The following is a 112,331-nucleotide window of genomic DNA, read 5'->3' as shown; positions in this document are numbered from 1 at the left end:
AGCGCCCATATCGCAGCCCGCAAGCCCCACCCGGGTAAACAGAAACGCCGTCTTGGCCTCCGGCGTGCCGATCCGCAGGTCAGAGGCCATCGCGATGATCGCACCGGCACCCACACAGATCCCGTCAATGGCCGCGATCACCGGCTTGCCGCAATTGACCATCGCCTTGACCAGATCGCCGGTCATGCGGGTGAACTGCAACAGGTCCTTCATGTTCATCCGGGTCAAAGGCCCGATGATGTCATGCACGTCCCCGCCCGAGGAAAAATTGCCGCCATTGGAGGCAAAGACCACCGCATGCACCTCATCCGAATAGGGCAGATCGCGAAACCAGTCGCGCAGCTCGGCATAGCTGTCGAAGGTCAGCGGGTTCTTGCGGTCGGGTCGGTTCAGCGACACCGTCGCGATCCCATCCTGGATGCTGCACCTGAAATGCTGGGTGTTGCTGCGCATTAATCGTCGTCTCCGTGAAGCGATTTTTCCATTTGTTCCAGACGCTGTGCGATGTCGCTGGCCTCCTGAGCCGAGAAATCGCCAAGCATATCGTTGATCCAGGCCTCATGCGCCTTGGCCTGCCGGTCGAACTCCTCCCGGCCTTTGCGTGTCAGCCGCACAAGGGAGGCGCGCCGGTCGCCCGGCACCGCGACACGCACGATACACCCTTCTTCGGCCAGCCGGTCCACGATGCCGGTGACATTGCCATTCGACACCCGCAGCACGCCCGATAGCTGGGACATCTTCAAACCATCCCCATAGCGCGAGAGCGCCGCCATCACGTCAAAGCGCGGCAAGGTGCTGCTGAATTCCTTGCGCAGGTTGGCGCGCAATTGCGACTCCACCGCGCGGCTGGCCTTGAGAAAGCGCAGCCAAAGGCGCAGCCGCTCTTTGGAAGGCGAGGTATCGGCGGCGTCTTGCAGGTTGTTTCGCGTCATATTTCCCCCCCTGACAGGCTGAGGGCATGGCCATTGACCGACCGCGCCGCGTCCGAACACAGCCACAACACAGCGCCCGCAACCTCATCGGTTTGGATAAAGCGCCTTTGCGGGTTGCTCTTGGTCAGCGATCTGGCTGCCTCGTCCTCGCTCATTCCGGTTTTGTCTACAATAGTTCGGATCGACCGGTCCAGCATTGGCGTCTCGACAAAGCCGGGGCAGACCGCGTTAACGGTGATCGGGGTTTGGGCCAGCTCCAGCGAAAGCGCGCGGGTCAGGCCAACGACTCCATGCTTGGCCGCGCAATAGCCCGCGACATATGGGTAGCCCTTGAGCCCGGCAGTCGACGCGATGGCGATCAGTCGACCCGCGCCCGCGGTTTGCATGTCCGGTAGAACCGCCTGCCAGATGTTAAAGACGCCCAGCAGGTTCACATCTGTCATCGCCGACAGATCCGCCGCCGTCATCTTGGCGAACGGCTTGCTCAGCGCGGCACCCGCATTGGCCACCGCGATGGTGATCGGTCCATGATCGGCGCGCGCCTTGTCCATGGCCATTGACACGGCCTTCGGATCCGTGACGTCGCAAATCTGATAGGGCAGCCCCTGCTCTTTGAGCGGGCCCTCGCTTCGGCCCAGTATCGTGACCTGTGCCCCGGCACCGCTGAGCCGCGCGGCGATTTCAGCTCCCACACCGGTGCCACCGCCCGTAACAACCGCATGCGCGCCGACAAGGGTCACAAGGCCGTTCCGGCTTGACTGTGCAAGAGGGGCTGGACAGAGTAGCAGGCCAAGACGGGGCGATGCGTGCTCCAGGCACGCAGCCAAGCCAAAGCGGCGTCCCCTACCGGGGCATTCCGTCCATAGTCGGGATGTGCAGCGCGCATCACGGACCCTCCCTCATACCGATCCCAATCAGGCTAGATTGAGCCGCGGTAAGTTTCAAGCAGTAATATTTTAGGCTTGCATTAAACAGCAAGCCTGACCTCTTCTATATTTTTTTAATTATTATATATGATTCTTATTTTTTTATGCTATATGTGAGACAACATACAAAATAAACGAGATTCGCCGCCGTGTGTGCTTTGCAATCCAAATCCGACAGACTGTATCAGCGGATGCGCCAGGATATCCTGCGACTGGACCTTGCACCGGGCAGCGCGCTGCGCGTTCACAGCCTGTCAGAGCGGTATGGGATTGGCCTGACGCCTGTGCGTGAATGCCTCAACAGGCTCAGCACCGAGCAACTGGTCATCCCAGAGCACAACAAAGGATTCCGCGTGGCGCAGCTGTCACTGGATGGGTTGCTGGACCTCGAACAGTCGCGCAGCACGATCGAGGGAAAGCTGTTTTTCGATGCGATCACCCATGGCGATGACGCCTGGGAGGCCACCGTGGTAGGCAGTTTTCATCACCTGTCCAGATCGCCGGTGCCGTCGATCCTGCAGGACGATACAGCACTGGAAGACTGGACGCGCTATCACGAGCGGTTTCACAACGCGCTGATCGCGGCAGCCCCCTCGCCGCTGATGCAACGGTTTCGCAAGACGATCACCGATCGGCTGGGGCGCTATTACATCCACATCCAGAACGGGCTGCGCGATCTTGCCCAGACCAAGCCGGATCAGGCGGAGCGGGCCGCGCAGGTCTTTGCCACCTCGATGGAGCTGGCGCCGCATCAGCGGCTGTACGATGTGGCGTTGAACCGCGATGCCGATGCCGCGATGGAAAGCTTTGCGGGACATTCCAGCATCTCGACCCAAGCCTTCCTCCAGTTGGGGGATCTGCTGCAAAACAACGGCGTGGATGCCAGATCATTTCAGGAGGCACTTTCATGACCACGGCATATGATCCAGCGCGGGACGGAGCGAAGATGCGCTTTGACACCGCGATGAGCTATGGCGATTACCTGTCGCTCGACCCGATCCTGGGCGCGCAGAATCTGCAATCGAATGCCCATGACGAGATGCTGTTCATCATTCAGCATCAGACCTCCGAGCTGTGGATGCGGTTGTGCCTGCATGAGCTGTCGACGGCACGCGGCGCGCTGGAAGACCGGCAGTTTCCGCCTGCGTTCAAGATGCTCACACGGGTATCGCGGATTTTCGAGCAGCTGAACGGCGCCTGGGATGTGCTGCGCACCATGACGCCCAGCGAATACACCGCCTTTCGCGAGGATCTGGGCCAATCCTCGGGGTTTCAGTCGCATCAATACCGGCTGATCGAGTTCATTCTGGGCAATCGCAACCGCGCGATGCTCACGGTGCATGAGCATCGCCCCGATCTGCACCGGATGCTGGTGCAGGAGCTCGAGACGCCCTCGGTCTATCACGTGGTGCTGCGCCAATTGGCCGATCATCTGGGCACCAGCTTTGATCCGGCAGTGTTCCGGATGGATCAGCCGCATTTGGCCAATGATGAGGTGATGGCGGCCTGGACCACGATCTACCGCGATCCCGAAACGCACTGGACGCTTTATGAACTGGCCGAAAAGCTGGTCGATCTTGAGGACTACTTTCGCCGCTGGCGATTCAACCATGTCACCACGGTTGAGCGGATTATTGGGTTTAAACGTGGCACAGGGGGTACGTCAGGAGTGAAATACCTGCGGCGCATGCTGGAGGTCGAGCTTTTCCCCGAACTGTGGAACATGCGGGGGCAATTGTGATGAAGGATACGTCCAGGTCTCTGCCTGCCAAGGAGCTTTTCGATCTGCCGGAAGGGGTGATTTATCTTGACGGCAACTCGCTGGGTCCGTTGCCGAAATCGGTTGCGGCGCATGTGGCGGAAACCATAACCGGCCAATGGGGCGCGCATCTGATCAAGGGCTGGAATGTCGATGATTGGATGGGCCTGCCGAAACAGGTGGGCGATATGATCGGTCGGTTGATCGGTGCGCCGACAGGGTCGGTGACCACCGGCGACACGCTGTCGATCAAGGTGTTTCAGGCGCTGGCCTCGGCGGTCAAGATGCGCCCCGACCGGCGGGTGATCCTGTCCGATAGCGGCAATTTCCCGTCCGATCTTTATATGGCGCAGGGGCTGATTAGCCATATGGGGCAAGGGCACGAGCTGCGCGTCGTGGCGCCCGACGAGGTTGAGGCCGCGATCACCGACGAGGTGGCGGCGGTCATGCTGACCGAGGTCGATTACCGCACCGGGCGCAAGCATGACATGACCGCCCTGACCCAAGCCGCGCATCGGGCCGACGCGGTTATGATCTGGGATCTGGCGCATAGTGCGGGCGCACTGCCCGTCGATCTGGAAGGGAGCGGGTGCGAGTTTGCTGTGGGCTGCACCTATAAATACCTCAATGGCGGTCCTGGTGCCCCGGCGTTTATCTATGTTCGACCCGATATCGTGGGGGATCTGTCGCCAGCACTCTGCGGCTGGCTGGGCCATGACGCGCCTTTTGCATTCGAACCCGGCTATCGCCCGGCGCCCGATATCGAACGGATGCGGGTTGGCACCCCGCCGATCCTGCAACTCAGGGCGCTTGAGGCGGCGATGAGGGTTTGGGATGGCGTCGATATGAACGAGCTGCGCGCGGCCTGCCTGTCGCTATCGGATCTCTTTATTGCCGAGGTCGAGGCGCGCTGCCCCGAGCTGACGCTGGCCAGCCCGCGTGAGGGCACGCTGCGCGGCAGTCAGGTGTCGTTCATCTTCGAGCATGGGGACGCCGCGATGCAGGCGTTGGTCGCGCGCAATGTGATCGGCGATTTCCGGGCGCCCAACATCATGCGGTTCGGTTTCACACCGCTTTATATCGACGAGAGCGATGTGCGGCGCGCGGCGGATGTTTTGGCGGATGTAATGAGAAACAGGCTGTGGGATCGGCCTGAGTACAAGCAGACACGGAGGGTGACCTGAGATTTTACCAGACCTGATCCGGTTCAGGCAGGGGGATGGCCTCCAGTAATTTACGAGTGTAGCCGCTTTGCGGCGTGTTAAAGAGTGTGGTGGTGCGGGCGGCTTCGACGATTTTGCCGCCCGCCATCACCACGACGCTGTCGCAGAGGCGTCGCACGACCGACAGATCGTGTGAGATAAAGGCAAGTGTCGTGCCTGTTTCGCGCACGATGTCTTGCAGCAATGTCAGCACCACCGCCTGGGACGACACGTCAAGGCCGCTCGCGATTTCGTCCGCCACAATGAAATCCGGCGATTGAACGATGGCCCGGGCGATGCCGACCCGTTGCCGCTGACCGCCCGACAGCTCATGCGGATAGCGTGCCAGAAAACGGCTTGGCAGGCCAACCCGGTCAAGGGCGTTGGCGGCTTTGTCCATCGCCTGTGTGTCGCCGCGAATGGCCAGCGGAGTAGCGATCAGACGATGCAGCGTCTGGCGCGGGTTGAGTGAAGACATCGGATCCTGGAAAATCATCTGAAACCGGGGCCGCAAGGCGCGCAGGGCGCGGTCGTCCAGATGGGTGATGTCGGTACCGTCAAAGACGATCTGACCCTGATCGGGCTCGATCAGGCGCAGGATGGCGCGGCCCAGCGTGGATTTGCCCGACCCGCTTTCGCCAACGATGCCGATAATCTGACCGCGCCCGACCGCCAAAGTGATCCCGTGCAGGACCGTGTTACGGGGTGCGGCGCCCAACAGGGGCTTGCGCGCCATGTCGGGGTAAGAAACGACGAGGTCCCGAATGTCGACCAATGCGCTCATGCCCGCCCCCAGAGCGTGTCGGAGGCGCGAATGGCCTCTGCCACCCCGGCCAGAACGGTGTCGGAGACCGGTACGAGCGACGCCTCTGGATCGGTATAGCGCGGTGTGGCGGCCAGAAGGGCAGCGGTATAGGGATGGGCGGGTGCCGTCAGCATGGTGCGAATATCTGCCTCCTCCATCACCATACCGGAATGCAGAATGCTGACCGACTGGCAGACCCGTGCCACCACTCCCAGATCGTGGGTCACGAACAGCATCGTTGTGCCGTGGCGCGTCTGCATATCCGCGATCATCTTCAGGATCTGTTTTTGCACCGTCACATCCAGCGCCGTTGTCGGCTCATCCGCGACGATCAGCTTCGGCTCGGCCGCAAAGGCCGCCGCGATCAGCACACGCTGGCGCATGCCGCCCGAGAGCTCATGCGGATAGCTGTGCAAGACGCGTTCGGGATCGCGGATCGCGACCTCCTCCAGCAGATCGAGGGCGCGGTGATTTGCGCGGGTTTTCTGCCAGCCCAGCGTGCGCGTCAGCCGGTCGGTCATCTGCGGGCCGATACGGCGCGACGGGTTCAGCGCGGTCAGCGGGTCTTGGGGGATCACAGCGGTCTGGCTGCCGATCACGCGCAGGCGTTCGCGCAGAGGCAGAACACCCAGATCCTGTCCGCCCAGCGATATCCGGCCCGACGCAACCTCGATCGCGCGGGGCAGAACACCCAGAATGGCCTTGCCGATCATGCTTTTGCCCGCACCGCTTTCGCCAACCAGCCCATGCACCTGACCTTTGGACACGCTGAGCGAGACATCCCGCAGCACACGGGTGCGGGTGCCGCGCAAAACGGCATTCAGGCCGGTGATCTCAAGATACGCGCTCATCTCAGCACCGGGTCAAAACGATTGCGCAGCGCATCACCGAACTGGGTAAAGGAGAGCACGGTGAGAAAAAGTGCGATCATCGGAAAGATCAGCACCCACCAGGCCTGGTGGATCGACACGCGGCCTTCGGCGATCATACCGCCCCATGTGGGATCGTCGGTTGAGACCGAGAGGTTGACGAACGAGAGGATCGCCTCGACCACAATGGCGATACCCATCTGAAGCGTCAGCACCGACAGGATCACCGGCGCGACATTCGGCAGGATCTCACGCATGAGTGTTGCGAAGCGGGACATGCCCGCGACATGCGCGGCCTCGGTGTAATCCATGCGGGCCTGGGCCATCGTTTCGGCGCGGACGACGCGGGTAAACCGGGTCCAGTCGATGACGATGATCGCCACGATGACAGAGGTGAGGCCGGTGCCGATCACCGCCACGAGCAGGATCGCGAACAGGACCGGCGGGAACGACATCCAGATATCGACGATGCGGCTGATCACCTGATCGACCCAGCCGCGATAGAACCCTGCCAGCAGGCCCAGCACCGATCCCAGCAGGCAGGTCGCAAGCCCTGCGATCAGCGCCACAGTCGCCGCGACCGATGCCCCATGCATCAGGCGCGACGCCACATCGCGGCCCAGACTGTCGGTGCCCAATGGGTGCCCCGTTTCGGCGCCGTCGATCCAGAACGGGGGAAGGCGTTGCAGAAAAAGATCCTGGTAAAGCGGATCATGTGGCGCGATCCAAGGCGCCAGCAGCGCAACACCGAAGAAAAGCGTAAGCCAGCCGCCCGACAGCCAGAGCCGCCATGGCGTGGCGCGGGGCGAGGTGCGCAGCGCTTCATCCATGACGCAGCCGGGGGTTCAGAACAGCGTAAAGCAGATCGACCGCCAAGTTGATCAGCACGAAGATCACCGCAAAGACCAGCACGATCCCCTGAATAAGCGGCAGGTCGCGGTTGATCACCGCGTCGATGGCCAGATTGCCCAAGCCCCCGTAACTGAACAGCCGTTCCACGATGACCGTGCCGCCGATCAGGTGGGTGAACTGCACCGCCGTCAGCGTCAGCGTCGGGGCCAGCGCGTTGCGCATCGCCTCGCGCCAGATCACCTGGTTTTCGGTGAACCCCTTGGCGCGCGCCAGCGTGACGTAATCCAGATGCATCGTTTCCTTCAGCGATTGTTTCAGAAGCTGGCCGATCATCGCAGAGAGCGGCAGCGCCAGCGCCAGCGCGGGCATCCACATATGGCCGATCAGGTTCGCCGTCAGATCGAACCGCAGGCGCAGCACGCTCTCGATCAGGTAGAACTGCGTGGTGAACGGCAGATCGAGCTGGGGCGAGATGCGCCCGGAAATCCCAGCGATCTGAAGCCACACACCGAAGACCAGGATCAGGAACAGACCCCAGAGGAAATCCGGCGTCGAAAGCGTCAGCCCGTTCCACAGATCAATGCCGTTTTCGGTCCAGCCACCGCGCCGGATCGTGCCTGTCACTGCCAGCATGCCGCCCAGCAGGGCCGCAAAGACCAGCGCAAGAAACGCAAGCTCCAGCGTGGCGGGCAGACGGCCCAGAACCAGTGTCAGCACATCCTGCCGGAGTGAGATCGAGGTGCCGAAATCCCCCTGCACCACATTTGTCAGCCAGATCCAGTATTGCACGAGGATGGATTTATCGAGGCCCAAAAGCGCCTCAAGCGCCGCTGCATCCTCGGCCGTGGCACCCGGGCCCAGCATCATCGCCACCGGGTTGCCGGGCACAAGGCGCACAGCGACGAATACCACGATTGACACGCCCAGAAGCGTGATCGCGATGCTGATCAGGCGCAGGAGGAGACGTTTGAGCATGGATGTCAGCCCCGACGGGGTTTGCCGGGGCTGTCCTTTACGTGATCAGGCGCGCGAGATGCGCTGTGGCAGCAGAGCGCCCGACACGCTGGGCGTGACCGCAACCTCCGAGCTGTGCAGGATCGGCTGCACATATTGCAAAAGCGGGATCACGTACGCCTCTTCCGCGATCAGCCGGTCGACGGCCTTGAACCCTGCGATGCGCTTTTCCTCGTCGCTTTCACCCCAAAGCGGCACGATGGCGTCGAACACGTCTTGCCCGTCCCAGACCGAATGCGGCGAGGGACCGAACATCGCAAAACCCGTCGATGTCGTCGGATCGCCCACCGAGTTGCCCCAGTTGTAAAAGGCGGCGGGGGCCAGTTGATCGGCGGCGCGCAGTTCGAAATGCTTGGCGATCTCATAAACCTCGATCTCGGCCTCGATCCCCACGCGGCGCCAGAGGCCGACAATGGCCTGGATCATCTCGTAATCCTTGGGCTTGAACCCGCGGGTGGTCTGGATGGTGAACCGCACCGGGTTTTCGGTGCTATAGCCCGACTTGGCCAGATACTCCTTGGCCAGCTCGGGATCATAGGCCACGGTGATCGACGGATCGTAAGCGGCATATTCCGGCGTTTGCAATGTGTCGATGGGCACGCCGTAACCGCTGAGCAGCCGGTCGATGATCAACTGCTTGTCGATGGCATGGGCCGCGGCCAGCCGCACATTGCGGTCGGTCATCACGTCGATATCGTTGAGAAAGATCATCCCGATATCCGACACCGGCGTGGTGGTGCCCATGATCCCGTCGCGCTCCTTGAGGCGGTCGAACTCCTCATAGGGCACTTCCAATGTGACATGGCTGGCACCGGATTCCACCTCCGCGACGCGGCTGGCGGCATCGGTGACGAATTTGATCGTGACGCTTTCGAATTCAGGCACGCCGCCCCAGTAATCGGGGTTGGCTTTCAGCCGCAGGAACGAATTCCTCTCGAACCGGTCGACCATGTAAGGCCCTGTGCCGATGGGGGCTGCCTCGAAACCCTCGGCGCCGACGCGCTCGTAATAGGCTTTGGGCAGCACATAGGCGGTCAGGAACCCCATCCACTTGAAGATTGTTGGATCGTATTCCTTGACATCGCCCGTGACCGTTTGGCCGTCGATGGTGAAATTGCCGATCTTGCCCCAAACGAACTGGATCGGGTTTCCGGTTTCGGGGTTGCCCGCGCGCTCCAGCGACCAGACGACATCCTCGGGTGTCAGATCGCTGCCGTCATGCCATTTCACACCCTCGCGGACGGTCATCATCACCTTGGTGCGGTCGTCGTTCCAGCCCCAGTCGGTGAGGATGCCGGGTTCGAAATCCAGATTGGGGGCCTGGGAGATATATTGGTCGAACACCGACTGATAGATCGCCTGAATGGTCGGATTCACCGCCGAGGGTCCGGTGGTCGGGTCCCAGGCCGGCAGGTTGACGTTGAACGCGATGGTCAGGTCATTGACCTGGGCGAGGGCGATTTTGGGCGCGGCACCGGCCAGCAGCCCGGCCAGACCCATTTGCAATGTGTTGCGTCGTGTAAAACTCATGATGGTCTCCCTATTGATTTGTTTTTTTCTTCGGTTCACTTGCCTGCCAAATCCTGCGCCAACATAAAACCCGATCCGGCCCCTGTGCCGCCTCCGGGCCAGGTGGAGGCACCGATGAGATGCAGGTTTTTCAGCGGCGTGGACCAATCGGCATAGCCGCGCACGGGGCGGAAGAGGAAGTTCTGCGAGATGTGGTGCGAGCCCGCGATCTGATCGCCCCCCACCAGATTGGGGTTCCACCGCTCCAGATCGGCGGGGGTCATGATATGCTCTGCGACGATCTTGCCGCGCAGGCCGGGCGCATAGCGTTCGATGATATCGAGAACCCGGTCGGCAAAAGGGCGGGCGGCCTGCGCCCAGTCGGTGGCCGCGATCTCGCCTTTGGCGTCGCCTTTGATCTCCATCGGCGCCATGCGGACCTGGACCCAGAGGACATGTTTCCCGTCCGGCGCCCGGCTGGGGTCGACCGCGGTGGGCTGACCCACGACCAGAACCGGCTCGGTCGGCAGCAGGCCGGATTTGGCCTGGATATAGGCCAGATCCATCGCCGCCATCGACGGGGCGAGATGGACATAGGAGAACTCCTGCAGCTCGGAACCCGCCGACCAGTCAGGCAGAGCGTCGAGGGCGAGATGGATCATCATCGTGCCCGGCGCAGGGGCGAAGGCCCGCGCCTGCGCGTCGTATCGCGGATCGGGGGTCGGGCCGGTCAGATCCACCAACGCGGCAGGCGTTGTCCCGGCGATGACAGCCTTGCGCGCGGCGATGACCCGGCCATCCGACAGCGTAACAGCGGTGGCGCGGGTGCCGTCGTGACCGACCTGTTCGACAGCCACGCCGGTCTCGATCACGCCGCCCCGTTCGCGGATCGCGGCGGCCAGCGCCCGCGGCATCACATCGGCGCCGCCTTGGCCCAGAACCATGCCAAAGCACTGGTTGGCCATCGATTCCAGATAGGGAAAGATCGCACCGCCCGCGACCTCGGGCGCGAAATCCAGATGCATGCCCCAGCTGGCCATCATCGCCTTGAGCTTGTCGTTCTCAAACTCGCGATCCAGCCAGGCGCGGGAGGATGACATCAGCATCCGCGCGGTGTCGAGCATCCACGCAGCACCCTTGGCCCGCCAGGTGCGCCACAGAAATTTCAACAAAGCCGAGCGTGTCATCGGTGTGTTCAAAAGCCCGCCAATATGCTGGGCCTCATCCGGGAAGGCCGCGACCATGGCGCGCCAGCGGTCCGCATCGGCCTGCGACAGGGCCGCGATGCCCGCCGCAGTGGCGTCAAGATCGGTCGACACGCCCAACCAAGTGCCATCGGGAAAGGCGCTGGCGAAAGGTCTGGCGGCGGGAGCGAGGGCAAAACCATGCCGCGCCAGCTCCTCGGCATAGTGAGCATGAAAGCCCGATCCGGCAAAGAGCGACAGGTTGGCGGCGGCCAGATCGCTGCGAAAGCCGGGGGCTGTCACCTCATCCGTGGCCACGCAGCCGCCGATGTGACCCGACCGCTCGAACATGGCAACGGACCATCCCTTGGCGCTTAGATGCAACGCCGCGGCAAGGCCATTGTGCCCCGCCCCGATTATGACCGCATCATAGGTTGTCGCGCTCATGTTCCGGACCCGTTCCAAAGTATTTCAACCTTGAATTAATTCTTGCACGACTCCGGGACGGGCTGTAAAGAAGTATTTGCAGTTGCATATATTTTGCGGGCCATGCCAGCGCCAAATCGGGCAACAGATGCAGGGAGATTTCACATGACAGCGCAATCAACACTCGACACTCTTGGCACCATGCTGCTGAGCGGAGGGGTCCGTGTGGTGGACCTGGCCGGTCCCCTGGGACCGGAGACGCCGCTTTTGAAACTGCCCGAAGGGTTTGGCGACAACACCCCCCCGATCGAGGTTCACAAGATCTCGGAATATGACGAACATGGGCCCTATTGGGCGTGGAACTGGCTGAAGATCGGAGAGCATTCGGGCACCCATTTCGATGCGCCCCATCACTGGATTTCCGGCAAGGATTACGCCGATGGATATACCGATACCATCGACCCGCAGAACTTTGTCGGCCCGGTGAACGTGATTGATTGCTCCAAGGAAAGTGAGGCCGATCCCGATTTCCTGCTGGAGGTCGATCACATCAAGGCCTGGGAGGCCGAGCATGGCGAGATCGGCGCAGGCGAGTGGGTCGTGATGCGCACCGATTGGTACAAGCGCAACGGGTCCGAGGCGGATTTCCTGAACAACGACGCCGACGGCCAGCCGCATTCCCCGGGTCCGTCGGTGGCGGCTGTCGAATATCTGATCGGCAAGAAGATTAAGGGCTGGGGCAGCGAATGCATCGGCACCGATTGGGGTCAGGCCGCGACGCTGGAGCCTGCCTTTCCCGCGCACACCATGCTGCATGCCAATAACATGTACGGGCTGGCTTCGCTCGCGCAGCTCGATCAGTTGCCCGCAAAGGGCGCTGTGCTGATCGCGGCGCCGCTCAAGCTGGTTCAAGGCACCGGCAGTCCGATCCGCGCATTGGCTCTGGTTGCCGGGTAACGGATCATGGCCCCGGTGCCCCGTTACGTTTTCGTCGGCAGTGGCATCAATGCCCTGGTCGGGGCCGCGATGCTGGCCAAGCGCAAGGCGCGGGTGCTGGTGCTGGAACGCAATGACCGGATCGGCGGCTGTATCCGGACCGAGGCGCTGACGGGTCCGGGATACATCCATGACGTGATGGCCACAACTTTCGTGCTGTTCGTGACCGGACCCGCGATGGAGGAGCTGGGCGGCGATCTGGCCCGCCACGGCGTCCGGTTCGCCAACACCGCCAGCCCCACCGGCGTGTTGCGCCCCGATGGCAGTCATCTGGTCCTGACCACCGACCGCGAGGTGAACCGCGCCGCGTTCGAGGGGGCAGGCGCGGGCGACGGGGCCGCGCTGCGCTCCGAGATCGGGTATGTGGAGCAAAACGCCGAGATGCTCTTTGGCCTTCTGGGCGGACAAGCCTATGGCGGGGCCACGGCCAAGCTTTTCGCCAAGGCAGCCCTCAAGGGGGGCACGCGCAATCTGCTCGATACGCTCGGGGCGACGCTGTTGCCTGCGCGGGCCTGGCTGGAGACGCGGTTTTCCTCGGATCTGAGCCGTGCGCTGTTCGCGCCATGGTGCCTGCATGCGGGGCTCGGCCCCGAGACCTCCTTTTCCGGAGAGATGTCGCGCGTGATCGGCTTCGCGCTGGAGGCGGCGGGCGCGCCCATCGTCGAAGGCGGCGCCGAGCGGCTGACGCAGGCTTTGCGCGCCATCATCGAGGAAAACGGCGGTACCGTGCGCACCGGCGCGGATGTCGCCCGGATCACCACGTCGCGGGGCAAGGCCACCGGTGTCACCCTTGCGAACGGGGAGGCGATTGCGGCCGGCAAGGGCGTCGTGGCCTCCGTCGCACCGGGGCAGCTCTATCATACCCTCCTGTCGGATGAAGACGCAGGCGGCAAACGCCAGGCCGCCACGGCGTACCGGCACGGCAAGGCGAATTTCCAGATTCATTACGCGCTGAACGGCCTGCCCGACTGGGGCGCCGAGGCGCTGTCAGAGGTCGCTCTATTGCACCTCACGGACGGGCTTGATGCGGTGTCTAAGGCCGTCAACGAGGCCGAGCGCGGGCTCTTGCCCGAGGTGCCCACGATCTGCGTGGGCCAGCCGCATGCCCTTGATCCCACCCGCTGCCCGGATGGCAAGGCGATCCTGTGGCTGCAAATGCCCGAGGCGCCGCGTGTGGTCAAAGGCGATGCGGCGGGCAGGATCGAGACGCCTGCGGATCAAACCTGGACGCCCACGCTGGCCGAAGCCTATGCCGACCGGATCGAGGGGATCGTGCGTGCCCATATTCGCAATTTCGATGCGATCAAGGGTACCCGCGTCGTGATCTCGCCTGCGGATCTGGAGGCGATGAACATCAATCTGGTGGGCGGCGATCCCTATGGCGGTGCGGCGACCATTGACCAGTTCTTCCTGTGGCGCCCTTTCACCGACACGGTCAATCACAAGACGCATATCAAGAACCTCTATCATATCGGTGCCTCGACCCATCCCGGCCCCGGCCTTGGCGGCGGGTCGGGCGTGTTGCTTGCCAGCAGCCTCTGAGGTGCGCAGCGGGGAAGACAGATGCATCAGATCGGTATCCGGGACGAGATCATCGCACGCGTGATCGCGCGGCGCGGACGGGTGCATCTGTTTGACCGGTTCGTGCCAGCGCGCACCGCCTCTGTCGTCATCGACATGCAAGCCACCTTTTGCGCCGAAGGCGGGCCCGCCGAGGTGCCCCTGTCGCGGCAGTTGGTGCGTCCGATCAACCGGCTGAACAGCCTGATGCGGCAGGCCGGGGGTCATGTCATCTGGGTCAATCATGCCAATCTGAACACCAATGGCCAGAGCGACTGGGCCGGGTTTTACGACAATTTCGTTTCTGACGCGGTGCGTGCGCGGACAGTTGAAAGCATGGCACCGGGCAGCCCGGGACAGGAGATCTGGCAGGGTCTGGAGGTCGAAGAGGCCGATATCCGGATGCTCAAGAACCGGTACTCGGCTCTGATCACCGGCGCCTCGCCGTTGGAGCGGGTGCTGCGCAGCCTGGGTATCGACACTCTGCTGATCACCGGAACCAAGACGAATGTCTGCTGCGAGTCCACGGCACGCGATGCGATGATGATGGATTTCAACGTGGTCATGGTGTCGGATGCCACCGCCGCGCTGTCGGATGACGAACACCGCGCGGCTCTGGAGACCATTATCCAGCAATTCGGCGATGTGATGACCATCGATGAGATCGCTGAGCGGTTAGGCAGGTGATCGTCGAGGTCCCCGCTAAACTTTAAGGTCAAAACATTATTGCTTGAAGCAAAAAACGTCCTCGGCTAGCGTTTCAAGGATGGCGGCCTCATCAAGCCTGGGAAAACGGGCATCTGGCTGAATTCACTGCTGGGAGAAAACTGGAAAAGCACTGTAAGCTCCAGTCGTACTGCGCAGTCTCAAAAGCGCAGACCAGCAACAGCATGGAGAACAAAGAATGCGACCAACAGGACAAGGTGTTTCAAAACTCAAGGGGATTGCGGCGGCGACCCTTCTGGCCACGACCCTGCCCATGGCGGCGATGGCCGAGGATGGCAACGCGATCAAGATTGGCATGATCACGACATTAACGGGAGGCGGTGCAGGCATCGGCGCCGATATCCGCGACGGCTTCATGCTCGCCATCGACCAGGCGGGCAACGAGAATGTCGAAGTTGTGATCGTCGACGATCAGCGCCAGCCGGATCTGGCGGTCCAGCTTTCGGACAAGCTGATCCAGTCCGACAAGGTGGATCTGTTGACCGGGATCATCTGGTCCAATCTTGCCCTGGCGGTTGTGCCCAGTGCGACGGCGCAGGGTAAATTCTATGTCTCGCCCAATGCCGGACCGACCCAGTTGGCCGGGCGCGGATGTCATGAGAAATACTTCAATGTGGCCTGGCAGAACGACAACCTGCACGAGGCGGCGGGCGCCTATACCACCAGCGCGGGATATCAGAACGCGTTCATCCTCGCACCCAACTATCCGGCGGGGCAGGACGCGCTGACCGGGTTCAAGCGGATGTATGAGGGCGAGCTGGCGGGCGAACTTTACACCCGGTTGGGTCAGACCGATTACGCCGCCGAGATCGCGCAGATCCGCGCCTCGGGTGCCGATAGCATCTTTTTCTTTCTGCCCGGTGGCATGGGGATTTCATTCCTGAAACAATACGCCGATAGCGGCATCGACCTGCCCGTGGTGGGACCCGCCTTCAGCTTCGATCAGGGGATCTTGCAGGCGGTGGGCGATGCGGCGCTGGGAGTGAAGAACACCTCGCAATGGAGCAAGGACATCGACAACCCGACCAACAAGGCTTTCGTCGAAAGCTTTGAGGCGGCGTTCGGACGTCTGCCGTCGCTTTATGCGTCGCAGTCCTTTGACAGTGCCAACCTGATCCTCAGCGCGCTGTCCAAGGCCGATGTACAGGATGCCGATGCCTTCCGCGCGGCCCTGCTTGAGGCGGATTTCAGCTCCACCCGGGGGGATTTCGAGTTCGGCAACAACCAACATCCGATCCAGGACATCTATGTCCGCGAAGTTATCCAGGAGGGGGAAGTCTTCACCAACAGGATCGTCGGCACCTCCCTGACGGATCACCAGGACGTCTATGCGAGCGAGTGTGGATTGTGATCCGACATTGACTGTATGGCCGGAAGCCCACGTGTTTCCGGCCTGTTTTTCCGGGGCAGGGATCGAATGTCACTTATACTTCTGGTCGAGCAGGTCCTGAACGGGCTTCAGTTCGGTGTGATGCTTTTTTTGATGGCCGCCGGTCTGACGCTGATCTTTGGCGTGATGGGCCTGATCAACCTGGCGCATGGCTCTCTTTACATGGTGGGTGCGTTTGCGGCGGCGGCGGTCGCGGCCTGGTCGGGATCGTTCGTGCTGGCCCTGATTGCCAGCCTGGCGGCGGCGGCGGCGTTTGGCGCGCTGATCGAGCTGACGATCATCAGGCGTCTTTATGATCGCGATCATCTGGATCAGGTTCTGGCCACCTTTGCCCTGATCCTGGTCTTTTCCGAGGCGACGCGCTGGGTCTTTGGCTCTTTTCCGCTGTTCCTCGATATTCCGGACGCGCTGTCGGGTACCGTGATGCTGCCGGGGGGCATTCAATATTCGCTGTACCGGCTGACGATCATCGTGATTGGCCTGGTGGTGGCGGCGGCGCTGTTCCTGCTGATCTCGAAAACCCGGGTCGGCATGCGGATCCGCGCGGGCGAAAGCGATCGGGAGATGATCGGAGCGCTGGGCGTCGATATCTCGGTCCTTTATACGCTGGTTTTTGCGCTGGGGGCGGCGCTGGCTGGCCTTTCCGGCGCATTGGTGGGCGCCATCCAGTCGGTCGAGGTCGGGATGGGCGAGCCGGTTCTGATCCTGGCCTTCGTGGTCATCGTGATCGGCGGCATCGGGTCGATCAAGGGCGCGCTGGCGGGGGCCATTCTGGTGGGGCTGACCGATACGCTGGGCCGGACCATGCTGCCTTGGGCGTTCACCACCTTCATGGATGCGTCGGCGGCAAACACCGTCGGCTCCGCGCTGGCATCGATGCTGATTTATGTGCTGATGGCGGGGGTCTTGATCTTCAAGCCCAACGGCCTCTTTGGGAGTGCCTGACGTGTTGCGAGAATCCACGCTGAATATCGTGATCGCGAGCCTGCTGCTGTTGGTGCCGGTGGCGGCGCTTTTTCTGGACGAGCCGTTTTTCATCACCCTTGCGACCAAGGTGGCCATTCTTGCTCTGGCGGCGGTGGGTCTGAACCTGGCGCTGGGGCAAGGAGGGTTGGTGAGTTTCGGTCACGCCACTTTCTTTGGCGTCGGAGGCTACTCGATGGGCATCCTGGCCAGTCACGCACAAAGCTTTACCCCCCTGATGGAGGTGCCGTTCCTGATCGAGGGGACCAACTCAATGCCGGTGATCTGGCTGGTGGCGATGATCGCCAGCGCGCTGGTGGCGCTGGTGGTCGGGGCGCTCTCGCTCAGGACGTCGGGCGTTTACTTCATTATGGTCACGCTCGCCTTCGGGCAGATGTTTTACTACTTCACCATCAGCTGGCCTGCCTATGGCGGTGAAGACGGCCTGTCGATTTATGTGCGCAACCAGTTTCCCGGGCTCAACACGCTGGATCCGATACAGTTCTTTGGGATCTGTTATGTGATCCTAATGCTGGCCCTGTTGTTTGTCTCGCGGCTGAACAATTCGCCCTTCGGGCTGGCGCTGGCCGGCGCGCGCCAGAACACCGAGCGGGCACAGACAGTCGGCATCAACACCTATCGGCTGCGGCTGGTGGCCTTTGTGATCTCGGGCGCGATCACCGGGCTGGCGGGGGCGCTTTTTGCCGATCTCAACCGGTTCGTCAGCCCGACGATGTTCAGCTGGCACACCAGTGGCGAAATTATGATCTTTATCATCCTCGGCGGTGTTGCGCGGCTTTATGGTCCGGTGGCGGGGGCAGCGTTGTTCATCGTGCTGGAGCATTATCTGGGGGGGCTGTCGGAATACTGGCACATCTATCTGGGCGCGATCCTGTTGTTCGTGGTGCTTTTTGCCCATGGCGGCCTGATCGGGACGCTGTCGAAGAAGGAGCGTCGGCATGCCTGATCCGATCCTAAATGTGGTGGACGTGCACAAATCCTTTGGCGCGTTAAAGGCCAGCGATGGCATAACGCTCGATCTCTATCCGGGTGAAATCCACGCGCTGATCGGTCCCAACGGGGCGGGCAAGTCGACGCTGATCAAACAGATCGCGGGGGGCATGAAACCCGACAGCGGTGCTGTCCATTTCCTGGGCCGGGACGTCAGCGCGCTGTCGACGGTCGAGCGCGCGCGGCTGGGGCTGGCGCGCACGTTCCAGATCTCGGCTCTGGCGATGGAGTACACTGTTTTGGAAAACGCGGTGCTGGGAGCCGTCGGGCAAAGCGGCGGTGCGTTCCGGTTCTTTCGGCCCGCGATGAAGGACAAGGCGCTGCTTGCACGGGCGCATGCCGCGTTGGAGCAGGTCAAGCTGACCGACCACGCCCAGACGATCACCGCCGAGCTGTCGCATGGTCAGCGGCGCCAGCTTGAGGTTGCGGTTGCCCTGACCCTCTCGCCCAAGGCATTCATGATGGACGAACCGATGGCCGGCATGGGCGGTGGCGGGTCGAAACGACTGACCGCGTTTCTGCGTGAGCTCAAACACGAGGCGCCGATCCTGCTGGTGGAACATGACATGGACGCGGTCTTTGCGCTGGCCGACCGGATCAGCGTCCTGGTTTATGGCAAGATCATCGCGACCGGCAGCGTCGAGGAGATCCGCGCCAATCCAGAAGTTCAGCTGGCCTATCTGGGCGAGGAGGACGCGTCATGAGCCTGCTGGAACTCGAAGCGGTCACTGCCATCTATGGCGCGACACCGGCGCTCTTCGGGGTTGATCTGACGATTGGCGAAGGCGAGGTGATCGCGCTGATGGGGCGCAACGGGATGGGCAAGTCGACCACAATCAAGGTGATCTGCCGCCTGCTGAAGAACCCTGAAGGGCGCGTGACATTCGCGGGTGAGGATATCGCCAACCTGCCCGCCCATCGCGCCGCCCGGCGCGGGATCGGTCTGGTGCCCGAAGGGCGGCGGTGTTTTCCCAATCTGACTGTTGGCGAGAACCTCATCGCCTCGGCCCGGCCCGGGGAATGGGATCTGGGCAAGGTGCATGGGCTTTTCCCCCGGCTAAAAGAGCGCAGCGATCAGATGGCCGCATCGCTGTCGGGCGGCGAGCAGCAGATGTTGTCCATCGGGCGCGCGTTGATGACCAATCCGCGTCTTTTGATCCTGGACGAGGCAACCGAAGGGTTGGCGCCGGTGGTGCGTCAGGAAATCTGGACCGCGATCGCCACGCTGAAACGGCAGACGGGCCTCTCGATCCTGGTGGTGGACAAATCCATCGCCGAGCTGCGGCAGATCGCCGATGGCGTCGTCATTCTCGAACGCGGCAGCTCGGTCTGGCAAGGCGGTATCGCGGATCTGTCGGCAGACGTCAAAGACAGGTATCTCGGGGTCTGATCATGGCATTTATCTATCGCCAGAAGGTGAAGTTCAAACACTGCGATCCGGCCGGGATCGTCTTCTATCCGCGCTATTTCGAGATGACGAATGACACGGTCGAAGCGTTTTTCGAGGAGGTCTTGGGCTTCTCCTTTGCCCAGGTGCAGGCAGAGAACGGGGTGCCCACGGCCCAGATCGAGGCGACTTTTGCGGCCCCCAGCCGATTGGGTGATGATCTGGAGATAACCCTTGATATTCAACGCGTGGGCCGGTCGAGCCTGACAGTTGGATACGCCTGCCATTGCGCCGATGAGCTGCGGTTTCGCGCACAATCGACGCTGGTTCTGACCGACCGGGCTGGCACGTCGACGCCGTGGCCCGATGCGCTGCGCGAGATCCTGCAATCGCTCGTGACCGACGCACCGGGCCGTGCTGTCGGCTGAGCGAGGCTCGGATTTATGCGTCTCAGGCCGATTGCTGACAGAACCGCAGCCGGTTTCCAAAGGGGTCGTGAACCTCAACCTGTTCGCCCCAGGGCTGCGCTTCCAACCCCGGTCGCCCGTAGTTATAACGTTTCGCCGTCAATTCGGCATGGAACCTGGCAATGCCCCGCATGGGCACGAAAACGGTTGCGCCGGGGCTGGCATCACCGTGATGTTCGGACAGGTGCAGCTGCACGTCCGCGCGCCCGATGCCCAGATAGAGAGGCAGGTCGGCGGCGAACCGATGCTCGAACACAACCGAAAAACCCAGAAAATCACAATAGAACTCACGTGCTTTCCCCTCGTCGAAAATCCGCAGGATCGGGATGGTCTTTTCAAACACGATATCGGTGGCGTGCCCGGGATCGAGGCTGGCGGCGGCGGTGTTCCAATCCTTGAACCCCAGCCCTTCGGCGATGAGTTCAAGGGTGGTTGTGTGGGGCAGATCAATGTCGCGTTTGGCCAGTGCGGCGCGCAGCCGCTTGGCCTGTGCTTTGGCTTGGGTGATGGTTTGCATAGGGTCCTCTTGACGCTGGCGAAGCCGTCTCGGTGCTCGCGTTGCCGATCCATCGCCAGTCAGGGGGCATCATGCGAGGAACATCAGGATGCTTTGACCATATGTGCGAGCGGCAGGCAGCATCGGCCCATGACACAAGGGGTACGGTCACGGACACTTTGCTGTCAAGCGAAGGAGGGGATGCTTGTGACACTCTAATTGTTTCAAGTATAAATTTTCAAGCTTGAAATAAATTCATCGACCCCCTAGAGTTTTTCATAAACGCGCGACGCCATAGATGGAGTGATGATCATGAAAATCATGTGCCTGGGCGGCGGGCCAGCGGGCCTCTACTTTGCGATCAGCATGAAATTGCGCGATCCGGACCACGATGTAACGGTCCTGGAACGCAACCGCGCCAACGACACTTTTGGCTGGGGGGTTGTCCTGTCTGACGATGCGTTGGAGCAGATGCAGGAGAACGATCCCAAGAGCGCCCAGGCCATTCGCGATCACTTTGCCTATTGGGACGATATCGCGATAGAGCATAACGGTGTACGCACAGTGTCGGGCGGGCACGGGTTTGCCGGTATCGGGCGCAAGCAGATGCTGATCCTGCTTCAGCAGCGGGCGCGGCAGCTGGGCGTAAACCTGCAACTCGAGACGGAGTTCAAGACCGCCGAGGCCTATCGCCGGGATTATGACCTGGTTGTCGCCTCTGACGGGATCAACTCAGCCGTGCGGACCGAGTACCAGGAAATCTACAAGCCCGATATCGACACCCGGCTGTGCAAATTCATCTGGTTGGGCACGCATCAGAAATTCGACGACGCGTTCACCTTTATCTTTGAAAAGACCGAACATGGTTGGATGTGGGCGCATGTTTATCAGTTTGACGAAGACACAGCGACCTTCATCGTGGAATGCCTGCAACCCACATGGGACGCGTGGGGCTTTGCCGACATGTCCAAGCAAGAGACGGTCGCCACTTGCCAAAGAGTGTTTGCCAAGTATCTGGGCGGGCACGATCTGATGTCGAACGCGGATCACCTGCGCGGTTCTGCCGTGTGGATGAACTTCCCCCGGGTGATTTGCGAAACGTGGTATAATGGCAATGTGGTCCTGATGGGGGATGCGGCGGCGACCGGCCATTTCTCGATAGGGTCGGGGTCGCGGCTGGCCTTTGACAGTGCGATTGCGCTGGCCAATTATCTGCAGTCCGAACCGACCATGGAAAAGGCGTTCCAGCGTTATCAGGAGGAGCGGCGGCTTGAGGTTTTGCGCCTGCAATCGGCGGCGCGCAACTCGCTGGAGTGGTTTGAGCAGGTGGAACGCTATCTCGATCAGGATCCGGTGCAGTTCAACTATAACCTGCTGACCCGGTCTCAGCGGATCAGCCATGAGAACCTGCGCCTACGCGATCCCGCATGGGTCGAGACCGCGGAACGCTGGTTTCAGACCCAGGCCGGTGTGTCGGCGGATGCGCCAGTGCGCGCGCCAATGTTCGCCCCGTTCAAGCTGCGCGAGATGACGCTGGCCAATCGCATCGTCGTCTCGCCCATGGCCCAATACAAGGCCGTGGATGGGCGCCCCACCGATTGGCATTTCGTGCATTACGCCGAACGGGCCAAAGGCGGCGCGGGCCTGGTTTATACCGAGATGAGCTGTGTCTCGCCCAAAGGGCGGATCACGCCCGGCTGCACCGGCCTTTACGCGCCCGAGCATGAGGCGGCATGGGCGCGCCTGACCGGTTTCGTCCACGCGGAAACCGACGCAAAGATTTGCTGCCAGATCGGTCATTCCGGGCGCAAGGGCTCGACCCAGCTGGGCTGGGAGGAGATGGACGCGCCCTTGGCCGATGGCAATTGGGAGATCGTGTCGGCCTCCGCCATTCCATGGACCGACCGCAACATCACCCCACGTGAGATCACACGGGCCGAGATGGACGCGGTGCGCGATCAATTCGTGGCTTCAACGCAGATGGCGGCGCGCGCGGGCTTTGACATGATCGAGCTGCATGCAGCGCATGGGTATCTCATCTCGTCCTTTATCTCGCCACTGTCGAATGTACGGGGCGATGACTATGGCGGGTCTTTGGACAACCGGATGCGATTTCCTCTGGAGGTGATGCGGGCAATGCGTGCAGCCTGGCCTGGGGAAAGGCCGATGTCTGTGCGGATCTCGGCCCATGACTGGATGGGCGAGGACGGCATCACACCCGCTGACGCGGTAGAGGTGGCCCGGATGTTCCACGAAGCGGGCGCGGACATCATCGACGTCTCGGCCGGGCAGACCAGCGAGGACGCGCAGCCGGTCTATGGCCGCATGTTCCAGACGCCGTTCTCCAACCTCATCCGGAACGAGCTGGACATTCCCACCATGGCGGTCGGCAACATCTATGAGGCCGATCACGCCAATTCGATCCTGATGGCCGGGCGCGCCGATCTGGTCTGTCTGGCCCGCCCGCATCTGAGCGATCCTTACTGGACCTTGCACCGCGCGGTGGAACTGGGGGATACCCAGGCGAACTGGCCAGATCCCTATCTGGCCGGGCGCGATCAGGCGTATCGCCTGCAAGAGCGCGCGCAGGAAACCATTCGCGCTTAGCATCGACCCGGCACCACGCGGGAATCGCAGGCCGTCATTATCGATAAGGTGACGTTCGGTCTGTGCGCCCCGGCGGGTACCGCTGGTGTGACTGCGGTTCGAGATACCCTATGGTTAGGATGAAGGGTCTTGCCATTCTATCGTGAGGGGCCGGTTGACGGCCGCAAGGGCACCGCTGAGCGGACCGCGTGCTGCGCGCGGATTGGTAACCGAACCGACCACAGCGGGAGAGACGGGCCGAGCTGCGCGCCAGTCTGCGTTACTGCGCTTGGGCCTCTTGCGCTTCTTTTTCCTTCCGCGCGTCCCGGATCGCCTTCACCCGATCCTGTTGCGCCTTTAGGTCGGGCATCGGCGCGTGATCCTTGGCTTTTTCCAACACCTCGAACCGGCCGTTTTCCGAGCGCCACCAACTGGATGGTTTGATCTGGTCGTGCAGGCGCATCTTGTCATCGAGGATCAGCGCCAGCCGACGCAGGGGTGTGGCCAGCAGGCGACGCATGATCTTGGACCAGAGCCGCGTATAATCCTTGTTATAGGGGCAGGTGCGAATGCAATTGGCGCAATCGCTGCCCTTGAGGACCCAGAACTTGAAACACTTCTCACCGTCGGTGGTCCATTTCTTGATCCCTTTGATGTTGGACTGGTTGAAGGTGTAGGTGCTGGGCGGCCCGTGGTCGATGGCCTGCGGCGGGCAGTTATTGGCGCAGCGGCGGCAGATCTCGCAGGTCTGTTCCACCCCGAACGAGAGAGGCGTGTCATGGGCCAGCGGCATGTCGGTCAGGATGCGGCCAAAGCGGACACGGGGTCCGAATTCCCTGGTGATGCAGAGCCCGTTGCGGCCATATTCGCCCAGACCCGCCTGGATCGCATAGGGAATGGCCAGATTGGTGTCGTTCTGATTGGCAATCGCCTGATAACCCAGGCTGCGAATGTACTGGGCCAGCGCCAAAAGCGTCACCGCATCCTCGGCATAGCCCGCCGCGGCCGAGGTCGCGGCGGTGGCTGTGGGCGACATGCGCACCAGATCGTATTGCATGGATTTGCCCACGACGATCACATTTGTGATGCCCTCGGGGATCTCGACCGGTTTTGATGACATCGTGCGACCGCTAAATTTCGACCGGTAGGTCCAGCGCGGATCATAGGCGGTGATGCCCACCAGATCGGCGCCATAGATCCGGGCCGTTTTCTTGACCCGTTTGGCGGCTGATTTGGGATCGCCCATATCGGCGGGTTCGACCTTGGGCGGCAGATGCGGGGTGAAATCATCCGTGAACCCGTCGCGCCGATCTTTCGCTTTTTGCATTTCGGCAAACATCTCGGTCACCACCCAGGGGCCGTTGCGCAGGGCGAAATCCTCCTGGGCGAAGCCTTCTTCGTCGCGCACGCGTTCCTTGGGTTTCACGAAGGACCGATAGAACCGCATGGTGATCCGGGTGGCGAATTTGCTGTCCCACAGGCCCCGGCTGAACATGTCGTTGTGCTGGTTAAAGCCCTCATACTCCGGTGTGATCTCGATATTGTCGGAATTGGCGAAACGCTCGGGCGCAGCCGGCGCGCAGCCGTGATCGGCGAAAAGCGGCTTTGCGGTATCGGGTTTGGCAGGTGTGGTCATCATCCATCCTTCCGGTCGGGCGGGTTGGTCAGCCTTGTGTCGGCTCTTTCAATGTGCCGATCCAGCGTTTGGCCGAGTCATAGCTTTGGGGCGGGGCACCATCTGCCTCCGCCTGCGCATAGGCGGTGAGGCGGGCGGATTTGGCCGCGTTTGCCTCGGGGATCTCATCCAGCGCATCCGCCAACCGGGTGTAGTCGGAGCCGACGGGGCATACATCCTGACAGCGGCGGCAGCCGGTCACCACCCCTGCGCCGCGCAGCATGGATTGCCAGATATAGAACTGGTCCTTGCTGCGTAGCATCTGCTTTTTCACCTCCGGGTCGGGCTCGTCTATGATCCGGCCCAGATGGTCGGCCAGCGCATGAAACCCATGGGGGGAGCGTTGGGTGTTGCAGGTCTTCCAGTCGCGTTCGAAATGCCCCACCGCATCCACCGGGCAGGTCTGCACGCAGCGCCCGCAACGCGGCCCGAGACAAAGCGCCTCGTCGCGTTTGCGGTCCGGCTCCACCGGGGCGGAGGTCAGAACGGCGCTCAGCAATACGCGCGGGCCGTATTCGGGTGTGATCAATTGTTCGGCCATGCCCAGCGTGCCCAAACCGGCCTCGACCGCGGCATGGGTCAGCGACAGGATCGTTTCGGTATGCTGGTCCGGCTCCCCGAAATAGACCCAGGGATCCACGTGAGTCGGCGGGATGATCAGGGCCGGGTATCCCATATCCTCAAGCCAAAGCACCAGTTCCAGCGAGGCGCTTTCAAGTTCCGAAAGGGTCAGCTCATCATTATAGTACTTGTGCCGTTCATCCACGCGGGGCAGGCGGGTGGTCCCGATGCTATAGCGTTTGGCCAGCACGATGCAGCGATCCCCGTCATGATCGGTGATCCGGTCTGGTGTCTGGGGCAGGCGCGGATTGGGCGGATGCGCATTCATCACGGCCCCATCGGCGATGCCAACCAGATCGACGCCAAGCGCCCTGCCCTTTGCCTTGATCGCCGCGCTGTCGATCGGCTCCTGAAACACGAAACTCATGTCGAGCGGTCCTTTTCACTGGCCTGGGCGCGCGCCTTTTGCGTCTCACGAAACTCTCTGAGTTGCCGGGCCACAATGCCCTGATAGCCATCCTCGCCCACCCAGCGGATGTTGTACTCCGACAGGCCCGTCGCAGGCTCTCCGGCCTCACGCGCGGCTTTGAAGCGTTTGCCCTTGGCGACTTTCTCGTCGGTCTTTTCGGGGATCAGTTTTTGCGGTTTGGCCAGATGCGCGTGGTAATCATTGCCCACCGGGCAGACCGCCAGACAGCGCGGGCAATCGCCGAACGAGCCGACAACGCGGAGCATGCCCTGCCAGAAGCCGAACAGATCACGGCTCGCCATCAGTTCCTTCTTGCGCGCCGCGTCGCCGTCGATCATCGCTTCGAACAGCGCAAGCGAGGTCATGAAGCCGAACTCCTGCGCGGCCTGGGCACAGGCGCGTTTGTTGAGGTTGAAATGCTCCACCGCGTCGGTCGGACAGGAATGCAGACAGCGCGAGCAGCTTTCCCCGATGCAGACCTGTTCGGTCATGCGCCCGTCGGGTTCCAGCTCCAGCTCGGTCAGGATACCTGTCAGATAGACGCGCGGCCCGTATTCCGGGGTCAGGATGTTCACATCCAACCCCAGCGTACCCAGCCCGGCCTCTACCCCCAGATGCCGGGTGGACAGACGACCATAGCTGGCGCGTTTGTAATCCCAATCGGTTTCCTGCGCTGCGGTGACAAAACTCGGGTGGCCCGCGTCTTCGAGATGGGCAGAGAGTTTCGCCGCGATCCGGTCCATGCGGCGCAGCACCAGCATGTCGATATATTGCACTGCCACGCTGGATTTCGCACGGAATGCCGCCACAGGGATGCGGTTCGCGATCACGATGACACTTCTGCAATGGCGCGAGATCCGGTCGGGTGTCTGCGGCACCTTGGGATCAGGCGGGTTTGCGTTCAGCACATCCGCGCTGGCGATGCCGACCAGATCGGCGCCAAGGTCTTTGGCAAGCTCTTTGACGGCGGCGGCATCCATTGCGATGAGCTCCTAGGGCGCGGATGGTCTGATCGGGGTCTCCAAGGTCGCGGAGAGCAGTTCGGCAAGAAGTTCCTTGAGATAGGCATCCCGGACAGAGGCCCCGGGATAGGCGCCCAGATAGGACTCCGCGATCAGCGCCCGGTAAAAGAGATGCGCGCGATTGCGGGCAGTCTGATCCGACATTCCGCTTTCCGAGAAAATTTCGACCAGGAAACTCAACCGTTCGCGATCCACGGTGCCGACAACCGTTTGTACGCGCGGATCTTTCATTGCCCAGGCGCGGATCGCAGCGTCGTAGCGGCCCAGCCTGCTTTGAAAGACGGTGTCGATCAACCGGCACATCCGGTCCATTACCGGTCCATCCAGGTTGCGGATCTGAGCGAAGACGGCGTCATTGAGATGGGTCTTCCAATGATCCAGGCTGCGCGCCAGAAGATCGTCTATACTGGCAAAGAACCAATAGAAACTGCCTTTGGAAACACCGATCTCGCGGGCCAGACGCTCCACCCGGACCGCATCGACCCCATCGCGGGCAATGGTATTCAGCGCACCCAATACCCAGATCTGAGCGCCGTCGCGATCGCCGCGTGAAACGGCGCGCCGGGCCATGGTGTCGATCTGTGACATGTCGCTGGTGGTCCTCCGCCTAATGCGCGTCGTCGCGCCAAAACTCTATACGCTATCGGATAGAGTATTTCAAGCTTGAAGCACAAGATGCCTCTGCTACACTGCCTCCAAGGACCACAGTGCCGGGAGGCGAACGTGACCGCACAGACCCCCGATCTCGATATCCCCCCCTCGCCCGAGGCGCTGCGGGAGCGTCAGGCGACGCGGCGCAAAAACGCTGTCCGGCAGGCGAAGAAGTCGACTTTCTTTGATGGCACGCTCGACGGGCTGGACCTCGAAACGGTGATCGAGCCCGAGGAATGGGCCAAGATCCCCATCCTGGACAAGGACCAGTTGCGCGCGATGTCGCCCGAGACGTTCTATAACGATTTCTGCATCAATACCCGCAGGGACGTCACCGAGTTCTGGCGATCCGGTGGGTCGACGGGCAAACCTCTCTTCTATCCGCGCACAGCGCAGGACATCCACTACGGTCAAATCGGGTTCAAGCGCAGCCTCGATCTGGCCGGGTTCACGGATGCGGATATCACCCATATGTCGTTGCCTTTGGGCATTCATCCGGCGGGCCATATGATGTCGCGCAGCGGATCGGACATGGGGATCGGCATGGTCTGGGCGGGGGGCGGCAACACGCTGCCGTCAGGAACGCAGCTGGATCTGATCCGGCTGTTTCAGCCATCCTCCTGGATCGGCATGGCCAGCTATGGAATACAGCTGGGCAATCTTGCGAAATCCGAAGGGTTCGATCTGTCCGCGGCCAGTGTCGAACGCATCCTGTGCTCGGCCGAGCCTCTATCGGCCTCCAAACGCGCCAAGCTTTCGGCACTTTGGGGGGCAGAAGTGCGCGATTGCTATGGCATGACCGAGGCGATGATGCTGGGCTGCGAGGATCACGCCTGCGACGGGTTCAGGTTCTGGGCCGATTTCTGCTATCCGGAAGTTCTGGATGAAAAAACGCTGGAGCCCGTGCCCGAGGGGGAGCCGGGGCTGTTGGTGGTGACATCTCTGGTGACCAACAATGCGACACCGTTCTTGCGCTGGAATACCGGCGACATCGTGACCCTGCGCGACGGGATCCTGCGCGACAGCGCCTATGACGTGTTTCCGCTGGTCAAGCACACTCATCGGACCGCTGGTTTCGTCAAGGTCCGGGGCATCAATATCGGGTTCACGGACCTTGAAGATCTGATGTTTCAAAGCGAGGATGTCTCGGATTTCCGGGTCGAGGTCCTTTGGCAAAACGACAGGGACGACTTGGTTGTGCATGTCGAACTGGCCGAAAGCGTCGCCCCGAATATAGGCGCCGAAAAGATCACTGGGGCGATTCATCGTATGTTCGGTGTAACGCCGCGTATCGTCATAGGCATACCCGGCGAGATCGCCAAATCCTTTGAAGGGGCGTTCAAACCGGTGCGTGTCACAGATCTGCGCGGGACCTGACCGCCGTTCGAACCGAACGCTGCACGTATCTTGGATCAACGGTCCGGGTCAGGTTTCGCGATCCGGGTCATTGCGCGCACGCCAGCCCGCGTAATCGGGGCGATCAAGCTGAAAGGTGTCGGTGCTGCGCGTGTACCAGCCCGAGCCGTGCATGCGCCCGATCAACCCCAGTTTCGGCGTGTCGATATAGGCGCGGTCGGCATCCAGAACGAGGGTATCATCGATATGGATGGCCAGCACCTGACCGATGACAATGGCCTGAAAGGCGCCGGTGCTGACCACCGAATGGGTCCGGCATTCAAAGGCGACCGGCGATGCGGCGATCAGGGCCGGGTTGATATGGCGCGCGGGCCGTGTGGCAAGCCCCGCGATGTCCAGCTCGCTGACATCTGTCGGCGCATCCATGCAGGTCAGGTTCATCGCGTCGGCCAACGCCTCCGGCACCAGGTTCACCACGAATTGCCCGGTATCGAGGATGTTGCGCGCAGTGTCTTTCCAGCCTTTTTCCGGATCGCCCAAGATGCCAATGGCCACGGTTGGCGGCGTATGGCCCATCGCGTTGAAAAAGCTGAACGGGGCGGCATTGGTCACGCCATCGGGCGACAGCGTGGTAATCCAGGCGATCGGGCGCGGGGTGACTGTGGCCGTGAGCAGCTTATAGCTGATCTCCGGCGTGTTGGGATCAAGATCGAACCGCATGGCTCAGCCCCGCTGCGCTGCAATGGCGTGTGCGGTAGCCTGCACCAGATCGCCCGAGGGATCTGACAAGGTTCCGCTGATGTCGAAATGGTTGTAACCGGGCATTTCAACCCACTCTGCCTTGTGGCCCGCAGCGATCCAGGCTGTGTGGTAATCCTGTGTCTGGCGGGGAAACCCTTCGGGCTCCAATCCGCCCACAGACAAGATCAGCGAGGCTTCGGTCGTGTCGGGGATATGCCGCATCGGCGAAAGCCGCGCGACCGCTGCCTGATCCATCCGCGCCCAGTCGTTGACTTGGGTGTAAAGCAGGGGCTCCAGCTCAAACAGCCCGCTCAGCGCAAGGGCCACGCCGATCACGTCCTGCGGCAGACCGAAATCCGCCTCCCAGTCGCCGGTCAGCAGCATGCCGGTCAGATGCCCTCCGGCAGACGAGCCGCCGACGTGGACACGGGTCGTGTCCAGCCCATAGGCGCCGCCATTACGGTGCAGCCAGGCGACGGCCTGGCGCACTTCGCGGACGATTTCATCCAGGCTGACGGCGGGGGCCGGAGTGTAATCCATCACGGCCACGGCAACACCCTGCGCCACCAGACCGGGTGCGGCAAAGGCATTGTCCTCTTTGTTGCCCAGCCGCCAATACCCGCCATGGATCCAGAGCAGCACGGGCCGCCCGTCGCCCGCACCATAGAGATCGAGCTTCATGCCGCTTGCGCGGTCAAAGACGAGATCGGCTTGCACCGGCAGGCTGCGTCGCGCCGTACGGCTGAGCGCAACGAGGGCGCCGTACTCGTCCTCGAACGAGACGACGCTTTCGCGCGCGTTATAGGCGCGGTCCAATTCGGGCCGCAGCGGGAAGGGTCGCGTCATGCGTCGAAAACCGTCGCGTTCACAACCGGGTGACGGATCGTGCCGATCCCTTGCACATGCGCCTCGATCACGTCGCCGGGCCAAAGCCATTCCTGCGGATCGCGGCCTGCGCCCACCCCTTCGGGCGTGCCGGATGCGATGATATCGCCCGGCTCCAGCGTCATACCGGTCGACAGATCGGCAATCAGCTCATCCACCTTGAACAGCATATGGCTGGTGTTCGACCGCTGCTTTTCGACCCCATTGACCGTCAGCCACAGGTCGAGGGTTTGTGGATCGGGGATCTCATCTGCTGTCACGATGCAGGGGCCAAAGGGTGCATAGGTGTCCATCCCTTTCGAGAAGATCCATTGCCCCGCGCGCCGGTTGTCGCGGGCCGAAATGTCGATCATCACCGAGTAACCGAACACATGGCTCAGCGCATCGGCCCGCGCGACCCGTTTGGCCCGGGTGCCGATGATCACGGCCAGTTCCACCTCCCAATCCAGTTGCTGGGTCATGGCGGCGTCGTGATGCACGGCCTGACCGGGACCGATTACAGCGGTCGGGGGTTTGGAGAACACTACCGGCTGCTGTGGCAGGTCCGGTTTGGTGTCGAGCGCCTTGGCGCTTTCGGTGACATGGTCGAGATAGTTCAGCCCGATACCAAAGATATTCTTACGGGGTCGCGGGATCGGAGCAAGAAGCCTCACATTGGGCGCGGGCACTGCGGTGCCCGTCCCCCAATCCCTCGCCGCATGGTTGAGCGCATCGCCCAGCTGGGCGACGGCCCGCGGCCCGGCATCGATGAAATCGAGCATCCGGTTGGGCAAGCTGAGGCCCGAAGCCGCGCCAAATGCGGCCACATCGACCACATAGCCGTCTTCGATCACGCCCAAGCGCGGCGCGGCCTCCACCGAGGCGGCATAGGTAACGAGTTTCATCTGGTCTTGTCCTTTACGTGATCTGATGGCCGTTATTGTCTCCGAACGCCTCTTCGCGGTAGAGGCCGAGCGCGCGGATCACCGGCAGGTCGTTCAGGCAGAAGAGGCAGGCATCCTCGGTCTGGGAGGTGTTGCCATGTTCGTGCCAGGCCCAGGAGGGCACGCAAAAAATGTCGCGCTCGCACCAGTCGAAGCGCTGTCCGTTGATGAGGCTGTAGCCGCTGCCCTTGGCCACCTGGTACAGGTAACTGCCCGTGTGCCGGTGCGCCTTTGTCACCTGACCGGGGGCCAGCATCTGCATGCTGGCACCCATCGTCTGCATCACCGGTCCATTGGTGACCGGGTTCACATACTCCATCAGCGTGCCGTCAAAGGGCGATGGCTCGGACGCGGCAGAATACTTGGTGAGCGCGTCATAGGTCGGCTCCCATTCATATTTGAAGAGCGGGCTATAGCCCTTGTCCCAATCGCCGCCACCCGGGGTCAGGCCGGGATTGCCCCAGGTCTTCGTCATGTCGTCGACCGGATATGTCACGGCCTGTTGCAGATCGGGATGAACCTCGTAGAAATTCGCCTCCATCGCGTTGACAAAGGGAATGTCCAGCCCATCCTGCCAGATGCAGGGGCTGCCATCCTCAGAGACCCCATGCTCATGCCAGGTGCCGTTGGGGGTCAGCACGAAATCGTTCCGGCCCAGCGTCATCTTGTGCCCGTCCACCACCGTATAGGCGCCCGACCCTTCCATGATGAAGCGGATCGCGCTGGCCGAATGGCGATGCGCGCTGGCGACCTCTCCGGGATGCATCACTTGCAGCCCCGCATAGATCCAGCCCACGGCCGCCGACACATCCGTGCGTCCAGGGTTGTTGAGATAGATCACCCGCCGCCCCGCCTTTTCCGGCGTCACCAGATCGACAGAGCGCAACACATGCGCGCGCAGATCGTTATAGCGCCAGAGAACGGGCTTGGATTGCGAGGCAGGCTCCCACGGCTCGATCTTGTTGGCCACCGTCCACAAGGCACCGGTATCGAGCGTATCAAGCTCATCGTAATAGGCCAGCAGCTCGGGCGTATCTTCGACATTGGCGCGGCCAATCACATCTTCACGGTGGTTTTCTCGGGGAGGGGTCATCGGCGTCCTCGGCTGGCGGTTGATCCTGGTCCGGGCCGAGTGTGGCACCTTGCCTTCAACACGGCAAGGAATTTGCGAAAATAATAGATCTTGTCGAAAATCGGTGAGTGTGCATTGCTGACCGCGCACTGCAACAGGGACGGGTTCGGGGCCATGACACTCTCAGAACAGGTCTATCAGGATCTGCGCCGTGATATTGTTTCCGGCGTGCTGGAGCCGCGATTGCCATTGCGCCTGGACCGGCTCAAGACCCGCTATGGTGTCGGGTTCTCGCCGCTGCGCGAGGCGTTGAGCCGGTTGCAGTCCGAACGGTTGGTCGATGCGGTGGCGCTGCGTGGGTTTACCGTGGCACCGATGTCCATCGACAAGATGTGGGATGCGATCAACACCCGCCTCCTGATCGAGACGGACGCGCTGCGCCGCGCCATCGACAAAGGCGATGACAGGTGGGAAGCGACCCTGGTGGCGGCGATGCACGCGCTGTCGCTGCAATACCGGCGCCTGCCCGACGGCCCGCTGAAAGAGCCCCAGACCGAAGCACTGCGTCAGCGGCATCAGGAGTTTCACGCGGCGCTTATCTCGGCCTGCGGCTCGGACTGGCTGCTGGATTTTGCGGAAAAACTCACATTGGCCACTGAACGCTATCGGCACACGACGATGCACCGCCTGATCCCGGAGCAGCGCCGCGACCTGGACGCCGAACACCGTGCATTGATGGAAGCAGCCGTGGCCCGCGACGCGGACCGGGCCTGCGGTTTGCTGACCGAGCACTACACATTGACGGGCAGGCATATGGCCGCGCAGTTCGGTACCGGTCAAGCAGGCTGAAACCGTCCGATATCCATGCCTCGGAACAATCCCTCCGACATGTTGTCAGATCTTCTTCGGCGCGAGGACCCGTCTGGTTGATCAAGCATCGTTTCAAAGGGCTCGAAGGTCAGGTCTGTCGGTACCAGGGCAATCTCTGTCGTCTCATGCGGCATTGGAACGACGTCGGGGGCTTGCGCTGGATCCTCTCCATCCATCATGTGCACATGTTCGGGCCGGGACCGCCAAAGTTCGCGATTTCTATCTTGCGCATATAGGATGAAGAGAGGATCGCACCCAGAAGGTGCAACAGGGATTATCAGACCTGTACCGATTGGGTTGCAGGCGCGGGTGCTTCTCGACCAACAGCAAGCCCATCACGGAAGATTTCGTACATCAACACCAGAAACGGCACATTGCCGATCCGAACGGCGCCCAGCGATGGTCGCTGGGGACATCCAGGGCCTGAACGCCAGCGACCAACCAATTGATCGGACGTCAATCCGGATCGATCCGGTCTTGGGTGATGTTGCCCTGTCCTCTGTTGCCTGCTGGGGCAACGGCATGCGACGCGCCCATGACCGGCTTGCCACGGAATGCTTTGTTCAAGTGTATCAAAAAGATCAGACCGTCAAATACCGGGGATCGCGCAGCTGGGTCTTGACCGCAGTACGTGCTTACCCTTTTCCAGGTTGGGGACAGGCCTCTGGTCGGCTACAGAGCGCGCGCTGGTACATTCAAGAAAAGAGGCCAAGCCGGTCCTCTTGCGCTCTGGTCTCTCCGAGGTGCCGGTAGGCTAGACCCCGACATCCACAATCGCCTTGGCGAGGATCGGGATGGTCTTGGCGTTCAGCCCGGCAATGTTCATTCGGCTGTCCCCGATCATATAGATCGCATGATCGGACCTGAGTTTTTCCACCAGCTCGGGGCTGGCGCCCAGACGCGAGAACATGCCCCGGTGCTGGGCCAGAAACCCGAACCGGTCCGAGCCTGACAATCGCTGAAGCTCATCCGCCAGCCCCTGACGCAGGTTCAGCATCGACCGGCGCACGTCTTCCAGCTCTGCCGCCCAGTCTGCGCGCAAATCCGCGTCGTTCAGGATCATGGTCACCAGACGCGCGCCATGGTCGGGCGGAAAGGAGTAATTCTGACGGTTCAGAAATGCCAACGTATCCTGATTGAGAGCGCGCGCGCCTGCCTCCTGCGACACGGCCATCAACAGGCCGGTCCGTTCCCGGTAGATGCCGAAATTCTTGGAGCAACTGGCCGCGATCAGACACTCCGGCACGCTGGATGCGACCAGTCGCGTTGCGTCTGCGTCCGCCTCCAGCCCGTCGCCAAAGCCCTGATAGGCGATGTCGATCATCGGCACGCCACCTTGCGCATTCAGTAAGTCGACCACCGCTTGCCAGTCGACCAAGTTCAGGTTGGCGCCCGTGGGGTTGTGACAGCAGCCATGCAGCAGCACCACATCCCCCTTCCGCACATCCCCAAGATCGGCCAGCATACCTTCGACATCGACGCCGCGCGTTTCGTCGTCGAAATACCGATAGGTCACCGTTTCGATACCCAGGTATTGGAGGATCGAGATGTGGTTCGGCCATGTCGGGTTGCTCACAAAGACGCGCGCCTTGGGGTTGGCCATCTGGATCAGCTCGAATGCCTGGCGTACCGCACCGGTGCCGCCTGGCGTGGCCGCCGCCGCCACCAATTCGCGGGGCACCGCATCGTCCAGGATCAGCTTGATCATCGCATCCGAAAAGCCCGGGTCCCCGGCCAGCCCGACATAGGCTTTGGTCTCCTGCTCCTCCCAAAGACGGTGTTCTGCGGCCTTGATGGCGCGCATCACCGGCGTGACCCCTTCGGCGTTCTTGTAGACGCCGACGCCCAGGTCGATCTTGGTCTCGCGCGGGTCCTCGCGATACATCTGCATCAGGGTCAGGATCTTGTCGGCGGGTTGCGCTTTGAGATGTTGAAACATCAGACCTCTCCGGTTGCGACGGGCACGGTCGGGAACGCACCCCATTCTGTCCAGGATCCGTCATAGACCGACCAATCGGTCTTGCCGATCCGCTCCAGCGCCAATGCGAGGATCGCCGCCGTCACGCCCGAGCCGCAGGTGGTGATCGCCGGTTTGGCCAGATCGACACCAGAGGTCTCGAAGACGGCGCGCAGCGCGGACACGGGCTTCATCGTGCCATCGTCATTGAGCAGTTGCTGGAACGGCAGGCTGCGCGATCCGGGGATATGACCTGCGCGCAACCCGTCCCGCGGCTCGGGCTCGGTACCTGCGAACCGCCCGGGCGAGCGTGCGTCGATAATCTCATGATCGCCCAGCTTGGACGCGGAAGAGACCTGTGTGACATCGCGCACCAGATGGTTCTGCACCCGCACGGTCATGTGACGGTCGCGCACGACGGGCGGCAAGTCCTCTACCGGGTGCCCCTCGGCCTGCCATTTGGGAAAGCCGCCATCCAGCACGGCCACGTTTTCCTGCCCCATCAGCCGAAAGAGCCACCACACCCGCGCGGCGGAGTTTACGCCCGCGCCATCATAGACCACCACCTGATGCCCATCCCCCACACCCATGGCGCGCATACGGCTCATGAATTTCTCGGGCGGTGGTGCCATATGTGGCAAATCCGACCGATGGTCCGCAACATCGTCGATGTCAAAAAACCGCGCACCCGGAATATGGCCCGCATCGTATTCGGCACGCGGATCGCGCCCGACACTGGGCAGATACCATGACCCATCCAGGAGCCTCAGATCGGGATCCTTGAGATGAGCGGCCAGCCACTCGGTTGAAACAAGCGTTTTGGGGTCGTCTGCGGACATCGGCCATTCCCTTTCGGCAACGATCCCGTGCTTAGCGCTTATCGGGGCGCGCTGGCAACCCAGCGGCCCGATTTTCCCGGACAGCCCGCGTCTGGGGGTGAGCCCAATTTTTGCCAAAAATTGGCCAGAAGCTGTGTCAGCTTCTGTTCAGCGATTGTCTTTCAGCAAGCGCTGCTTTTGTCGGGACCAGTCACGCTTGGCTTCGGTCGCGCGTTTGTCGACGTTTTTCTTGCCCTTGGCGATACCCAGCTTGATCTTGGCGATGCCGCGATGGTTGAAATACATCACCATCGGCACCAGCGTCATGCCCTTGCGTTGGGTGGCATTCCACAGATCGGCCATTTGCTTGCGGCTCACCAGCAGTTTACGCCGCCTGCGTTCCTCATGCCGGAACGATTTGGCCTGCGCATAGGGCGCGATGTAACTGTTGACCAGCCACAGCTCGCCGTCCTCCACCGCGGCATAGCTCTCGGCGATATTGCCGCCATTGGCACGCAGCGATTTCACCTCCGAGCCCTCCAGGATGATCCCGCACTCGATATCGCTGTCGATTGCGTAATCGAAGCGCGCACGCCGGTTCTCGGCGATCACCTTGTAATTCGGATCGGATTTCGTCTGTGCCATGACGCGCAGATGTAGGCTCTGACGCTGCGTCCCACAAGACGCAACACGCTTGCCAGTATCTGCAATCTCTCGCAGGTTTACCCTGGGAGGGCGACATGACGGCCCAAGCGTGTCTCATTATCGGTGCCGGGGACGATACCGGAGCCGCCATTGCCCGGGCCTTTGCCCGCGAAGGGTATGTCGTGTGTCTCTCGCGCCGCCCCCGCCACGCCGACAAACTCCTTGCGCTGGCCGCCTCTATCCAAGCGGAGGGTTATCAGGCCCGTGCCTATCCGTGTGACGCGCGCGATGAAGACGCTGTCACCGCCCTTGTCGCGCGGATCGAGGCCGAGGTCAGCCCGATCGAGGTCGCGATCTTCAACGTCGGCGCCAATGTCCGTTTCGAGGTGACCGAGACCACGTCAAGGGTGTTCCGCAAGGTCTGGGAAATGGCCTGTTTCGCGGGGTTTCTGATGGGGCGCGAAGTGGCCAAACCCATGCTGGCGCGCGGGCGCGGCACGATCCTATTTACCGGAGCCACCGCTTCGGTGCGCGGAGCGGCGGGATTTTCAGCCTTTGCATCGGCCAAACACGGGCTGCGTGCCCTCGCGCAATCCATGGCGCGCGAACTGGGCCCCAAGAACATCCATGTCGCCCATGTGGTGATCGACGGCGCCATCGACAGCAGGTTCATCCGCGACACCTTCGCGGATGTAGATGACAAGCGGGATACCGACGCCATTCTCAACCCCGCCCATATCGCGTCCAATTTCGTGATGCTGCACAATCAACCCCGCACCGCCTGGACGCACGAGATCGACCTGCGCCCATGGTCCGAACCCTTTTGAGGCCTTCATGACCAAGACCCTGGAGTTCTATTTCGATTTCGGCAGTCCCAACGCCTATCTCTGTCATCATGCGCTCAAACCGCTGATCGCGCGCACCGGCGCGACGCTGGTTTACAAACCCGCTCTGTTAGGTGGCATCTTCAAGGCGACCAACAACCAGCCGCCGATGATGGCATTCAAGGATATCAAGGGCAAAATGGCCTATGAACAGACCGAATTTGTCCGGTTCGTCCGCAAACACGATCTGGCCAAGTTCACCTTCAACAGCCATTTTCCGGTCAACACGCTGCTTCTGATGCGGGGCGCCATGGCGGCCAAGCGCGACGGCACCCTGCCAACCTATATCGACGCGGGCCTTGCCGCGATGTGGGAGGAGGATCGCAACATGTCCGAACCCGAGGTCTTTGCCGCGACGTTCACCGCCTCCGGTCTTGATGGTGAAAAACTGCTCTCCGACACACAGGACCCGGACATCAAAGCCGCCCTCGTCAAAGCGACCGAAGACGCCGTGGCGCGCGGGGTCTTCGGCATCCCGACGTTCTTTGTGGGCGATGAGATGTTCTTTGGCAAAGAACGCCTGTCCCAGATCGAAGAGGAACTGAACGCCTGACCGGCGAACCGCCGCACGCTGGCCCCTGCCCTTGATTTGCTCTCAAACAGCATCGAGCCTTTCGGCCAGCATTCCAGCCTATTTCGACCGCCAGCTATCCAGCCACCGACGCACCCGTCCGCGCCGATCCTCGACCGCATCGCCTGCCGCGTCCCAGCTTTCGCCGATATCTTCCAGCACCGGATCGATCCGCGCGGCCCGAAACCGGCGCCAGCGCACCCAGATCGCATAAAACAGGGCGGCAAAGAGCCCAAGGATGATGATGTTGATCCACGGGATGATCCGCACATCGGGGCTGTCAACGGCCCGCACGCTCACCGCATTGGGGAAGATCGACAAAAACTCGTTCCGCCAGCCATAGTGGCGCACCACGACCCATTGCGGCGCGGCCTTGGTCGAAACCAGATCGCGCGCCTCGGCCTGCAAGTTCGAGCTATCGAGCTTGAAATAGGGCGGCCAGCCCCAGCCCGTATCCTCATTGCGATAGACCATTGGGCGATCATTGTCATAAAACGCCTCGATGAACCGGATGTCGCGGTTCACCGTTCCTGCCGTCTGACCCAGATCGGCATTGGCCCAGAAGATCGAGTTTTCCCCGAAATCGACGCGCCGCACCTCGGTGTTGACGATCCGCACCACGTCATGTTGCGGCAGCGTGTAATGAAAGAACGATGCGACCACCGTCCAGACAAGAACCCAGAATATCCATTTTGCATAAACCATCCCGCGTCCTTCACATAAAATTGGTGACGTAAATCAGAACCGCGATCAGGGTCAGCGGAATGATATACACCCCCAGGATCAGCTTGCGCCGGATCGAGCCATCGTATTCCTCCAGCCCTTCGCGCACAAAGGTCTCGCGGTCTCCAGGCATGCCTTCTTGTGCCCAGCGCTCCTCCAGCTTGCCCTTGCGCACACTGCGCGAATAAAGCGACAGACAGGCATAGACGATGGTCAAAACCACCAAGACAATAAACAGCAATCTCGCACCGGCGATCATCTTAACGTCTCCTAACAGCGCCCCAAGGGCCGACACGGGCGACCAAATCCCGGGGCCGCTCGCGGCGGGGTGGCGGTGGCGGTAGGTCATCGGCCATATCCGGTTCATGCCCGAAAAGTGCCGCGCGCGCGCCTGCCTTATCCACCTGATACTCACGCACCAGGAAATCAACCACGTATTGCCTCTTTGCCCCGGGCCAATCGGCATAGCGCGCGTAAAAGAGCCGCTTGTGGCAGATGAAGGTTTGCCGAAAATCGCGCGGCGTCAATTCACACAGCAGCATGTTGACCAGGTCGTGGTCCGGCGTATCCGCGGCGCGCAGCGTATAGAAATAGGCCGGGTGATCCGATCCGATGCGCGGCCAGTCGGCCTTGGTCTCAGCCCAGCGCACCAGATCCGAGAGTGCGCGAAACTCTTCTGGCAGTGACGGCATCTGCCGCGCCAGCCTGCGCAGTTCGCGCCGCGTGGTGCCCGACAGATCCATCCCGGCATCCGCCGCGGCACTGATCAGGACAAAATCCATCTTCTGTCGCAGGATCGCCGCGGCATCCACACCACGCGCCTTGACGATGGGTTCGACCAGGTCGTTAAACTCAAAGAACTTGGCGATCTGGTTGCGGTCCTGCAAATCCCAGACGTATTTGATCGGCAGCTTGCCCAGCGCCTCCTTGGCTCCGACCGAAATCACGGCAGGGTGATCCAGCCCCCGGAATACGTAAAGCCCGCCGAAATGCTCGGTCCAGAAGTTGATCTGTTCAAAGCTCATCTGCTTCAGCCGCACGGGGTTGCGCGCGATATCGCCCGTCTTTTGAGCAAGCGTGATCATCTCGGCGATCAGCACATCGTCGAACCAGGCGTCTTCTTCGGTCTTGAACCGGTCCACCTTGGCCGCCAACCGGTCCGCATTGTCCAGCGTGCCTCCGGCGGTATCGGCCTCGACCGTGATCTTGCGGATATCAAAGAGGTGTTCAGGCGTTGTGACCTCATAGACCGAGTTCACCAACTCCCCCGCGACCGCGTCCCGTGCGGTGAGCGCGAAGAGCTGAGGTTCGTTCTCTTCGATAAACCGCCGCAGTATATCCCGCGAGTTGGAGAATTTCGCATTGAGCAGCGGCGCCGTCTTCTGTTCGGTCGTCAGCAAAATGAACTGCCGGTTCACCCCCGCATGGTTGAGATAGAGATGGTCGTTCAACTCATCCCCGATCTCCGGCGAATAGCCTGAGATGTCGATATGAAAATCGGTCAGTTGGGTTTGCTGCCCCGTCAGATGCTTGAGCGCGCGGTTATACCGCTCGACCAAGGCAGGCGAGGCCACCTCGATGAGGTTGCCGAACATGAGACCGGTTTCGATGAGGCGTTTCATTTGTTTTGCCTCTCCTCGAAAGCAACCGAACTGATGACTTCCGTAAAGGCAGAGTACGCTGTTGTTACTCCTAGTCTCTCAAATCTTTCCATATCGGCCCCAGACAAATCCACCTTCAAGTGATCCATCTTCTCCAGAACAGATTTCAAGTTTTCGATGATAGGGTATCGGAGTGAAGGGTACTCCATGACTTCCGCTTTGTTCCAAGACGGATGGTCATTATTGTTACCAAGTGCAAATCCTAGGTCTTCACGCAGACTGGAAAGATGATCGGTAAGCTCGCGAACACCATCACCGACATCAGTACTCCCCTCAAAGATATGGGTCGGAACCAGCAGCTTCTCTTCCACTGTTGGGGTATCAGTGTATCGCCTATTATCTGCAAATGAGCTGATTTTCCAGCGAGGAGACGGGTTTCTCGAGCACTCGTTCTTCAAGGTGAGCAGTAGCTCATCAAATTTTCGTCGTGCGCCTTCTGCGTTTCGGAAACTCCTCTCCTCCAAAAGTAGATCAGTTTGAATTCTCATCGCTTTGGCCATCTCTTGTGCTGCTTTGCGATGTTCCTCGTGCTCCCTTCGCGTGAGTTGCAGCTCCTCTCGCTGAGCGGATAACTCTCTGGATTGCATGATAACGGCTACCGCAGCCGCCAAAAACGCCAACGAGCCAAAAATACCCGCCAACGTATCGCCAATTCCATTGGGCGGCAGATCCACGAATTTCTCAAAGAACGAAGAGCAGACATCTTCGGTATCGCAATACTCTATGTGTCCTAGTGCGACCAATGGGAAACCGACAGCCGCCGCTCCAATAACAAGAAACGTGAGCCATCCACCTCGATCAAGCATCCCGGCCCCCTTCAAATCAAACCCATCCAAGGCGGAGAACAGCTTTTCTTGTGCGTCCCGCCTGGCTCACAGCCGGGCCGCGCCCGACCTCCCCCCAGAGGGCGCGTTGGCGGTGTCGGTGGCAGATCGGCCGACGCGCGTGCTTCGAGGCGGCCACCCCAGATACAGGGACCAAATGCGCCCTCCAGGTCGGGCGCGGCCCTTTGTTCTGATAGACACCCGCCGTTATGCACGGGACACCCTCCCCATCCGCCAAACAACAACCGCCCCCAAGACCAACGCAGACAGCGCAAACGCCCGGTACGCCACCTGCGCGTTAAACCCGAAATACGCGACCCAGCTCCCCCCGAACAGCAGGAGCGATTCCGACAAAGGCTCGCCCTCGAACCCCATCGCCGACAGCGCCGCAAAATGCACAACGAACAGCCCCAGCGCGGCACCGAGAAACCCCAGAACGCCCCAGCGGAGCGGCAGGATCCACGCCACAATCGCGGCCAATCCGGCCATCACGAAGGTCATTCCTTGCCCTCCAGATATCGGCGTTTCGCCTCTTCGGTCCGGCCAAAGTCGCGGACCATATCCTCGATCGCGACCTCGTCGGATTTATCGGCATACCGAAACTCTGAATCCGCATAGCGGTTGATCTCCTGGATCACCATCTCCACCGTGATCGGTTGGCGCAGTTCACCGATCATGCCCAGCTTGGCCTCATAGGGCTGGAACAGGAACAGATCGGGCTCCTCCATCCATTCATCGGGCAGTTCGAAATCCATCGCGCGGACCTTCACCGCATCCGTGATGTTCTTGATCGCGCGGCCCGTGAACCGGTCGTCCGCCTCCTGAATGCCCTTCAGATAGGTGCCCAGCTTGGCAATAGTATCGAGTTCCCCCACCTGGTCCGAGACCTGCTCAAACACCCGCATCAAACCTTCCTCATGCGGTCGGCTGTGCCCTTCAAAGGACGCGGCGACAGCCGTCTTGATCTCCTGCGCGGCATAGAGCTCATGCGCACCTAAAGGAATATCGTGGTTCTTCCCCATCAGCAGCGCCAGAATGTCGATGTAATCCTCCTGCGTTTGCGGGCCGTCCACCAGGAAGCGCGCGCCCGCCCGCTGGCGCAGCGCGTCGTCCACGTTCTCGGGGTAATTCGAGAACATGCCAAAGGTGCAATTGCCGCGCACCACCGTGTTGGCTCCGGCAAAGCTCTCCATCAGGACGGCGGTGATCTCCAACTGACCGGCGCTGGATTGCCGGTCGCCGCGTTTCCCGGCCAAAGTATCAATGTCATCAATTGTGCCGAAGCCGATCACCGTGGGGTCGATCACCGTGTTGATGAACGCCTTGGCGTTCTGCCCCGATTTCCCCTGATAACTGTCGATATTATCCGTCGAGAGGTTCTGATACCGAAACGGATAGCCCGCGACCTGACAGTAGTCGTTGATCATTCCGGCCATCATCTGGATCAGGGTGGTCTTTCCCGTCCCAGGCCTGCCATCCCCCATGAAAGTAAAGATGAACCCGCCCAGTTCGACAAACGGATTGAGTCGGCGGTCAAAGTCGTAGGCCATGATCATCTTGGCCAGTCGCATCGCCTGGTATTTGGCAATGTGGTTGCCCACCACCTCATGCGGTTTCTTGAACGCCATCGTCAGCGTGGTGGATTTCGCGCGTGAGGCGGGCTCAAACCCTCGGATCGTCAGATCGTCGGCCTCCACCTTCCAGGCGGCCATACGAAACGGTTCCAGCCGCGGCGCCATCTGGGCGCGCATTGCGACTTTGTCCATCACCTGTTCGGCAAATGCGGCGACCGTGGCGACCAGGCGCATATCGTCGCTGGCATGACGCGCGATATCCTGATCCAATTCCCATAGCGCTCCGTGCAGGGCCAATTGCCCGTTATCGGTCAGAAGCTCCTCAACCTCGCCCACCTCAACCGTCACTTCGCCCAGATGCGAGGACATCAGGACCGCCAGCGCATTGCCCAGAACATGCAACGAGATCAGCGCTTCCGCCGCCAGCAGCTCGGAAAACTCGGTCTTGCGCGCAGCAGGCAGATCCCCGGCCAGATTGGCCCGCTTGAGATCGGCAAGCGCGGTCCGCTCCGCATAGGTCTCCGCCACCGCCAATGAGATGGCCAATGCCCGCCGCAACCCGTTCATCACTTGGGCCTGCGCAGGCGAAACCAGCGCATCATCGCCATCTGCCGCCTCGATCCGCTCCAAGAGGTGCACACCCTCGGGCCGTTCCACCCGCCGGGTCACCAGCCCGGGCGTGGTGGACCGAAACCGCCGCCGTGTCCCAATACCCGAGGATCGTTCGACACGCTCCTCAGTCGCGGACCCGATGCGCGGGGCATGATCGAACCCCTGCATCATCGCCAACGCTGCGGGGTAATGCTTCTGGATGTCCGCCTCGGGCAGTTCCATCAAATCAGAGGTCATAGTCATTGCGCGAAACCCGTTCTTCTTCTCTTTTCAAATACCGGCCGCCGGAGGCTCCCGCACCTGCCACATGTCCGCCGCCGGGCATCCGCAGGTTTGCGAGGCACAGACACGAGCGCCGAGCGGGTCCGAAACACCCAGCAGCAGGGAGGCCAAACCCACCGGCCCCGCCAGCCGGGCCCTGCTTCCGCGCTCAATATCTCAGCACCCTGCCGCCAGACCCGACAACGAACTTGCGCACATCCTCAAATCCCGGCGGGGTCTTTTCCGCCAGCACTTGATAGGGCCGCTGCGGCAGAATGATCGCGCGTTGGGTCCGGGTTGCGCCCGTCTCGGCATCACGTCCGCCAAACGGATCCAGCGCAAAGACCTGGCGCTCCACATTCGAGAACCAACCCGTCCGTTCCGCGCGCACGCTTTCGCTTTCCAGCTGTTCCTCGGTCCAGGCCAGCGCCCAATCCTGCCCCTCCGGCGCGCGCGCATCGGACAGCACCCGACGCAGCGGGCCAGATTGTTCGGTAAAGGCACTGGAATACATCGGGCCGATGTGAAACCGGCGCAGCCGCTTGGGGTGAAGATCGCCGAAATCCTCGTCAAACCCCTGCGCGATGGTCACAAGCTTCAGCCCCGCCAGCCCTTGCGCCATCAAATGGGCCTGCGCTTCAGGCCAACGCCGCTCGTCTTTGGGCAGCGCCACTTTGCCGGTGTCTTCAAGGTTCAGCAGATAGATAACGGGCAGGTTTATCTGACTGTCATAGGCCGCCCAATGGATCAGGAACTGCCGACGCCGCTCCTCCAGATTGCCTTGCCACAGACATTCTGGATCGTTCTGCACCCAAAAAAGCTGCCCACGCATCAGCTCCTCGTAATAGTACCGCTGGCTCAGCGCGAATTGCAGTTTGGTGGGCAGCTCCTGGGCGCCGATGATCGTGCGCACCATATCGTCTTTCAGTGCCTCGACCGACGGCATGTTATCCAGGTGGCGCGCGGCTTGCTGGGCATCGTTGGCCATGGTCAACAGCTCAGCCGCGACGGGAAATCCGCTCTCTGTCCGGTCGATGGCGAGAGAGCCGAAAAACCGCCCGGTGTCGCGCCCGACGAGCAGGTACTTCATGCTGAGCGCGCGAAACGTAAAGGTCAGCATCTGGCCATAACGCGCCAGGATCTTCACATCCTCCCGGCTCAATGCGCCATCTGCCTCCATCACCGCGGCGACACGCGCCATATGGCCGGTAATCGCCTCGAACTTGCGAAAATACCGGCGTGAGGCAAACCTGTCGATCAGGCCGCTGCGGTCTTCGATGGTATCGGTCATGACCGGATCACTGGCGCCGCTTGCGCGCCAAAAACAACATCAGCACACCCACGGCCCCGAGGCCCAGCCCTACCAGTTCCACCTCACGCGGGACGAGGTCCAGCCAGGAAGCCACGGCCGAGACCAGCCAGACCGCCATCAGGATCAAGCCAAGCTTTTGCATCCTCACGCCCCGTAGAGATTTTTGTCGTGTTTCTCGATAATCTTCGCGAACCGCCGGGCAAAGCGTTCATCCGCCTTGGCCTTGGCTTCCAGCACGTCGCGGGCAAAGACCATGTGATCCTCGTGTTTTTCCATCATCTCGGCCATCTTCTGATTGGTCGCCGTACCAATCGCGGCCATTGCGGTTTGCGCCTCCTGGTCGGTTTTTACGCCGATCTCGTTTATCCGGTGCGCCACGTCCTGTTGCTGCGCTGTTTTCAGCGATTTCGACAACGCATCATAAAGAACGACCCGCTGTTTGGTATCGGTCTGCAACTTGTTGATCAGAACCATCTGGGTCGCTGCCTGATTCTGAAGCGAGTCGACCCAGGTCTTGCCCTTTTCGATATACCGCTCCAGGGTTTGGCTGCGGGCGAGCTTGACCTGCTCATCCTGCACCATCTGATTGTACTGGGTGTTCAGCCCGGCCAGCTCTGTCTCCAGTTGGGTCCGCGCGGCGGCGTCCTGTTCGACGGAGATCTTGTTTTCCAGAGTAATGATCTTGGGATCCATCCCCTGAATATCGGTGCGCAGGGCTTCCAGCTCGGCCACGACGGCCTCGCGTTCGTCCAGGGTCCCGGTCAGATTTGTCTCGACCTTGGTTTTCTCGGCCTCCAGCATCTCCAGCTGGCCTTGCAAGAGCGTCACGATGACATCGGATTTCGCGATCAGGTCCTGAAGCTTGTCGTCGATCGACGCGGTGCGCATCCGCTCCTGACGCATCGATTCCGATTTGCCGCTTGAGAAGATGCCGACAAAGCTCTCCCAGCCGGTCTTTGACCGCATCTCATCGAAATCCTTGGAAAACGCCTCGGTGACGTCGTCCAGACCCATGATCAGCTCGGCGATGTTGGCGTTCATCACGTCCGTATGGGCGTGGACATCCTCAAGGGTCGCAGTTTCGATGTCAATCGTGGCATCCTCGCCCGCTGCAATCTTGGCACGCGCGGACTCGATCCGCGACGAGAGCTGTTGGATTTCGGCTTGAGTCTTGGCGACCTGCGCCTGAGAATCCTCAACCATCGCGTCAAAATTGGCCATCAAATACGCCCTTTCCAATCATCATGCTGTCCATATAGGTAATGTTAATGGGGTTTACATCACCCGATCCGGAAATTCAGGGTTAGAGTGGCAAATGCCAACCCACATGAAAAGGGCAGAGTTTAGCGCACCGCATCCGACGGGCGGGTCCGTTCTGTGGGCCCTTGACCGCTGGCAGTACCTAGACGAAAGCCGTCAGGTAGAGCGACAAGGCCGGGATCAGCAGGATCGCGGCGAGGACGAATATCTCGATCAGAAGGAACCACGCCACACCGCCGAATATTGATTCCAATGGTATTCGGTCACCAACGATGGACTTGATTACAAAGACGTTCAGCCCAATGGGCGGCGTGACAAGCCCGATCTCCAACAGCTTGATCACCACCACGCCAAACCAGATCAGCGAAAAGCCAAAGGTTTCGACAATCGGAATGGTCAGCGGCAATGTCAGCAGTATGATCCCGATGGGATCCAGAAACATCCCCAAGAAGATATACATCAGGACGATCAGGCCCATGATCACAAAGACCGACACCCCGGATGTCTCGATCCAGGTGGTGATTTCTCCGGCCAGACCGGTCAGCGCCATGAAGTTCACAAACAGCTTGCCGCCGATTGCGATCACAAACACCATTGAAGACTGATAGACGCTCTCTTTCAGGGCCGCGAAGATCTTCCTAAGGTTCAAACGACCCAGGAGCAGACCCAAGACCAGTGTTGTCGCAGCGCCCATGCCCGCAGCTTCGGTCGGGGTGAAAAGACCGACATAGATGCCGCCGACAACAGCGATGAACAGGACAACAATCGCCCAGCAGTCGCGCAAAGCGCGCATTCGCTCGGCGCGCGAGATCTCTTCTTCCGGGATCGGTGCGTCCTGCGGGCGGCGCGACACCCAAATGTAGATCACCAGGATATAGGCCGCCAGCGACAACAGCCCCGGGATGATCGCGGCAACAAAGAGCTTGGCAATCGATTGCTCGGCAAAGATGCCATAGAGGATGAACAGAACGCTGGGCGGGATGAGCGAGCCCAGCGTGCCCCCAATCGCGACCGATCCTGACGCAAGCGATTTGGAGTACCCGAATTTCAGCATCTCGGGGATCGCGATCCGGCCCATCGCCGCCGCACAGGCCACCGACGACCCGGTGATGGCCGAAAACCCGCCGCAGCCAACGACCGATGCAATGGCAACACCGCCCTTGACGCGGGTCAGCCACAACCGTGCGGCGCGGTAGATATCTGTCGTGAACCCGGCCTCATATGCCAGATGCCCCATGAAAATAAAAAGCGGGATTGTCGACAAGGTATAGGTGGTGATGAACGCGTAAGGGTTATTTGCAAGCAGCGAAAAGGTTGGTTGCCAGGCCCATTGCGGGGCAAACTCCGCCCCCGGACGCCAGGCAAATATGACAAAGATCCCAACCGAAGCCACAGCGCCCAGTGCCGCCGCAATTGGGACGCGCAGCGCCAGAAGAACAAGCGTGGCAATCAGCCCGCAGATGCCAACCGTCAAAGGGTCCATGGGCTCAGATCGCCTGATCTTGATCGGTCTCGCGCAGATCCCGAATGATGTTTGTCACGATACGCAGCAGAAAAACCGCCACGCCAAATGCAAAGACCGCTTTCATCGGCCAGGTCGGCACTTCGAGATGACCATCGTAATAGAGATTCTGTTCGAACTCCGACGGCACCTTCCGCGCGATCACGAACCCCATCGTACCCATGAACGCGGCAAAGATCAGCTGACCGAATATCCGCAGGACACGCTGAACACGCACGGGCAAGCGGTCCGCGATCACGGTCACGACGATGTGGCCGTTGCTGCGTTCGACATAAGACAGCGGCAGGACAATCACGCAGACCATCAACAACCCGATCATCAAGAGATCATCCGGGATCGGCGCGTTAAAAAGACTGCGCCCCAGCACTGACCCGGTCACCAGCGCACCCATGATCAAGAGCGCCAGACAGCCGGTCCAAAGGGCGATGTTTTCAATAATATCAAGGAATCTGAGCAATGTGTGCCAACACTTTCGGTCAAATCAAACCGGCCCGTACCAAATGGGAACGGGCCGGTTTCGGGGTCATAATCAGTTGCTCTTGACGTCCCAGGGATAGCCGTCGGCGTCCCGCGCGGCGGTGTATTTGTCCACCAGCGCCGCAAACGCGTCATAGACACCCCCGGCATCGAGACCCTTTTCGCTGGCCTTCTCCTTCCAGCTAGCCACGTCTTCATTTGCCACCTTGACCAGCGCAGCACGCAGCTCGGCCGTGGGTTCCACGATCTCGATCTTGTGACCATCGATACCGGCCTCAAGCTCGGCCCGTGTCTCGGTTCTGGAGGTATACATCTTTTCCGCCATATAAACGGTAAAGTCGCGGCCCAGCTCGTCCACAAGCGCCTGCTGCTCCGGGGTAAGGCTCATGTAGGTGTTCATGTTCATGCCGATACCAAAGGCCAGCACCTGACCCATATCGAGCGCCGTGATATAGTCCGCGACCTCATAATGCTTATAGGCCTTGGCCACGTAGTAATATGTCGTCGACCCATCGACCGACCCGTTCGAGATCGCTTCATAGACCTTGGGCTGTGACATCGACACGGTTGAGGCACCCTTGGCCTCCAACGCGGGGACAAAGGCACCAGTCGCGCGGATCGTCTTGCCATCCAGATCGGCGGCGGTCGCTACTGGCGTATCCCGCATCAAAAGCTGTGTGGGTCCGGTGGTATAGTTGCCGAAATACTTGATATTGGCCTTCTTCTGCTCGGCCAGTGCGGCCTCGTTCGTGGTCATCAACTCATAGGTGGCCATCATGCCGACCCATTCGTCACCAAACTGGATCGTGTCGACGACCTCGTAGGCCACCAATTGACCCGGCGCATAGACCGGCACGATCGACGCCATATCCGCCACACCGTCCGATAGACCCTGTGCTGCGGTCTTTGCACCCAAAAGCGCACCGCCCCATGTGATGTTCAGGCCAAGCGTACCGCCGCTGCGGTCCCGCATCTCTTGGTCGAGCCATTCCAGAGCCGCCGCACGGGTTCCGCGATTGGGGCCAAACTCGGCAAAGCGCAATTCGCGCATCTGTGCCTCGGCGGGCGCGGGCAGCGCGACGGTGACAAGACCCGCAGCCACAAGCGCGGGCATCAGAAATCCACTGAGCAAACGTTTCATTTAATATCCTCCCTACACCGATCTCGTCGGATCAGTCCGGAGCAATATCGCATAGCGGGGTTGTGCTGTGTCAACATGTAATTTATATTTCATCTAATGAAATTCTTTGACTGGATCGCTCTGTGACCAAGACCACTCAACCACGCGGACAGCAGGGCGCGACCCTGCCCCGTGTCCGGGCCATTTCGCGCGCAGTTGCCATCCTGCGCACGTTTTCCACCAATCAACCATACCTTGCGCTGAACGAGATTGTGCGCGCCACCGGGCTGGATGCGGGTACGACGCGGCGCATCCTGGTGACCCTGCGGGACGAGGGGTTGGTTCATCAAGACCCGTCTTCTGGACGCTATAGCGCGTCAACCGGGTTGCTGGATCTTGCGCGCGCCGTACCCGAATCGCTGACCCTCACCAGCCTGGTCGAAAGGCGCCTGATCCAGCTCGCCGTCGATACGCAAACGACTGTCTATCTGTCCATTCCGCATGGGGACGAGGCGCTTTGTACCGCACGCCATAACGGCGGTCAGGCGATCGAGGTGCGATGGTGGGCGGTGGGCGAAACCCGACCGTTTGACCGGGGCACGGCCCCTCGGGTCCTGCTGGCCTACAAGGATGAGGAAACGCGCGCGCGCCTTCTGGATGAGCTGGAAGAGGGGCGTGGCCTTTTGCGACAGGAGGTCGCGGATATTCGCGCCAATGGCGTGATTGTCAAACATGACGAGATCGCCACGGGCCTCTCAGCAATGGCGGTGCCGCTGTTGGATGATGAGGGGCAGATCCTTGCCGCGATCTCCTCCGGCGGCTTGACGCCGCGATTTGTTGGCGCGGCCCAGGCAGAGCTGTTGGCGGCCTTGCAAACCGCAGCGACCGACATGCAGCGCATGGTTCGTGGTCACGCAAGCTAGTATTTCATTATATGAAATTTTCGTTGTCAGTTGACTTTCTATCAGATCAAGACACACAATTACCTCGTTGGATCCGAAGAGAAGAGGACGTCGGCGCGTGGGATATACAATTGCCGAAAAGATACTGGCGCGTGTGTCAGACCGCGAAACGGTCCATGCCGGGGACGAGGTTCTGGCCAAGCCGGATTTCGTCATCGCCTATGATTTTCCCGGCTATACGGATGTGATTTTCCGCCAGATGGAGGAGGAGTTCGGCATCGACAAAGTGGCCGAGCCGGACCGGTATGCGCTGTTCATCGATCATATGGTGCCCGCCGCCACCACCGCCGAGGAGGAGTTGCACGAGATCACCCGTGCCTGGGGTCGCAAGAACAACGTGCCCGTCTATGAGCGCAAGGGCATCGGTCATCAGGTCGCGGCCGAGCTGGGCTATGCCACGCCGGGCGCCTTCGTGGTGCATTTCGACGGCCATATCTCCCAGCTTGGCACCTTCGGCACACTCGCCGTCGGCGTGCGGCGGCATCTGCTTGAGGCCTTCGTCAAGGAACGCATCAAGTTCAAGGTGCCCGAAACGGTGCGGATCGACATCACGGGCGCATTGCAACCCGGCGTGACGGCGCGCGACCTCTTCCATCACATCGTGCGTGTTCTGGGACCACGGTCCTGTCGCGGTATGGTGATGGAGCTGGGTGGCCTAGGCATCGACGCGATTTCGCTGTCGGGTCGGCAGACGATCACCTCTCTGGCGATGTTCACCGGGGCGATCACGGCCATCATCAACCCCGATGACAAGGCGCTCGCATACATCCGCGAACGGCAACGGCTCGATATCGACCCACTTTTCTCCGACGAGGACGCCGTTTACCACGCGCGCCACTCGATCGACGTCACCGATCTGGAACCCATCGCCGTCATTCCGCCCAGCCCTGCCAATACCCGCGATCTCAGTGAGGTTGCGGGCACCGAGGTGCAGGTGGGCTATCTCGGCTCCTGCGCGTCGGGCCGGGTGGAGGATCTGGCACTGGCCGCCGATGTGCTGGACGGTCACAGGGTGAAAGACGGCTTCCAGCTCAACGTGATCCCCACTTCTAACGAGATCATGAAGGAGGCTGCGGCACAGGGCATCCTGACCCGGCTGATCGCGGCGGGGGCGTTTATCTCGTCCTCCTCTTGCGATTACTGCTTTGGCCGGATGGGCGTGATGCGCGACGGGCAGCGGGCGGTTTCGACCGGCACGCTGAACGTGCGCGGGCGCATGGGGTCGCCCGACAGCGAGATCTATATCGTGAACGCCGCCGCCGTCGCGGCCTCGGCCATCGAAGGGCGCATCGCGGATCCGCGCCCTTATCTGAAAGGGTAACGCGATGGCGCTGGCAAATCTCAAGGGCCGCGTCGCCTGGATGTTCGAGGATGAAGACTTCGACGTTGACCAAATCATCGGCGTCAAAAATATCAAAATCAAGGACCCCGACGCGCTGGCCAAACTTTGCTTGGCCGCCGAAGAACCCGGTTTTGCAGACAAGGTCCGGCCCGGCGATCTGCTGATCGGCAATCACAATTTCGGCTATGGCCATCCGCATTACCCGCCGATGATCGGCATGCGGCAATTGGGCATCGCCGGGGTGATCGCCGAAAGCTTTTCGCCCGGCTATTGGCGGGGCGAGATCGCGATGGGCTTTCCCCAGGTCGCCTGCCCGGGGATTCTGACCGCCGTCAACCGCTGGGACGAGGTGGAGATCGATTGGCACAGCGCCACGCTGCGCAACCTGACCCAAGCGACCGAAATGGATTTCGAGCCGCTGTCGGACGGTGATCGCCTGATGTTGGAGGCGGGCGGTATCGTCGGATATCTGCATGCCCGCGAGGAAGAAGAGGCCAGCCAATGCTAGACCCCGATTTCAAAACGACTTTCGCCGCAAAGGTACGCGCGGGCGAAACCCAGATGTTGCCGGGGTGCTTTGACGCGATGTCCGCGCTCATGGCCGAAAAGGCAGGCGCGCAGGCGGTCTTCACCTCGGGCTTTGCCGTTTCGGCCTCGCATCTCGGGTTCCCGGACGTGGAGCTCTATACCATGACCGAGAACCTCACGGTCGTGCGCAATATCGCCAATGCGGTCACGGTGCCGGTCGTGGCCGATACCGACACCGGTTATGGCAATGCGATCAACGTGATGCGCACCGTGCGGGAATTCGAGCAGGCCGGTGTCTGCGGCATGGTGTTCGAGGATCAGACCGCCCCCAAACGCTGTGCCGCCGCCGCAAATCAGCTGGAGATCATCCCGGCTTATGAGCACGCCGCCAAGATCCGCGCGGCGGTCGAGGCGCGGCGCGATCCCGACACGCTGATCATCGCGCGCACCGACGCCATGACCGAGGACGACAGCATCGAGCGGGCCAGGATGTATGTGGAGGCTGGTGCCGATCTGATCCAGCCGATCAGCCGGACATTCACCGATTTCGCCGGGCTGAAACGGCTGCGCGATGCGGTGGGGGTACCGCTCAGCCTGCAAATCCTCGGTTGGCTCGAAAAGGACCTGACGTCGAAGCAGATCGGCACGGTCGCAGGGCTGGCCTGCTATCCGCTGGTTGGCTTGATGAGCGCTGCGCGCGCCATGCAGGACAATTACGCCCGCCTCATCGCCGATGGCGGTACTCTGGCCCTGCCCCATCCGGTGATGAGTATGGCGGATTTCAAAACCTTCATCGGCTTTGAAGAGATCGAGGATCGGCAGGCGCAATTCCTGCTGATGGACCTCAAGGCGGCAAAAGTGTCGTAAGGAAGGACGAAGAGAATGCCCGAAGATTTCACACGCATCGCCTCGGAACGGCCCCTGCATGAGCTTAGCGCCACGCCCGGTCGGGATCGCGTCTCGGCCCGGCCCAAGGGTGCGCCGACCTTCCAAAGCCCGCCCTTGCAGGCCACACGCCCGCCCCGCTGCCCACCCTTTGTGGAGGTGACGCATCCCGATCAGTTGCTGCCCTATCTCGAACATGTGGCGCAGCGTCCCTATAACCACGGGCTGAACGCCTGCTGGGATCTGCAACCGGGCGAGCGGGTGCTGCTCAGGGTCGATAACTGGCATTCCGATCTGGTCATTCAGGCCTGCCAGAAGATCCTCGAAAAATACGGTGTGATATACGAGATCAAGAAGATCGACCGGGGTCCGGTGCCGCAATGGATCGGCTCGGACGAGGTGGATTACTATCTTTTCCGCACCAAAGAACTGGCCGAATGGATGGATTGGTGGGAAGAGGAGGAGAAAAAGCAGACCTACGACAAGATCCTGATGGGCTATGGCGGCCCGGTCCTTGCTGAACGGTTCATCAAGATCCAGCGCATGCCATTCATCACACCGGAAATCCTCGCCTCGCCCGCGCATGCGATGCCGATTGAGGTACTCAACGCCATCGACCGCTGGACCTGGGACAGGGTGCGCACCTGCAAACGCGCGCGCATCGTTGACCCCGAAGGCACCGATATCGAGTTCACAAATCACGCCGGATACTGGGACAGCAAGCGTGAGTTCTATGACCCCGACCTGACCGCAGCCACCTGGACCACGAACGAACATTTCGGCAAGCAATACCTGCCCGGCCATGTGACGGGCCGCCCGTGGATGTTCCTGCCAGGCAAGGAAGACGGCAACGGTGTGATCGCGGGCACGACCAACCATATCGCGCCCTGCGACTGGACCCAACTGATCGTCGAGAACTCGCAGATCACCCAGATCAATGAGGGGGGCGAATTCGGCGACCGGTTGCGCAGGCTCAAGGCCGAAACCGATCACATCCAGTATCCCGAGTTTCCGGGCAAGGGCCTCCTTTACTGGTGGGAAGCGTCGATTGGCACCAACCCCCATGTGCATCGCCCGCGCAAGGATTTCCCGTCAGGCTTCGTCAATTGCCTTTACGAACGTGTGCGCTCGGGCGTGATCCATATGGGCTTCGGCACGATCATCAGTTCCATGGCCGAACGCCGCGCGGCGCGAGCGGGCCATCTGGTGGGGCACTGGCACCTGCATCTCTACTTCCCCACCTACACGATGGAGCGCGAGGGCGATAACGAAACGCTGATCGAAAACGGACGCCTTGGCGCGCTGGACGATCCTGCGATCCGCAAGCTTTGTGCCAAATACGGCGATGTCGATCTGTGGCTGGACGAATCGTGGAACCCGGCCGTGCCGGGGCTGAACATGGATGGCGACTACTGGGACCATTACGGGCGCGATCCGTTACACTGGGTCAAGACCGAGCTTGAGGTTTGCCGCAACTACCACCCGCTCTTCATGAAGATGACCGGGGCGGATGACAAATACTGCCACGGACCGGGTGCCGATTGGTGGAAGGGCGGCTGCTGCAATCACAGTGGGGTCACGGCACCCGAACTGCCGGGCAATTGCTGCGGCTAAGCTGGTACAAATCCCGATGTGACACGGCCCCGCTCCGCAATGGGGCGGATCCGATCTGCGGATAACAACAGGGAAAAGCCCACCTCTATTTCTCGCGGGCGAGTTCAGCCTCAACCGTTTCGGGTGGGTTTTCCTCGACGATGGGAGGGCCGATCGGCTCCTCCGTTGGAGGTATCACCTCTGCCGCGTCGACGACCTCGACCTCGGCCTCGGGGACATCCTCTTCGGCCGACTTGTCTTCCAGGCTGCCCACGATCAGCGGCAGCATCTGAACACCGGTGGCGCTTGACACCTCGGCGGCGGACGGGGCGCGCCAGCTCAGCGTATCAAAGCTCTGACAATTCTTGCAGATCGGGGTCCAGTCGGCATGGGCATGCTGGCAATTGTCGCAGACCCATTGTGGCCCGCGCGGTGCATTCAGCGCACGTGCCAGCCAGCCTTTGACAACCGCGTCCGGCGCCCCTTCACCCCGTTCAATCGCAGCCATAATCGTCAGCGCACGCGCATCGCCCTGGCTGTCGACCAGATCGCCCAGCGCGCGGCGCGCCTCGGGGAAATCCTCTGCCGCGAGGTTGAGTTCGGCCAGAACCAGGCGGGTTTCGGGATGATCCGGTTTGATCCGGGTCAGCACACCGAACCGCTTGATCCGCTCCTTCGGGGTCTCATTCGGTGCGATCTCGGCAAAGGCCGCAGCCAGTTCGGGGTGCGGTTGTACCTCCCAGGCCTTCTTCAATACGCGGATGGCGTATTTCGGTTTGCCCTTTTCGATATAGGAGCGCGCGGCCATGATCGCCGCCGGGATCAGATCCGGCGACATGCGGTTCGCCTCGATCGCGGCCTCACGCGCGTCGATGGAGTTCTCGTCGTTCAGGATCTCTTTGGCTTCGGACAGTGCCAGAACGGCGTCGCGACGGCGATGCACATCGCGCGGCAGGTTGCCGTTCTTCAGCTTGGCGCTCAGCGTCTTGCGCGCGCCGGACCAATCCTGCGCCTGCGCTTGCAGCGTCAACAGAACGTCCTGCGTTTCCTCGTGCTTGGGTTTGAGCTGAAATGCCTTTTCGGCCAACTTGCGCGCCGTATCGGTGTCGCCATCGGCCAGCCGCTGTTTCATGATCCCACGCACGCCGACGAATTTGGTCGTCTCGCTGGCGATCAGTTTCTTATATGTATCCTCGGCCTTTTTGCGATCCCCCGACAGTTCCGCCGCCTGTGCGGTCAGCAGGTTGGTCAGTTCGGGCTTTTGCAGATACTTCTCCGCCTTGGCGGCCTTGGCCATCGCCAGCCGCCCTTCGCCCGAGGCCAGCGCCATCATCCCTTCGGACAGGGCCTGGAACCCCTTGCGTTCGCGGTTACGGTCGAAATAGCGCGATATCGCCGTCTCATCCCCATTCAGGAACCGCCAGACCGCCACAAGGAACGACACCAGTTTCAAAAGGACCCAGACCGCGAAAACCAGAACCGCGGCGGCGATCACAGATTGCAGCGGACCCAACGTGTATTCGGTGCCAGCAACAGTCAGTTGCACGCCGCCTTCGGATTCCAGCAGGTATTCGGCGCCGAGCGTGAGCGCGCCCACGACCACCACAAACAAAAGGATCTTGATAAGAGACCAGAGCATCAGAGGTGATCCTTTCAGTTGCCCGCCAGAGAGGTTGCGAGATCATCCGCCGCGGCCAGAGCCGCAAGCCGGGCCGAGGCCCTGTCGGTCCATTCCGCCAGTGATGCCTGAGCGACCTCCGGCAGCGCGGCCAGTTCGGAAAGCGTCTGATCCAGATCGCCCTCTGTCAGGGCCGCTTCCGCCCGCGAGAGGATCGCATCGGGATCGTCGCCGTCGCGCGGCGCCACGGACCGGGCGCCCAACTGACGTTGCAGGAACCCGGTGACGCCGCCACTGGCGCTGTCGGCCTCGCGCGCCGTGGCGAGTGCGGTGCGGGCCAGCGAGGGGAAATCCGCCCGGAGCGCCGACAGGGCGTCGACGCCATCCGAGGATGACGCCAGCGCATCGGGCACCGAGACGCCCAGCGTTTGCAGTTCGGTGACTTCAGTCGCAAATCCGTCGCCGTTGTCCAGGGCGGCAAAAAGGCGCGTGACCGCTGCCTGAGCCCGAGCGATACGCGCGCTTTCGTCGGCATCGGCTTCCATCCGGGCGGCTTCGGCGATCATCTCTTCAACCTCGGCACGTTGCTGGGCCATGGCATCCTGCACAGCCGCCAGTTCGCGCTCATATGCGGCAATCGCCTCGTCGGAAACGGCGGCCTCCAGCGGGGCCTGGGCGATCTCTGTCAGGCGTGCCTCCAGCGCATCCAGACGGCCGGACAGGGCCGATTGTGCGGCGTCCAACGCCTGAGACTGGGCCGAAAGCCCATCCTGAACCTGTGCCTCGATCCCAGAAAGGTCCGGAGCAGGAACCGCAGGAGGGTTGGCCACTTCGGCCTCCAGCGCTGCAATCTGGTCACGCAGCGTCGCGATCTGTTGTGCTGTTTCATCCTGCTGCGCCGATCGTTGCAGCGTTTCGGGCAAGTAGGGCGCCAGCACATCGCTCGATCCGGCTGCAAATCCCAAGAGCCCGGCCAGAAGCCCGCCGATAAGTGCGGGAAAGAAACCGGCGCGTTTCTCGACGATCTTTTCGACGACGCGCTCCCGCTCGGGTGCCGATTCGGATTGGGTGTCCGCAGACGCCTCGTCCGACCGCGCCGCTTCGGTCTCGGTCTCGGTCTCGGTCTCGGTCTCGGTCTCGGTCTCGGTCTCGGAGGGTTTCTCTGGATCGCCGCCGGTCAAGCTCTCATCCTGCGACGCCCCAGCGTCGGCGTCTGGACCTTTGGCCCGCTTCGCGGCAGTGGTGTCGCCAGTTTCAGGGACGGGCTCCGGCTGCACGACCTCGGCATCGCTGGAGAGATCGGCCACGTCTTTGGCAAAGGATGCCGCCTTTGCCGTGCTGTTGTTCGACGGCCCCGTCTGATCCTCACCGGATACGCCTCTGTCGAGCGTCGGCGAAACAGTGTCTTCCGAACGGTCCTCTGGCTTGTTCCGGCTCTCTTTTGCCGCATCGTCAGATTTTGTTTTCTTCGCGGCCACGTCACAGAACCCCTTATTGATTCCTTTTCCACCCGGATGGGGCGCATCGCATGAGTTTAGTGCGCGCGCCTTAGGCTCTCAACCCGACAGAGCGGATTGCATCAGTTTTTCCACCAGCGCGCCCATCGACCGGGCATCGGGAGATGCGGCGATGTGGATCGTGCAGCCGGGCCTGTCGCCGAAAGCGCCCGCCACAGCAGGGCTGAGCGCTGCCAAAACCAGCGGTCGATCCGTCGCATCGGCCAGTAAACAAGCGGTTCTGGGTGAAAAGACAGGTGCAATCTTCGGACCTGGGTTATCTAGAAATCTCAAAGCCTCGGACGACAATGGCAATGCGATCTGATCATAGATCACATGCTCCCGGGTGGGCAGATCGCAGGCAGTCAGCCGCTGCGCGATATCGCCGCGCGCATGCCGTCCCCGCAAATGCACAAGCGGCCCGTCCGGTCTTTCGCGGATCAATCCGACGACCAGGGCATCGGCATCCGGGCCGATCTGATGCGCAATCCATCCCGCCTGGCGGGCCGCGCTCGCGGTTGCGCCGCCAACGCAATAGGCGGGCAAATCGCGCCCGATAAAAACGTGTTCCGCCGCCCGCACCGCATTGGCCGAAGTGAAGATCAGGCCCCGCGCCGTGCCCGTCTCGACCGGGTCGGTCCGGGGCACAATCCGGATCAACGGGGATATGCAGACAGCGGACTGAGCCACCAGCGCCGGATCCAGCTGGCCGAGAAAGCGGCGCGCGGCATCTTCGGGCCGGGTCAGCAAGAGCGTGGGTCGGGTCAGGGTCATCCGGTCCGCCGGGATTGTTTGCAGGGATATCAGGTGGTACCTGCGGAGCGTTCATCATGCAACGGCGGCACAATTGGCAAAAGACGTGATCATCCTTGGTCTGGAGAGCAGCTGTGACGACACAGCAGCGGCGGTTGTCCGGCTGAGAAACGACCAGCGCGGAGAGATCCTGTCCTCGGTGGTTGCGGGTCAGTCCGACCTACATGCGGATTTCGGCGGTGTGGTGCCGGAAATCGCTGCGCGCGCACACACAGAAAAGCTCGATGGCTGCGTCGATGCGGCTCTCACGCAGGCCAAGCTGTCCCTGTCGGATCTGGACGCGATTGCAGTGACTGCGGGCCCCGGCCTGATCGGCGGCGTGTTGTCGGGTGTTATGTGTGCAAAGGGGCTGAGCGCGGCAACCGGCCTGCCCCTGATCGGAGTGAACCATCTCGCCGGGCATGCGCTGACCGCACGTCTGACCGATGGGCTGGACTATCCCTATCTGACGCTCTTGGTCTCGGGCGGGCACTGTCAGTTCCTGATCGTCCGCTCCGCCTCCGCGTTCGTGCGCCTGGGCGGTACGATTGACGACGCGCCAGGCGAAGCCTTTGACAAGACCGCGCGCCTTTTGGGTTTGCCGCAACCCGGCGGCCCCTCGGTCGAGCGGGAGGCGCAATCCGGCGATCCCGCGCGGTTCGCCCTGCCTCGCCCTCTGCTGGACCGGGACGATTGCAACATGTCTTTTTCCGGCCTCAAGACCGCTGTGTTGCGGGCGCGTGACGGGCTTGTCGCGCAAAAACAGGGCCTAACACGGCAAGATCGGGCCGATCTCTGCGCCGGGTTTCAGGCTGCGGTCAGCGACGTCTTGGGCGCCAAGGCGCGCATTGCGTTGGCCCGCTACCTGTCCGAAGCCCCTGCCGCGCCCAGCTTCGCCGTCGCAGGAGGTGTTGCGGCAAATCAGACCATTCGTGCTGCATTAGAGACGGTTTCCTCCGATCTGGGCGTTCGTTTTGCAGCGCCACCCCTGCAACTGTGCACCGACAACGCGGCGATGATCGCCTATGCGGGCGGGCTGCGGTTTCTGACCGGTGACCGCGATGACCTGACCCTGTCTGCGCGCCCACGCTGGCCGTTGGATCAAAGCCAGCCTGCCCTTTTGGGATCAGGCCGCAAAGGGGCAAAGGCATGAGCGTATCGGTGATCGGATCCGGCGCCTTTGGCACGGCTCTGGCCATTTCCTTGGCCGGAAGCGGGCCCGTAACCCTCTGGTCGCGATCCTCCGACCAGGTCCAGACGATGCGCACCATGCGCGAAAACGCTCAGCGCCTGCCCGGTATCGCGCTGCCCCCTGAATTAACAGTCACGGGCGACATACGGCAGGCCGCCCGAGCCGAGACATTGCTGTTGGCTGTGCCAATGCAGCAGTTGCGAGCGGTGTTGCAGCTCCATGCGCACGTGTTGTCGGGCAAAGCGCTGGTTGCGTGTTGCAAGGGGGTCGAACTGGGCTCCCACCTCGGGCCCATCCGCATCATCGGAGCCGAGGTGGACCAGGCCCATGCGGCCCTGCTGACCGGGCCCAGTTTTGCCCGCGATATTGCCCAGGGTTTGCCCACGGCGCTGACGCTTGCCTGCGCGGACGCGGATCGCGGCAAGACCTTGCAACAGGCTCTGACCACGCAGAACCTGCGCCTTTACACAACATCGGATACGATCGGGGCCGAGCTGGGCGGGGCGCTGAAAAACGTAATTGCGATTGCCTGTGGCGCGGTGATGGGCGCCGGTTTGGGGGAAAGCGCACGCGCGGCTTTGATGACCCGGGGATTTGCCGAAATGGTGCGCCTTGCGGTCACCCAGGGGGCGGATGCGCGCACGCTGTCGGGCCTGTCGGGCTTTGGCGATCTGGCGCTGACCTGCACCTCGGCACAGTCCCGGAACTATCAGATGGGTTTCGCACTTGGCGACGGTACCTCGGCCCAACCCAATGCCACTGTCGAAGGGGTGGCAACCGCGCGTTCCGTGGCAGAGCTGGGTCGCGAACAGGGGCTGGACCTGCCGATCACGGAAACGGTTGCCGCACTGGTGACCGGCACGATAAACGTGCAGTCAGCGATTGCGGGGCTGATGACCCGCCCTTTGAGAGAGGAATAGCGCATGCGGTTTGCCCTGATGTGCAAAGACAAGCCCGACCACCTCGATGTCCGCAAGGCCAACCGCGAGGCACATCTGGCCTATATCCGGAGAACCGGTGTGGTGGAGATGGCAGGCCCACTGTTGGACGCGGGCGGAGCCATGGTCGGATCGCTGATCGTGCTTGACTGTGACGACCTGACCGCAGCCCAAGCCTGGGCCGATGCGGATCCCTATGCCAAGGCGGGTCTTTTCGATGTCGTCACCCTGTCGGCGTGGAACAAGGTCATCGGGTAGCACGAACGGCAAACACAAGGACCCGACGTCGTGAAAGTTCTCTTTGTTCACCAGAACATGCCAGGCCAATATCGGGAATTCGCCGAATGGCTGGGTACTACGGGCCAGCATGAGATTGTCTTTTTGACCCAACGCGACCCGGCGCCCAAGCTGACGGGTGTCAGAACCGTCCACTACGCGCCCCACCGCACACCAGCCAAGAATGCCTACGGCTTGTCGAAAATCTGGGAAGGGGCAACAGGCGCCGGTTATGGTGCCGCGCTGGCGGCGCAAAAGCTGGAAAAGGAAGACGGGTTCCGCCCCGATATCGTCATAGGGCACACCGGCTGGGGAGAGCTTTTGTTCTTCAAACAGGTGTGGGCCGATGTGCCTGTGCTTGGTCTGTTTGAGTACTTTTACCGACCGACCGGCGGACCTGTGGGGTTTGACCCCGAGGAGCCTGCAAGCCCACAGTCGCCGTTTCTTTTGCATGCCCGCAATAGCGTGCCGTTCACAAATCTGCATTCCGTTGATCGCGGGATTGTACCAACCTATTGGCAGCGCGACCGATTTCCCGAGACATTTGCCCAGATTTTACACGTGCTGCATGATGGTATCCGCACCGACCGGCTGTTGCCCAACCCGAATGTCCGCGTCCGGCTGACTCGACTGGAACGGGATCTGACCCGCGACGATGAGATCGTGACCTATGTCGCGCGCAACATGGAACGCACCCGCGGGGTCCACCAGTTCATGCGGGCATTGCCCAAGATTCAGGCGGCACGCCCGAACGCGCGGGTTATCGCAATTGGCGGCAACGAGACATCCTACGGTGCGCCAAGCAAACATCCGCGCGGTGTACGCGGCGAAATGGAAGCCGAGGTGGGCCACCTGATCGACTGGGACCGGGTGCATTTTCTGGGGCGGGTGCCCTACCCGGAGTTTTGCCGCATCCTTCAGCTCAGCCGTTGCCATATCTATCTGACAATGCCCTTCGTGCTCAGTTGGTCCTTGCTCGAGGCGATGTCGATGCAGGCCACGATCGTTGCGTCGGACGTGGCCCCCGTGCGTGAGGCCGTGACCCACGGGGAAACCGGGCTGCTGGTCGATTTCTTTGATCCCTCCGCCCTGGCACGACAGGTCTGCGACGTACTTGAGGCACCGCATGCATTCGCCCATCTCGGACCCGCAGCGCGACAGCACGTAGTGGAGAAATATGACTTCCTGACCCGATCCCTGCCGGGGCTGGTGGATCACATCAATGCACTTGTGCCATCGGATAAAGCGATCCGGATCTAGACCCGGATCAATTGTTTGACACTGCGCTGACCACTCCGAAGGCAGAGCCGACAAGGCCCAGAATCGTCCGCGCATTGGTGATCGGGCTTTCAGTGGCCAGCACAAGATCGCCGGGCCTGATCTGGAATTTCCGGGCCGAGAACAGGCCGTCACTATTGGTCAGGTCAACCGTGAACACAACGCGCTGCATGCGTGGACCGCGCTGGCCCGGGAGCACCGCCGAGGCGGGATATTCGCGCAGGATCAAGATGCCCTGCGGATCGCCACGACCATCGTTGATCCCCCCTGTGATCGAAAGCGCATCCATCGCCGAGATGGTATCCTTGGTAAAGGGATGCAGCGCCTCGGTTCCGGTGGCTCCGATCGACAGGAAATAGCGGCGATCTTCCTCAACAATCACCTTGTCGCCGCCAACCAGGCGGGAGTCGAGCCCAGGATTTGCGAACAGCCGATCAATCGAGGTGCCAAACATCTGTCCGCTCCGCACCAGGCGGATCTGCGGGTTGGCGAGCTGCTGACTTACGCCGCCCCCTGCCGCGATCAGACCAAGGACGGTAAAGTTGCGATCCGGCATTGGATAGCTGCCTGGAGTATTGACCCCGCCGACCAGATCAACCGAGTTTGACCGGCCAGCCGCCACACTGAGCTGAACCTGGGCCGACGGCACAATCGCCTCAAGTTCGGATTGGATCTGGGCGCGCGCATTGTCGGATGTACGCCCCGATACCACGACCTTGCCGACATACGGCACAAAGATCGACCCAGACGAAGAAACCCGGATCTCCGACATATCCACCGAGCGTTGTTCGAGCGACGTCAGGAGGGAGTTTTCGCCGCTATCCCAGATGCGCAGGCTGAGCATGTCGCCCGGGCGGATCAACTTGCTGCTTGCGCCCTGGCTGTATTGCATCCAGCTCAGTTCCTGCTCCCCAACCACGGGCCAGTCCGACAGGCTGGGCAAAAACGCGCGTGTCACCGGATAGACCGCGAAATCGGCGTCCGCGTCGTCAGCTTCCCTCAGGATCTCATTGTCGACTGCGGCACCGCGAGGAAGGTTGTTGCACGCGACCAATCCAAGAAAGGCACATGTCAAGCCAACTGCCCGAAGGAATACAATCATTTATGCGAGGCCTTATAAACTCTAGTATGACGGTCGTGCGATCGCGCCCAAACCGTTGCAATTTCTTGGCCGTAAGATACTGCATGGTCCCATGCCGTCAACGCCAACTATTCCCACTGATCAATTTCCGGCCACCTTGGTCATGGGGGGGTCCGGGCGTCTGGCCCGAATGCTCCGCGGGTTTTGGAAAGATCGGCCTGTTTCATGGCTGTCCCGCGCGGGAGGGGCCGGTCTGATCGCAAACGATCCGCTGAACGATCCGCGCGGGCTCAGCCGGGCTGCGATGGGTCAGGGCGCGGTGCTGTGTCTGGCCGGTATTGTATCGAACACGGCGGATCTGTCCGCAAACACCGATCTGGCGCTAGCCGGGATCCGCGCGGCAGCCGAGGCGGGCGGAATACCGGTATTGCTGAGCTCGAGTGCCGCGGTCTATGGACGCGGGGACCGCAGCTGGACCGAGCAGGACATCACCCGGCCCGAGAGCAGGTATGGCCAGGCAAAGCTGAGGATGGAGGATCACGCCCTGGCGTTGGGCGAAAAACTGTCGGTCCCGGTCTGCAACCTCAGGATCGGTAATGTCGCAGGCGCGGATACATTTCTGGCCGGTTGGCGCCAGCCGTTCGGCCTGCATCAATTTGCGGACGGCACGACCCTGCGGCGCAGCTATATCGGGCCGCGGGCTCTGTCCGACGCGCTCGCTGATTTGCTGGCCCGTGGGCGCCAGTTGCCCAATCGCCTGAACCTTGCCCTACCCGGCGCCGTTGATGTGGGTGAGCTGATGACATGCGCTGATCTGGCCTGGACACCTGTTGTTGCCCCACACACCGCCATCCCCAAGGTTGAGATGGATGTGGCGCTGCTGAACCGATTTCACAGCTTTGCGCCCGGGGCCGGCGAGCCCAGCGCGATCATCGGAGACTGGCGTCGCTGGAAAGAGACAGGAGAGACCCCATGACCCCGCTGAAACGCACAATGGATATCGTGTTTTCGATCCTGCTGATGGTGATCCTCTTCCCGGTGTTTGCGGGTCTCCTCATCTGGCTGTTGCGCACGCAGGGCAGGCCGCTGTTTTATGCCGCTGAACGGATGAAGTCACCGACGGAAGGGTTTCGTCTTTGGAAATTCCGCACAATGACAGTGGCCGATGCCGATAGCGGTGTATCGGGCGGAGACAAGATATCGCGGATCACACCTGTCGGGGCGCGGCTGCGGGCCAAACGGTTGGATGAAATCCCGCAGCTTTGGAACATCCTCAAGGGGGATATCAGCTTTGTCGGCCCGCGCCCGCCTTTGCGCAGCTATGTGACCCGGTTCCCAAAGACCTATGACGCGGTTCTCAAGAGCAAACCGGGCGTGACCGGATTGGCAACGCTGACGTTTCACCGGCACGAGACCGAGCTTTTGTCCAGATCCGCCACTCCGGCCGAGACCGATGAGATCTATTGCCGTGTCTGTATCCCGAAAAAGGCCAAGCTCGACTTGATTTATCAGAAGAATCAGTCGATCTGCTACGATTTCCTGCTGGTGTTTCAAACCATCGGAGAGTTGTTTTCCCGCACGCCACGCTCTAAAGGCGCACAAAAAAAGGGCTAGAAGAGCAAGAAATGGCCGAAAATGGACCGATTCCGTACCAATCTCTTTCCTCACCGTGCATTTTTTGTCATGAACGGTCGGGTAATTTAAGCTCACGTAGTTGCGTGAGTGAATCTAAGTCATTTTAACAGGCCGGACATATCCACAGTCAATTGTTGGTGGTTTTGGTTGCGTGGTACAGGCGTTCGGTATGGTAGGTTTCGGGGGATTATTGCCGGATGTTGGCATTGATTAAGCAGCTGACTCGCCGTCAGAAAAGTATGATCGTTTTATCAATCGATCTGCTCTTGCTCTGCATCGCAGCAGTCATCGCCTTCGGTATGGAAAGCCTTCCGGGCGGAAGCCTTTCTGCCTTTGCCAACTATATTCCAGTTTTGCCCTATATCCTTTTCGGGGCCACCCTTCTGTCTGTTTGGATGGGCCTCTCGTCAACCCAGCTGGTGATGTACGACAGCCGGTCAATCGGTTTGACCGCAATTTATGCGATCAGCCTCGGCGCATTGTCCGCCACTGTTTCCACGATCGTAGGGCTAGACCTGAACATGAATGTTCACGCCGTCTTTGGACTGGTTTACTTCCTATTGATCGCCGTCAGCCGCGCCATATTACTGCAAGTCGTTCAGGCGCTTTACCGGCGCGGGGAACAGCGCTGCCGTGTTCTGATCTACGGGGCGGGCACGACCGGCGTTCAACTGGTTTCTGCCTTTCAATCCAACCGCGAGATCGAGGCCGTGGCCTTTGTCGACGACAACGCCGCTTTGCGTGGCCTGACGGTCGCGGGCCTCCAAGTGTATTCGCCGATGAAGATTGGCGAAATCGTAAAGGCTCGGAAAATTGACCGGGTCCTGCTGGCCATGCCGTCGCAAAGCCAACCGAAACAGGCGCAGATCGCACGTCGCCTGCAAAAGATGGGTCTGGACGTGCAGGCGCTGCCCTCATTTGCTCAGCTGATCGGCCAAGAAGAGTTGGTGGACAAGCTGACCCCCGTACCTCCGCAAGCCTTTCTGGGGCGCGAAACGCGGGACATGAACTTGGGCGCGGCCAGCGAGAAATACAAAGATCGCTCGGTTCTGGTCTCTGGCGGGGGCGGTTCAATCGGGTCTGAACTATGCCGTCAGATCCTGACTTGTCGGCCCTCGCGCCTCGTTCTGTTCGAGTTGAGTGAACTTGCGCTTTACAACATCCTGATGGAGTTGCAGCAGCCCTGCGACGAAAACGGCATCGAGCTGGTGGCGATCCTTGGTTCCGTTACGGATGCACGTCAGGTCCGCAAGGTACTGGAGGAAAACCAGGTTCAGGTCGTCCTTCATGCGGCGGCCTACAAGCATGTTCCGCTGGTTGAATGCAATCCGCTGACCGGTCTGGCCAACAACGTGTTCGGAACCCAGACCCTGGCGCGTGAATCGGCGCAATTCGGTGTCGAACGGTTTATCCTTATTTCTTCGGACAAGGCCGTGCGCCCAACCAATGTGATGGGCGCGACCAAGCGGCTGGCCGAGCTGCTGGTGCAGGATCTGGGCACACGTAACCCAGATACAGTATTTACCATGGTGCGGTTCGGTAATGTACTTGGCTCCAGCGGTTCTGTTGTGCCGCTGTTTCAGGACCAGGTGCGCCGCGGCGGGCCCGTGACGGTGACCGATCCGCGGGTTGTGCGGTACTTCATGACCCTTCACGAAGCTGTGCAACTGGTGTTGACCGCCGGCGCGGAGGCGCATGGAAACGAAGTGTTCGTCCTGGACATGGGCAAGCCCGTTCCAATTCAGCAATTGGCCCGCCAAGTGATCGAAAGTGCGGGCTATTCCGTACGAGACGACCTGAACCCGGACGGTGATATCGAGATCAAGATGGTCGGCCTCCGCCCTGGCGAGAAGCTGAGTGAAGAGCTGTCACTGAGCGGAGACCTGTTGCCAACGCGTCATCAAAAAATATTCTTTACCGATGAAAACAAGTTGTCCGAGATTGAGGTCGCTTCGATCATGCGCGGCCTGAAACAGGCTCTGGCCAATAACGACGAACAAGCCGCATTGGCCGTTGTTGCACGTTGGGTCGAGGACTATCATCCAGACGCCAGCGCAGTTAGAATTTCATGAGTGCAACGATCTGCGGTGTCGCTTCAGTACAGCGCATTCCGGCAATTCTGCGTCACGCGATAGCCTCGATTGCTACGGCGCGCCTGACATGATCTAAATGACCTAACGAATTTGGCAGGCAGGCGCGAAAAGCTGTGACGCATCCCACGATATTGAAGCGGAGATCGCGCGGATCTTGGCAAGCTATGGTCTTGTCGGTCGCCTGCGCGCTTGGTGCAGGTACGGCTGCCGCACAACAATCGCCAAATGCCCCGGCAGAGTTGCGGCCAACAGTGAACCTCTATGGGTTGCCGGGTTTGATTGACATGCCCACGGCCGAAGCCCAGCCAGATGGCGAACTTAACGCGACGGTCTCAACCTTTGGCGGGATTTTCCGGAACACGCTGGCCTTCCAGCTTACCCCTCGGATATCCGGCGCATTCCGTTATTCCGCGTTCCGCGACTGGAACTCGGACGGCTTTGAAACCTATTACGACCGAAGCTTCGACCTCAGATACCAGCTATTTTTTGAAGGCCGATATCGACCTGCGGTGGCCATCGGACTTCAGGATTTTGCAGGCACTGGCATCCTGGCAGGAGAGTACATTGTTGCAACCAAGACGGTGAGACCGGGGCTGACCGTTACCGGGGGCCTGGGGTGGGGCCGGCTAGGCAGCTACAACTCGATCGGATCACTCTTTGGGTCCAATAGACCGACGTTCGACGCGAGCTCAACTGGCGGACAGTTCTCCTTTGATCAGTGGTTCCGCGGACCCGCTGCGCCATTTGGCGGGATAGAATGGAGACCGTCGAACCGGCTGGGGTTCAAGATCGAGTACTCGTCGGACGCATATACCCAAGAAGCCGTCAACAGATCGGTCATTGACCGGGCATCTCCATGGAGCTTCGGCGTCGAGTATCAGTGGAACGACACCACCCGTTTGGGCGCATATTCTGTCTATGGCGACTCTATCGGCTTTTTGGCGAGCTTTGCTTTGAACCCGGCACGGGCGCAGAATGCCTTGCGTCTGCCCGCCCCGGGACCGCTATCCATCCGACCCAGCCGAGAAACGTCGCCAGAGCTCTGGACAACCGCATGGGCGGATTCAGAGACCCTTCAAGAAGACTACGCCCAGCGTTTGACCGGCCTTCTGAATGCTGAGGGCCAAACCCTTCTGGCACTGCGCGTCACCGCGTTCGACGTAGAGCTGCGGGTCGAGAACACACGCTATGGCAGCGCCGCTGCAGCAATCGGACGGATTTCGCGGATACTCGCGGCTGTGATGCCACAGACGGTCGAGACGTTCCGGATCGTGTTTGTGGAGCAGGGATTGCCTGTCTCAACGGTTGTACTGCGCCGTTCGGATCTGGAAGCGCTGGAGGTCAGGCCGGATGCCGCCGAGGTGCTGCAACCGCTGGTTGGCGTGACGGCGGCGTCTTCCGCTGATGCGCCTCCGGCCGTGCGCGGTGTCTATCCCCGGTTTCAATGGGGCCTGTCGCCCTATTTCCGCCAGTCGTTCTTTGATCCCGCCAATCCATTTCTGTTTGAAGTTGGTGTCAGAGCGCGGGCCTCTTATGAGTTCTCTCCGGGCTTCAGCCTGTCCGGGTCTGTCGCGCAGGAGATCTACAGTCAGCTGGACGACGCCCGAGTGTCAGGGTCAAATCTACCCCCTGTTCGCACACAGGGTCCGCTTTTCGAACAAGGCAGCGATCCGGTGCTCGAAAACCTGACCCTGTCCTATGTGCGCAGTTTCGGGAACGATTTCTACGGCCGTGCGACCGCGGGCTATCTTGAACGGATGTTCGGCGGCGTGTCGGCCGAAGTGCTGTGGAAGCCGGTTTCGAGTTCTCTCGGCCTGGGGGTCGAGGTCAACTATGCCCGGCAACGTGACTTTGATTCGGTCTTTGGGTTTCAGTCCTATGACGTGATCACCGGGCACGCTTCTGCCTATTACGACTGGGGCAACGGCTTTCATACCCAATTGGATGTCGGACGATACCTGGCAGGCGATATCGGCGCGACACTGACGGTCGACCGGGAATTCGCGAATGGCTGGCGCATTGGCGCGTTTGCCACAGTCACCGATGTGTCCAGTGCCGATTTCGGCGAAGGCTCTTTCGACAAGGGGATCCGCCTCACCATCCCGCTGAACTGGGCTGGTGGCCAACCGACCAGATCCACCGCAGGCACTGTAATCCGTCCCGTTCAGCGGGATGGGGGCGCGCGGCTGGATGTGCCGGGGCGGCTTTATGACCGGGTCAGATCCGGCCATTCCAAGCGAATCAACGATGGATGGGCCCGGATATGGCGTTGATTCGATCAGCAATTTCGATGGTCCTGGCCGCAGGCGTGCTATCGGCCTGCGGAACCTTGGGAGCGGACGATCCGTTACGACTGGCAGGGAGCGCGATCGGAGCTGCCATTTCGCGCAGCGAACCGTCACAGCTTACCGCGACACGGGCAGGGCTTCTGGAAAGCGGTTTTGACGAGCCGCTCCTGGTCGCGTCGATTCGTAAGCCGGTCGAGATTAAAGCCGGGCTGTTGCGTGTCGCCCAACCGCAGGGGATCAGCTTCTGGAGCGGCGCAGACGGCAGCACTGTCAAGACAGATCAGGGTGTCCTGGCAGGAACGGTCAGCGTCAACTATGATCTTTATTCGGCTCAAACCACTGGAACACTGGCCGCGTTGCAGGGGGACCGTTCGACGCCTTACCCACGCGTCTATCGTCATCTGAACGCACTTAATCAGCTCGATCTGACGCGATTCTTTTGCCAGATGTCCGATCCCGTGCCAGAAACCATCGTCGTCTTCGACCGTCAGCATCAGACGCTGCGATTCACCGAATCCTGTATCACCGAACGTCCCGGACCCACAGGTGTCGCCACGGAAATCGAAAACACTTACTGGAAAGACCCAAATCGGTTGTTTCTCTGGCGGTCAGACCAGTGGATGGGTGAAAAATCAGGCTATATCTTGCTGGAACGTGTGTTTGAATAGCTATGCTTGGCAAAAACTTACACATTGGGATAGTATGCATTGTGGCGGCTTGTGGACCGTGCTATCGGGAACGCAGGTTTCGTCGCCATTTCTTGGAGTGAATTATCATGGCTATCAAAAAGATACTTGCAGCAGCCGCCTTGGTTGCACTGGCCGCACCCGCGTTTGCGCAGGTCCGTGCCGTTTCCGAAGATGAATGCAACCGCGTGGGTGGAACGATCGAGGAAGACCGTGGCGTCTGCCTTCTGACCCCCGAACAGGCAGCAAACCTCAGCACGTCAGCGCCGACCCAAACAGCAAATCTCGGTGACGGGCTCGACCCCACCGTCGGAATTGGTCTTGCAGTTCTGGTCATTGCCGTAGCATCCGGTGGCTCGTCCTCGAGCACAACAACGACAGCTCCGTCCTCGAACTGAGTACTGCCGTCTAAGAAAACGAAAGGGCAGGCCTAAGGGCCTGCCTTTTGCGTTTATGTTGCGAAACTGGCGGCCAAAGTCGATAGTGCTGAACGGCTTGGCTGTCTGTTCATTTGACCATATTGGTATCCATGACACCCACACCCCCTGAACCCAGAGGGGCAGGCACCGCCAAGGATCGGGCGACATTCGGCCCTACGCCCGCGACTGGGCCCAAACCTTGGGCTTCGCGGTAGATTTCTTGCACAGCCCTAACGCATCCGACCGGAAAATGCTGTAACCTGCTGAGTACCGCGTTGCGTCTTTCGCTGCACAGACCAAGGGCACTGATATGGCATACTGGCTTTTTAAATCCGAACCCTCGACCTGGAGCTGGGATCAGCAAGTCGCAAAGGGCGCCGAGGGCGAGGAGTGGGACGGCGTGCGCAATTACCAGGCCAGGAACTTCATGCGCGAGATGGAGATCGGCGATCGCGGGTTTTTCTACCATTCGCAGACCGAAAAGGCGGTTGTCGGGATCGTCGAGGTGTGTGCGACAGCCCACCCCGACAGCACCACCGAGGATGCGCGCTGGGAATGCGTCGACATCAAAGCGGTCAAACCTGTTAAGACACCCGTTACACTTGACGTGATCAAAGCCGATCCACGCCTGAGCGAGATGGTGCTGGTGCGCAACTCTCGCCTGTCAGTTCAGCCCGTTACGCCCGAGGAATGGGCGATTGTGTGTGAACTGGCGGGCATTACAGACTAGCGGCACGCCAATCCCTCCTTCATGCTGCCTGCACAAAAGGGAGGGAAAGATGGAAATCCTTAATGTCTTTGTTGCTGGGGTTGCGTCCTTCATGTTTGGCGCGATCTGGTATTCGGTTCTGGCCAAACCATGGGTGGCGGTTTCGGGTGTTGCAGTCGACCCAGACACGGGAAAGCCAGCGAATGCGTCCAATCCCAAACCGTACGTGATCGGTGTCATTGCCGCAATTCTGGTCGCGGGAATGATGCGCCACATCTTTTCCGGCAGTGGCGTGGATACGGTCTGGGAAGGAGCGGTCTCTGGCCTTGGGATTGGCGCATTCCTGGCATCGCCTTGGCTGGCCACAAACTACGGCTTTGCCGGGCGACCGATGCGCTTGATCCTCATAGATGGAGGATATGCCACGTTTGGCTGCGCAATCATCGGGATCGTCCTGACGCTCTTTTAGCTGTGAACCGCAGCAAAGAAATTTGGAAGGGTTCGGGCATTAAAGCCAGAACCCTTCCTTCCCCACGTGCTCCCATACGCACCACACGTGATTGAAATCGGTCCTGGCCATCCTAGCCGGTCCTTGTTGTCTATCAGAACCGACCGTTCCGCTCAAATGGCAAACACCTAGAATGAGAGCCAAAACCGAAACGCCTGCTTAACCAAGCACGCGGTCTCATGGTTGATTGACCCGGCCTAGCCGTAAACGGCTTCTTTGCCGAAATGCTTGGTCAGCATGTAATAGATGACCGCGCGGTACTTGTTGCGCTCTGAGCGGCCATAGGTTTCGATGACGGTGTTAATGGCCTGCATCAATTCAGGTCCGTCACTCAGGCCAAGTTTTTTCATCAAGAAATTCGTTTTGACGGTTTCCAGCTCATGCTCTTGCGTGGCGGCAACGGTCGAGGCGTCGGCATCGTAGATTGCCGGTCCGCATCCGATGGTCACTTTCGTCAAAAGCTCCATGTCCGGTGTCATACCGCACTTGTTTTTTAGGTCGTCCGCGTATTGCGCAATCAGATCGTCCCGTTTGCCCATATGAATGTCCCTCCACTGTGGTTCGGCCTCTTTGACCTTAGGCAAAGCGTAATGACTAATCACACCCGCACAAAGGAGAATTTTCACCACTTTTCCCCCGAACCGTCTCTGTGCTGCCTTTCAACTAAATCTACATTTTACTTGTATATTTTCCACAACAGCTTAAATCTGACAAATATGGTGTGTTAAAAGGGTTATGGGGGTAACGATGGGACACTATCAGCAGGGCTTTGATGGGTCCGCGCAAAAGACGGTTGTGGCATCCGGAGCGTTTCGCAGATCGCAGGGGCCGCTCACGCCCCAAGAGGTTGCGAATGCGCGGGAGGCGGGTCTTTCGTTGTCCTTTGATCCGGTTCAAAACGGCTGGCTGCGTGCCGATACCCAAGATGACTTTGATCACGCACGTGTTCGGCCGGGATGGCCGAGTGTATCGCAGGCGCTGTCCCGCACAGCCGCTGTCGGTTTCCGCCCCTGGGTTCCGTCGGATGCGCCGCGATTCCGCGCGCTTCTTGACAATCCGGATGTGTGGGCGTTTCTTCCTGCGGCCTATCCAGGCCCGATCTCTCAAGAAATGGCGTCTGACCTGATCGAACTGTCCCAAGACGGCGCTCTGCACACCGTGCGGGCGATCCTGCTTCAGGATCAGCCGGTCGGTCAGGTGCGCTTGGAATATGCCGACAGCGAGCCTGAGCTCAGCTATTGGCTGGGTCAGGATCATTGGGGGCAGGGCATCGGTGCCCGCGCCGTCGCACGGTTTGTCGAACAGTGCTTTGCCGATGACCCTGAACTGGATCATATGATCGCTCGGGTCAAACCCGAAAATCTGGGATCGTTGCGCATTCTCGAAAAGGCCGGTTTCCAACGCGAAGGGCGGTCGAACGCTGCTCCGGACTGGATCATCCTCCGCCGCGACCGCATGGGATCCGAAGCCTAATCTGGCAGTCTAACGCCTGTTGCGGCCCCATGGCTGGTTTCGCGATCCAACAACCGATCGCGGTCGGCCCATTTCTTGATGATACGATGCGGTCGGTTGCAGCCGTGCCGATAGATCTCATGCGCTGCTTGCACCCCATGGGCCGCATGAAGCCGCTCATGGCGCAGCAGGGCCTCGATCATCTGGTCCCATGTATGACGGTCTTGTGGTGACAGGGGCGCGCGCGGATCCAAACGCGGCATCCAGATCGTGATCGCAACGTCAACTTCGCAACGGCGCGACCATTCGATCCACCAGCGTGTATAGCCCCAGAAGCCGTTCTGCCCCTTTCGCGCCATCTGCCGCCGCAAATCGGCAAAGCTGTCCCCGGTGATGGCATAGTATCGAACAGTCTCCGAGATACGTGGCTCGGCGACAGCGGGTGCCGCCAAGACCACACAGGCCAGTATCGCGGCCCGGAGCATCAGTACCGATAATGTTCCGGCTTGAAGGGGCCTTCGGGTTTCACACCGATATAGGCCGCCTGATCGGATTCAAGTTGGGTCAGCTTAACGCCGATCCGATCCAGATGCAGCCGCGCGACCTTTTCATCCAGATGCTTGGGCAGGATATAGACCTTGTTGTCATAGTCATCCCCCTTGGTCCACAGCTCGATCTGCGCCAGAACCTGATTGGTGAACGAGGCGGACATTACGAAAGACGGGTGGCCGGTGGCGTTACCCAGGTTCAACAGACGCCCTTCGCTGAGCAGGATCAGACGATTGCCATTCGGCATCTCGATCATGTCGACCTGCTCTTTGATATTGGTCCATTTGTGGTTTTTCAGCGCGGCGACCTGAATCTCATTGTCGAAATGGCCAATGTTACCAACAATCGCCATGTCCTTCATCGCGCGCATATGCTCGATCCGGATGACGTCCTTGTTGCCGGTGGTGGTGATAAAGATGTCCGCGGTCTCCAGCTCATCCTCAAGCAAGGTCACCTCGAACCCGTCCATCGCGGCCTGAAGCGCGCAGATCGGATCAACCTCGGTCACTTTCACGCGCGCGCCCGCACCCGACAATGAGGCCGCCGACCCCTTGCCAACATCGCCGTAACCGCAGACCACTGCGACCTTACCGGCCATCATGGTGTCAGTTGCGCGGCGGATCCCATCCACCAGCGATTCCTTGCAGCCGTACTTGTTGTCGAACTTGGACTTTGTAACACTGTCATTCACATTGATCGCAGGGAAGGGCAGCTGCCCCTCTTTGACCAATTGATAGAGACGGTTCACCCCGGTCGTCGTTTCTTCCGACACGCCCTGGATCTGATCGCGCGTCTTGGTAAACCAGCCGGGGCTGGCCTCCATCCGCTTTTTGATCTGCGCCTTGATGACCTCTTCTTCCTCGGATTGAGGGACGGGGATGATCTCCTCCCCCGCTTCGGCGCGCGCGCCCAACAGCACATAAAGCGTCGCATCCCCGCCATCGTCGAGGATCATGTTCGGACCCTCATCAAAGAGGAAGGATTTGTCGAGATAATCCCAATGTTCTTCGAGCGTCTGACCCTTGATTGCAAACACCGGCACGCCTGCCTGAGCGATCGCGGCGGCGGCATGATCCTGTGTCGAAAAGATGTTGCACGAGGCCCAGCGCACATCAGCGCCCAGCGCCACCAGCGTTTCGATCAACACCGCCGTTTGAATAGTCATGTGCAGACTGCCGACGATCCGCGCGCCCTTCAGCGGTTTGGTATCGCCGTATTCACTGCGCAATGCCATCAGCCCCGGCATCTCAGTCTCGGCGATGTCCAGCTCCTTGCGGCCGAACTCTGCCAGAGCGATATCCTTGACGATGTAATCATTTGCCATCTGGCACATTCCCTTAGCTATGTGTCAGGGCGGCAGATAGCACTGCAAAGCGTACTGGGCAATGCGGAGGGCACGGTTTTCCCGTCAAACTTGTCATACCTTTGGCCTATGCGCCCGCCTGGGCAGGCCTCCGCTAGACCCTGCTCAAGGCATCAGCTTTGCGATGATATCCGCCCCACGTACCGACCGGTCCAGGTCTTGCCCATCGTTCAGGACACAGGCGGTGCCATCGATGAGATACGTCACCAAGGTCCACGTTCCGGTCTCTTCCGAAGCCCAGAGTCGAACCGTGGATGTGGGTGACGACACGGTCTCGGGCATGGGGGCCTCTCCGTACCAATCGACCAACGCCGCCTCAAGCTGATCGCCTGGCATGCAAATCGGCTCTTGTGCTGCTGTGGCATGCGGCACAAAAGCCAGGGCAATCACACATAGCAACTTGTTCATCTGCGTCTTCATGGGATGTAAACGGATTACGAGCTGTGATTGTTCCCTCAATTGGGTCGGAGGCCCGAATGAACCGCCCAAGACAACCCCGTGCCTGGCAGCGGATGCTGTCGGGCCGCAGGCTGGACCTGCTGGACCCGACCCCGATGGATATCGAGATTGAGGATATCGCCCATGGGCTTGCGTTCGTCGCACGCTGGAACGGTCAGACCAAAGGCGATTTCGCCTATTGCGTGGCCGAGCATTCCTTGCTGGTCGAGGCGATCTTTTCCCGGATGGAGGGCGACGCAGCGCCCAGATGGCAAATGGCAGCCCTTTTGCATGATGCGCCGGAATATGTGATCGGCGACATGATTTCGCCGGTCAAGGCGGCCGTCGGTCCGGAATACGGCGCGCTTGACGAGCGGCTGACAGCGGCCATTCACCTGCGCTTCGGCCTGCCCGCGACGATCCCCCAGACGATCAAGCGCAAGATCAAAAAGGCCGACCGGCTCAGCGCCTGGATGGAAGCGGTCGAGATCGCAGGTTTTACCAAATCCGAGGCCGATAGGTTCTTCGGCAAACCCGATCACGCCCTAATCGACGGATTTTCCATCCTGCTCAGACCCCCGGTCGAGACACGCGCGGCCTATACCGCGCGCCATGCCGCCTTGCTGGAGCGTATGTCATGATCACCACGCGCAAGGCGATCTCTTTGGATACAGGGTCGATGGCGCGGCTCTTGAACGCCGTGATCAAGGAGGGGGTACGACCGCGATGACACGGCCAGTGACCGCTAGCGACCTTGCCGACTGGATGGCGTTCGCCCCGGAACGCTCCGCCTGGCACGTGGCCCTTGATGAGGCCGAAGACGTCCAGGGGTTCCAGTGGATCGAGCCGCGCGACGGCCTGCCGCCCGAGGCTTGCGATATCGCCACCTTCGTGCGCATCGGCAAAACCGGGCTCGGCATCGGCTCGGCGCTCTTTGACGCCACCCGCAGGGCGGCGCGGGATCTGGGTTATGTGTGGATCAACGCCAATATCCGCGCCGATAACGAAGGGGGTCTGATCTATTACCAAAGCCGCGGATTTCGCAACTATGGAACGGTCGAAAACCACGTACTGGAAAACGGAGAGATCGTGACCAAGATCCTGAAGCGCTTCGATCTTTAGCCTTTCACAGGCTTCTTCTGGCCAGAAATATTCCTCGGGGGGTCTGGGGGGCAGACAGCCCCCCAGCGCCGTTTATCGCGGGCTGCGCTTGGCCAATATCCGCTGCAATGTGCGCCGATGCATATTCAACCGCCGTGCGGTCTCGCTCACATTGCGATCGCACAGCTCATAAACCCTCTGGATGTGCTCCCAACGCACACGGTCGGCGCTCATCGGGTTTTCCGGCGGCGGCGGCAGCTCATCCTCAGGCGCCAGCAGCGCATTGGTCACGTCTGTCGCATCGGCCGGTTTCGACAGGTAATCCGTGGCACCGATCTTGACCGCTGCCACCGCCGTTGCAATCGCGCCATAGCCTGTGAGCACGACAACCCGGCAATCGGGGCGCTTTTCGCGCAGCACCTCGACCACATCCAGACCGTTTCCGTCATCCAGCCGCAAATCGACCACCGCATAGGCCGGCGGCCGCGCTGTCGCAATCGCCCGTCCAGCGGCAACCGACCCTGCGGTTTCGATGTCAAAGCCACGCTTTTCCATCGCCTTGGCAAGGCGCCTCAAAAACGGCTCATCATCGTCGACCAGCAACAGGGATTTGTCGGGTCCAATCTCTCGCAGGGATGGCTCGGCCATGCTGTCTCCTCCGGGGTGTCCGCTTTTTATGGTTTTTGTAACTATTAGCGGGTGTTGGAGAAACGTCAAACCTAACGTCAGCTTGCGTTCATAAAGCAGGTCATCGTATCGGCGATCTGCTCGGCGCTCGCGTCCCGGCGAAAGAACTCGACAAACCCTTGCTCGGGCAGCACCAGATAGCTGAATGTCGAATGATCGACGAGGTAGAACTCATCCTCCGCCGGATGCGCCTTGTAATAGGTCCGGTAGGCCTCGCTCGCCGCTTTGACCTGCTCGGGAGAGCCGGTCAGTCCGATCATCTTTTCATGCAGGTTATACGCGAAATCACCCACAACCTCCGGTGTGTCGCGCTGCGGATCGACCGAGATAAAGACCGGGGTGGCGCTCAACCCGCGCTCGGTCAGCAAATCGATTGCTTCGGCATTTCGGGCGGTGTCGAGCGGACAGACATCCGGGCAGAACGTATATCCGAAATAGATCAGCGACGGCTCGGTGATGACATCCGCGTCGGTGACGGTCTGTCCGTCCGCATTGACCAGCTCAAACGGCCCACCGATCTGGCCGGACCCACCCGCGATCGCCCCGGACCGGCAACTCGCAAACTGATCATCGGGCTGGTTCATCGAGGTTGCGAACCACGTCCCGGCCAATCCGGCAACGACAACTGCGACAGCGATGAGGGCGTAAATACGGGTCATTCCGGACATCCTGACTATATTGATGGATGGTTGCTTGGCGATTGCCGGACACATATCAATCATGCAAGACAATGCAACGGGCCTGAGACACTTATGCGCACCTCTCACACAGGGTTGATTTCCGAACAGGAACGCAGTTCCTGGGTAAGGCTGCGCACGTTGATCCTGCTGCGATGGGTGGCCATCGCCGGTCAGCTAACCGCGATCACCGTTGCCCAGCAGATGTACTATATCGAGCTGGAGCTGGGCCTGTGCTACCTCGCGGTCGGCGTCTCGGTGATCGGAAACCTGATTGCGATCTTTGTGTTTCCTGAAAACAAGCGGCTGTCAGAGACCGAGAACTTCCTGATGGTGCTTTTTGATCTCTTGCAGCTATCGTTTCTGCTGTATCTGACTGGCGGGCTCAACAACCCCTTTGCCCTGTTGCTTTTGGGACCTGTCACGATCTCGGCCACGGTGATGACGCTCAGGTCGACGGTGATCATCGGCGGCACGGCGATCATTCTGGTGACCCTCCTGGCCGAGTTTCACCTGCCGCTGCGGACCGAGCAGGGCTTTATCCTGCGGGTGCCGGATATCTTTGTCTTTGGCAACTGGGCCGCAATCATCATCGCCACGCTTTTCATGGGAGCCTATTCCCGCCGGGTCAGCACCGAGATGCACTCGATGGGCGATGCACTGGCGGCCACGCAAATGGCCCTCGCGCGCGAGCAGAAACTGACCGATCTGGGCGGCGTTGTGGCAGCGGCAGCCCATGAAATGGGCACACCGCTGGCCACAATCAAACTGGCCAGTTCCGAACTGATCGAAGAGCTTTCCGAATATCCCGAATTGCGCGAGGACGCGGCCTTGATCCGCGATCAGGCCGACCGCTGCCGCGACATCCTGCGCGATATGGGGCGGGCAGGCAAAGACGACCTGCATCTGCGCCAGGCTCCGTTATCGGCCGTGGTCCAGGAGGCCGCTGAACCGCATATTCGGCGTGGCAAGACCATCCATTTCGAGGAGGGTCCCATCGCCGATGGTACTCAGGCGCAGCCATCGATCCTGCGCAAGCCCGAAGTGATCCACGGCCTGCGCAACCTGATCCAGAACGCCGTCGATTTCGCGCGCGCGAACATCTGGGTCGAATCGGTCTGGACCGATGATCTGATCTCTATCCGGATCCTGGACGACGGGCGCGGATATCCATCCCATCTGATCGGGCGAATCGGCGATCCGTTTGTGCGCAGGCGCAGATCGGATGGCGAAGGCCGGGCGCGCCCGGAATACGAGGGGATGGGCCTTGGTCTTTTTATCGCCAAGACTTTGCTGGAACGCACCGGGGCCGAGCTGAGCTTTTCCAACGGCACCGATCCCTTTCAGAACATCACAAGCGACAGCAATCGCCGCGGCGCGATTGTCGAAGTGGTCTGGCCCCGTGCCATGATAGATGCGCAAAGCGGACACAACACCGTTCCGCTGGGGTCGAACAAACCGATCGAAATCTGAACCCAGGCGAAAGTTAACAGGAATTTAACCTTTCCGAAGCCAATGTCTGGGAAGCCCGGTATTGGGGAACGGTACATTGGATTACTCGATTTGGCAGTGGATTGGCATATCCGTTTTGTGCGGCTTTGCGGGGGCGCTTTCGGTCAGCTGGTATCTTGGGGCAATGCGATCCGATCGCGGAAAAACGCCCGCGCAATCGGCGGGCAGCGACCGGTGCGTCCTGCTCTTTCAAGGGGCTGAACTGTCCTCGAGCAGCGGATGTGCCGAAAATCTGGTGGCCGAACACGCAGGGGACACGGATTGGTCGCGTCTGCGCCAGGGGTTGATCGACCGGTTTCCCCGGTTCCCACCGACGCCGGATCATGTCTCTCCAACCGGATCGACCGTGATTGAGCCGAAAGACAGCGCAGATCCTTGGCAGGTATTGATCGAACCTTTGCACGATGTCCTGCGGGTCGAGCTGATGCCTCGGGCACATGGTTCGATCAAAAGCCCGACTCCGTCGTTCTTCGACCACAGCATGACGCTCGAACTGGGTATGCTGCGCGATGTCACCGACGGCGCCCCCTATCCGATCTGGAGCATCGACGCCGAAGGGCGGGTCATCTGGCACAATGCGGCCTATGCCGGGCTTTTTTCAGCGGCCCGCGGCAAGGAACCAGACCCAGATAACCCGCTATTCGCCGATGCGCTCGCGGGCCGCGAGAGCGGTGAGGCCGTGCGCGCGTCGATCCCGCTCTTGAACCGGGAGGAGCCTGGATGGTTCGACGTCACCGGGCTGCATCGGGACGGGGCGCAAATGGTCTATGCGCTGGACGTGGCATCGGTCGTCCGCGCCGAAACCGCCCAGCGCAATTTCGTCCAGACCCTGGCCAAGACATTCGCGCAGCTCTCAATCGGGTTGGCGATCTTTGACCGGAACATGCAACTTGCGCTCTTCAATCCGGCGCTGATCGACCTGACCAGCCTGCCGGCAGATTTCCTTAGTGTGCGACCCAATCTGCTGACGTTCTTCGACCGGCTGCGCGATGGGCATGTCATGCCGGAACCCAAGGATTACGGGACCTGGCGCGAACAGATGTCATCCATGGTCGCGGCCGCGACCGATGGCAGCTATTGCGAGACCTGGACGCTGCCATCCGGGTCCACCTATCGCGTTTCGGGGCGCCCGCATCCTGACGGGGCCGTCGCTTTCTTGTTTGAAGACATCTCGGCCGAGGTATCGCTGACCCGCCGTTTCCGCGCCGATCTGGAGATGAGCCAGAACATTCTCGATGAATTTGAGGATGCGGTTGCGGTCTTCACCGCCAGCGGCACCCTGACGGTCACCAACCAAGCCTATCGCACCCTGTGGAACATCGACCACGATCAGGTTTTTGCCGAGATTACCGTCATCGACGCGATGCGCGCCTGGCAAGAGGTGGGTGGCGTCAGCCCCCTTTGGGGCGAGCTACGCGATTTCGTACTTGGACGGGAAGATCGCACAACTTGGAACGCGCCTTTGATCCTGGCGGATGGCCAATCCTATCTCTGTACCGTGCACCCCGTCCAGAACGGCGCGACAATGCTTCGGTTCGCGCAGACCCAAACACTCCCTCATCACTTTACCAACGGAGCGGACCGCATCGCGGATCATGGGTGATATGGCTTGCAGGTGATTTAGCCCGAGGTCATTCTGTGCCTCATGGCAAACAGGCACGCCACACTGACATTCGGGTCCGAGGACGCAACACGGCGGTTTGCCGTGGCACTGGGTCATGTCTTGCGCCCGGGTGACACCGTCCTTCTGTCTGGCGATATCGGCGCGGGCAAGACCTTTCTGGCGCGGGCTTTGATCCAGTCGCTGATGGATCCGCCCGAAGATGTTCCTTCGCCCACTTTCACCCTCGTCCAGACTTACGACACGCCCGCGGGCGAGCTTTGGCACAGCGATCTCTACCGGATCGGCACCAGTGACGAAATCGAAGAGCTGGGGCTGACTGACGCCTTTGCCACCGCGATTTGCCTGGTGGAATGGCCCGACCGATTGGGCGATCTGACACCTGTCGACGCCCTGACCCTCACCCTGAACACCTATCCGCACAGCACGGAGGTCCGCCATGCAACGCTTGACTGGACAAGCCCGCGCTGGGATCAGGCACTGCACCAACTGATAGGCGAGACCGACGAGATGACCAGCCGCGCGGCGCTTGCCGACCGTTTCCTCAGTAGCACGGCCTGGGCCAGGGCCGACCGCAAACCGCTGGCGGGCGATGCGTCCAACCGCCGGTACGAACGTCTGCATCTGGACGGTACCTCTGCCGTGTTGATGGACGCGCCGATTGACCGGGGGGAAGATGTACGCCCCTTTATCGCGATTGCGGAGTACCTGATCGCCCTCGGCCTCAGCGCGCCACGCATCCTGGCGCGCAACGTGGAGGCTGGGTTCCTGATCCTCGAGGATCTCGGCGATGACCTCTATGCCCGCGTCGTGGCGCGCGCGCCGAGCCTGGAACGTGAGATCTACACCGCCGCCACTGATGCCCTGATCGCGCTGCATAAGGCAACGCCGCCTGCTCTGCACTGTTATGACGCACCACTGAAAACGGAAATGGCCGCCTTGGCGCTGACCCGGTATGCCGCCGGAATCAACGGTCATGCCGATGCCGCCCAGCTCAAGAAATTCACCGCGGAGTTTGAACCCCTCCTGCACCGGTTGACCAAGGGACCCCGGGTCCTGATCCAACGGGATTATCACGCCGAAAACCTGCTGTGGCTGCCGGATCGGGTTGGGATCGCACGCGTCGGAATGCTTGATTTTCAGGACGCGATGCTGGGGCATCCAGCGTATGATCTGGTGTCGATCCTGCAAGATGCGCGCCGCGATGTGCCCCCGGCGATCGAGGAGGAGATGCTGCGCCATTACATCACCGCCACTGGCGCGGATGCTGAGGCGTTTCGCGCCGCATACGCGGTGCTGGGCGTTCAGCGCAACATGCGGATTCTGGGGGTCTTTGCCCGGCTCAGCCTTGACAACGGAAAACTGCATTACATCGATCTGATTCCCCGCGTCTGGGATCTGATGGAGCGGGACCTGGCGCATCCGGCACTGCGCCCCGTCGCCGATCTGGTCCAGCAGGCGCTGCCCTTGCCCACACCGGCTGCTCTGGCCCGGCTGAAGCCACAATGACCGATGCGGTGATGATCTTTGGCGCCGGGTTCGGCAAACGCATGGGCGCGCTGACCCAACACACGCCCAAACCTCTGATCGACGTGGCAGGGCGTTCCCTGATCGACCGGGCGCTTGACTGGACCGCAGATGCAGCACTCCGCCGCGTCGTGGTGAACACCCATTTCCGTGCCGATCAGATAGAAGCGCATCTGGCGGAAAAAGATGTCCTGATCTCTCATGAAGCGCCGGAAATTCTGGACACGGGGGGCGGTTTGCGGGCCGCTTTGCCTTTGTTAGAGACAAATCCGGTCTTGACCCTGAACCCGGATGTGATCTGGCTGGGCCCCAATCCGCTGAATATCTTGCGCAACGCTTGGCGGCCGGATCAGATGGACGCCTTGTTACTCTGCATACCTTTGGACCGCACCCATGGGCGCATCGGTGGCGGCGATTTCTCTGCCGACGATCAGGGACATGTGGTGCGGGGCGGCGATCTGGTCTATGGCGGTGCGCAGATCATCCGCACGGATCTTTTACAGGACGTTGCCGAGGACGCGTTTTCCCTCAATGTGATCTGGGACCGCATGGCCCAAGCGGGGCGGTTGCGGACCACCCTCTATCCGGGTGCGTGGTGCGATGTGGGACGGCCCGAAAACATCGGGTTGGCTGAACGTCTGCTGGATCCCGCCCGTGTTTAGCCCCAGCCGAGCACCTCGCGTCTTTGCCCAACATCCGGGCGTCGATTTCCCCAAAGCATTGGTCGACGGGCTTTTTGCCCGAATGAGCGATGCTCCCCCAGAGGCGATGGCCCGCGTTCATCTGATCGTCAACACCCGCCGCATGGCCCGCCGCATTCGTCAGATCTTTGACGCCGGTCCGCCCTGCCTGTTGCCCCGGCTTTCTTTGGTCACCGATCTTGGCGAGATGGAGGGGCTGGATACGCTGCCGCCCGCCGTTTCTCCGCTGCGTCGTCGGCTGGAATTGACTCAGCTTGTGGCCCGCCTCCTTGATGCGCAGCCCGATTTGGCAGCGCGCGCATCGTTATACGATCTGGCAGACAGCCTTGCGGAACTTCTGGATGAGATGGAGGGCGAGGCGGTCGATCCCTCCCGGATCGAGGAGTTGGACGTCTCGGATCTGTCGGGCCATTGGGAACGGGCAAAGACCTTTATCGGTATCACGCGTGCCTTTTACGAAAATGAGGCTGCCGGGCTCGACCAACAGGCACGGCAACGCCGGGTCATTTCTGGGTTGGCGCTGCGATGGCAAAGCGCGCCGCCCGATGACCTGGTGATCCTGGCGGGATCCACCGGCTCACGTGGGACGACCCTCCTTTTGATGAAGGCGGTCGCACAGCTGCCACAGGGGGCCGTGGTCCTGCCGGGGTTCGATTTCGATCAGCCCGAAGGCGCATGGCACCATTTGGATGACGCGCTGGCGGCCGAAGATCATCCGCAGTACCGGTTTCACAAATTGATGACCGAGCTTGGGGTTTCCGCCAAGGCGGTCACCGAGTGGCATGCGGCGGCACCCCCCTCCCGGTCGCGCAACAAGGCGCTCTCGCTTGCGCTGCGCCCCGCGCCAGTGACCGATGCATGGCTGGCCGAAGGGCCAAGTCTTGTCGCGTTAGAGACTGCGTTTGCCGATGTCACGCTGGTTGAGGCCCCGTCACCCCGATCCGAGGCGCTGACCATCGCGCTGCGTTTACGACAAGCGGCGGAAGATGGCACAACCGCAGCCCTGATCACCGCCGACCGGATGCTGACCCGGCAAGTGACCGCCGCGCTGAACCGCTGGGGCATTCTGCCCGATGACAGCGCGGGCCTCCCGCTGCACCTGTCGCCACCGGGGCGATTCCTGCGCCATGTGGCGCATCTGTTTCAGAGGCGGCTCACGACCGACCAGTTGCTGACGCTGCTGAAACATCCACTTACCCATAGCGGAGGGGAGCGCGGCCCGCATCTGCGCATGACGCGCGAGTTGGAGCTTTCCTTACGCAAAACGGGTGTGCCGTTTCCCGATGCCGACTGGCTTCGCGCCTGGGCTGCCACCCAGACCGATCCGCTGACAGGCTGGAGCGAGTGGCTGATCGCCAGCTTCACCGGCATCGCAACGCCCTCCAAACGTCCGCTCACCGATTGGGTCTCCGATCTGTTGACGCGCGCCGAAGCGATCGCCGGAGAGGGAGCAGGCACGCTATGGGATCAAAAGGCCGGCCGCGAGGCGCGCAATACGGTGGAAATGCTCGCATCCGAGGCTGACTACGGCGGAGAGATGCATGCAGCGGATTTCGCCGATCTGCTGGGCGCGCTGCTGTCGCGCGGCGAAGTTCGAGATCGGGATGCCCCGCATCCTCATATCATGATCTGGGGCACGTTGGAGGCGCGGGTTCAAGGGGCCGATCTTGTGATCCTTGGCGGCCTGAACGAAGGCACCTGGCCGGAAGCCACCAAACCCGACCCCTGGCTGAACCGCGTGATGCGCGACAAGGCGGGCCTGTTGCTGCCGGATCGGCGCATCGGCCTTTCCGCCCATGACTTTCAGCAGGCAATCGCGGCGCCAGAGGTGTGGATCACCCGTGCGATCCGGTCCGAGGACGCGCAAACCGTGCCATCACGCTGGATCAACCGGCTGACAAACCTGTTGGAGGGGTTGCCAGATCAAGGGGGGCGGGCGGCGCTGACGGATATGCGCGCCCGTGGACAAACCTGGCTGCGCTGGGCTGAGCGGCTGGAGGCTGCGGAGCCCTGCCCATCTGCACCGCGCCCGTCCCCGCGCCCCCCGGCGGCGGCGCGTCCCAGACGGCTGTCAGTGACCGAGGTCAAACGGCTGATCCGCGATCCTTACGCGATCTATGCGCGCCATGTGCTGCGCCTGCGCCCGCTCGATCCTTTGGTGCGCCTGCCCGATCCGCGCATCAAGGGGATCGTCATTCACGAGGTGCTGGAGGCATATGTCAAAGCGCTCGATCACGGTCACGCGATGCTGAACCGGGAGAGTTTCCTCAACATCGCCGCCGACACTCTGAACCGTGACATCCCCTGGCCCACCGCGCGGATCATGTGGCTGGGCCAATTGGCGCGCACCGCCGATTGGTTTCTGACTGCCGAGGCTGCACGGCGCCAGACCCAGACCCGTGTCGGATCGGAAGTTCCGGCGCTTAGGGAGATCCCCGATCTGGGCTTTACCCTTACTGCGCGGGCAGACCGCATCGACCAGGACGATGAGGAGCGGCTGATCATCTATGACTACAAGACCGGCAAACCCCCAACCAAACCGCAGCAAAGGAAATTCGACAAACAACTCCTCCTGGAGGTCGCGATGGCGCAGGATGGTGCCTTCCGCGATATTCCCGCGGCCGAAGTTGCCCGAGCGGTCTTTATCGGGCTGGGTGGACAATCCGAAGTTGCCGCCCCTCTCGAAGAAGATCCGCCGGAAAAGGTCTGGGAGGAGTTTCGAGCCCTGATCACCGCATATCAGGACCCGACCACTGGGTACACCGCGCGGCGGATGCTGGAAAAAGACACCGATGCGGGCGATTACGATCACCTTGCGCGATATGGGGAATGGGACGACACAGACGATCCGCTGGCCGAGGATCTGACATGATTCCACGCAACGACGCAACAGAGGCACAGGTCCAGGCCGCCGATCCCGGCGCCTCCACCTGGCTTGCGGCGAATGCGGGGTCGGGCAAGACCCGGGTTCTGACCGACCGGGTGGCGCGGCTGTTGCTGAACGGGGTCGAGCCGCAGAAAATCCTCTGCCTGACCTATACCAAAGCCGCGGCGAGCGAGATGCAGAACCGTCTGTTCCGGCGGCTGGGCGAATGGGCGATGCTGCCCGATGACGCCCTGCGCGCAGCGTTGGAGGAACTGGGGGTGGACCAGATCCCCGACGTTGCACAGTTGCGCGATGCCCGTACCCTTTTTGCCCGCGCGATCGAGACGCCCGGCGGGCTCAAGATCCAGACGATCCATTCGTTCTGCGCGGGGCTTTTGCGGCGCTTCCCACTCGAAGCAGGGGTCAGCCCCCAGTTTACCGAGATCGAGGACCGGGCCGCCACCCTGTTGCGGGGCGAGATCGTGGACGATCTGGCCGAAGGGCCAAAGGCACGGATCGTCGCGGATGTGGCGCGCCATCTGGGTGGCAGTGACCTGGACAGTCTGACCCGAGCCATTGCCCGGCGGCGCGAAGCTTTTATGGAGACCCGGTCGCGCGCCGATCTGTTCGCGCTTTTCGATCTGGCCCCGGATGCCAATGCAGGGGACATCGCGCGGGACCTCTTTTTGGGTAACGAACGCGCGCTGCTGGATCGGTTGATCCCGGTTCTGGAAGAGAGCGGCGTTACCGATCAGCGTATTGCCGCGAAATTGCGCGGGATCAGCGTGCTGGATGCATCAGCCTGCGAGATCCTGGAAAGCGCGTTCCTCTTTGGACCCTCCGCCGCGGCTCCGTTCGGCGCCAAGCTGGGGAAGGTGCCGGCCAAAGGCGCCAAGGCCCCGGCCGATCTGCATGCCCAGACGGATCAGTTCATGCTGCGGATCGAGACGGCCCGCACCAAACGGATCGCGCTAACGGCGGCCGACATGGCCGATGACTTGCACCGGTTCGCGCGCGCGTTCCTTGCAGAATACGAGCGGCGCAAGATGCTGCGCGGGTGGCTGGACTTTGACGATCTGATCCTCAAGGCCCGGCAGCTTCTAAGCGAGGCGCGCGTGGCCGAATGGGTGCTTTATCGGCTCGATGGCGGTATCGACCATATCCTGGTGGACGAAGCACAAGACACCAGCCCGGCACAGTGGGAAGTGGTCGAACGACTCAGCCAGGAATTTACCAGCGGGCTGGGGGCGCGCGACGTGGCGCGGTCGATCTTTGTGGTGGGCGACAAGAAACAGTCGATCTATTCCTTTCAGGGCGCGGATCCAGGCGGGTTCGACCGGATGCGCGCGTATTTCGCGCAGCGTCTTGGCGCATCGGGCATGCATCTGAGCGACCGGAGCTTGCAGTACTCCTTCCGCTCGTCCCACGCGATCCTGTCTCTGGTCGATGTGGTCTTTGAAGGATTGGCCGGGGCCGGATTTGACGGCGAAAGCCATATCGCGTTCAAAGATCAACTGCCGGGCCGGGTCGATCTTTGGCCCGCACTGCCCGTGGCCAGGGATGAGATCGATACGCCATGGTACACACCCATGGACCGGCCCAGCCCGAAACACCATACGGTGACCCTGGCCGAGGCGATTGCAGATCAGATCAGGACGATGATCGACGACAAGGTGCCGATCCCCGTTGAAGCCGGGCAGGGCCGCCCGGTCCGGGCGGGCGATGTGCTGATCCTGGTGCAGCGCCGCTCGGCCCTTTTTGGAGAAATCATTCGTGCGTGCAAAGCCGCCGGTCTGCCCATCGCAGGCTCGGACCGGCTCAAGGTTGGCGCCGAGCTGGCGGTCAAGGATCTGGCGGCGCTTTTGTCATTCCTGGCCACGCCCGAGGATGATCTGGCGCTGGCAACAGCACTCCGCTCCCCGCTTTTTGGCTGGAGTGAACAACAGCTCTTCGACCTGGCGCATCGGCGTGCGGCAAAGGCGTTCTTGTGGCAAGCCCTGCGCGAACGGGCGCGGGAGTTTCCCGAAACCATGGGGGTGTTGAACGACCTGCGGCGGCAGGCCGATTTTCTGCGACCATACGATCTGATCGAGCATATCCTGATCCGCCATGGCGGGCGGCACGCACTTTTGGGCCGCCTGGGACATGAGGCAGAGGATGGTATCGACGCGCTGCTGTCCCAAGCGCTGGCCTATGAACGGGCAGAGGTGCCTTCGCTGACCGGGTTTCTGGTCTGGATGGAAACCGACGATCTGGAGATAAAGCGCCAGATCGACAGCGCCGGTGACATGATCCGGGTCATGACCGTGCATGGTGCCAAAGGGCTGGAGGCGCCGATTGTTATCCTGCCCGATACCGCACGGCGCCGTGCGGGGCAAAAGGGCAATCTGGTGATGGCTGATGATGTCCCGCTTTGGCGCGTGCGCAATGAAACCGCACCGCCCCGGATCGCTGCCGCCACGGCCAAGGAAGACGCGCGAGAGGAAGCAGAACGTTTGCGGTTGCTCTATGTGGCTCTAACACGGGCGGAAAAGTGGTTAATTGTTGCCGCTGCCGGAGAGCTGGACGATAAGAATGGCGATACCTGGTACCAACGGGTCGAGGCGGCAATGCAAGGCGCGGTCGATCATATGTTCGCCCTTGGCCCTGGCAAACGGATCGAGACCGGCGAATGGGCAACGCTCCGCCACACTGTGACGCCGCAAGACGAGGCACCCGCGACGCCGCTCCCGGATCTGTTCAACACACCCGCCCCGGCTCCGCCGGAACAGAGCGCGACCCTGAGCCCGTCCGATCTGAACGGAGCCAAGGCACTCCCCGGGGAGGAAGGGCTGGACGAGGAAGCCGCCAAGCTGCGCGGAACCCGGATCCATCGCCTGCTGGAGCTGTTGCCAACGCTTCCGCAATCCGACTGGGCCCGAAAAGCACCTGTTATCCTTAACCTCGATCCGGTTGAGACTGCTCCGCTGCTTGCAGAGGTTGAGGCCGTCCTTGGTGATCCGATGCTGACTGATCTCTTCGACAAATCGACCCTGGCCGAGGTCGCGATCTCCGCGCCATTCGGCGCGGACCGCATCCATGGCACCATCGACAGGCTGATCATCGGGCCTGATCACGTTCTGGCGGTGGATTTCAAGACGAACGCCGTGGTTCCCGCCACGCCCGGGGCCACACCCGAGGGGATCAAGCGCCAATTGGCGGCCTATGCGCATGCCTTGGCACAGATCTATCCCGACAGGCGGATCGAGACGGCGATCCTGTGGACGCGCACGGCGCAACTGATGCCCATGCCGCACGATATCGTGACGCAAGCCGGAAAGCGTGCGCTAAATCTTGACGCCGCCGCGGGGCTTTCCTAGGTTCTGACCCCAACACATCCCCTCGCAGGAGACGAGACATGGCGACCGTTGCTGTAACCGACGCTACATTCGAAGCCGAAGTGAAAAAATCCGATATCCCCGTCGTGGTGGATTTCTGGGCCGAATGGTGTGGCCCCTGTAAGCAGATCGGCCCCGCTCTTGAAGAGTTGTCGCAAGAATTGGCCGGGCATGTGAAAATCGTCAAAGTAAACGTCGACGAGAACCCGAATTCCCCCGCCCAGATGGGCGTGCGCGGCATTCCGGCGTTGTTCATCTTCAAGGATGGTGAGGTGATTTCCAACCGTGCCGGTGCAGCACCCAAAGCCGCGCTGATGGGTTGGATCCAGGAATCGATCTAAGCCGACGGGTCAGAGATCTTTGGGAAGGACGCCTCTTTCGGGGCGTCTTTTTTTCCGCTTCAAACAGGCCAGCCCAGGCAGCGAAACCGGGCGGCGATCTTCTCCTCCGCTTCGGGGCGACCCGCATTGATCGACTGATCCTGCCAGAACCAATGGACATATCGGGCGAAATCGGGCCTCTCGATCAGGACACGCGAAAACGCCTCTTCGGCGCCGATCTGGATCACATTCTGCGCGATATGGTGAAAGTCGATTTGGGCAAAGAGGATCGCGGGACGGTCAAAGAGAAACCCGTCAAATGCCACGCTTGAGTTTTGGGTGACCACATAGGCGCAGCGTCTCAGGTGATCGGCCGATGACCCGGTGGTATCCAGACGCAGCCGGGGATGCGCGCGCGCCAGGCGCTTGAACGCGTCAATTTCAGTCTGCTGGTAGGTTTCTCGGGGATGCAGGGTGGCAACAATCCACCGTCCGGTATCGTTGCGCAGGGTCGTCTCCAGCATGTGAAGCGGGCTCATGCTCTGAAACGAACGATGTTCGACCAAGCGTCCTTGCAGCGGAACGTAAACATAGCCATCCGAGGGCGCAGGCGCCTCATCCCCGCCATAGAGCCGCCTGCGCCACGCTGTCTGAAACCTTTGGGCGCGGGCTATGTCGACTTTATCGGGATCAAACGGAGTTCGAGCGACCTCCCAATCCCAGCGCTTTTCCGTCCGCTCAATCTGCCAAAATGGGTAGTGATAGACACGGCGAAAGGTCAGACCATGGCTGCCAATCGGCGGCTTCATATGCACCAGCGACAGGCCGTTGCCTAATCTCGGACGTGTCTTTTCCGGCAGAAACGCCAGATCAAACCCGGCCCGTTCCAAAACACGGTGCATCAAGGCGATAAAATTATGCTGACCTGCCTCGGCACGGCTGAGCAGGTTTCGATGCAGGTAGATACGAACACGACGCGGATAAAACATCGGCGACACGCTATGGCCGGAGCACAGCGCCCGCAACCCTTGTGCCGGATCAGTGCCACGTCCATATAAGGCGGCAATGCAAAGGAGGCCCCCGATGGTAGACCACGATTTCCCCGGTTGGCATGGCACCACGATCATTGGCGTCAAGAAAGGCGGCCAGGTGGTGATCGCGGGCGACGGTCAGGTGTCGCTGGGTCAGACCGTGATCAAGGGAACCGCGCGCAAGGTCCGGCGGCTGTCACCCGGCGGGTTCGATGTGGTCGCTGGCTTTGCCGGATCCACGGCGGATGCCTTTACCCTGCTGGAACGGCTGGAGGTCAAGCTGGAGGCAACCCCCGGTCAGCTGGCCCGCGCCAGTGTCGAGCTGGCCAAGGACTGGCGTACCGACAAATACCTGCAAAAGCTGGAAGCGATGCTGATCGTCTCAGATGGGGCCGAGCTGTTGGTGATCACCGGCGCGGGTGACGTTCTGGAACCCGAACATGACGTGACCGCCATCGGATCGGGCGGCAATTACGCGCTGGCCGCCGCGCGGGGCATGATGGAGGGCGAAAAGACCGCCGAGCAGATCGCCCGTGATGCCATGGCGATTGCCGCCGATATCTGTGTCTATACCAACGGAAATCTGACCGTGGAGACGATCACCAAATGATCGCCCGCGACGACCTGCGCGCCGCCGTGGCCGCCGGGATCCTGAGCGAGGCGCAGGCGGCATCGCTGGCAAGCCTTGCCGATGTGCGGCGCGGCGCACGAGAGAACTTGGCCCCCGGCGATGAGCCGTTCGAGCTGTTCAAAGGGTTCAACGAGATCTTTATCGTTGTCGGTCTGGTGATCCTTGCCATGGGCTGGTTTGCTGTGGGCAGCATCCTGATCCGGCCCGAGACGGGCGGGTTGATCCGTCAGGCCGTAATGCTGGCGCTGGCCGGTGCAGTTCTGATCTGGCTGTTGTCGGAATATTTCATCCGCCGCCGCCGCATGGTGGCGCCCGCTATCGCTCTCTCGGTCCTCTGGGCGTTGAACGCGCTGGGCGGGTTTGCCGCCGCCCTGTCGGAGCCGTTCATGATCGGGCAGGAGGATTACCAAAGCCTGCCCTTGCCTACCGCATTGGCGACATTGGCGATATGCGTCTATTGGCTGCGCTTTAGGGTACCGTTTGCGATGGCGATGATCGCGCTGGGGGCATTTGCCGTCGCGCTGATCTGGACAGCGGCCGGTGCCGGGACACCGGAAACGCCGATGGATATCTTCCTTTTGTCGGGGGATGGGCCCTTTGCTTGGGTGACGCTGGCCATCGGGATCGCCGTGTTTGCGGGCGCCATGATCTTTGACATGTCGGACCCGCACCGTGTGACCCGCCGGGCGGCGAACGGCTTTTGGCTGCATGTGATCGCAGCGCCCGCGTTGGTCAACACCGTCGCGCTGACCCTGTTCCAGCAGGACACCAACACCGGGTACGCCGTGTTGGCCGGGTTCTTGTTGTTCTTTGCCATCGTCGCCGTGATCATCGACCGCCGGTCCTTCCTGATCGCGGCTGTGGGCTATTGCGTCGCGCTCAGCTCGACCGTTTTTGACGGGGACGGGGCGGGATACGGCATCCTGATCCTTGGCCTCACGCTTGTTCTTTTAGGAGCCACCTGGGAACGGCTGCGCGCAGTGTTGCTGCGCGGGTTTGCACCCGTCCTGCCTCTGCATCGTCTTCCACCCTCTGCCTGAGGAGCCCTCATGACTGACCTGACCCCCCGCGAAATCGTGTCCGAGTTGGACCGGTTCATCATCGGACAATCGGATGCCAAACGCGCCGTCGCGGTGGCGCTGCGCAACCGGTGGCGTCGCAAACAGCTGGCCGACGATCTGCGGGATGAGGTGTACCCCAAAAACATCCTGATGATTGGCCCAACAGGTGTCGGCAAGACCGAGATCAGCCGCCGTCTGGCGAAACTGGCCCGCGCGCCCTTTATCAAGGTGGAGGCCACCAAATTCACCGAAGTGGGCTATGTCGGGCGGGATGTGGAACAGATTGTGCGGGATCTGGTGGATGCGGCCATCGCGATGACCCGGGATTACATGCGCGAGGAGGTCAAGGCCAAGGCTCATCATGCCGCCGAAGAGCGCGTAATCGCCGCCATTGCCGGAGAGGATGCGCGCGAAGCCACTCGTGAAATGTTCCGCAAGAAGCTGAGCGCGGGGGAGCTGGACGACACCATGATCGAGCTGGATGTGGCGGACACTTCTAACCCGATGCCGATGCTGGATATCCCCGGACAGCCCGGCGCAAACATGGGCATGATGAATATCGGCGATCTTTTCGGCAAGGCCTTCGGGCAACGTACAGTACGCAAGCGGCTGAGCGTCGCCGACAGTTATGACATCCTGATCGGGGAGGAGGCTGACAAGCTCCTGGATGACGAGGCTGTGACCCGAACGGCGCTGAGCGCGGTTGAGGAGAACGGGATCGTCTTTCTCGATGAGATCGACAAGGTTTGCGCGCGATCCGATGCGCGCGGTGGCGATGTCAGCCGCGAGGGGGTGCAACGCGATCTACTGCCCCTGATCGAGGGCACGAGCGTCAGCACCAAACACGGGCCGGTCAAGACCGACCATATCCTTTTTATCGCGTCGGGCGCCTTTCACATCGCCAAACCCTCCGATCTTTTGCCCGAGCTTCAGGGCCGGTTGCCGATCCGGGTCGAACTGCGGGCCCTGACCGAGGCGGATTTCGTGCGCATCCTCACCGAAACCGACAACGCGTTGACCTTGCAGTATTCGGCGCTGATGGGCACCGAAGAGGTCACCGTCACCTTTACCAAGGATGGCATTCAGGCGCTGGCCCATATCGCGGCAGAGGTAAACCAAAGCGTGGAAAACATCGGGGCGCGCAGACTCTATACGGTGATGGAACGGGTGTTTGAGGAGCTGTCCTTTACCGCACCGGACCGGGCGGGCGACGCGATCGAGGTTAACGCCGCCTTTGTCGAAGACAACCTGGGTGCGCTCGCCAGATCGGCCGATATCAGCCGCTATGTGCTCTAGCCCGAACCGGGAATGACAGCTAGGGTGCGGGCAGTCATTCCGATCAGGACTGTCCCTCTTGCGCCCGATTATCGTTTTCCTGCTTGTCTTTGCGGTGTCGGCCTGTGCCACGGTCGATCGTATGATCGCACCGGTCGTGCCACAGGCAGCCGAGGTGGCCCCGACCGAACGCGTCTTTTTCGGAACCACCCGCGCGCCGAATCCGGATGGCGCATTGGGATTTGGACGCACGTCTGATTTGCGCCTTGGCGTGACTGAGATTTCGGTGCCTCCCAATCGCATGCCTGGCCAGGTATCCAATGGTGGCGCCACGCCTGATCCATTGGTGGATTTTGTCATTGCTGAAGAGGTCGGTTTCCCATCCACCACCGCGTTTCAGCGCGCGTTGCGGGCCAATCCAGGGCGACGCATACTGCCCGAGCGCGAGGTGACTGTTTTTGTGCATGGCTTTAACAATTCGTTCTCGGATTCGCTCTTTCGGGCCGCACAGATCCAATACGATCTTGAGGTTCCCGGCGCGATGATCGTCTATTCCTGGCCCAGCCGCGGGCATGCGTTGGGATATGAGTATGACCGCGACAGCGTTCAATTTGCGCGCGACGGGCTCGAAGAGTTGCTGCGCAATGTGCATTCCTCACGCAGCGGTCAGATTGTGCTGGTGGCCCATTCGATGGGGGCGGAACTGGCGATGGAAACGCTGCGCCAGATCGAAAAACAGGAACCGGGCTGGACCGGGCGCAACCTGTCGGGGGTGATGCTCATCTCTCCCGATATCGACATTGATGTGTTTCGGTCCCAGATGTCTCAGATCCGGAACGTGCCGGACCCGTTCGTGATTTTCGCGTCACGCAGGGACCGGGCGTTGCGCCTGTCCGCTGGCCTGACGGGATTGCCGTCACGGCTGGGCAATCTGACGGATGTCGCGTTGGTCGCCGATCTGCCGGTCGCCGTGGTCGACGTTACAGCCTTTTCCGAAGGACCCGGGCTCAACCACTTCGTGCCGGCCTCGTCCCCAGCGCTGATCGCGATGTTCCAGCGATCCGAAAACCTGGATCGAGAATTCTTGCGCGGTCAGAGCGGAACGCCAGCCCCCTTTCTTGGTGCCGAACGGGTGATCGTTCAGAACGCGACCGAGATCGTCCTGAGACCATTCGCGCGCTAGCCATGCCAATCCGACAGACCATATGCGCCTCTCAGTCCCGGTAGGGCAAAGCTTTCTGGTCCGAAATGCAAAATGGCTCTCGGTCGGTGTCATTCTGACGTTCCTGTCCAGCTTTGGTCAGACATTCTTCATCTCGATCTTCGCCGGAGAGATTCGCACGACCTTTGGGCTGTCGCATGGGGCTTGGGGCAGCCTCTATTCCCTGGGCACCACCGCATCGGCCATTGCGATGATCTGGGCAGGCAGCCTGACGGACCTCTTTCGAGTGCGGCTCCTTGGACCGGTAGTTCTGGTGGGGCTGGCGCTGGCTTGCCTGTCGATGGCATTCGTGAACACGGTCTGGCTTTTGCCACTGGTGATCTTTGCGCTGCGCTTTACCGGGCAGGGGATGGTGAGCCACATCGCAGTCGTTGCGATGGCGCGCTGGTTCGTCGCCACGCGCGGTAAGGCGTTGTCGGTCGCTCTGCTGGGGTTTTCGCTGGGCGAAGCGCTGCTACCGATTGGGTTCGTCCTGCTTCTGGCCTTTGTCGACTGGCGGATCCTGTGGATGTTGGCGGCCGGGATTGCCTTGCTGGGCCTGCCGCTCTTGTCACTGCTGTTGCGGCAGGAACGTACACCGCGCGATATTGCGGCCGAAAACCCGTCATCAGGCATGGATGGGCGGCATTGGACCCGGGGTCAGGCGCTGCGCCATCCGCTCTTTTGGTTCATCATTCCAGCGCTTTTGGGACCGTCTGCCTTCAACACCGCGTTCTTCTTTCATCAGGTCCATTTTGCCCAGATCAAGGGCTGGGCCCATATCGAACTGGTCGCCTATTTCCCGCTTTATACGGCCATGTCGGTGGTGGCGATGCTGGCTTCGGGCTGGGCGCTGGATAGATGGGGCACAGCCCGGTTGATGCCAGTCTATCAGTTGCCCATGGTCCTGAGCTTTCTGGCGTTTTCCTGGGTAACGGACGCGACTCTGGCCTGGGTCGGTTTTCTGTTTCTGGCGATGAGCACGGGCGCGAATTCGACCATACCCAACGCATTCTGGGCCGAGTTCTACGGCACCCGCCACATCGGTTCGATCAAGGCGATGGCGGCAGCGGTCATGGTTCTGGGGTCTGCCATCGGACCGGGGCTGACCGGCGTACTGATTGATCTCGGCGTCGGGCTTGAGACACAGTTTATCGCGGTTTCGGTCTACTTTCTCTTTGCCTGCATGATGACGTGGTTCGGCATATCGCGGTCGCGTACGGCAGGAGCGGACTAGCGTTGCCGTCGGAGATAGACATAATATGCGCCCTCGCCACCGTGGCTGACATGCGCGGGGGTGATCTGCAAAACCGCCTGCTTCAACGGCGGGGTCGACAACCAACCCGGTACCTGGTGGCGCAACACGCCGCGGGGGCGGGGGATGGGTCCGGGCTCTTGAGACTGCTTGCCTTTCCCCGTAATCACCAGAACCAGCCGCCGTCCCGCCGCCTGGGAAGTCAGGATAAACCGTGTCAGCGCGGGATGTGCCCTGTCCAGTGTCATCCCGTGGAGGTCGATCCGCGCCTCGGGTTTAAGCTTACCGCGCTTCATCTTGGCAAACGATTTGCGGTCCATCTGCACTGGTGCGGTCGACAGGCTATCGCCCCGCGCCGGTCGCAAATCATGCCGTGTCGCTGTCTTGCCTGCCTTAACCCCGACAGTAAACGGGGCATCTATCGAAAAATCTTCCCTCAGCGCATCGTGTTTGCGATCGTCGGGCCGCGGGCTTGGCAATGACCGCGTCTTGCGTTCGGGATGCAATCGCTCGGTTCGGTCGGCCACCTGTTGCCACAGCGCGAGTTCATCCGGTCGCAACCGGCGTTTGCTCATGAGGCGCCCTCAGGCAACAGGGCATAGGCGCGTTGAATGGGCAGCAATGTCAGCATACGCCCCGGATCGCGCAGCCGCCCGGCTGCCTGTCCAGCCACATCTCCAGTGCCAAAGAAGATATCCGCGCGTTGCGCCCCTTTGATGGCCGACCCTGTGTCCTGCGCGATCATGAGCCGCCGCATGGGACCCTCGCCATCCTTTTCGATCCAGACCGGAGCGCCAAGAGGATGAAAAGCAGGATCCACGGCGATCGACCGCAATGCCGTAACCGACCGGTTCATCGCGCCAAGCGGACCGCGATCCGCAGGGACCTCACTCACCTCACGAAAAAAAACATAAGACGGGTTATGAAAGAGGAGGTCCTGCCCCTCGACCGGATTACGCCGAACCCAGTTCTGGATCACCTGAGCGCTGACCTGATGGGGCGCATAGACGCCACGGCGCACCAGCTCGACCCCGATTGAGCGGTAGGGATGGCCGTTCGCGCCGCCATACCCCACTCGCAAATAATCGCCGTTCGGCAACCGCACACGGCCAGACCCCTGAATTTGCAGGAAAAACAGTTCGACCGGGTCGTCGACCCAGGCAATCTCAAGCCCGCGATTATCCATCACCCCGCTGGTCAGGATCTCGCGCCGGGTCAGCCACGGATTTTGATCGCGCGCTTCGGGTGGCATTTTGTAGATCGGAAACCGATAGCGGGAGGTCGGATAGCGGGATCCTGTCAATTCGGGCTCAAAATAACCGGTGAACAGCGGATCTGCACCGTCCTCGACCAAGACTGGACGAAAGAAAAGCTCAAAGAACGCGCGCGCATTCTCGGGCCGCTCGGTATGGGCCAACGCGCAGAGCGAGGACCAATCAGGCTCATCTGGATCGTTGAAGTCGGTGCAGGTGTTCAAGAACACGGACAGTGCGGACCGGTGATCATCTTTGTCCCAACCGTCGAGCTGATCGAAGGACAGGATCCGATAGGTGGTTTCCGCCCGGGCAGCGTCAGCGGCGGCCATAACCGCCACTGCCATCAACGCCGCCCGAAGCGTCGCAATCATGCGTCCGTTGCAACAAGGCGCCAATTGGGGTCATCGGTGCCCATGGGACGGGCAAAGACCCAGGTATCCTTCTGGCGCTTGACCGCCTTTGGATCGCCTTCAACGATGTCACCCCCGCGATCACGCACGACCGAAGTCAGCTCGGCCACGAAACGCATGGTTATCTGTGCCTCGGCGGTATCTGGGTCAAACTCCACATTCTCGACGCGTACTTCCCGCACGCCGATAAACTCGGCCTCGATGGTCAGGCCCTGATCTTCACGCGCGGCCACGACATCGACAAAGGTGTCGAACACATCCTCGGCGATGAAGGGCTGAATGTCATCCAGTTCGCCACGCTCGAACCCCATCACGATCATTTCATAGGCGCCGCGTGACCCTTGCACAAATTCGCTGACCGAAAACGAAGGCTCGACCCGCTTCATCTCGGCCAGGGCCTCGGCCGCGGCGCTGCCTTCCTCGACATAGTCCGTGATATCGCGATCCGGTCCCCCTTCGATCACCTCGAAATCGGGACGGGACGGCGCGGATGAGGGGCGTGGGAGGGGCGGTTTTTCGAAACCTTCCCGCGTCCCAAGCACACTTTTCAGGCGCAAGATCAGAAAAACGGCGATACCGGCCAGCACAAGAAGCTGGATCAGGGGGGAATTCATTAAGAACCTCTTTTCAGGCAAGGGGCTTTGTAAGGGCGGTTGTTGGGCCTTATGTAGGGGTCGGGTAGGCATAAGTCTACTGCCCGCACCGAATGGAGTACGCAGGTTCATGTATCTTTTTCTAGCCTTCCTGCTGGTTCCTCTGATCGAGATCGGATTGTTTATCCAAATCGGAGGCGCCATCGGTCTTTGGCCGACCTTGGCAATCGTCGTTCTGACGGCCGTTCTGGGCACCTGGTTGGTGCGCGCCCAGGGGCTCTTGGCGCTTGGCCAATTGCGCAGTTCGTTTTCGGATCTGCGCGATCCAACGGAACCGCTGGCTCATGGCGCGATGATCCTGATCTCTGGCGCGTTGTTGCTGACACCTGGATTTTTCACCGATGCCATCGGTTTCCTGTTGCTGATGCCGCCCGTTCGGCTGGCCGTTTACCGGTATGTGCGGACCCGGGTCACGGTGCGCCATTTTGAAATGGGCCACCGCCCGCCACCCGCACGGGACGACATCATTGACGGAGATTTCGAGGAGGTGCGCGATCGCACCCCGCAAAACGGCCCGTCCGGCTGGACAAAAGGCGACCTTCCAAAGGATTGAGGCGCCCCCGGCAAGCTGCTAGAGAACGGCCAACCATAGATCCAAGGAGATTATCAATGGCCGAGACCGATAACGGCGCGGCGGGGGCCGCGGCCCCGCAACCTCAGCAGCAACAGCAAGCGGTTCAGATGAAGGTCCTGGGCCAGTTCATCCGTGATTTGTCGTTTGAAAACATTATGGCACAGAAGGGCATCTCGGGCGAGGTCCAGCCGGATGTGAATGTGCAGGTGAACCTGGATGCCAAGAAGCGCCAGCCCGACAATCAATACGAAGTGTCAGTCAAGCTCAATGTCAGTTCCAAGGCCAAAGCCGGCGGCGAGCAGTTGTTTCTGCTGGAGCTGGATTATACCGGCATTTTCCATATCGAAGGTGTGCCGGATGAGCAGATGCACCCCTTCCTGCTGATCGAATGCCCGCGCATGCTGTTTCCGTTTCTGCGCCGCATCGTCAGCGATGTGACCCGCGATGGCGGTTATCCGGCCCTGAACCTGGAAAACATTGATTTCATGCAGATTTACCGCGCCGAACTGGCCCGACGTCAAGCGGCCCAGGGCGATGCTGCACCGGATGCGGATGCTGGCGGCGATGCCTGATCAGTGACGGCGCGCGGGTTTACCTGCGCGCCCACAGGGCCGCATCTCCCAACTTGTCAACGAATGCCTGATGTGCGGCCTCTTCTTCCGGGGTAATCCGGGAGGGTAAGGGCGGCGTCCGAGGTGCAGGCCGCCAGTCCTGAAGGCTTTCTCCGGTCGAGGAGTGGTGATCGGTCGCCAAAGCGAAATCGGGTTGTCTGCCGCCGATCAGTTCCAGATACACCTCTGCCAAGATTTCGGAATCGAGGAGCGCCCCGTGCAATGTCCGGGCCGAGTTATCAATGGCGAACCGACGACACAGCGCATCCAAAGACGCAGGCGATCCGGGAAACCGTTTGCGCGCGATCAATAGCGTGTCGATCGCCTGATCGAAGGGCAGTTGCCGCAGTCCCATCCAACCCAGCTCGGCATTCAGGAACTTCATGTCGAACGCGGCATTGTGGATCACCAGTTTCGCATCTCCGACAAAGCTGAGGAACGCCTCTCCGATCTCGGCGAATTTGGGTTTGTCGCGCAGGAAATCATCGCCCAGACCGTGTATCTCGAACGCCTCTTGCGGCATGGCGCGTTCGGGATTGATATACTGGTGATAGGTCCGGCCCGTGGCCACATGGTTGTAAAGTTCGACCGCACCGATTTCGACAATCCGGTCCCCCGCTTCTGGATCGAACCCTGTCGTCTCGGTATCTAGGACAATCTCACGCATCGCCAAACCTGTCTGTCACATCTGCGATAACAGAATGAACCTGAGCGCGGGCGTGTTCAACCGTGTCGGTTATGATCACGTAATCCGCGCGTGCACGCTTTTCCGCATCCGGCATCTGTTTGGCCTTGATCTGTTCAAACTGATCTTCAGTCATCGTACCCCGCGCCAAGACCCGGGCCCGCTGAACATCCTCGGGCACAGAAACGACGACGGTCGCATCCACCCGAGCCTGGCCACCAGTCTCAAACAGCAAGGGAATGTCCAGAACTACGATATCAGCCGTGCTTTGCGCGATGAAAGCCGCGCGATCCTGCGCGACCAGCGGGTGCACAATCGCCTCGATACGAGGCAGCGCGCCAGGATCCTCTGTAATGATCGCCTTTAGTGCCTCGCGAGAGACCGTGCCATCCCGGATCGCGTCAGGAAAGGCCACCTGCATCGGTGAAACGGCGGCGCCCCCCGCGGCATAAAGACGATGCACTGCCGCATCGGCATCCCACAGATCGCAACCGGCTTCGGCAAACATTGCCGCCGTTGTGCTTTTGCCCATTCCGATAGAGCCTGTGAGGCCCAGCTTGATTGTCATTGCAAAGCCGCGGCACGGGTCGCGGCATCGACCGCGGGCCGGGTCCCAAACCACCGCTCAAAACACGGCACCGCCTGATGAAGCAACATGCCCAGCCCATCAATTGTGGTGCATCCGGCCTCCTCCGCTTCCCGCAGAAGGCGCGTTTGCAACGGTTGATACACCAGATCGGTCACGACCGTTCCTTTTTGCAGCCCATCCAGCGGCACACGCATCTCGGCCTTGCCGGTCATCCCCAGGGACGTCGTATTCACCACCAGCGCCGCATCTTCCAGGATGTTGCCCGCCTGAACCCAGTCGGCAACCTGAATGCGCTGGCCAAAATCGTCTTTCAGCTTTTCCGCGCGAACCCGTGTGCGATTTGTAAGGGTGATTTGTGGAACACCCGCATCTGCAAGGGCGGCCACAACGGCCCGTGCCGCGCCTCCCGCGCCCAGAACCACCGCCATACCGGCACCAGGTGTCCAGTCCGGTGCACCCTGACGCAAGCTTTCGATAAACCCGTACCCGTCGGTGTTGTCAGCCATGATCAAACCGTCGCGCCGAAAGATCAGCGTATTCGCCGCGCCGATCAAAGTCGCGCGATCAGTGATCTGATCCGCCAGGGCCATGACCTTTTCCTTGTATGGAATCGTGACATTGCAGCCCACGAACCCCATCGTTGGCATGATGCGGATCACCCGCTCCAGATCACCGGGTGTCACATCGATAGGGATGTAATGACCGCGAATACCATAGGAGTTCAGCCAGTAGCTGTGCAATTTCGGCGACCGGGAATGCGCGACCGGCGACCCAAGCACCGCCGCCAGCGGTATTCTGTCTTCACTCATCTCTCTAAAACCCCTCGCAGCGTCAGATAGGCCAGCATCTCCAGCATGGGCATACCCAAGACGTTAAAGTAATCGCCGTCAATCCGAGTGAACAGGCGAACGCCCTCTTCCTCCAGCTTGTATCCGCCGACCGCGTGGCGAATGCTCTCCCAATTGCGTGCAACATAGCCTTCGAGATAGGCGTCGGACGCATCGCGCATCCGCAGCCGCGCCTGTCCCACATGGCGCCAGACTGGCCGACGATCCTCATAGATCACGGCCGCGGAAAGCAGTGTGTGGCGTTCATTTCGCATGCGTTGAAGCTGATCCAGAGCATCGTCCGGGCTTTTAGGTTTTGACATCAGCCGTCCCTGAAAATCCAGAACCTGATCGCAGCCGATCACCAGAGCTTCGGGTGTCTTGTCGGCAATCTTGCGCGCCTTAGCCTCGGCCAGGGCATCGGCAATATCGCGTGGCGAGGCGTCCTCTGCCAGAAGGGACGCTTTGATCGCCTCCTCGTCAACGCGCGCGATATGGGTATCAAAGACCACCCCTGCATTGCGCAGAAGGGTGGCCCGTATCTTGGACCCCGAGGCCAGAACGAGAGGGATGGTCATGTGGATAAGCCCGTGGGTTTTGATGCGAACACAGTGGGCATGATCTGCCGGAAAACGCCAGACGAATGCAAGTCGGTGGTGAAGCGACGGATAACCGGGCCGATTCGCGACCTTCATCCAACTGGGGACGGGATAAATGGAAGACACAGGATATCAAGACAGGTCCCGGTCTATCCCCGACTTATCCACAGTCCTATGTTTGAATCGGAGTGTGTAAAGTATTGAAAATTATTAAATTTTTACTTCTTCATGAAGGCACTCCGCGCATCGCCTGGGTTTATACACGTCGAGGACAACCTCGGGAAAACCCGATGATCCACAGGATGCGACGATCCCTACATCATCATCATCTTTCCTTATTTCTTAATTTATTATTAAGAGGGGGCCAGAAACCCAAGGCGAGACGTTGAATGACCGACCTGCTGTCAGATCTCTATCCCTGGACCAAAGCGTTTCACATCATCTCGGTCATTGCATGGATGGCGGGGCTGTTTTACCTGCCGCGCCTGTTTGTCTATCATGTCGAACAGGGCGATACGATCAACGGGATCTCACCCCTCTTCGAAGTGATGGAACGCCGATTGCTGCGGGCAATCATGAACCCGGCAATGATCGCGACCTGGATCTTCGGTCTGGCGATGGTGTTCACGCCGGGGGTTGTCGATTGGGGGATGATCTGGCCCTGGACCAAAGGCGCAGCCGTACTGGGGATGACCTGGTTCCATCACTGGCTGGGCCTGAGGCGAAAAGATTTCATCGCCGGGCACAATTCAGTCACCGGTCGACAATACCGTATGATGAACGAAGTGCCGACCGTTCTGATGATCGTTATCGTGTTTTCCGTCATCCTGAAATTCTGACGGATTTGACTCCGCTGGCGATGGCGCCTATCTAGCGTGTAACAGGCCCGTCCGGGCTATGCGTTTTTCCACATGTCACACATCCTGCCTGGTACGTCGCGTACTGGGCCGTCTTGCAGGTATATTCCCCCATGACCACCGAAAGCCTGAACTTGGCCGATCTCAAAGCCAAGAGCCCCAAGGATCTCCTCTCCATGGCCGAGGAGCTGGAGATCGAGAACGCCTCGACCATGCGCAAGGGGGAGATGATGTTTCAGATCCTCCGCGAGCGCGCGGACGAGGGCTGGGAGGTCTCCGGCGACGGTGTGCTCGAAGTGCTCCAGGACGGGTTCGGCTTCCTGCGCTCACCCGAGGCGAACTACCTCCCGGGCCCGGACGATATCTATGTTTCACCCGATATGATTCGGCAGCATTCCTTGCGTACCGGTGACACCATCGAAGGCGTGATCAAAGCGCCCAACGATACCGAGCGGTATTTTGCGCTGACAAATGTCACGCGGATCAATTTCGAGGATCCTGAGAAGGCGCGGCACAAGATTGCCTTTGACAATCTTACACCGCTTTACCCGGATGAACGGCTGAAGATGGAGATTGAGGATCCGACGATCAAGGACAAGTCCGCGCGGGTGATCGACCTTGTCTCGCCTATCGGGAAAGGCCAGCGGTCGCTGATCGTGGCGCCGCCCCGGACGGGTAAGACGGTGATCTTGCAGAACATTGCCCGGTCCATCGAGGTGAACCATCCCGAATGCTATCTGATCGTGCTGCTGATCGACGAGCGCCCCGAAGAGGTGACCGACATGCAACGGTCCGTTAAGGGGGAGGTGATTTCCTCGACCTTCGATGAACCGGCGACACGTCACGTGGCTGTGTCGGAGATGGTGATAGAAAAGGCCAAGCGATTGGTCGAACATAAGCGAGATGTTGTTATCTTGCTCGATTCGATCACAAGACTTGGTAGAGCATTCAACACAGTTGTGCCATCGTCGGGTAAGGTTCTGACCGGTGGCGTGGATGCGAATGCGTTGCAACGGCCCAAACGGTTCTTCGGCGCTGCGCGTAACATCGAAGAGGGCGGGTCGCTGACCATTGTGGCGACGGCGCTGATCGATACCGGTAGCCGGATGGACGAGGTGATCTTTGAAGAGTTCAAGGGCACCGGCAACTCGGAACTGATTCTGGATCGCAAGATCGCGGACAAGCGTGTCTTCCCCGCCATCGACATCCTGAAATCCGGAACCCGGAAAGAGGATCTGCTGACCGACAAGGTCGATTTGCAGAAAACCTTTGTCCTGCGGCGGATCCTCAACCCGATGGGAACCACAGATGCCATCGAGTTCCTGCTGTCCAAGCTCAAGCAGACCAAAACCAACACGGAATTCTTCGATTCGATGAACACCTGACCAGGGCGCCCCGACGCGGGCGTGTGTTTGATGGATACGATTTTTGCACTGGCGACCGCTCAAGGCAAAGCCGGGGTTGCGGTAATTCGCATCTCGGGCCCTTTGGCGCATGATGCAGGCTGTGGTCTGGCGGGGTCTTTGCCCGATAGGTGTATGTCACGCACGCGCATTCTGCGGGATGCAAAAGGGGAGATCCTGGACCATGCGCTGGTTCTGAGGTTCGATGCACCTGCCAGTTTTACAGGCGAGGACGTCGTTGAGTTACAGTGCCACGGGAGTACCGCGATCGTTGCGGCAGTCCTTTCGGAACTTGGGGACCGGGCTGGCTTGCGGCTGGCTGAACCCGGAGAGTTCACGCGGCGCGCGTTGGAGAATGGGCGTTTGGATCTTTCGCAAGTCGAAGGGCTTGCCGACCTGATTGATGCAGAGACCGAGGCCCAAAGACGCCAGGCACAAAAGATGTTTTCCGGTGCGCTGGGCGATCTTGCGGAACGTTGGCGCAAGGATCTGATTCGGGCGGCCGCGTTGATCGAAGCCACAATTGATTTCGCGGACGAGGACGTTCCGACAGACGTCACCCCCGAAGTTTCCGCGCTTTTGTCCGGTGTGATGGCAGAGCTGAGTGCGCAGACGGATGGTCTGGCAATGGCGGAGAGGATTCGCAACGGGTTTGAGGTGGCTATCGTGGGCCCGCCAAATGTCGGAAAATCAACGCTGTTGAATTACCTTGCTGGTCGCGATGCTGCCATCACTTCGGAATTTGCGGGCACAACACGGGATGTTATCGAAGTTCGCATGGACCTTGGTGGGCTGCCGGTAACACTTTTGGATACTGCCGGGTTGCGTGAAACGGACGATTTTGTGGAAGGGATCGGGATTGATCGTGCCGTGCAGAGGGCAGAGATTGCAGATCTGCGTGTATTTCTGTCTGATGGTCGGGAACTGCTTCTCGAGCCTCGATCTGGCGATATCATCCTGCACCCGATGGCGGACAGACGCTGGGATAAGAGGGAGTCAATTTCGGGTAAGACGGGGGAAGGGGTCGCTGAGTTGGTGGCCCGGATTTCGCAACTCTTGCAGAGTCGGTCGCAATCGGCTGGCCTGGCAACACGCATGCGCCACAAAACCGCGATGGAGAGGGCTCTCGAAGCGTTGCGGTCGGGGCAGGAGACGCTGTCCCGCGGTTCGGCGCATTATGATATAGCAGCGGAAGAGATGCGAACCGCGATTCGAGCTCTTGAATCTCTTGTCGGTCGTATCGACGTAGAGAACTTGCTAGATGAGATATTCGCCAGTTTTTGCTTGGGTAAGTGAGGGGTGTTTCACGTGAAACATTTTGATGTCATTGTGATCGGCGGCGGACATGCGGGAGCAGAGGCTGCGCATGCCTCTGCGCGTATGGGCGCCCAAACCGCACTCATCACGTTGACGGGGGCAGGGATTGGGGTGATGTCCTGCAACCCAGCAATTGGCGGTCTTGGAAAGGGGCACCTGGTTCGTGAAATTGATGCGTTGGATGGGGTGATGGGCCGTGTCGCGGACCGTGCGGGTATTCAGTTTCGCCTGCTGAACCGTCGAAAGGGACCTGCCGTGCAAGGCCCACGTGCCCAGGCCGATCGAAAAATCTATCGGGACACCATGCTCGCAGAGACCGAGGCGCAACCGAATTTGACAATTCTCGAAGGCGAGGTCGTGGATTTCATCCTGCGAGGGGAAAATGTCACCGGTGTGGTGTTAGAGGATGGACTCCAAATCAACGCCGAGGCCGTTGTTTTGACCACAGGGACATTCTTGCGGGGCGTTATTCATATAGGCGACGTGGCACGTCCAGGCGGCCGCATGGGTGACAAACCTTCGGTCAAACTGGCTGAACGCATCGATTCCTTTGATTTGCCGCTCGGACGTCTGAAGACCGGGACTCCGCCCAGGTTAGATGGGCGCACAATCAAATGGGATGGGCTGGACATGCAGCCCGGAGATGACGATCCCACATTTTTTTCCTTTCTTTCGACGGCTGTTTCAGCCCGGCAGATTTCATGCGGCATCACGCATACGAACCCGCAAACCCATGAGATAATAGAAAAAAACCTCTTTCGGTCAGCAATGTATGGTGGTCATATAGACGGGATTGGACCGCGGTATTGCCCGTCCATTGAGGACAAGGTCGTGCGGTTCTCGGAGAAAACTTCGCATCAGATCTTTCTTGAGCCGGAAGGCGTCGACGATCACACGATCTATCCGAATGGGATTTCGACGTCCTTGCCCATGGAGGTGCAAGAGGCCTATGTACATTCGATTAAAGGCCTGGAGAAGGCTGTCATCCTCCAGCCCGGATATGCGATCGAGTATGACTATGTCGACCCGCGGGCGCTCACGCCGCAATTGGCGCTGAAGGATATCAAAGGTCTATATCTAGCGGGTCAAATCAATGGAACCACAGGATATGAGGAGGCCGCAGCTCAGGGTATGGTCGCAGGGCTCAATGCTGCGCTCGCTGTTCAAGGGCGTGAGTCGATCACATTTAGTCGCGCCAACAGCTATATCGGGGTGATGATCGACGATTTGACCACACGGGGCGTCACAGAACCCTATCGTATGTTTACCTCACGCGCGGAATTTCGTTTGTCCTTGCGGGCGGATAATGCGGATCAGCGGTTGACGCCGTTCGGTTTGGACTTGGGCTGCGTCGGGGAGAAGCGCGCATCTGTTTTCCGGACAAAGATGGAGCAGCTAGAGAAGGTCCAGCATCGCCTTTCCTCCATCACATATACGCCAAAACAGGTACAGGCGGCTGGGATCTCGATCAACCAGGATGGGACGCGCCGGACAGGAATGGCGGTTTTGGCATTCCCGGATGTCTGTTTTGAGGATCTTGTCCCGCTGGACCCAGAGTTGGACGGCTATGACCTGACGACGCGGCGGCAGATCGAACGGGACGCGCTTTATGCCAATTACATTGACCGGCAGAAGAAGGATGTCGAATCGCTGAAGAAAGACGAAGATCAGGCGATTCCGGCTGATCTTGACTATACGTCGATTGAGAGCCTTTCAAATGAACTGAAAATCAAGCTGTCCCGGGCGAGACCCGCAAACTTGCTGCAGGCTTCACGTATAGATGGGATGACGCCAGCAGCGCTGGCGCTGATCTTGGCACGGATCAAGCGCCATGCTCAAAAGAAATCCGCATGAACGCTGGGTCCGCCCTGACGAATGTTTCACGTGAAACAGAGGAACGTCTGAGAGCATTCGCTGACCTGGTCCTAAAGTGGACGCCCAAAATCAATCTCATATCGAAGAAATCACAGGACGATATCTGGGAGCGGCATATCGTTGATTCGATTCAGGTGGCGCGATGTTCGGATGCCTCCGGTCACTGGGTCGACCTGGGATCCGGAGGTGGCTTCCCCGGGGTGGTCGTTGCAATTATGGCCAAGGAGCAGCGGCCCGAGACTCGCTTTACCCTCATCGAAAGCGATCAGCGCAAATCTGCTTTCCTCCGTACTGCGATTCGCACGTTGGATCTTAACGCCTGCGTTCTCACCGATCGGATCGAAACCGTACCAGCACAAAGGGCGGATATCCTTTCTGCCCGTGCATTAACGGATTTGAATCGGCTTTTGGCTTACGCAGAGCGTCATTTGACTCCAGGCGGGGCGGCGTTGTTTCAAAAGGGAGCAAACTGGGAAAAAGAGGTGGAAGAGGCGCGCAAGTATTGGAATTTCAACTGCGAACCCATTAGAAGTCAGACGCAAGAGGCCGCCGCTATTTTGAAGATCGAAGGAGTGTCGCGTGACTGATCTTTCGCGCCCGACCGGACCCCGGATTATTGCCGTTGCAAACCAGAAAGGCGGGGTCGGGAAAACCACCACCGCCATCAACCTTGCGGCCGCCTTGGCGGAAATCGGACGGCGCGTTCTGGTCGTCGACCTCGATCCGCAGGGAAACGCGTCAACCGGCCTGGGAATCCAAGGAGCGCAGCGGGATCTGACAACCTATGATCTGCTGGTTGACGATGCGCCTCTGGCCGATGTGATTCAGACGACCGATGTCGAAAACCTGTCCATCATTCCGGCAACCGTCGATCTGAGTTCGGCGGATATTGAGCTGATTTCAAATGAAAAGCGCAGTTTTCTTCTACATGATGCGTTGCGCCAGACGGCGATGGATACATATGGGTTTGACTTTATCCTTATAGACTGTCCACCTTCGTTGAACCTTTTGACAGTGAATGCGATGGTTGCGGCCCACTCCGTCCTTGTGCCATTGCAAAGCGAGTTCTTTGCATTGGAAGGGTTGTCGCAGTTGATGCTCAGCGTGCGCGAAGTCAGACAGACCGCCAATCCGAACCTGCGTCTGGAGGGGGTGGTTTTGACGATGTTCGACCGGCGCAATAATCTATCGCAACAGGTCGAACAGGATGCGCGCGACAATCTGGGGGAGCTGGTGTTCCGAACCATGATTCCCCGCAACGTCCGGGTGAGCGAGGCACCGTCTTTTGCGATGCCGGTCTTGTCCTATGACCCACAATCGCAGGGCGCTCAGGCATACCGCGCACTGGCTCAGGAAATCATGGATAAACACGGTAGAAAAGCCGCCTAGGGGGAGAGCAAAATGGCAGACAAGAAAAGCAAGGCCCGGGGTTTGGGTCGCGGGCTGTCCGCCTTGATGGCGGATGTCCCCACCGAACCTGTCGAAACACAGGCGCCGCGGCCTGCGGATCAGCATGTTCCGATTGAAAAGGTTGAGGCCAATCCAGACCAGCCTCGCCGCCGCTTCTCCAAAGAGGCGTTGGATGAGCTGACCGCGTCTGTCCGGGAAAAGGGCATCATTCAGCCGCTGATCGTCCGGGTCAAAGGCGCGGGATACGAGATCGTCGCTGGAGAACGGCGCTGGCGGGCCGCTCAGCAGGCGCAACTGCATGAAGTCCCCGTCATCGTTCGAGATTTTGACGACACCGAAGTGCTCGAGGTTGCCATCATCGAGAACATCCAACGGGCCGACCTGAACCCGGTGGAGGAGGCGGCCGGGTATCGGCAGCTGATGGACCGCTTTGGTCATACCCAGGAAAAACTGGCCGAAGCCTTGGGCAAGAGCCGCAGTCATATTGCCAATCTGATGCGCCTCTTAACCCTGCCGGACGTAGTCCAGGAGATGTTGCAGGAAGGGCATCTGAGCGCCGGTCACGCGCGGGCCCTGATCACATCCGATGATCCGATTTCATTGGCGCAGATGGTTGTCAAAAAGGGCCTTTCGGTTCGAGAGACGGAGAAGCTGGCGAAATCTCAAACCACGCCGCGGACGAGACCGACCCGCACCGCGCCTGAAAAGGACGCCGATACCAAGGCGTTGGAAGGGGATTTGTCCGCTACTTTGGGGTTGAATGTACAGATCGAACATCGACCAGGTCAGGAGGCAGGCCAGATAACGATCAAGTATGAAAGCCTTGAAGACCTTGATACGCTGTGCCGGTTGCTCAGCGGTTCCTAGTCCGCTGCCAGTTCTGTAATGATGGTGTTTAAGATCATAAGCCCTTGATTTGTAACAGATAATCGGTCAAGAGTGGCATTAATCATGCCCAAATCGACCAAATGTTCAACGGTTTGAGGATTGAAATCCTGACCACTCATCCGCTGGTATCTGGCCCGATCAATCCCATCGCGTACTCTCATTCCCATAAGCAGGTATTCCCGCGCCTGGTCCTTGGGTGACACAGGTTCGCGCACGGTTTCGGCGCCCCCCCGTTCTGCTGCGTGCAGCCAGGCGCCGGGCATGCGGGTGCATTCGGTAGCATACCGTGTGCCATCCACCGTGATCCGCCCATGGGCGCCGGGACCGATCCCGGCATAATCCCCATAGCGCCAATAGATCAGGTTGTGGCGCGATTCCGCGCCTGGGTGGGCATGGTTCGAGACCTCGTAATTCAGCATGCCAGCCTGCGCACACAGATTTTGCGTGACATCGTACATGTCAGCCGCGCTATCGTCGTCGGGCAGGCCCCGCAGCTTGCCCAGCGCATAGCGATCGCCAAAGGCGGTGCCGTCCTCAATGGTGAGCTGGTAGAGCGATAGGTGATCAATCGCCAGTGTCAGAGCCTGTTTCAGCTCGGCCTCCCACGCTTGCACCGTTTGATCCTGCCGGGCATAGATCAGGTCGAAACTGACCCGATCAAAAAGACTTCGTGCGAGGTCAAAGGCCGCCATCGCCTCGGCGGCCGAATGTATGCGGCCCAATCTTTGTAGATCCCGATCATTCAGTGCCTGTATCCCCATAGAGATGCGATTGACGCCCGCATCGCGGAACCCGCGAAACTTCCCGGCCTCAACCGAGCCAGGATTGGCCTCCAAGGTGATCTCGGGCGCATTGGCCATCGGCCAAAGCTGTTTCACGTGATCCAGAATGGCCGCAACCGTTTCGGGCGCCATCAGACTGGGGGTGCCGCCGCCAAAAAAGATCGTGTTCAGGATCCTGTTTGGCAGCTCGGCCGCGACACGATCCAGCTCACGAATATAGGCTCTGACCCAGCGTGATTGATCGATATCGCGCACCACGTGGCTGTTGAAATCGCAATAGGGGCATTTGGCTTGGCAAAATGGCCAATGGATATAAAGGCCAAAGCCTCCGTTCTGCCAATCTTCAGTCAAAGCAGCCCGCGACGAGTTTGCGGAAAGCGTCGGCCCGGTGGCTGATTGTGTTCTTTTCCCAGCGGTCCATCTGACCGAATGTCAGATCATGGCCGTTGGGTTGAAAGACCGGATCATATCCATGCCCCTGATCGCCGCGCATGGGCCAGACGATCTTGCCTTCCATGACGCCGGGGAACACCTCGTCATGACCATCGGGCCAGGCCAGAACCAGGGTGCAGCAAAACCGCGCGCTGCGCGGATGGGGAGCGTTCATCGCCTCCAGCTCATCATGGGCGCGGGTCATGGCCATCACGAAGTCACGGCCCTGAGGCGTTTCGGCCCAATCGGCTGTATAGACACCTGGCGCCCCGTTCAGCGCGTCAATTTCGATGCCGGAATCGTCCGAAAGAGCGGGCAGGCCGGTGGCTTGGGCCGCTGCATGGGCTTTGATCCGGGCATTTCCGACGAAAGTGGTTTCGGTTTCTTCCGGTTCGGGCAGGTTCATCTCTGCGGCGCCCACGACACTGACGCCATAAGGCTCCAGCAGATGCGCGATCTCTTCCAGCTTGCCTTGATTATGGGTCGCCACCAAAAGCCGGTCGCCGGTGAACTTGCGTGTCATGCAGTGGCGGCCCTTTGCGCTGCGGCCAGTTCTTCCACGCCTTTTTCGGCCAGGTCCAGCATCTGGTTCATCTGATCGCGGGAATAGGTCGATCCCTCGGCGCTCATCTGAACCTCGATCAGGCGTTTGGCGCCGGTCATGATAAAGTTGCCATCCACGCCGGCCTCGGA

General features: G+C 60.6%; 112 protein-coding genes (2 of these 112 running past the window's edge). 58 read left to right on the top strand and 54 right to left on the bottom strand.

Annotated features, from left to right (window positions below):
- The 3 genes in view from HEP69_RS01125 to HEP69_RS01115 are tightly spaced (each overlapping or abutting the next) and all read right to left on the bottom strand, a layout consistent with a single transcriptional unit that may run on beyond the window.
- On the bottom strand, positions 1 to 453 hold the 5' portion of the coding sequence (locus tag HEP69_RS01125) for an enoyl-CoA hydratase family protein (protein WP_290556668.1). The gene continues 348 nt to the left of window position 1, outside the view; the window shows 453 of its 801 coding nt (coding positions 1–453); the start codon lies at positions 451 to 453; its stop codon lies off the left edge, out of view.
- Positions 453 to 932, bottom strand: a complete 480-nt coding sequence (locus HEP69_RS01120; RefSeq protein ID WP_290556667.1) for a MarR family transcriptional regulator — start codon at positions 930 to 932, stop codon at positions 453 to 455. Before HEP69_RS01120 ends, HEP69_RS01125 begins: the two co-directional genes overlap by 1 nt.
- Positions 929 to 1,672, bottom strand: a complete 744-nt coding sequence (locus HEP69_RS01115) for an SDR family oxidoreductase (protein WP_290556666.1) — start codon at positions 1,670 to 1,672, stop codon at positions 929 to 931. The genes HEP69_RS01120 and HEP69_RS01115 overlap by 4 nt, the downstream gene beginning before the upstream one ends.
- A gap of 335 nt (positions 1,673 to 2,007) precedes the next feature.
- On the opposite strand from HEP69_RS01115, the gene HEP69_RS01110 reads away from it, so the two are divergent.
- From HEP69_RS01110 to kynU, 3 genes are read left to right on the top strand one after another with little or no spacing between them, the layout of a single operon-like run.
- Positions 2,008 to 2,769 (top strand): GntR family transcriptional regulator, encoded by a 762-nt coding sequence (locus HEP69_RS01110; RefSeq protein WP_290556665.1) that lies wholly within the window; start codon positions 2,008 to 2,010, stop codon positions 2,767 to 2,769.
- Positions 2,766 to 3,599 (top strand): tryptophan 2,3-dioxygenase family protein, encoded by an 834-nt coding sequence (locus tag HEP69_RS01105; RefSeq protein WP_290556664.1) that lies wholly within the window; start codon positions 2,766 to 2,768, stop codon positions 3,597 to 3,599. Before HEP69_RS01110 ends, HEP69_RS01105 begins: the two co-directional genes overlap by 4 nt.
- Entirely contained in the window at positions 3,599 to 4,801 is a 1,203-nt protein-coding gene (gene kynU / locus HEP69_RS01100) for a kynureninase (RefSeq protein WP_290556663.1), read from the top strand. Before HEP69_RS01105 ends, kynU begins: the two co-directional genes overlap by 1 nt.
- Before the next feature lie 4 nt (positions 4,802 to 4,805).
- Here kynU and HEP69_RS01095 read toward each other — a convergent pair whose 3' ends face one another.
- The 6 genes from HEP69_RS01095 to HEP69_RS01070 are packed head-to-tail and all read right to left on the bottom strand — an operon-like array spanning position 4,806 to position 11,499.
- The gene (locus HEP69_RS01095; protein ID WP_290556662.1) at positions 4,806 to 5,603 is read right to left on the bottom strand and encodes an ATP-binding cassette domain-containing protein; all 798 of its coding nucleotides are present in this window, start codon (positions 5,601 to 5,603) and stop codon (positions 4,806 to 4,808) included.
- On the bottom strand, positions 5,600 to 6,475 hold the full coding sequence (locus tag HEP69_RS01090) for an ABC transporter ATP-binding protein (RefSeq protein WP_290556661.1): 876 nt from the start codon (positions 6,473 to 6,475) through the stop codon (positions 5,600 to 5,602). The genes HEP69_RS01095 and HEP69_RS01090 overlap by 4 nt, the downstream gene beginning before the upstream one ends.
- A complete protein-coding gene (locus tag HEP69_RS01085; RefSeq protein WP_290556660.1) occupies positions 6,472 to 7,323 on the bottom strand; it encodes an ABC transporter permease in 852 nt (283 codons plus the stop codon). The genes HEP69_RS01090 and HEP69_RS01085 overlap by 4 nt, the downstream gene beginning before the upstream one ends.
- Positions 7,316 to 8,320, bottom strand: coding sequence for an ABC transporter permease (locus tag HEP69_RS01080; protein ID WP_290556659.1), 1,005 nt, complete (start codon positions 8,318 to 8,320; stop codon positions 7,316 to 7,318). Before HEP69_RS01080 ends, HEP69_RS01085 begins: the two co-directional genes overlap by 8 nt.
- Before the next feature lie 45 nt (positions 8,321 to 8,365).
- The gene (locus HEP69_RS01075; protein ID WP_290556658.1) at positions 8,366 to 9,889 is read right to left on the bottom strand and encodes an ABC transporter substrate-binding protein; all 1,524 of its coding nucleotides are present in this window, start codon (positions 9,887 to 9,889) and stop codon (positions 8,366 to 8,368) included.
- Positions 9,890 to 9,924: 35 nt separating this feature from the next.
- Positions 9,925 to 11,499: an NAD(P)/FAD-dependent oxidoreductase gene (locus HEP69_RS01070; RefSeq protein ID WP_290556657.1), complete on the bottom strand. Its 1,575-nt coding sequence runs from the start codon at positions 11,497 to 11,499 to the stop codon at positions 9,925 to 9,927.
- Positions 11,500 to 11,643: 144 nt separating this feature from the next.
- On the opposite strand from HEP69_RS01070, the gene HEP69_RS01065 reads away from it, so the two are divergent.
- The 9 genes from HEP69_RS01065 (at position 11,644) to HEP69_RS01025 (ending at position 19,939) form a co-directional block, all read left to right on the top strand.
- On the top strand, positions 11,644 to 12,435 hold the full coding sequence (locus HEP69_RS01065; protein ID WP_290556656.1) for a cyclase family protein: 792 nt from the start codon (positions 11,644 to 11,646) through the stop codon (positions 12,433 to 12,435).
- Positions 12,436 to 12,441: 6 nt separating this feature from the next.
- A complete protein-coding gene (locus HEP69_RS01060) occupies positions 12,442 to 14,016 on the top strand; it encodes an NAD(P)/FAD-dependent oxidoreductase (protein WP_290556655.1) in 1,575 nt (524 codons plus the stop codon).
- A 21-nt stretch (positions 14,017 to 14,037) separates the two neighbouring features.
- Positions 14,038 to 14,721 (top strand): isochorismatase family cysteine hydrolase, encoded by a 684-nt coding sequence (locus tag HEP69_RS01055; protein WP_290556654.1) that lies wholly within the window; start codon positions 14,038 to 14,040, stop codon positions 14,719 to 14,721.
- 292 nt (positions 14,722 to 15,013) lie between these two features.
- The gene (locus HEP69_RS01050) at positions 15,014 to 16,111 is read left to right on the top strand and encodes an ABC transporter substrate-binding protein (RefSeq protein WP_366111289.1); all 1,098 of its coding nucleotides are present in this window, start codon (positions 15,014 to 15,016) and stop codon (positions 16,109 to 16,111) included.
- Positions 16,112 to 16,177: 66 nt separating this feature from the next.
- Positions 16,178 to 17,095: a branched-chain amino acid ABC transporter permease gene (locus HEP69_RS01045; RefSeq protein WP_290556652.1), complete on the top strand. Its 918-nt coding sequence runs from the start codon at positions 16,178 to 16,180 to the stop codon at positions 17,093 to 17,095.
- Between the two features lies 1 nt (position 17,096).
- Entirely contained in the window at positions 17,097 to 18,080 is a 984-nt protein-coding gene (locus HEP69_RS01040) for a branched-chain amino acid ABC transporter permease (RefSeq protein WP_290556651.1), read from the top strand.
- Complete coding sequence (locus HEP69_RS01035) at positions 18,073 to 18,828, top strand: ABC transporter ATP-binding protein (protein ID WP_290556650.1); 756 nt, start codon at positions 18,073 to 18,075, stop codon at positions 18,826 to 18,828. Before HEP69_RS01040 ends, HEP69_RS01035 begins: the two co-directional genes overlap by 8 nt.
- The gene (locus HEP69_RS01030) at positions 18,825 to 19,514 is read left to right on the top strand and encodes an ABC transporter ATP-binding protein (RefSeq protein WP_290556649.1); all 690 of its coding nucleotides are present in this window, start codon (positions 18,825 to 18,827) and stop codon (positions 19,512 to 19,514) included. Before HEP69_RS01035 ends, HEP69_RS01030 begins: the two co-directional genes overlap by 4 nt.
- A gap of 2 nt (positions 19,515 to 19,516) precedes the next feature.
- The gene (locus tag HEP69_RS01025) at positions 19,517 to 19,939 is read left to right on the top strand and encodes a thioesterase family protein (protein ID WP_290556648.1); all 423 of its coding nucleotides are present in this window, start codon (positions 19,517 to 19,519) and stop codon (positions 19,937 to 19,939) included.
- Positions 19,940 to 19,961: 22 nt separating this feature from the next.
- Here the strand turns inward: HEP69_RS01025 and HEP69_RS01020 are convergent, their stop codons facing one another.
- Entirely contained in the window at positions 19,962 to 20,495 is a 534-nt protein-coding gene (locus HEP69_RS01020) for a glyoxalase superfamily protein (RefSeq protein ID WP_366111288.1), read from the bottom strand.
- Positions 20,496 to 20,786: 291 nt separating this feature from the next.
- On the opposite strand from HEP69_RS01020, the gene HEP69_RS01010 reads away from it, so the two are divergent.
- Entirely contained in the window at positions 20,787 to 23,081 is a 2,295-nt protein-coding gene (locus tag HEP69_RS01010) for a bifunctional salicylyl-CoA 5-hydroxylase/oxidoreductase (RefSeq protein WP_290556647.1), read from the top strand.
- Positions 23,082 to 23,340: 259 nt separating this feature from the next.
- Here the strand turns inward: HEP69_RS01010 and HEP69_RS01005 are convergent, their stop codons facing one another.
- Genes HEP69_RS01005 through HEP69_RS00990 form a run of 4 tightly spaced genes read right to left on the bottom strand, consistent with a single transcriptional unit; the run spans position 23,341 to position 27,375 of the window.
- The gene (locus tag HEP69_RS01005; protein WP_290556646.1) at positions 23,341 to 24,696 is read right to left on the bottom strand and encodes a reductive dehalogenase; all 1,356 of its coding nucleotides are present in this window, start codon (positions 24,694 to 24,696) and stop codon (positions 23,341 to 23,343) included.
- A 28-nt stretch (positions 24,697 to 24,724) separates the two neighbouring features.
- The gene (locus tag HEP69_RS01000; RefSeq protein WP_290556645.1) at positions 24,725 to 25,723 is read right to left on the bottom strand and encodes a 4Fe-4S double cluster binding domain-containing protein; all 999 of its coding nucleotides are present in this window, start codon (positions 25,721 to 25,723) and stop codon (positions 24,725 to 24,727) included.
- A complete protein-coding gene (locus HEP69_RS00995) occupies positions 25,720 to 26,745 on the bottom strand; it encodes a hypothetical protein (protein ID WP_290556644.1) in 1,026 nt (341 codons plus the stop codon). The genes HEP69_RS01000 and HEP69_RS00995 overlap by 4 nt, the downstream gene beginning before the upstream one ends.
- 12 nt (positions 26,746 to 26,757) lie before the next feature.
- The gene (locus HEP69_RS00990) at positions 26,758 to 27,375 is read right to left on the bottom strand and encodes a TetR/AcrR family transcriptional regulator (RefSeq protein ID WP_290556643.1); all 618 of its coding nucleotides are present in this window, start codon (positions 27,373 to 27,375) and stop codon (positions 26,758 to 26,760) included.
- 135 nt (positions 27,376 to 27,510) lie between these two features.
- On the opposite strand from HEP69_RS00990, the gene HEP69_RS00985 reads away from it, so the two are divergent.
- The gene (locus HEP69_RS00985; protein WP_290556642.1) at positions 27,511 to 28,815 is read left to right on the top strand and encodes an AMP-binding protein; all 1,305 of its coding nucleotides are present in this window, start codon (positions 27,511 to 27,513) and stop codon (positions 28,813 to 28,815) included.
- 48 nt (positions 28,816 to 28,863) lie between these two features.
- Here the strand turns inward: HEP69_RS00985 and HEP69_RS00980 are convergent, their stop codons facing one another.
- Genes HEP69_RS00980 through HEP69_RS00965 form a run of 4 tightly spaced genes read right to left on the bottom strand, consistent with a single transcriptional unit; the run spans position 28,864 to position 32,436 of the window.
- Entirely contained in the window at positions 28,864 to 29,514 is a 651-nt protein-coding gene (locus tag HEP69_RS00980) for a flavin reductase family protein (protein ID WP_290556641.1), read from the bottom strand.
- A 3-nt stretch (positions 29,515 to 29,517) separates the two neighbouring features.
- The gene (locus HEP69_RS00975; protein WP_290556640.1) at positions 29,518 to 30,381 is read right to left on the bottom strand and encodes an alpha/beta hydrolase; all 864 of its coding nucleotides are present in this window, start codon (positions 30,379 to 30,381) and stop codon (positions 29,518 to 29,520) included.
- Complete coding sequence (locus tag HEP69_RS00970) at positions 30,378 to 31,304, bottom strand: fumarylacetoacetate hydrolase family protein (protein ID WP_290556639.1); 927 nt, start codon at positions 31,302 to 31,304, stop codon at positions 30,378 to 30,380. The genes HEP69_RS00975 and HEP69_RS00970 overlap by 4 nt, the downstream gene beginning before the upstream one ends.
- A 13-nt stretch (positions 31,305 to 31,317) precedes the next feature.
- On the bottom strand, positions 31,318 to 32,436 hold the full coding sequence (locus HEP69_RS00965) for a cupin domain-containing protein (RefSeq protein ID WP_290556638.1): 1,119 nt from the start codon (positions 32,434 to 32,436) through the stop codon (positions 31,318 to 31,320).
- Positions 32,437 to 32,589: 153 nt separating this feature from the next.
- Here HEP69_RS00965 and HEP69_RS00960 point away from each other — a divergent pair, with 153 nt between their 5' ends.
- On the top strand, positions 32,590 to 33,264 hold the full coding sequence (locus HEP69_RS00960; RefSeq protein WP_290556637.1) for an FCD domain-containing protein: 675 nt from the start codon (positions 32,590 to 32,592) through the stop codon (positions 33,262 to 33,264).
- A 775-nt stretch (positions 33,265 to 34,039) separates the two neighbouring features.
- On the opposite strand, the gene HEP69_RS00955 is transcribed toward HEP69_RS00960, so the two are convergent.
- The 3 genes from HEP69_RS00955 to smpB form a co-directional block, all read right to left on the bottom strand.
- The gene (locus HEP69_RS00955) at positions 34,040 to 35,224 is read right to left on the bottom strand and encodes an amino acid aminotransferase (RefSeq protein WP_290556636.1); all 1,185 of its coding nucleotides are present in this window, start codon (positions 35,222 to 35,224) and stop codon (positions 34,040 to 34,042) included.
- Positions 35,224 to 36,081 (bottom strand): 3-mercaptopyruvate sulfurtransferase, encoded by an 858-nt coding sequence (gene sseA, locus HEP69_RS00950; RefSeq protein WP_290556635.1) that lies wholly within the window; start codon positions 36,079 to 36,081, stop codon positions 35,224 to 35,226. Before sseA ends, HEP69_RS00955 begins: the two co-directional genes overlap by 1 nt.
- A 147-nt stretch (positions 36,082 to 36,228) precedes the next feature.
- Positions 36,229 to 36,705: an SsrA-binding protein SmpB gene (gene smpB / locus HEP69_RS00945; protein ID WP_290556634.1), complete on the bottom strand. Its 477-nt coding sequence runs from the start codon at positions 36,703 to 36,705 to the stop codon at positions 36,229 to 36,231.
- Between the two features lie 95 nt (positions 36,706 to 36,800).
- On the opposite strand from smpB, the gene HEP69_RS00940 reads away from it, so the two are divergent.
- Positions 36,801 to 37,532: an SDR family oxidoreductase gene (locus HEP69_RS00940; protein ID WP_290556633.1), complete on the top strand. Its 732-nt coding sequence runs from the start codon at positions 36,801 to 36,803 to the stop codon at positions 37,530 to 37,532.
- 7 nt (positions 37,533 to 37,539) lie between these two features.
- Entirely contained in the window at positions 37,540 to 38,142 is a 603-nt protein-coding gene (locus HEP69_RS00935; RefSeq protein ID WP_290556632.1) for a 2-hydroxychromene-2-carboxylate isomerase, read from the top strand.
- 78 nt (positions 38,143 to 38,220) lie between these two features.
- Here the strand turns inward: HEP69_RS00935 and HEP69_RS00930 are convergent, their stop codons facing one another.
- From HEP69_RS00930 to dctP, 12 genes are all read right to left on the bottom strand, one after another.
- Positions 38,221 to 38,865 (bottom strand): DUF1523 family protein, encoded by a 645-nt coding sequence (locus HEP69_RS00930; RefSeq protein WP_290556631.1) that lies wholly within the window; start codon positions 38,863 to 38,865, stop codon positions 38,221 to 38,223.
- A gap of 10 nt (positions 38,866 to 38,875) precedes the next feature.
- Positions 38,876 to 39,142 (bottom strand): hypothetical protein, encoded by a 267-nt coding sequence (locus HEP69_RS00925; protein ID WP_290556630.1) that lies wholly within the window; start codon positions 39,140 to 39,142, stop codon positions 38,876 to 38,878.
- 1 nt (position 39,143) lies between these two features.
- On the bottom strand, positions 39,144 to 40,505 hold the full coding sequence (locus HEP69_RS00920) for a DUF6638 family protein (RefSeq protein WP_290556629.1): 1,362 nt from the start codon (positions 40,503 to 40,505) through the stop codon (positions 39,144 to 39,146).
- On the bottom strand, positions 40,502 to 41,350 hold the full coding sequence (locus HEP69_RS00915) for a hypothetical protein (RefSeq protein ID WP_290556628.1): 849 nt from the start codon (positions 41,348 to 41,350) through the stop codon (positions 40,502 to 40,504). Before HEP69_RS00915 ends, HEP69_RS00920 begins: the two co-directional genes overlap by 4 nt.
- Before the next feature lie 225 nt (positions 41,351 to 41,575).
- Positions 41,576 to 41,869: a hypothetical protein gene (locus HEP69_RS00910; protein WP_290556627.1), complete on the bottom strand. Its 294-nt coding sequence runs from the start codon at positions 41,867 to 41,869 to the stop codon at positions 41,576 to 41,578.
- Positions 41,866 to 43,797, bottom strand: a complete 1,932-nt coding sequence (locus tag HEP69_RS00905) for an ATP-binding protein (protein WP_290556626.1) — start codon at positions 43,795 to 43,797, stop codon at positions 41,866 to 41,868. Before HEP69_RS00905 ends, HEP69_RS00910 begins: the two co-directional genes overlap by 4 nt.
- Before the next feature lie 187 nt (positions 43,798 to 43,984).
- Positions 43,985 to 45,106 (bottom strand): hypothetical protein, encoded by a 1,122-nt coding sequence (locus HEP69_RS00900; protein WP_290556625.1) that lies wholly within the window; start codon positions 45,104 to 45,106, stop codon positions 43,985 to 43,987.
- Between the two features lie 7 nt (positions 45,107 to 45,113).
- Positions 45,114 to 45,269 (bottom strand): hypothetical protein, encoded by a 156-nt coding sequence (locus tag HEP69_RS00895; RefSeq protein ID WP_290556624.1) that lies wholly within the window; start codon positions 45,267 to 45,269, stop codon positions 45,114 to 45,116.
- 2 nt (positions 45,270 to 45,271) lie between these two features.
- Positions 45,272 to 46,348, bottom strand: coding sequence for a hypothetical protein (locus tag HEP69_RS00890; protein ID WP_290556623.1), 1,077 nt, complete (start codon positions 46,346 to 46,348; stop codon positions 45,272 to 45,274).
- Between the two features lie 181 nt (positions 46,349 to 46,529).
- Complete coding sequence (locus HEP69_RS00885) at positions 46,530 to 47,870, bottom strand: TRAP transporter large permease (RefSeq protein WP_290556622.1); 1,341 nt, start codon at positions 47,868 to 47,870, stop codon at positions 46,530 to 46,532.
- A gap of 4 nt (positions 47,871 to 47,874) precedes the next feature.
- Positions 47,875 to 48,366 carry a TRAP transporter small permease gene (locus HEP69_RS00880; protein ID WP_290556621.1) on the bottom strand — a complete coding sequence of 164 codons (492 nt, stop codon included), beginning with the start codon at positions 48,364 to 48,366 and terminating at the stop codon, positions 47,875 to 47,877.
- A gap of 72 nt (positions 48,367 to 48,438) precedes the next feature.
- On the bottom strand, positions 48,439 to 49,527 hold the full coding sequence (gene dctP, locus HEP69_RS00875; RefSeq protein WP_290556620.1) for a TRAP transporter substrate-binding protein DctP: 1,089 nt from the start codon (positions 49,525 to 49,527) through the stop codon (positions 48,439 to 48,441).
- Between the two features lie 122 nt (positions 49,528 to 49,649).
- On the opposite strand from dctP, the gene HEP69_RS00870 reads away from it, so the two are divergent.
- The 5 genes from HEP69_RS00870 (at position 49,650) to HEP69_RS00850 (ending at position 54,837) form a co-directional block, all read left to right on the top strand.
- Positions 49,650 to 50,429 carry a helix-turn-helix domain-containing protein gene (locus HEP69_RS00870; RefSeq protein WP_290556619.1) on the top strand — a complete coding sequence of 260 codons (780 nt, stop codon included), beginning with the start codon at positions 49,650 to 49,652 and terminating at the stop codon, positions 50,427 to 50,429.
- A gap of 97 nt (positions 50,430 to 50,526) precedes the next feature.
- Complete coding sequence (locus HEP69_RS00865) at positions 50,527 to 51,789, top strand: aconitase family protein (RefSeq protein WP_290556618.1); 1,263 nt, start codon at positions 50,527 to 50,529, stop codon at positions 51,787 to 51,789.
- 4 nt (positions 51,790 to 51,793) lie between these two features.
- Positions 51,794 to 52,318, top strand: a complete 525-nt coding sequence (locus HEP69_RS00860; protein ID WP_290556617.1) for a hypothetical protein — start codon at positions 51,794 to 51,796, stop codon at positions 52,316 to 52,318.
- The gene (locus tag HEP69_RS00855) at positions 52,312 to 53,205 is read left to right on the top strand and encodes an isocitrate lyase/PEP mutase family protein (RefSeq protein WP_290556616.1); all 894 of its coding nucleotides are present in this window, start codon (positions 52,312 to 52,314) and stop codon (positions 53,203 to 53,205) included. The genes HEP69_RS00860 and HEP69_RS00855 overlap by 7 nt, the downstream gene beginning before the upstream one ends.
- Before the next feature lie 15 nt (positions 53,206 to 53,220).
- Positions 53,221 to 54,837, top strand: a complete 1,617-nt coding sequence (locus tag HEP69_RS00850) for a hypothetical protein (protein ID WP_290556615.1) — start codon at positions 53,221 to 53,223, stop codon at positions 54,835 to 54,837.
- 85 nt (positions 54,838 to 54,922) lie between these two features.
- Here HEP69_RS00850 and HEP69_RS00845 read toward each other — a convergent pair whose 3' ends face one another.
- The 3 genes from HEP69_RS00845 to HEP69_RS00835 all read right to left on the bottom strand — a co-directional run bounded on the left by HEP69_RS00845 (position 54,923) and on the right by HEP69_RS00835 (position 58,704).
- Positions 54,923 to 56,455, bottom strand: a complete 1,533-nt coding sequence (locus HEP69_RS00845) for a heme biosynthesis HemY N-terminal domain-containing protein (protein WP_290556614.1) — start codon at positions 56,453 to 56,455, stop codon at positions 54,923 to 54,925.
- A gap of 14 nt (positions 56,456 to 56,469) precedes the next feature.
- Positions 56,470 to 57,912: a hypothetical protein gene (locus HEP69_RS00840; RefSeq protein WP_290556613.1), complete on the bottom strand. Its 1,443-nt coding sequence runs from the start codon at positions 57,910 to 57,912 to the stop codon at positions 56,470 to 56,472.
- Positions 57,913 to 57,990: 78 nt separating this feature from the next.
- Complete coding sequence (locus HEP69_RS00835) at positions 57,991 to 58,704, bottom strand: uroporphyrinogen-III synthase (RefSeq protein ID WP_290556612.1); 714 nt, start codon at positions 58,702 to 58,704, stop codon at positions 57,991 to 57,993.
- A gap of 73 nt (positions 58,705 to 58,777) precedes the next feature.
- Between HEP69_RS00835 and tsaD the strand changes: the two genes are divergently transcribed.
- The 4 genes from tsaD to HEP69_RS00815 are packed head-to-tail and all read left to right on the top strand — an operon-like array spanning position 58,778 to position 62,388.
- Positions 58,778 to 59,875 carry a tRNA (adenosine(37)-N6)-threonylcarbamoyltransferase complex transferase subunit TsaD gene (tsaD, locus tag HEP69_RS00830; RefSeq protein WP_290556611.1) on the top strand — a complete coding sequence of 366 codons (1,098 nt, stop codon included), beginning with the start codon at positions 58,778 to 58,780 and terminating at the stop codon, positions 59,873 to 59,875.
- Positions 59,872 to 60,834: an NAD(P)H-dependent glycerol-3-phosphate dehydrogenase gene (locus tag HEP69_RS00825; RefSeq protein ID WP_290556610.1), complete on the top strand. Its 963-nt coding sequence runs from the start codon at positions 59,872 to 59,874 to the stop codon at positions 60,832 to 60,834. Before tsaD ends, HEP69_RS00825 begins: the two co-directional genes overlap by 4 nt.
- Before the next feature lie 3 nt (positions 60,835 to 60,837).
- Complete coding sequence (locus HEP69_RS00820) at positions 60,838 to 61,110, top strand: YciI family protein (RefSeq protein ID WP_290556609.1); 273 nt, start codon at positions 60,838 to 60,840, stop codon at positions 61,108 to 61,110.
- Between the two features lie 30 nt (positions 61,111 to 61,140).
- The gene (locus HEP69_RS00815) at positions 61,141 to 62,388 is read left to right on the top strand and encodes a glycosyltransferase (protein ID WP_290556608.1); all 1,248 of its coding nucleotides are present in this window, start codon (positions 61,141 to 61,143) and stop codon (positions 62,386 to 62,388) included.
- 7 nt (positions 62,389 to 62,395) lie between these two features.
- Here HEP69_RS00815 and HEP69_RS00810 read toward each other — a convergent pair whose 3' ends face one another.
- Positions 62,396 to 63,508 carry a polysaccharide biosynthesis/export family protein gene (locus HEP69_RS00810; RefSeq protein ID WP_290556607.1) on the bottom strand — a complete coding sequence of 371 codons (1,113 nt, stop codon included), beginning with the start codon at positions 63,506 to 63,508 and terminating at the stop codon, positions 62,396 to 62,398.
- Between the two features lie 169 nt (positions 63,509 to 63,677).
- Here HEP69_RS00810 and HEP69_RS00805 point away from each other — a divergent pair, with 169 nt between their 5' ends.
- The 8 genes from HEP69_RS00805 (at position 63,678) to HEP69_RS00770 (ending at position 71,786) form a co-directional block, all read left to right on the top strand.
- Positions 63,678 to 64,463, top strand: coding sequence for an NAD-dependent epimerase/dehydratase family protein (locus HEP69_RS00805; protein WP_290556606.1), 786 nt, complete (start codon positions 63,678 to 63,680; stop codon positions 64,461 to 64,463).
- Positions 64,460 to 65,101, top strand: a complete 642-nt coding sequence (locus HEP69_RS00800) for a sugar transferase (protein ID WP_290556605.1) — start codon at positions 64,460 to 64,462, stop codon at positions 65,099 to 65,101. Before HEP69_RS00805 ends, HEP69_RS00800 begins: the two co-directional genes overlap by 4 nt.
- 218 nt (positions 65,102 to 65,319) lie before the next feature.
- Complete coding sequence (locus tag HEP69_RS00795) at positions 65,320 to 67,194, top strand: nucleoside-diphosphate sugar epimerase/dehydratase (protein WP_290556604.1); 1,875 nt, start codon at positions 65,320 to 65,322, stop codon at positions 67,192 to 67,194.
- Positions 67,195 to 67,379: 185 nt separating this feature from the next.
- Positions 67,380 to 69,488, top strand: coding sequence for a YjbH domain-containing protein (locus HEP69_RS00790; protein ID WP_290556603.1), 2,109 nt, complete (start codon positions 67,380 to 67,382; stop codon positions 69,486 to 69,488).
- Positions 69,479 to 70,171: a YjbF family lipoprotein gene (locus HEP69_RS00785; RefSeq protein ID WP_290556602.1), complete on the top strand. Its 693-nt coding sequence runs from the start codon at positions 69,479 to 69,481 to the stop codon at positions 70,169 to 70,171. Before HEP69_RS00790 ends, HEP69_RS00785 begins: the two co-directional genes overlap by 10 nt.
- 107 nt (positions 70,172 to 70,278) lie before the next feature.
- Positions 70,279 to 70,587, top strand: a complete 309-nt coding sequence (locus HEP69_RS00780) for a hypothetical protein (RefSeq protein ID WP_290556601.1) — start codon at positions 70,279 to 70,281, stop codon at positions 70,585 to 70,587.
- Between the two features lie 331 nt (positions 70,588 to 70,918).
- Entirely contained in the window at positions 70,919 to 71,338 is a 420-nt protein-coding gene (locus tag HEP69_RS00775) for an EVE domain-containing protein (RefSeq protein ID WP_290556600.1), read from the top strand.
- A 49-nt stretch (positions 71,339 to 71,387) separates the two neighbouring features.
- Positions 71,388 to 71,786, top strand: a complete 399-nt coding sequence (locus tag HEP69_RS00770; protein WP_290556599.1) for a DUF1761 domain-containing protein — start codon at positions 71,388 to 71,390, stop codon at positions 71,784 to 71,786.
- Between the two features lie 236 nt (positions 71,787 to 72,022).
- Here the strand turns inward: HEP69_RS00770 and HEP69_RS00765 are convergent, their stop codons facing one another.
- The gene (locus HEP69_RS00765) at positions 72,023 to 72,364 is read right to left on the bottom strand and encodes a DUF2853 family protein (protein ID WP_290556690.1); all 342 of its coding nucleotides are present in this window, start codon (positions 72,362 to 72,364) and stop codon (positions 72,023 to 72,025) included.
- A gap of 208 nt (positions 72,365 to 72,572) precedes the next feature.
- On the opposite strand from HEP69_RS00765, the gene HEP69_RS00760 reads away from it, so the two are divergent.
- Positions 72,573 to 73,298, top strand: coding sequence for a GNAT family N-acetyltransferase (locus tag HEP69_RS00760; protein WP_290556598.1), 726 nt, complete (start codon positions 72,573 to 72,575; stop codon positions 73,296 to 73,298).
- On the opposite strand, the gene HEP69_RS00755 is transcribed toward HEP69_RS00760, so the two are convergent.
- From HEP69_RS00755 to HEP69_RS00745, 3 genes are all read right to left on the bottom strand, one after another.
- Entirely contained in the window at positions 73,295 to 73,762 is a 468-nt protein-coding gene (locus tag HEP69_RS00755) for a DUF922 domain-containing protein (protein ID WP_290556597.1), read from the bottom strand. The two genes, HEP69_RS00760 and HEP69_RS00755, sit on opposite strands and share 4 nt — an antisense overlap.
- On the bottom strand, positions 73,762 to 75,150 hold the full coding sequence (ahcY, locus tag HEP69_RS00750; protein ID WP_290556596.1) for an adenosylhomocysteinase: 1,389 nt from the start codon (positions 75,148 to 75,150) through the stop codon (positions 73,762 to 73,764). The genes HEP69_RS00755 and ahcY overlap by 1 nt, the downstream gene beginning before the upstream one ends.
- 144 nt (positions 75,151 to 75,294) lie before the next feature.
- The gene (locus HEP69_RS00745; RefSeq protein ID WP_290556595.1) at positions 75,295 to 75,597 is read right to left on the bottom strand and encodes an S-adenosyl-L-homocysteine hydrolase; all 303 of its coding nucleotides are present in this window, start codon (positions 75,595 to 75,597) and stop codon (positions 75,295 to 75,297) included.
- Between the two features lie 68 nt (positions 75,598 to 75,665).
- Between HEP69_RS00745 and HEP69_RS00740 the strand changes: the two genes are divergently transcribed.
- Positions 75,666 to 76,268 carry an HD family hydrolase gene (locus HEP69_RS00740; protein ID WP_290556594.1) on the top strand — a complete coding sequence of 201 codons (603 nt, stop codon included), beginning with the start codon at positions 75,666 to 75,668 and terminating at the stop codon, positions 76,266 to 76,268.
- An 85-nt stretch (positions 76,269 to 76,353) separates the two neighbouring features.
- Positions 76,354 to 76,749 (top strand): GNAT family N-acetyltransferase, encoded by a 396-nt coding sequence (locus HEP69_RS00735; protein WP_366111287.1) that lies wholly within the window; start codon positions 76,354 to 76,356, stop codon positions 76,747 to 76,749.
- 72 nt (positions 76,750 to 76,821) lie between these two features.
- Here HEP69_RS00735 and HEP69_RS00730 read toward each other — a convergent pair whose 3' ends face one another.
- Both HEP69_RS00730 and HEP69_RS00725 read right to left on the bottom strand, forming a co-directional pair.
- Positions 76,822 to 77,376, bottom strand: coding sequence for an ActR/PrrA/RegA family redox response regulator transcription factor (locus HEP69_RS00730; protein WP_290556593.1), 555 nt, complete (start codon positions 77,374 to 77,376; stop codon positions 76,822 to 76,824).
- 77 nt (positions 77,377 to 77,453) lie between these two features.
- Positions 77,454 to 78,074 carry an SCO family protein gene (locus tag HEP69_RS00725; RefSeq protein ID WP_290556592.1) on the bottom strand — a complete coding sequence of 207 codons (621 nt, stop codon included), beginning with the start codon at positions 78,072 to 78,074 and terminating at the stop codon, positions 77,454 to 77,456.
- 93 nt (positions 78,075 to 78,167) lie between these two features.
- On the opposite strand from HEP69_RS00725, the gene regB reads away from it, so the two are divergent.
- The 7 genes from regB (at position 78,168) to trxA (ending at position 90,037) form a co-directional block, all read left to right on the top strand.
- Positions 78,168 to 79,565, top strand: a complete 1,398-nt coding sequence (gene regB, locus HEP69_RS00720) for a sensor histidine kinase RegB (RefSeq protein WP_290556591.1) — start codon at positions 78,168 to 78,170, stop codon at positions 79,563 to 79,565.
- Between the two features lie 76 nt (positions 79,566 to 79,641).
- Positions 79,642 to 81,207: a PAS-domain containing protein gene (locus HEP69_RS00715; protein WP_290556590.1), complete on the top strand. Its 1,566-nt coding sequence runs from the start codon at positions 79,642 to 79,644 to the stop codon at positions 81,205 to 81,207.
- Positions 81,208 to 81,249: 42 nt separating this feature from the next.
- Positions 81,250 to 82,734 (top strand): tRNA (adenosine(37)-N6)-threonylcarbamoyltransferase complex ATPase subunit type 1 TsaE, encoded by a 1,485-nt coding sequence (gene tsaE / locus HEP69_RS00705; RefSeq protein WP_366111286.1) that lies wholly within the window; start codon positions 81,250 to 81,252, stop codon positions 82,732 to 82,734.
- Entirely contained in the window at positions 82,731 to 83,414 is a 684-nt protein-coding gene (locus HEP69_RS00700) for a nucleotidyltransferase family protein (protein ID WP_290556589.1), read from the top strand. Before tsaE ends, HEP69_RS00700 begins: the two co-directional genes overlap by 4 nt.
- Complete coding sequence (addB, locus tag HEP69_RS00695; RefSeq protein ID WP_290556588.1) at positions 83,353 to 86,325, top strand: double-strand break repair protein AddB; 2,973 nt, start codon at positions 83,353 to 83,355, stop codon at positions 86,323 to 86,325. Before HEP69_RS00700 ends, addB begins: the two co-directional genes overlap by 62 nt.
- Complete coding sequence (gene addA, locus HEP69_RS00690; protein ID WP_290556587.1) at positions 86,322 to 89,678, top strand: double-strand break repair helicase AddA; 3,357 nt, start codon at positions 86,322 to 86,324, stop codon at positions 89,676 to 89,678. Before addB ends, addA begins: the two co-directional genes overlap by 4 nt.
- Before the next feature lie 38 nt (positions 89,679 to 89,716).
- Positions 89,717 to 90,037 (top strand): thioredoxin, encoded by a 321-nt coding sequence (gene trxA, locus HEP69_RS00685; RefSeq protein WP_290556586.1) that lies wholly within the window; start codon positions 89,717 to 89,719, stop codon positions 90,035 to 90,037.
- A gap of 59 nt (positions 90,038 to 90,096) precedes the next feature.
- Here trxA and HEP69_RS00680 read toward each other — a convergent pair whose 3' ends face one another.
- The gene (locus tag HEP69_RS00680; protein ID WP_290556585.1) at positions 90,097 to 91,005 is read right to left on the bottom strand and encodes a hypothetical protein; all 909 of its coding nucleotides are present in this window, start codon (positions 91,003 to 91,005) and stop codon (positions 90,097 to 90,099) included.
- 94 nt (positions 91,006 to 91,099) lie between these two features.
- Here HEP69_RS00680 and hslV point away from each other — a divergent pair, with 94 nt between their 5' ends.
- Genes hslV through HEP69_RS00655 form a run of 5 tightly spaced genes read left to right on the top strand, consistent with a single transcriptional unit; the run spans position 91,100 to position 96,452 of the window.
- Positions 91,100 to 91,657, top strand: coding sequence for an ATP-dependent protease subunit HslV (hslV, locus tag HEP69_RS00675; RefSeq protein WP_290556584.1), 558 nt, complete (start codon positions 91,100 to 91,102; stop codon positions 91,655 to 91,657).
- Positions 91,654 to 92,718 carry a hypothetical protein gene (locus HEP69_RS00670; RefSeq protein ID WP_290556583.1) on the top strand — a complete coding sequence of 355 codons (1,065 nt, stop codon included), beginning with the start codon at positions 91,654 to 91,656 and terminating at the stop codon, positions 92,716 to 92,718. Before hslV ends, HEP69_RS00670 begins: the two co-directional genes overlap by 4 nt.
- A 9-nt stretch (positions 92,719 to 92,727) precedes the next feature.
- Positions 92,728 to 94,035 (top strand): ATP-dependent protease ATPase subunit HslU, encoded by a 1,308-nt coding sequence (gene hslU / locus HEP69_RS00665; protein ID WP_290556582.1) that lies wholly within the window; start codon positions 92,728 to 92,730, stop codon positions 94,033 to 94,035.
- A 58-nt stretch (positions 94,036 to 94,093) separates the two neighbouring features.
- The gene (locus tag HEP69_RS00660) at positions 94,094 to 95,197 is read left to right on the top strand and encodes an alpha/beta fold hydrolase (RefSeq protein WP_290556581.1); all 1,104 of its coding nucleotides are present in this window, start codon (positions 94,094 to 94,096) and stop codon (positions 95,195 to 95,197) included.
- 22 nt (positions 95,198 to 95,219) lie between these two features.
- Positions 95,220 to 96,452 (top strand): MFS transporter, encoded by a 1,233-nt coding sequence (locus tag HEP69_RS00655; protein ID WP_290556580.1) that lies wholly within the window; start codon positions 95,220 to 95,222, stop codon positions 96,450 to 96,452.
- On the opposite strand, the gene HEP69_RS00650 is transcribed toward HEP69_RS00655, so the two are convergent.
- From HEP69_RS00650 to HEP69_RS00640, 3 genes are read right to left on the bottom strand one after another with little or no spacing between them, the layout of a single operon-like run.
- A complete protein-coding gene (locus HEP69_RS00650; protein ID WP_290556579.1) occupies positions 96,449 to 97,045 on the bottom strand; it encodes a Smr/MutS family protein in 597 nt (198 codons plus the stop codon). The two genes, HEP69_RS00655 and HEP69_RS00650, sit on opposite strands and share 4 nt — an antisense overlap.
- Positions 97,042 to 98,097 carry an MltA domain-containing protein gene (locus tag HEP69_RS00645; protein WP_290556578.1) on the bottom strand — a complete coding sequence of 352 codons (1,056 nt, stop codon included), beginning with the start codon at positions 98,095 to 98,097 and terminating at the stop codon, positions 97,042 to 97,044. Before HEP69_RS00645 ends, HEP69_RS00650 begins: the two co-directional genes overlap by 4 nt.
- Entirely contained in the window at positions 98,094 to 98,750 is a 657-nt protein-coding gene (locus HEP69_RS00640; protein ID WP_290556577.1) for a Tim44/TimA family putative adaptor protein, read from the bottom strand. The genes HEP69_RS00645 and HEP69_RS00640 overlap by 4 nt, the downstream gene beginning before the upstream one ends.
- 109 nt (positions 98,751 to 98,859) lie before the next feature.
- On the opposite strand from HEP69_RS00640, the gene HEP69_RS00635 reads away from it, so the two are divergent.
- Positions 98,860 to 99,342: an FxsA family protein gene (locus HEP69_RS00635; protein WP_290556576.1), complete on the top strand. Its 483-nt coding sequence runs from the start codon at positions 98,860 to 98,862 to the stop codon at positions 99,340 to 99,342.
- Between the two features lie 56 nt (positions 99,343 to 99,398).
- Positions 99,399 to 99,935 (top strand): protein-export chaperone SecB, encoded by a 537-nt coding sequence (gene secB, locus HEP69_RS00630; protein WP_290556575.1) that lies wholly within the window; start codon positions 99,399 to 99,401, stop codon positions 99,933 to 99,935.
- A gap of 19 nt (positions 99,936 to 99,954) precedes the next feature.
- Here secB and dnaQ read toward each other — a convergent pair whose 3' ends face one another.
- From dnaQ to HEP69_RS00610, 4 genes are read right to left on the bottom strand one after another with little or no spacing between them, the layout of a single operon-like run.
- A complete protein-coding gene (gene dnaQ, locus HEP69_RS00625; RefSeq protein ID WP_290556574.1) occupies positions 99,955 to 100,641 on the bottom strand; it encodes a DNA polymerase III subunit epsilon in 687 nt (228 codons plus the stop codon).
- A complete protein-coding gene (gene coaE, locus HEP69_RS00620; protein ID WP_290556573.1) occupies positions 100,634 to 101,227 on the bottom strand; it encodes a dephospho-CoA kinase in 594 nt (197 codons plus the stop codon). Before coaE ends, dnaQ begins: the two co-directional genes overlap by 8 nt.
- Positions 101,224 to 102,057, bottom strand: coding sequence for a shikimate dehydrogenase (locus tag HEP69_RS00615; RefSeq protein ID WP_290556572.1), 834 nt, complete (start codon positions 102,055 to 102,057; stop codon positions 101,224 to 101,226). The genes coaE and HEP69_RS00615 overlap by 4 nt, the downstream gene beginning before the upstream one ends.
- The gene (locus tag HEP69_RS00610; protein WP_290556571.1) at positions 102,054 to 102,653 is read right to left on the bottom strand and encodes a Maf family nucleotide pyrophosphatase; all 600 of its coding nucleotides are present in this window, start codon (positions 102,651 to 102,653) and stop codon (positions 102,054 to 102,056) included. Before HEP69_RS00610 ends, HEP69_RS00615 begins: the two co-directional genes overlap by 4 nt.
- A 410-nt stretch (positions 102,654 to 103,063) precedes the next feature.
- Between HEP69_RS00610 and HEP69_RS00605 the strand changes: the two genes are divergently transcribed.
- The 7 genes from HEP69_RS00605 (at position 103,064) to HEP69_RS00575 (ending at position 110,403) form a co-directional block, all read left to right on the top strand.
- Positions 103,064 to 103,513, top strand: a complete 450-nt coding sequence (locus HEP69_RS00605; protein WP_290556570.1) for a CopD family protein — start codon at positions 103,064 to 103,066, stop codon at positions 103,511 to 103,513.
- Between the two features lie 131 nt (positions 103,514 to 103,644).
- The gene (gene rho, locus HEP69_RS00600) at positions 103,645 to 104,916 is read left to right on the top strand and encodes a transcription termination factor Rho (RefSeq protein ID WP_290556569.1); all 1,272 of its coding nucleotides are present in this window, start codon (positions 103,645 to 103,647) and stop codon (positions 104,914 to 104,916) included.
- 30 nt (positions 104,917 to 104,946) lie between these two features.
- Positions 104,947 to 106,230, top strand: coding sequence for a tRNA uridine-5-carboxymethylaminomethyl(34) synthesis GTPase MnmE (gene mnmE, locus HEP69_RS00595; protein ID WP_290556568.1), 1,284 nt, complete (start codon positions 104,947 to 104,949; stop codon positions 106,228 to 106,230).
- A 12-nt stretch (positions 106,231 to 106,242) separates the two neighbouring features.
- On the top strand, positions 106,243 to 108,105 hold the full coding sequence (gene mnmG, locus HEP69_RS00590; RefSeq protein WP_290556567.1) for a tRNA uridine-5-carboxymethylaminomethyl(34) synthesis enzyme MnmG: 1,863 nt from the start codon (positions 106,243 to 106,245) through the stop codon (positions 108,103 to 108,105).
- Positions 108,102 to 108,713 carry a 16S rRNA (guanine(527)-N(7))-methyltransferase RsmG gene (rsmG, locus tag HEP69_RS00585; protein WP_290556566.1) on the top strand — a complete coding sequence of 204 codons (612 nt, stop codon included), beginning with the start codon at positions 108,102 to 108,104 and terminating at the stop codon, positions 108,711 to 108,713. The genes mnmG and rsmG overlap by 4 nt, the downstream gene beginning before the upstream one ends.
- Positions 108,706 to 109,515: an AAA family ATPase gene (locus tag HEP69_RS00580; protein ID WP_290556565.1), complete on the top strand. Its 810-nt coding sequence runs from the start codon at positions 108,706 to 108,708 to the stop codon at positions 109,513 to 109,515. Before rsmG ends, HEP69_RS00580 begins: the two co-directional genes overlap by 8 nt.
- Before the next feature lie 12 nt (positions 109,516 to 109,527).
- Entirely contained in the window at positions 109,528 to 110,403 is an 876-nt protein-coding gene (locus HEP69_RS00575) for a ParB/RepB/Spo0J family partition protein (RefSeq protein WP_290556564.1), read from the top strand.
- Here HEP69_RS00575 and hemW read toward each other — a convergent pair.
- The 3 genes in view from hemW to rph are tightly spaced (each overlapping or abutting the next) and all read right to left on the bottom strand, a layout consistent with a single transcriptional unit that may run on beyond the window.
- Positions 110,400 to 111,557 carry a radical SAM family heme chaperone HemW gene (gene hemW / locus HEP69_RS00570; protein ID WP_290556563.1) on the bottom strand — a complete coding sequence of 386 codons (1,158 nt, stop codon included), beginning with the start codon at positions 111,555 to 111,557 and terminating at the stop codon, positions 110,400 to 110,402. The two genes, HEP69_RS00575 and hemW, sit on opposite strands and share 4 nt — an antisense overlap.
- Positions 111,550 to 112,161 carry an RdgB/HAM1 family non-canonical purine NTP pyrophosphatase gene (rdgB, locus tag HEP69_RS00565; protein WP_290556562.1) on the bottom strand — a complete coding sequence of 204 codons (612 nt, stop codon included), beginning with the start codon at positions 112,159 to 112,161 and terminating at the stop codon, positions 111,550 to 111,552. The genes hemW and rdgB overlap by 8 nt, the downstream gene beginning before the upstream one ends.
- Positions 112,158 to 112,331, bottom strand: the 3' end of a protein-coding gene (gene rph, locus HEP69_RS00560; RefSeq protein WP_290556561.1) for a ribonuclease PH. Its footprint extends 540 nt past the window's final position; only the last 174 of its 714 coding nucleotides appear in the window; its start codon lies beyond the right edge, outside the window; it ends in the stop codon at positions 112,158 to 112,160. The genes rdgB and rph overlap by 4 nt, the downstream gene beginning before the upstream one ends.

This window comes from Aestuariivita sp., assembly GCF_021404545.1.
Classification (GTDB): domain Bacteria; phylum Pseudomonadota; class Alphaproteobacteria; order Rhodobacterales; family Rhodobacteraceae; genus Aestuariivita.
Note: the sequence above shows the minus strand (reverse complement) of the source record. Positions and strands in the feature narration are given on the sequence as shown.

Excerpts from the sequence above, each read along its gene's own strand:
- coaE (WP_290556573.1), bottom strand. The coding sequence starts at position 101,227 with ATGACAATCAAGCTGGGCCTCACAGGCTCTATCGGAATGGGCAAAAGC.
- HEP69_RS00930 (WP_290556631.1), bottom strand. The coding sequence starts at position 38,865 with ATGGTTTATGCAAAATGGATATTCTGGGTTCTTGTCTGGACGGTGGTC.
- HEP69_RS00825 (WP_290556610.1), top strand. The coding sequence starts at position 59,872 with ATGAGCGTATCGGTGATCGGATCCGGCGCCTTTGGCACGGCTCTGGCC.
- trxA (WP_290556586.1), top strand. The coding sequence starts at position 89,717 with ATGGCGACCGTTGCTGTAACCGACGCTACATTCGAAGCCGAAGTGAAA.
- HEP69_RS00980 (WP_290556641.1), bottom strand. The coding sequence starts at position 29,514 with ATGCGGTTCGATCTTGATCCCAACACGCCGGAGATCAGCTATAAGCTG.
- HEP69_RS00805 (WP_290556606.1), top strand. The coding sequence starts at position 63,678 with ATGCTCCGCGGGTTTTGGAAAGATCGGCCTGTTTCATGGCTGTCCCGC.
- HEP69_RS00780 (WP_290556601.1), top strand. The coding sequence starts at position 70,279 with ATGGCTATCAAAAAGATACTTGCAGCAGCCGCCTTGGTTGCACTGGCC.
- HEP69_RS01055 (WP_290556654.1), top strand. The coding sequence starts at position 14,038 with ATGCATCAGATCGGTATCCGGGACGAGATCATCGCACGCGTGATCGCG.
- HEP69_RS00905 (WP_290556626.1), bottom strand. The coding sequence starts at position 43,797 with ATGACTATGACCTCTGATTTGATGGAACTGCCCGAGGCGGACATCCAG.
- HEP69_RS00885 (WP_290556622.1), bottom strand. The coding sequence starts at position 47,870 with ATGGACCCTTTGACGGTTGGCATCTGCGGGCTGATTGCCACGCTTGTT.
- HEP69_RS00745 (WP_290556595.1), bottom strand. The coding sequence starts at position 75,597 with ATGAACAAGTTGCTATGTGTGATTGCCCTGGCTTTTGTGCCGCATGCC.
- HEP69_RS00860 (WP_290556617.1), top strand. The coding sequence starts at position 51,794 with ATGGCGCTGGCAAATCTCAAGGGCCGCGTCGCCTGGATGTTCGAGGAT.
- HEP69_RS01070 (WP_290556657.1), bottom strand. The coding sequence starts at position 11,499 with ATGAGCGCGACAACCTATGATGCGGTCATAATCGGGGCGGGGCACAAT.
- HEP69_RS00740 (WP_290556594.1), top strand. The coding sequence starts at position 75,666 with ATGAACCGCCCAAGACAACCCCGTGCCTGGCAGCGGATGCTGTCGGGC.
- HEP69_RS00975 (WP_290556640.1), bottom strand. The coding sequence starts at position 30,381 with ATGACGCGACCCTTCCCGCTGCGGCCCGAATTGGACCGCGCCTATAAC.
- HEP69_RS00635 (WP_290556576.1), top strand. The coding sequence starts at position 98,860 with ATGTATCTTTTTCTAGCCTTCCTGCTGGTTCCTCTGATCGAGATCGGA.
- sseA (WP_290556635.1), bottom strand. The coding sequence starts at position 36,081 with ATGTCCGCAGACGACCCCAAAACGCTTGTTTCAACCGAGTGGCTGGCC.
- HEP69_RS01060 (WP_290556655.1), top strand. The coding sequence starts at position 12,442 with ATGGCCCCGGTGCCCCGTTACGTTTTCGTCGGCAGTGGCATCAATGCC.
- dctP (WP_290556620.1), bottom strand. The coding sequence starts at position 49,527 with ATGAAACGTTTGCTCAGTGGATTTCTGATGCCCGCGCTTGTGGCTGCG.
- HEP69_RS00900 (WP_290556625.1), bottom strand. The coding sequence starts at position 45,106 with ATGACCGATACCATCGAAGACCGCAGCGGCCTGATCGACAGGTTTGCC.
- HEP69_RS01090 (WP_290556661.1), bottom strand. The coding sequence starts at position 6,475 with ATGAGCGCGTATCTTGAGATCACCGGCCTGAATGCCGTTTTGCGCGGC.
- HEP69_RS00800 (WP_290556605.1), top strand. The coding sequence starts at position 64,460 with ATGACCCCGCTGAAACGCACAATGGATATCGTGTTTTCGATCCTGCTG.
- HEP69_RS00770 (WP_290556599.1), top strand. The coding sequence starts at position 71,388 with ATGGAAATCCTTAATGTCTTTGTTGCTGGGGTTGCGTCCTTCATGTTT.
- HEP69_RS01075 (WP_290556658.1), bottom strand. The coding sequence starts at position 9,889 with ATGAGTTTTACACGACGCAACACATTGCAAATGGGTCTGGCCGGGCTG.
- HEP69_RS00820 (WP_290556609.1), top strand. The coding sequence starts at position 60,838 with ATGCGGTTTGCCCTGATGTGCAAAGACAAGCCCGACCACCTCGATGTC.
- addB (WP_290556588.1), top strand. The coding sequence starts at position 83,353 with ATGTGGGACGGCCCGAAAACATCGGGTTGGCTGAACGTCTGCTGGATC.
- ahcY (WP_290556596.1), bottom strand. The coding sequence starts at position 75,150 with ATGGCAAATGATTACATCGTCAAGGATATCGCTCTGGCAGAGTTCGGC.
- smpB (WP_290556634.1), bottom strand. The coding sequence starts at position 36,705 with ATGGCACAGACGAAATCCGATCCGAATTACAAGGTGATCGCCGAGAAC.
- HEP69_RS00910 (WP_290556627.1), bottom strand. The coding sequence starts at position 41,869 with ATGACCTTCGTGATGGCCGGATTGGCCGCGATTGTGGCGTGGATCCTG.
- kynU (WP_290556663.1), top strand. The coding sequence starts at position 3,599 with ATGAAGGATACGTCCAGGTCTCTGCCTGCCAAGGAGCTTTTCGATCTG.
- HEP69_RS00990 (WP_290556643.1), bottom strand. The coding sequence starts at position 27,375 with ATGTCACAGATCGACACCATGGCCCGGCGCGCCGTTTCACGCGGCGAT.
- HEP69_RS00935 (WP_290556632.1), top strand. The coding sequence starts at position 37,540 with ATGACCAAGACCCTGGAGTTCTATTTCGATTTCGGCAGTCCCAACGCC.
- HEP69_RS01020 (WP_366111288.1), bottom strand. The coding sequence starts at position 20,495 with ATGCAAACCATCACCCAAGCCAAAGCACAGGCCAAGCGGCTGCGCGCC.
- HEP69_RS01005 (WP_290556646.1), bottom strand. The coding sequence starts at position 24,696 with ATGACCACACCTGCCAAACCCGATACCGCAAAGCCGCTTTTCGCCGAT.
- HEP69_RS01085 (WP_290556660.1), bottom strand. The coding sequence starts at position 7,323 with ATGGATGAAGCGCTGCGCACCTCGCCCCGCGCCACGCCATGGCGGCTC.
- HEP69_RS01000 (WP_290556645.1), bottom strand. The coding sequence starts at position 25,723 with ATGAGTTTCGTGTTTCAGGAGCCGATCGACAGCGCGGCGATCAAGGCA.
- addA (WP_290556587.1), top strand. The coding sequence starts at position 86,322 with ATGATTCCACGCAACGACGCAACAGAGGCACAGGTCCAGGCCGCCGAT.
- rho (WP_290556569.1), top strand. The coding sequence starts at position 103,645 with ATGACCACCGAAAGCCTGAACTTGGCCGATCTCAAAGCCAAGAGCCCC.
- hslU (WP_290556582.1), top strand. The coding sequence starts at position 92,728 with ATGACTGACCTGACCCCCCGCGAAATCGTGTCCGAGTTGGACCGGTTC.
- HEP69_RS00925 (WP_290556630.1), bottom strand. The coding sequence starts at position 39,142 with ATGATCGCCGGTGCGAGATTGCTGTTTATTGTCTTGGTGGTTTTGACC.
- HEP69_RS01025 (WP_290556648.1), top strand. The coding sequence starts at position 19,517 with ATGGCATTTATCTATCGCCAGAAGGTGAAGTTCAAACACTGCGATCCG.
- HEP69_RS00730 (WP_290556593.1), bottom strand. The coding sequence starts at position 77,376 with ATGGCCGAGCCATCCCTGCGAGAGATTGGACCCGACAAATCCCTGTTG.
- HEP69_RS00850 (WP_290556615.1), top strand. The coding sequence starts at position 53,221 with ATGCCCGAAGATTTCACACGCATCGCCTCGGAACGGCCCCTGCATGAG.
- HEP69_RS00845 (WP_290556614.1), bottom strand. The coding sequence starts at position 56,455 with ATGCTCTGGTCTCTTATCAAGATCCTTTTGTTTGTGGTGGTCGTGGGC.
- HEP69_RS00895 (WP_290556624.1), bottom strand. The coding sequence starts at position 45,269 with ATGCAAAAGCTTGGCTTGATCCTGATGGCGGTCTGGCTGGTCTCGGCC.
- HEP69_RS00575 (WP_290556564.1), top strand. The coding sequence starts at position 109,528 with ATGGCAGACAAGAAAAGCAAGGCCCGGGGTTTGGGTCGCGGGCTGTCC.
- HEP69_RS00835 (WP_290556612.1), bottom strand. The coding sequence starts at position 58,704 with ATGACCCTGACCCGACCCACGCTCTTGCTGACCCGGCCCGAAGATGCC.
- HEP69_RS00960 (WP_290556637.1), top strand. The coding sequence starts at position 32,590 with ATGACACTCTCAGAACAGGTCTATCAGGATCTGCGCCGTGATATTGTT.
- HEP69_RS00915 (WP_290556628.1), bottom strand. The coding sequence starts at position 41,350 with ATGCTTGATCGAGGTGGATGGCTCACGTTTCTTGTTATTGGAGCGGCG.
- mnmE (WP_290556568.1), top strand. The coding sequence starts at position 104,947 with ATGGATACGATTTTTGCACTGGCGACCGCTCAAGGCAAAGCCGGGGTT.
- HEP69_RS00700 (WP_290556589.1), top strand. The coding sequence starts at position 82,731 with ATGACCGATGCGGTGATGATCTTTGGCGCCGGGTTCGGCAAACGCATG.
- HEP69_RS01095 (WP_290556662.1), bottom strand. The coding sequence starts at position 5,603 with ATGAGCGCATTGGTCGACATTCGGGACCTCGTCGTTTCTTACCCCGAC.
- HEP69_RS00650 (WP_290556579.1), bottom strand. The coding sequence starts at position 97,045 with ATGAGCAAACGCCGGTTGCGACCGGATGAACTCGCGCTGTGGCAACAG.
- HEP69_RS00655 (WP_290556580.1), top strand. The coding sequence starts at position 95,220 with ATGCGCCTCTCAGTCCCGGTAGGGCAAAGCTTTCTGGTCCGAAATGCA.
- HEP69_RS01065 (WP_290556656.1), top strand. The coding sequence starts at position 11,644 with ATGACAGCGCAATCAACACTCGACACTCTTGGCACCATGCTGCTGAGC.
- HEP69_RS01010 (WP_290556647.1), top strand. The coding sequence starts at position 20,787 with ATGAAAATCATGTGCCTGGGCGGCGGGCCAGCGGGCCTCTACTTTGCG.
- HEP69_RS01105 (WP_290556664.1), top strand. The coding sequence starts at position 2,766 with ATGACCACGGCATATGATCCAGCGCGGGACGGAGCGAAGATGCGCTTT.
- rsmG (WP_290556566.1), top strand. The coding sequence starts at position 108,102 with ATGAACGCTGGGTCCGCCCTGACGAATGTTTCACGTGAAACAGAGGAA.
- HEP69_RS00640 (WP_290556577.1), bottom strand. The coding sequence starts at position 98,750 with ATGAATTCCCCCCTGATCCAGCTTCTTGTGCTGGCCGGTATCGCCGTT.
- HEP69_RS00755 (WP_290556597.1), bottom strand. The coding sequence starts at position 73,762 with ATGCTCCGGGCCGCGATACTGGCCTGTGTGGTCTTGGCGGCACCCGCT.
- HEP69_RS00790 (WP_290556603.1), top strand. The coding sequence starts at position 67,380 with ATGGTCTTGTCGGTCGCCTGCGCGCTTGGTGCAGGTACGGCTGCCGCA.
- HEP69_RS00765 (WP_290556690.1), bottom strand. The coding sequence starts at position 72,364 with ATGGGCAAACGGGACGATCTGATTGCGCAATACGCGGACGACCTAAAA.
- HEP69_RS00920 (WP_290556629.1), bottom strand. The coding sequence starts at position 40,505 with ATGAAACGCCTCATCGAAACCGGTCTCATGTTCGGCAACCTCATCGAG.
- HEP69_RS00605 (WP_290556570.1), top strand. The coding sequence starts at position 103,064 with ATGACCGACCTGCTGTCAGATCTCTATCCCTGGACCAAAGCGTTTCAC.
- HEP69_RS01045 (WP_290556652.1), top strand. The coding sequence starts at position 16,178 with ATGTCACTTATACTTCTGGTCGAGCAGGTCCTGAACGGGCTTCAGTTC.
- HEP69_RS00855 (WP_290556616.1), top strand. The coding sequence starts at position 52,312 with ATGCTAGACCCCGATTTCAAAACGACTTTCGCCGCAAAGGTACGCGCG.
- HEP69_RS00955 (WP_290556636.1), bottom strand. The coding sequence starts at position 35,224 with ATGTTTCAACATCTCAAAGCGCAACCCGCCGACAAGATCCTGACCCTG.
- HEP69_RS00760 (WP_290556598.1), top strand. The coding sequence starts at position 72,573 with ATGGGACACTATCAGCAGGGCTTTGATGGGTCCGCGCAAAAGACGGTT.
- hslV (WP_290556584.1), top strand. The coding sequence starts at position 91,100 with ATGGTAGACCACGATTTCCCCGGTTGGCATGGCACCACGATCATTGGC.
- rdgB (WP_290556562.1), bottom strand. The coding sequence starts at position 112,161 with ATGACACGCAAGTTCACCGGCGACCGGCTTTTGGTGGCGACCCATAAT.
- HEP69_RS00735 (WP_366111287.1), top strand. The coding sequence starts at position 76,354 with ATGACACGGCCAGTGACCGCTAGCGACCTTGCCGACTGGATGGCGTTC.
- HEP69_RS00890 (WP_290556623.1), bottom strand. The coding sequence starts at position 46,348 with ATGGCCAATTTTGACGCGATGGTTGAGGATTCTCAGGCGCAGGTCGCC.
- HEP69_RS00810 (WP_290556607.1), bottom strand. The coding sequence starts at position 63,508 with ATGATTGTATTCCTTCGGGCAGTTGGCTTGACATGTGCCTTTCTTGGA.
- dnaQ (WP_290556574.1), bottom strand. The coding sequence starts at position 100,641 with ATGCGTGAGATTGTCCTAGATACCGAGACGACAGGGTTCGATCCAGAA.
- HEP69_RS00645 (WP_290556578.1), bottom strand. The coding sequence starts at position 98,097 with ATGATTGCGACGCTTCGGGCGGCGTTGATGGCAGTGGCGGTTATGGCC.
- HEP69_RS01120 (WP_290556667.1), bottom strand. The coding sequence starts at position 932 with ATGACGCGAAACAACCTGCAAGACGCCGCCGATACCTCGCCTTCCAAA.
- HEP69_RS01030 (WP_290556649.1), top strand. The coding sequence starts at position 18,825 with ATGAGCCTGCTGGAACTCGAAGCGGTCACTGCCATCTATGGCGCGACA.
- HEP69_RS00785 (WP_290556602.1), top strand. The coding sequence starts at position 69,479 with ATGGCGTTGATTCGATCAGCAATTTCGATGGTCCTGGCCGCAGGCGTG.
- HEP69_RS01050 (WP_366111289.1), top strand. The coding sequence starts at position 15,014 with ATGGCGGCGATGGCCGAGGATGGCAACGCGATCAAGATTGGCATGATC.
- HEP69_RS00965 (WP_290556638.1), bottom strand. The coding sequence starts at position 32,436 with ATGACCCCTCCCCGAGAAAACCACCGTGAAGATGTGATTGGCCGCGCC.
- HEP69_RS00670 (WP_290556583.1), top strand. The coding sequence starts at position 91,654 with ATGATCGCCCGCGACGACCTGCGCGCCGCCGTGGCCGCCGGGATCCTG.
- HEP69_RS00680 (WP_290556585.1), bottom strand. The coding sequence starts at position 91,005 with ATGTTTTATCCGCGTCGTGTTCGTATCTACCTGCATCGAAACCTGCTC.
- tsaE (WP_366111286.1), top strand. The coding sequence starts at position 81,250 with ATGGCAAACAGGCACGCCACACTGACATTCGGGTCCGAGGACGCAACA.
- HEP69_RS00775 (WP_290556600.1), top strand. The coding sequence starts at position 70,919 with ATGGCATACTGGCTTTTTAAATCCGAACCCTCGACCTGGAGCTGGGAT.
- HEP69_RS01080 (WP_290556659.1), bottom strand. The coding sequence starts at position 8,320 with ATGCTCAAACGTCTCCTCCTGCGCCTGATCAGCATCGCGATCACGCTT.
- HEP69_RS00970 (WP_290556639.1), bottom strand. The coding sequence starts at position 31,304 with ATGAAACTCGTTACCTATGCCGCCTCGGTGGAGGCCGCGCCGCGCTTG.
- regB (WP_290556591.1), top strand. The coding sequence starts at position 78,168 with ATGCGCACCTCTCACACAGGGTTGATTTCCGAACAGGAACGCAGTTCC.
- HEP69_RS00725 (WP_290556592.1), bottom strand. The coding sequence starts at position 78,074 with ATGACCCGTATTTACGCCCTCATCGCTGTCGCAGTTGTCGTTGCCGGA.
- HEP69_RS00995 (WP_290556644.1), bottom strand. The coding sequence starts at position 26,745 with ATGGATGCCGCCGCCGTCAAAGAGCTTGCCAAAGACCTTGGCGCCGAT.
- secB (WP_290556575.1), top strand. The coding sequence starts at position 99,399 with ATGGCCGAGACCGATAACGGCGCGGCGGGGGCCGCGGCCCCGCAACCT.
- HEP69_RS01035 (WP_290556650.1), top strand. The coding sequence starts at position 18,073 with ATGCCTGATCCGATCCTAAATGTGGTGGACGTGCACAAATCCTTTGGC.
- HEP69_RS00615 (WP_290556572.1), bottom strand. The coding sequence starts at position 102,057 with ATGAGTGAAGACAGAATACCGCTGGCGGCGGTGCTTGGGTCGCCGGTC.
- HEP69_RS00795 (WP_290556604.1), top strand. The coding sequence starts at position 65,320 with ATGTTGGCATTGATTAAGCAGCTGACTCGCCGTCAGAAAAGTATGATC.
- HEP69_RS00610 (WP_290556571.1), bottom strand. The coding sequence starts at position 102,653 with ATGACCATCCCTCTCGTTCTGGCCTCGGGGTCCAAGATACGGGCCACC.
- HEP69_RS00940 (WP_290556633.1), top strand. The coding sequence starts at position 36,801 with ATGACGGCCCAAGCGTGTCTCATTATCGGTGCCGGGGACGATACCGGA.